We start from the raw sequence: 115,343 nt of genomic DNA on the forward strand, positions 1-115,343 counted from the left end.
AAAGGAGATAGCCGAGTCTTGCTTAAAAGAGCTGTGAAGGCTACGGGATTAGATTTAAAGACGCTACATGCAGGATTAGTTTGTAATGGTCAAGACATGATGACGTTTGCAGCGTCCAATGGCGCAGCTAACACCAGCAGACTCATTGCCAACCGGCTTAACCTTCAAGATACCACGCTAACCGCGCAACGTTAATGTTTCGCATTTTGACTGGCAGAAAGTTAATGGGCAGTAAACTTTCTTGCCATCCTTAAAATGAGTAACGGTGAAAAAACGTGTATTCGAGTAGAGGACAAGGGATAGCAAATGATTGCTTTGGTCTTTCTTAATTCATTATCCACTCAGCAAAGGTTGGTGAATTTGCTTAGCAGTAGAGTGGAGTTTAGCGAAGTTCATCAGGCTAATTCGCTTAGTCATAGTCTTGCTTTGGCAGAGCAACACACGCGCGCGATTGGGTTTTATTCCGTTCACCAATCATGCCGCAACATTGCTTCGCAGTATTGGGTTGGCGTTGGAACTAAACAGTGTGAGGCCATAAATGCTTTTTCTCACAACGCGCTTGGTTTTATTTCATACCCGTTTAATGATACCCAACTTTCCAATTCTATTGAATATGTGGCAGCAAGATATGCCATAGATCAGCGGGACGGAAGGTTTAAGTCGTTTATCTACGGGCTATGTGCTCAATATGGTGTTCCCGAACTGTCATTAATGGCTACGTTGAAAAGAAAATTAGACGAAACCACAAAACATAACGTTATTGCTGTCAGGGATGAAAAAGGGTGGAGTTGCCTACATCCGTCCGAAATAAAGTGGATTGAAGCGGCAGGTGACTACATGTGTATTCACACGTTGACTGAAAATGTGGTTGTCAGGGCCACGCTTTGCGATTTATTAATGCGATTTGGTGAAGAAAACGTAAAGCGCTGTAGCCGTTCTCTCGCGGTTAACCCCCTTCACGTGGCACGTTTTGAGCAACATGGTAATCAACAAAGAGTAGTAATGGTTGACGGAGAAACGTTCAAGATAACGCAAAAGTATTATTATCAATTTTGGCAATAGCGATTATTAGGCGCTCTATGTCTTTTCTGTGCTGGTAGCCAAGGTGCTTAATAGGTACACTTTATCGCTCAAATTCTATGCGCATAGGGAGTGATTGTGCACCAGGCAATCAGTTGGGCTGTTGGCGCGGTATATGTGTTAGCGTGTTATTCTTTAGGTATGATGGCTGTTGCCATAAGCGGCATTGCCTTCCCAGGAGCGCTGATAGGCCTCATGCTGTTACTATTTTTACTTTTTATCATTCCCTCTGCAGAGCGCAACATTGCGTGTTTTGTTACGTTACCCCTTCGCCATATGTCACTTTTTTTTGTACCGGCAGTGCTTGGCGTATCGCTTTATTGGGGTGATATAAAAAGTAATGCCGTTTCGTTAGTAATCGCAATAGTAATTACAACTGTGATTAGCTTGGGTTTCACTGCCGTATTTTCGCAGAAGTTGCTTCATAAAAAGAAAGAAAAAGTTCGCTCAAGCTGTGGGCCTTCTAACACAACAGTTAACGGCAAACATACGGGCATGAACAAGCGATGAGCGCGTTAATTACAACTACCATTATTCCAAACAGCATTGTTGTAAATACTTTTGCAATAGGTGGTATATGTTGGCTTTTTTTAACGCTTGGCTTTTATTGGATAGCAATTCAAGTGAGCCGTTTTTTTAAAGGCAACGTTGCTTTTCATCCCATAATTGTAACCGCTTTACTTGTGGCGTTGAGTATACAGTTAAGCGGTACTAGTGTGATGGAATACCAAATGTCAGCGTCTTTGCTGCACTGGTTATTAGGCCCTGTAACGGTTGCCCTTGCGCTGCCCATCTACAGGCAGTGGCACAAGGTCAAACGGCACGGTTGGCGCCTTCTTGTATGCATTGGTTTTGGTGGTGTTATTGCACCGAGTACCGCTTGGTTGTCACTATTTATTCTAGATGCGCCGATGAGTCTTCAGCTAACGATGCTAGTAAAATCGATAACCACACCACTTGCTATGGAGTCGAGTGCCCAGATTGGCGGGATCCCCGCTTTAGCGGCAGTATTCGTTATTATTACGGGTATTGTCGGTGCTATTTCATCAGGTTTTATTTTTGACATACTCAACATTCAAGAACGCCAGGCACAGGGCGTCGCGCTTGGTACTGTGGCTCACGCTATAGGCACTGCAAAAGCGGTGCAAATGGGGGAGGAAGTGGCTGCTATATCTACGCTTGCGCTTTGTATTAATGGCATTTTTACCGCGTTTATAATTCCACTGCTATTATCAGTGCTTATTTAAAAGAATACGTGCTTATTGTTCTTATTATGTAGCGCTTGTTTGGGATGTTGTGCTGGCATTATTCACCAAAAGTGCTATTTCTTAACAAGGCGTTTCATAACAAACTTAGGTAACTTAGTTATTGAGTGTTGCTTAAGGCGTGTTAATTTTCTCTTTAGTTCGCAACAGTTGCGCCGATAACGGTAAGTTAATAGGCAAAACTAAACGCATTTCAGGTAATTAAGCTGGGTGGTTAAAAGATTTAATGTTTTCAGTACTCGTTTGTGACGATTCTCTAGTTGCGCGTAAACAGGTCGCAAAATGTCTTCCACAAGATTGGGATGTGGCGGTGCATTTTGCAAAAAATGGCCAAGACGCGCTTGCTGCTTTGGCGGAAGGAAAGGGGGATTTACTCTTACTCGACCTGAACATGCCCGTTTTAGATGGTTATGGTACGCTTGAAGAAATACGCAAACAGGGGCTCAAAACCAAGGTAATTGTAGTTTCAGGTGATATACAGCCAGAGGCACATGAGCGCGTTACCTCGTTAGGCGCGCTCGACTTTATCCGAAAACCGATAGATCCCCAAAATCTATCGGCAATGCTTGATAAACACAATATTTTGCACACTGAGGCAACGCCTGTTGAAGAAGTTGAACCGCTAGATCCTGATATTAGAGACTGTTATCAAGAGATCACGAATATTGCTATGGGACAAGCGGGCGATCACCTGGCGAGAACCATGAATGTGTTTGTTGAACTTCCCATCCCCAATGTAAACCTCATTGAAGTGTCTGAATTGCATATGATGTTGTCGGACATAGAAAGCCATGAGGAAGTCACTGCCGTATGCCAAGGCTTTCTAGGGCCGGGCGTAAGTGGTGAAGCACTTTGCATTTTAAGCGATTCTAGTTTTGACGATGTGGCAAAAATTCTTAATGTCGAAGGTGAAGTAGACGACCAGCTCCAGCTCGAATTACTTATGGACGCCGCGAGCATCCTAATTGGTACTTGCCTGACAGGCTTAGCAAATCAAATGGATATTAATTTTAGCCAAGGTCATCCTATTGTGCTGGGGCAGCATCGTGCTATCACTGAAATCATCAGCATGAATCAGATAAAATGGAAGCGCACGTTAGCGATAGAACTGAGTTATGGGCTAGAAGGGTACAACGTGCAGTGTGACCTTGTTCTGCTATTTACAGAAGAGTCGATGAAGATGATGAATTCGAAGCTTGCCCATTTATTGGAGGATTTCTAATGAGTCAGCATTTAGACGAATTGCAGGAATTCCACTGGATGATGGACATGCTACAGACCGTTGATGTGGGTATTGTCGTGCTGGACAGAAACCTTACAGTGCAAGTATGGAATGGTTTTATGGAAAGCCACAGTGGTTTATTACCCAGTGAGGTGAGAGATAAGTCATTGTTTTCTTTGTTTCCCACTATAAAAAAAGAATGGTTTATTAAAAAAACTCGTCCTGTCTTTGATCTAAAAACGCGGGCGTTTATGACGTGGGAGCAGCGTCCCTATTTATTTAAGTTTCCAAACTATCGGCCGATTACAGGTAGTGAGTTATACATGTATCAAAATATAACGCTTTCTCCATTAACGTCTGCGACGGGAGAGGTGAACTATATAAGCATGATGATTTACGATATGACAGATGTGGCCGTGGGTAAAAAGCAGCTTGAAGCGTTGCAAGTAACCATGTCAGAAGCGCAAGAGTCCAAGCACGCCCTCTAGTGCATTTTAAGTAGAGGCGTCACTTGCCTTTTCCCATCGTTGACCTTTTTATCTAGCTATTGTTCGTGCAGCTAACTGTTAGCTGCGCCGGGAGTTTTTATGCAATATTGTCTGTATGTGATATCTCGTTATTTTCCGCTTGTTATTCGACGCGGTGCAATGATATTTGCTGCAGTTTTTTTGGTTAGTGCCTGCGGTGGTGGCAGTGATTCAGGAGGCACTAACTCAGCTGTCTTAGTGGTTAATGCTGGCGCAGATACAACGGTTACAGAAGGTGTCACAGTCGATTTAAGTGCAACCGCTAGTGGAGGGGATAGCAGCTATACCTTTAATTGGAGTTCGTCTCCTGCTCTTGCGATAACGCACGCAGATACAACGTTATCTGCCGCTAGCTTTGTCGCACCATCGGTAGATGCGACAACCCGCTATACGTTAACCGTATCAGTCAACGACCAAAGCGGTAATACCGCAAGTGATGCGGTAGTAATTACTGTTGCACCAGTAAATATTGCTCCTCAGGCAATCATTGACATACCCCAATGGGATAACTTACAGCAAGGCGTTTTTCCCGGCGGCGTTGAGGTTATTTTAGATGGTACTGCAAGCAGCGATGAAGATAGTGCCGGTGGCGCAATAGATACGTACACTTGGTCGCAAACCAGTGGTGTTAATGTCATTGCTGGCGCTGACACAAACCTTTCAACATTGACGATTACCACGCCTATTGCCGTTGACTCTCAGCAGCTCACCTTCCAATTAGAAGTGACTGATGGCGAGGGAGCGAGTGACACAGCAACAGTAACGCTTACCGTGCAATCCGAATCAGAAACTCTTCCCATATCAGATGCTGGTTTTTCTCAGTCAGTTTTTAGCGGTGAAATTATTATTTTGGAGGGAAGTGCAAGCAGCAGTGTGGCAGCGTTTAGTGACCTAACGTTTTTGTGGGAACAAAGTACAAATTCATCGCTAGACACGGGGCAAACTATTGACGATGACACCAAACTTTCGACATTTGCAGTAGCACCGTTAGTCGAGGAAGCGACATTGGTTGCTTATACGTTGACGGTAACCGATCCAAACGGAAACAGTGTTGAAGACACCATTAACGTGCGTATTCGTCCTATGCCAACGCCTTTATTGAACGATACCGGTGTTTTGCAACAGGCAACAAACAGTGCGCTTACGCTAGCACAGCAAAATGACTTTCCTGGGCAAGATGGTCAAAAGGGTGCCGATGTAATAGATAAGAACGGCTTTATTGAAAAGGCTGGGCGAGGCAAAGCGGGGTTCGATTTTACTCGTTTAAATGCTAATGGTGATGAGCAAGATGCAGATGTTGCGCAGTGGTCGTGCGTTAGAGATAACGTAACAGGACTAGTGTGGGAAGTGAAAACCAACGACGGAACATTGCAAGATAACAGCTTCACTTACACATGGTACAGCGAAGAGAATAATGGTGGGTTTGCCGGTGATCAAGCAGGCACAAACGCAAGCTGCCTTTTAAATACATGTAATACATCGGCATATGTTGAGGCCATTAATACACAAGGGCTTTGTGGGTTTTATGATTGGCGATTGCCTACCCATCAAGAGCTGTTTTCTTTAATGCATTTAGGTTTGAGAGACAGTACGGCAATTGATGATGACTACTTTCCTAATACAGGGGTATTTTCGTCCCAACCGCTGTGGTATTGGACGTCAGTACCAAGCGCAGATGGTGTAAGTAGTGATGACGCGCGCAATGCTTGGGCATTGGATTTCAATTCAGGTGTGGACAATTTTTTAAATAAATCTTCTGCTGGAAAGGTTCGCTTAGTCAGAGCGGGGCGTTAATTATGATCAGATTTAATCACAGCAATTTGGCAGCGACACTAATGTGTGCTGCTTCTATTATGACTTCTGTGTCTGCAAATGCGCAGGAATGCCTCACGGAAGGCGTAACAACTACGCCCACTGAAAATTTTGAGTCTATTTCAACGGATGCTTTGCTTGATAATACGTCTGACTTGATTTGGAAGCGATGCGCTGAAGGGCAAAGTTGGGATGGTACAACCTGTAATGGAGAAGCGGTAAAGTACACGTGGCAAGAAGCATTGCAACTTGCCGCTAGGGCAAGTAACGAAGATTTGTTGGGCTGGCGTCTTCCCAATGTTAAAGAGTTAGCGACGTTGACTGAGCGCAGCTGTGTTCGCCCGGCGATTAATAGTGTGCTATTTCCCTCAACCCCTTCAGACGACTTTTGGACATCTACTCCTTCGGTAGATGATCCGGACCGCGCGTGGGTGGTTGCATTTTTTAATGCTAGCCATTCGATTAAGGAAAAAGAACGATTTGTCTACGTGCGACTAGTACGTACTTTCAGCGACGAGTAATTCGATAATAAATAGACTATAAGCTAGCACGTGTTGTCCATTTCTGTGAAAACCCAACGGGCAACACGCGCTAAATTGTCCCTATGCCTTAGTCTTTCGTCTAGTGTTTCATGTCCTCGCTTCCCCGCGTTTTAACACGCGATATAATGTTTTATCTATTTTTTTATCAAAGCGAAAAATTCAACCTGATTTTTGGCACGTTAGACTCAAGATGGCTTTTTATTTGCCCATAAGCTAGCCACAATGATTATATGAACATAGTAAAATGCCTTAAGGCAGTCTTCCTCACTCTTTCACTGTTCGCCAGTGTTCAATCTTCGGCATTTGCTGAATACACGTGCAATATTGATTTTGCTTACGGACTGGCCGTGAATCATAAGCAGTTACGCGTAATGGACAAGACTCGCACTGTTGTGCAAATCAACGAACAGTCGCAGCTGTTTATTGGAGGTCGTTGGCAGACGCTTAACGACGAGCAGCGAGGTTGGCTAAAAGAATATTCGTCAGGTCTCCATTATGTTGTTCCGAAAATGATAGTGCTTGCTACGGAAGGTGTAGATTTGGCAATAGATACCATTGAGCATGTTTATCTTGGTTTAGTGGGAAGCGATCACGACAGCTATGAACGCCTGAATATTGCAATGAAGCGAGTAAGACACCGCGTAAAAGATAAGTTTAGGCATGCAAGCAATCACTATTTTATTGGACCTGGATCACTCGAGAGCGTAGATGAGTTTGTTGACAGTGAAATAGAAGCTCAATTAGAAGAGGCGATATCGACTTCTGTTGGTGGAATTTTGTCTGCTATCAGTGGCATAACATCTGGTGCGGGAGAGGTAAACCAAGAAAAAGTCGCTGAAATTACCCGTCAACTAAACAACGTGGGCGATAGCCTTGATGTGGGCGACAAAGCCACAACATTGCGCAAAAAAGCAGAATGGTTCTGCGAAAAACTTAAACGGCTGGATGTAGCCGAAGAAAACCTGAGGGCAAGCGTACCTGCTTTTAAGCCTTATAATATTATTACGCTGCACGACAATAGCGCTAACTAATGCGTTAGAAATCAGCTGTTCTAAAAAAGCCTGCCATACGAGCCGGGCTATTAGTGAATTCGGAGCCGTTTTGTTGAAATAACAAAGTGGCTTTTTGCTTTTAGGAAACTTTTTCCTTATTTTTCAATGCTAATTGAACCGAGCAGAAGTGTATGAATAACTCAGAAATGTACGATTAGCTAATTTTTTCAGTAAGTTATTTTAGTGATTTGAATACGAGTGTGAGGGTTTGACCGTAAGTTTCCGTTTTCATATATCAAAAAACACTGACCATTTCGATCAGTGCTTTATTTTAAGTCTGAAGCTCTAGTTAAGCATGTTTTTTAAATTTACGAGAAGCTAACCCCATTAAACCTAGAGCAAAAACTGCAAGCGTTGTTGGTTCTGGTACATCAGTAACACCTGCTGCAATAGCTCTTCCTGCAACTGACTCATATCCCCAACCGAGAATGCTTTGTGTTCCACTATCATTTTCAGAAATATTTACCCAGCCATAGTGTGTCTGACCCGCTAGTTGAAATGATAATCCAAATATGCCAGATTCACCGAAACTCATTATTCCTGCGTAATCTGTTGTTCCAACAAAAAAGTCAGTATTACTCCAGTTACTACTTGCTCCTATCATTTCTCCCAATGAAAATAGATAGCCTCCAGTTCCTGTACCAATATTAACCATATCAGCAACAGCGTTATTAAAATGGAAATCACCATGACCCGTAAGTAAAAACTCACCCACTGAACCTAAGGATGAAGTTGAGGTCGCATCTGAAAGCATATCCCAATACAAATCTGTACCTTGAGACACTGTTGATGTTCCTGATGGAGTAAATGTTATTAATCCAGCATTAGCTAATCCACTAACAGCCAAAGCAACGCTAGCCACTAAGCCTTTTAAAAATTTATTTTTCATTTGAATTTTCCTTTTAATACCTTTCCATCGAGGTTGGAAGGTATTTAATAAAGCTATAAAAAATATTTTTTGGTTATGTAGCACGCAGTATGCCAATTAGGTAAGTTAAGAAAAAACAATAGGTTAGTGAATTTTTATAATTTAAGATTAGTGCCTTTGCAAAATAACCTGACACTAAAACCGGTTATTCATGATGCTTGGTAGATGTTCGGTTTTGTTACGATACACTTCGTCCATTCGTATTTTATCGAGGCTAAAAGACAACATATCTTCTGCGGTAAATCTTTTTCTAGTTAACCCAAGCCGCATCGCTGGAGTGGAAGGTTTAGGTTTGTTATTACCAGAAAAGTTGCGGTTGATAGTACGTTCATTGGTCATGCAATAATTAAAGTAAACACGTTTGATTTCGATAAGCTTTGCCATCCATTCCGAGTTGTAACCTGCATAGGCATTCCAACGCTTTGCATTGGTGGCACTGGTAACTGGCCTTTCTAAAAAGTTAATGTGTCTTCGTAGGATTTGAAACCAATTATCAACACCATAAAGTGATGCGCTTGCCAAGCATTTTGCAATCAACTTTTGGTTCATTTCTTTCACATCACCCAGAGGCAACATCAACGCTAAACGCGATTCGCTATTAGTTTATTATCCATTCTGATTTGGCATTACCTACTCTCACTCTATTTGATAGTTGTGCTTGCCTAATCGGCGCTTAAGCTCACTATTGGCTTTGTACGTTGAGTTCTTTGCCACAACACCAAAATTCTCACATTCTGGATTTTTACAAAAGTTAAGCTGGGTATATGAACCTGTCTCTTTGTTCTTGTAGGCTCTTGGGATGGGTATCGCTTTTGTTGGTGAATGTTTATTTTGCTGTGGCGTTGATTTTAATGGCTCCGCTGTCTCATCAAGTAATTTGATAAATAACTCGGCACACAAAGTCGTATCAAGCAACGCACCGTGTTTTGTTCGACTTGAAATATCAATACCGTATCTCAAGCAAGCGGCATCTTGACTGATTTTTCTAACACCAAGTTTTTCTTTTGCAAATTCCATTGTACATGTAACTTCTGCACAGATATCGGAAATGGTTGAAGTATAGTTAACGCGATTTAACTCTGCGTTTAAAAATCTTAAATCAAACGCGGCATTGAAGATAATAAGGTGACTTCCTCTAATAAACTCAATGAATTGTTGATGAATATCGCTAAAGGTAGGTTTATCTACTAAGTCTTCATCTAGGATTCCGTGAACCTGAAAAGCTCGCTTAACAGACTTTTTTCCCTCAGGATTAATTTTGAGGTTAAACACACAACCAGTAGGAGCAGCATCTTCATATTCAATGCAGGCTAGGTCGATAATTCGATGGTTACCTTGGAGGGGATCTAAACCTGTTGTTTCCGTATCTAAGAAGACATATTTCGTCATAATAACTACTCCAATAAATAATATTATAGGAGGTTTTAGCGCGTTTTAAATAACCCATTGAAAAAACTAGCTAATCGTACATTATTTCGATGATTTTGTAGTAACAAGTGAACGACAGAATAAATTTAATTGTTATTTTTCAGTGGTGTAGAATAAAAAGAGCCACTGTTGTAAAACAGTAGCTCCGAGTTGACTCAATAGCCCGCATACGAGCAGTTTTTTTTTAGAATTAGACATTTTGTGTTTCGACAAAACGGCTATACAAAACAAGAAAGCAGAGAGTTAAGATATCGACGGCCTTTTGCGGTTACTTGCCAGTGACTATCTGAAATAGAAAGTAGCCCTTGTTGATGAGCATCAGACAGGGCGCGCTTAACGTCATCTGTTAATTCAGTACCTGTGAAGTCATTAAAATCACTTATCGGGCAAGGCTCAACTAAACGAAACCGGTTCATAAAGAACTCAAACGGCAGGTCGTCTCTACTTACCAGCGTTTGCGTATCTAAATACGGTCGGCTCATTTCCATGTAGCCTCTTGGATGCTTCACTTTTACGGTACGATGAATAGTGCCATTAGCGGCATCGGTAATCTTTCCGTGGGCACCACAGCCAATGCCTAAGTAGTCGCCAAAGCGCCAGTAATTCAGGTTATGGCGGCATTGATGGCCTGCTTTGGCGTAGCCTGAAATCTCGTACTGGTGATAGCCCGCACGCTCTAGAAGGCTGTGGCCTTTTTCCTGTATTTCCCACAGAATGTCTTCGTCAGGTAGCTCTGGTGGTTTTGAATAGAAAGGCGTGTTTGGCTCGATAGTAAGCTGGTACCACGACAGGTGATAGGGATTTAACTCAATACCTTGCTTTAAATCTGACATGGCATTCTCTACGCTTTGCTCAGGTAGACCATGCATAAGATCTAAATTAAACGTGGGTAGCCCCGCACTGTGTGCTTGTTTTACCGCATTTTCAGCTTGGCTTTCATTGTGAATACGGCCTAGCACTTTTAAATGCTTCGGCTGAAAGCTTTGAATGCCCACCGATATTCGGTTTACGCCTGCCTGATAAAAGCCCGCAAACTTACCTGCCTCAACGGTACCTGGGTTGGCTTCCATGGTTATTTCAGCAGTGTCGCTCAAATTAACCCGCTCTTTTACGCCGTTTAAGATGTCAGCCATGGCCTCGCTTGAAAACAAACTGGGCGTGCCACCGCCTATAAAGATAGTCTCGACAGGGCGGTCGCCAATACGTTTGGCATCAATGGCTAAATCGTCCAGCAGGTGCGCCACATATTCTTTCTCGGGTAAATCAGACTTAAGCCCGTGAGAGTTAAAATCACAGTACGGACACTTTTGAACACACCAAGGAATGTGGATATAAAGGCTAAGCGGTGGATTACGCAAAAGTCGCTCTCATATTATCAAGCAAAATCGCTAAGGCGTTGCCGCGATGGCTAATGCGGTTCTTCTCGGCTTTTTCCAATTCTGCAGCTGTGCAGCCATGAGTTGGCACGTGAAATACCGGGTCGTAACCAAAACCGTCGTTACCAGAGCGAGCAGTTAAAATTTCGCCTTGCCACTTGCCTTGACTAACTAATGGCACTGGGTCGTCAGCATGACGCATAAACACTAAGGTACAAAAGAAGTGCGCTTTACGCTGGGTTTCGCCATCAAGGGCAGCTAATAGCTTGTCGATATTGGTATCATCAGTTGCATCAGCGCCAGCATAGCGGGCTGAATAGATACCGGGTGCACCGCCAAGGGCGTCAACCACTAAGCCTGAGTCGTCAGCAATAGCAGGAAGGCCTGTTACTTGTGCCGCATGACGCGCTTTAATAATGGCATTTTCAACAAATGTTGTGCCTGTTTCAGGCACATCAGATACACCTAATTCTTTTTGCGCCACAACGTCTACACCGTAATCTGCAAACAAAGATGCAAACTCACGTACCTTGCCTTGATTACCTGTGGCTAAAACAATTTTTTCTGGGAATTTCATTGTGCCAGACTCCTCGTTTTTTCTTTGCTCCCGAAATAAGCCCGAACACATTTATCGGGTTACTTTAGGTTATTCAGGACGAAGGTTGGGAGTGGTTTGAGCAAACCCTCTGCCGCAGGGATGCGGCAGCGGAGCGCACATGGATGTGTTTACCGCGTGTTTGCGAAAGCCACTCCCAACCTTCGGCCATCGCATCACTCACCCTCTACGTGCTCAAGTTTTACTTTTTCTTTTTAGGCTTAGCTTTTGCCTTTGCTTTGTCTTTGGCCTTCACTTTTTTCTTTTTGGGGCCAATCTTAGGTGTTTTGTTTTTAGGGCGTAGCTCGTCAATAACGCGAGCTTTCAGTGGCTCGCCCATGTAACGTGCGGTTTTGGCTACCATGTCAAAATCGTGGGCTTCAACCAACGATATAGCTGTACCTTTGGCGCCAGCGCGGCCGGTTCTGCCAATACGGTGAACGTAAACGTCGGCTTTGCGCGGCATGTCAAAGTTAATAACATGGCTTACGTTGGGCACATCAATACCACGGGCAGCAACATCCGTTGCCAGCAAGATAGGTACTTCACCACTTTTGAAACGGGCTAGCGCTGCAATACGTTTGTCTTGTGGCATTTCTCCCTGTAGCCAGCACACTGGAACATCCTTTGAAGCTAAGAAATCTTTTAGCATTTGCAGGCGTTCACGGGTTTTCACAAACACAACCGCTGACGTTGTCGTTTCTTGCTTTAAAATATTCACCAGCAAAGCTTGCTTGTGATTCATGTCGTCAGCTAGGTGATACCACTGATGAATTTTGTTCTTCTCTTTGCGTGACGGGTTCGCTTCCACAACTTCAGGGTTGTTAAGAATGTCGTGGGCGAAGGTTTTAACCCCTTTACCTTCTAACGTGGCTGAGAACAGTAGGTTTTGCTTGCGCCAGCGCGCTTCGGCAGCAATTTGGTTAACTACCGTTGAGAAACCCATATCCAACATGCGGTCAGCTTCGTCAAGGATCAAGCACTCGATATCACGGCAATCTGCGGCTTCTTTTTCGATATGCTCAAGCAAACGACCTGGCGTGGCCACAAGAATATCGAGATTCTTGCTTAAGGTTTCTTTATCGGTACCGTAGTTAATACCACCGGTTATTACACCGCACACAATCTGTGTATGCTTTGTTATTGCTAGGGCTTGTTCGTAAACCTGTAGCGCTAGCTCGCGGGTAGGCGTTAGGATCAAAATACGTGTAGCACCAGGCTGCCTGCGCGGATAATCAAGTAAAAACTGGCATGCAGGCAATAAGAAAGCCGCTGTTTTACCCGTACCTGTAGGAGCAGAGGCCAAGATATCTCGTCCATCCAACGCATGCGGGATAACTAGTTCTTGAATGCTAGTTGGGGTTTCAAACCCCATATCGGCAGCTGCGTGACACAGTGCTTCGTCTAATTCGAGTTCTTCGAAAGTCATAGTATAAAAAACGCTCTAAATGAATGAGGCGTATTGTAGCATTGCTATACCAAAACATTGAGAAAAACTGGCGTTAAATTCGCACACCGCAGGTTAACCTTTACCAAAACGAAAAAGTCGACTTACGTAATGGCCTTTAGGGTATAGAACTATTCAGTTGTCGAAGCAATGGCAGCAAGCTTTGCCAGGTTAAGCGCGTCTTTTATTTCAGGGCCTTTAACGCCGGTGGCAATGATGTCTTGCACATTGACTTGTTTGGCGGCTGCTAACGCATTTTCAATGCGCCTTTGTTGGTGTTGCCAATCTACGCCCTTGTTATAAGCATAAGGTGCAAAAGCGCTAAGCAATAGTGAAAATCGCTCCTCTCTTCGCCATGCATCACAGCCGTTAAATAAAGTGAGCAAATCATCGGGCGAGTTCTGCGTATTTAAAAGGAAGTCTTTATATTTGCAGGCAAGGCTGACAATTTCACTAACTTGGTTCTGCACTTTCAAACGGCTACACAAACGTTTTGCTTCCTCTTCATTAAGGTGAGTGAGCAGGGATGTGAACCTTGTTATCAGTGAAGCGGTTTCTAAATCAGTGCTTTTGGCAAGGTTTTCGTTTTGAACCTTTTCTAAATCTACCGACGTTTTCAACGTTGCCAGAGCAGTATCTAAGTTACTTTCAAGCTCAGCAAACCAGTCATTAAGACCATGGGCTTGGTGTAATACAGTGAAAAAAACATGGGGTGTTTTCTCTAAAAGGCTGCGCTTTGTTTCTTGCCATACCCGCTCAGCACTTAGCGTGCTTAACTCGCCGCTTTGCGCCATAGACTGCATAAGCGCCATGGTTTCAGTGGCGATTGTAAACCCCAAATAAGCATAGCGGGTGGCAAACCGAGCAACGCGAAATACCCGAAGCGGGTCTTCACTAAAGGCTGCAGATACATGGCGAAGTAGGTGGTTTTCTAAATCTTTTTTACCACCATAGGGGTCAATAAGGTTTCCAAGGTTATCTTGCGCTATCGCATTAACGGTAAGGTCTCGGCGTAGCAAATCTTCTTCTAGCGTGACCGAGCTTGATGCATCGCACACAAAACCGGTGTAACCTTTTCCTGATTTACGCTCTGTGCGAGCAAGTGCGTATTCATCTTGCGTTTTAGGGTGTAAAAAAACCGGGAAGTCTTTGCCTACTTGGGTAAAACCTTGGCTGAGCATTTCTTCTGGTGTGGCGCCCACCACGACATAGTCGCGTTCAACAACTTTTCTGTTTAACAGTGCGTCACGCACTGCGCCACCAACGAGATATATTTGCATGCTATTTATATGTCAGAAATTTTTTAGCGAAAGCGTGTAGTATAGCAATGTTAACAATAAAATCTGTAGCTGCATCGTTATGCCTTTCACTTCAGTGTGGTGTCTGGTAGTTTACTTGTCGTAAAGAAACGAATTGATAGGCGCTTTATCAACCATGTATTTGAATTATTTCGGGCTCAATGACAATCCATTTTCGATTGCGCCTAACCCCGATTACTTGTATATGAGCCCAAGGCACAAAGAAGCATTGGCACACTTGACCTTCGGGCTTAGAGAAAGTGGTGGTTTTGTAATGCTTACCGGAGAAGTAGGCACGGGAAAAACCACGGTTTCCCGAAAGTTATTGCAGCAGCTGCCTAACAATACGCAAGTTGCTATGATCATTAACCCCACGTTGTCTGCGCTAGAGCTTTTGGCCACGGTTTGCGATGAATTAGGGGTGGCCTATACAACCGAGCAGGCAAGCCTTAAGTATTTTACTGATTTAATTCTTGCTAAGCTTGCTGAAAATCACCAATTGGGGATTAATTCGGTATTAATGGTAGATGAAGCACAGCATTTACTGCCTGAAGTGCTTGAGCAGCTTCGACTATTAACTAATCTCGAAACCAACCGCGAAAAATTGCTGAAAGTGGTGCTGATAGGTCAACCTGAACTTCAGCAATTATTAAAACGCAATGAGTTACGCCAATTAGCCCAGCGGATCACTGCTCGCTATCACTTACTTCCATTAACCGCACCAGAGGTTAATGCCTATATCGCGCACCGCTTGAACGTGGCCGAAGGTGATATCAGTATTTTTAGTAAGTCCACGCTTCGCGCAGTGCATCAAATTACCGGAGGTATTCCACGGGTGATCAATTTGCTGTGTGACCGTGCATTGACCTTGTCTTTTACTAAGCAGCATCCGGTGGTTCAAAAAACTATTTTCCTTGCAGCCGCAGAGCAAATTTTAGGTGAGGATGTAGTAAGCCAGCGCGTGCAAAGCCAACGAAAGTGGGTTTTAGTATCGGCATTCTTTTTGGCTGTTGCCTGTGGTTACGGGTTAGGAGTCATGTATGCCTAATAATTTGGTGGCCATTGAAAGCTTAACGCCCGGTATGGTTATTGTTCAAATTACCAAGCAGAACGGTCCTGTCAAAATTAAAAAGGCCGGTTTGGTAACAAGTGATGCCATGGTACAGGGGCTATCTGAAATGGGGGTGCTAGAGGTAGAAATAGATCCTGAGCAAACCGTGGAGATTGCACCAGCTGTTCATCACAGGACCCAAACTCAAGCACTTATCCGTGGTGAACATGATACAACAGCCAAATTTGATAAGTCGTTAAGCGAGCGGTTTAACCGAAGCTTGTTTTTACCAACCGTCGAGGGATTGCCTTCTGCTTGGCAGCGCTACATCAAGCAAAATATGCTTCTCGCCTTCGTTATCCTTAGCGGATTGGGTGTTGGCTTTGTTGCAGCAACGTCGCAACATTGGTTGCCGACAGTAACTCATGCGCTTCAGGCAACGGCTAAAAAAGATGCGCCGATAGCAGATGCCAATAAAAGCACCGCTGAAGAACTGACGCAAAGCAATAGTGATGAGACAACAAGCGACACCGAGAAGCAGCCAAACAATAGCCAAACGACGGCGTCCGTCGATAACAATAGCAACACTCAAACGGTATTAACAACAGCCGCGGATGACAAGGGCACTGAAAAAGCAAGCGATAACGAGCAATATTCACCACCACCGCTATCGCAACCTTCTTCAGCATCGCTACCGGCGTCCTCGTCATCATCTTCTTCACGACCCACTGAGGCGCTTGCAGAATACGAAGGCAAGGTGTTGAACGAAAACACAACACAGCCAGAGGTAGCGGTGTCTCCTGAGCTTATTGCTCGGTTTAATGCTGCAGTTGAAGCTCTCGATCAAAATGGACAGGTTGAGGAACAAACGTCACAGACGCAGGTAGCAGTAAGAGATGAGTTGCCCAGAGTGGATCAGTTGCCTGTTCGTCTTCTTACACGGCTTCCTACGATGAATTTTAGTGCACATATGTATGCTTCACGCCCCGCGGATCGATGGGTTAACGTAAATGGGAAACAGCTGGTGGAAGGTGATTGGATTGACGACCGAGTGCAAATCGTAAACATTGAAGCGCGTCGTGTAGTACTGTTGTTCGAAGACGAAATTTTTACCATGGCAGCGCTGACCGACTGGTAATAACACATTATGGCAATGACACGAACCGGTGCGCTGAACCTCCTTTATTCAGTATGTTATCAAACGTGTTGATACCTAGAGAGGCATTTGGTTAACAAATACGTCTTTAAAAAACTTGGGTAAGTTCAAACTAAACTCTTCGGGGCGAACGCCTGACACAATCTCATCGTCATACAAACTTAAATCGATGCGCTTCACTTCATTAAAATGTTGTGAAGTGACACTATAGAAGGTCATAACATGCGGACTTACTGGGTCATCGGGGTTTATTTTACTGACGATACCTAACTTACCACTTCGCAGACGGACCAATGAGCCAACTGGATGTACGCCAATACACTGAATAAATTGCTTAACCAGCCCTTGGTCTAAGTTTTCTGTTTGTTTTAGTCGCTTTAGCGCCTGAGTAGGCGTGATACTGTTTTTGTGAGCACGGTTAGATGTCATGGCATCGTATGCGTCCACAATGGCAGCAATACGCGCGAACTCTGAGATTTCGTCACCAACCAATCCTCTCGGGTAGCCGCTTCCATCAACGCGCTCGTGGTGCTCTTCAATGATGCGTAGCGATAGGTCAGAAATATCGCCACACTGTTCAACAAGGTCTGCACCAATTTCAACGTGGGTTTTCATCACTTCCCAATCATCACTGGAAAATTCGCCTGTGTTATTGCGAATTTCGTCTGGCAGGGAAGACATCCCGATATCCATCAACAGGGCACCTAAACTCACTTGCTCCGTGGTATCTCTGTCATAGCCAAGAAACTCACAGAAAATACCGCTGAGTACACTGCAATTAATACTGTGCTCAAGCAGGTACTGGTCGGTATTTTTAATCATAGTCAGGCAGCTCAGCGCATCTTTATTGTCGAAAACACTTTCAATGAGGCTGTGAGACAGCGACTCCATCGGCGATAAATCTTTCACCGCGCCGTTTTTAAGCGACTTCAAAAAGCTGCTTTGTATGGTAAGTGCGCTGTCATATAGCTCATTGGCTTCGTTAATTGAATCACGACCGACAGGTTTAACAACCGGCTTAGTCTCTTCAGACTCTTTTTCTACCGTTGGTTCGGGTGGCATAGCTGCCTCGGGCAGCTTTGACTTCGCAAGGTCCACCTCAACAATGAGAATGCCTTTGGACTTAAGACTGTTAATAATGGCTTGGGTTTTTACAATGCCTTTAGACCGCATTTTAAGTGAGCCTGTTTGCTCAAGTACTTGATTGACGTACATTCCTGGTTGTAGATCATCAATGGGTACCTGTTCTAACATTATCTCTCCTGTGGGGCACAACGTTGCCATCGTCTGTTACTACAATAGGAATGAATAGTACGATATTCCAGTGAAAAAAGTGAGGAGTTTATTAGCCTTTAGTATAGCTAGAGCCCGCGAGTAAAGGATTAACGAAGTCGCGAGGGAAGGTGTGACGTGTAAATGTGCCGAGAAGTTGCCTATATTTCAAATCAGGCGAACGGATATTCTCTATACCAAACGGTAATGGGCATCTTGATGCAAAGTTAGGTTCGAGGCATGGAGGGGAGAAATAAACAGAGTGCTATCTTGCGACAGCACCCATGTCTTATGTAAGGACTTTTTTAAAGCGCAAAGTACTTCGCTGTTACAACCATGCGGGCTGTTTATCTTCAAAGGCTTCTATAGCATTTGTGAGTTCAAGGGTTTGACCGATAGCATCTAAGCCTTTAATAAGGTTGTTTTTGTGATGCTCAGCAATTTCGAAGCTGAAGCTTGTATCGTTAAAACTTACCGTTTGCGCTGGAAGATCAACGGTGATCTTCGTTGCTGGGGCTGCCTTCACTGCAGCAAACAAAGCGTCCATTTGTTCGCTAGATAGCGCAACGGGAACTAGCTGATTGTTAATGCAGTTGCCGTAGAATATATCAGCAAAGCTGGTGGCAATAACCGTTTTAAACCCAAAGTCTGCAAGTGCCCACGGCGCGTGTTCTCTACTTGAACCACAGCCAAAGTTTTCGCGAGCTAGCAACAGACTCGCACCTTTGTGCTCAGGCTTATTCAGCGCGAACGCTGGGTTTGGCTCTTTCTCTTCTAAGTCCAAGTAGCGCCAGTCGTGGAACAAGTGTTTGCCGTAGCCAGCACGTGTTACGCCGGTTAGAAACTGCTTTGGAATAATTTGGTCAGTATCGACATTGGCCTGATCAAGCGGCGCAGCAATGCCTGTGTGTTGTGTAAAACCTTGTTCAGACATAACTTACTCCTGATAATCTCTAACGTCAGCAAAGCGACCGGTAATTGCCGCAGCGGCAGCCATTGCTGGGCTTACTAAGTGAGTACGCGCACCACGGCCTTGACGGCCTTCAAAGTTACGGTTACTGGTAGAGGCACATCTATCGCCTGCCACTAGCTTGTCGTCATTCATACCAAGGCACATAGAGCAGCCTGGCAAACGCCATTCAAAACCAGCATCGATAAAGATTTTATCTAATCCTTCAGCTTCTGCTTGGCGCTTTACATTACCTGACCCTGGAACAACAATCGCGGTAACTGACTCGGCGACTTTACCGCGTTTGGCGATTTGTGCCGCTGCGCGCATATCTTCAATACGACCGTTGGTACATGAGCCGATAAATACGTGGTTTACTGCAACGTCGGCAAGCTTTTCACCGGGTTTTAACCCCATATACTCAAGCGCCTTTACTGCGCTCTCTTTTTCAACCGGGTCACTGAAGTCTTCAGGGGCAGGTACTGGTGTGTTTACGCCAATAACCTGGCCTGGGTTAGTGCCCCACGTAACCTGAGGCGCGATATCTGCCGCTTCAAGTTCAACCACAGTGTCAAAGGTTGCGCCTTCTTCGGTGTAAAGGGTTTTCCAATAAGCGACAGCGTCTTCCCAGTCTTGACCCTTAGGTGCGTATTCACGGCCTTCAAGGTAGGCGAAGGTTTTCTCGTCTGGTGCAACAAGACCAGCTTTCGCGCCAGCTTCAATACTCATGTTGCACACCGTCATGCGCTCTTCCATGCTTAAACCGCGGATAGCTTCACCTGCATATTCAATGACATGGCCAGTAGCGCCGGCGTGGCCAATTTTGCCGATAATGGCAAGAATAATGTCTTTTGCGGTAATACCAACAGGAAGCTTGCCATTTACGTTGATAAGCATGCTTTTCGCGCGGCTTTGTTTCAACGTTTGCGTTGCCAATACATGCTCTACCTGAGAGGTACCAATACCAAATGCCAGCGCACCAAATGCACCGTGGGTTGCAGTGTGTGAGTCACCACACACCACCGTCATACCAGGCTGAATTAGACCTAATTCAGGGCCCATAACGTGCACAATACCTTGCTTCTGGTGGCCAACTGGAAATAGCTGAATGCCGTGTTCTTCACAGTTTTTTGCCAAGGTTTGTAGCTGAAGCGCATTCGCCGGACCACAGGCATCAATTGCCAGTGAACGGGTTGAAATGCTGTGATCCATGGTGCCAACCGTGCGATCAGGGCGTCGTACTTTACGGCCTTTTTCATTAAGGCCAGCGAATGCCTGAGGTGACGTTACTTCATGAATTAAGTGACGGTCGATATAAATTAAGCTGTCTTCACCGATTTGGTCAATAATGTGGGCTTGCCACACTTTGTCATATAAGGTCTTGGCCATGAGGTTGTTTTACTCCTGCGCCATTAATTGTTTAACGATTTCATCGCCCACTTGTGACGTGCTTGCCGCTTGGCTGCGTTTGTCAGAAGGAAGTAACTCGCCTGTAAGTACACCTGCTTCTAGCGTTGCCACTACTGCCTTTTCAATAGCGTCGGCAGCATCATTCAAGTTCATGCTGAAACGCAGCATCATGGCGGCTGATAAAATTTGTGCGATAGGGTTAGCAATGCCTTGACCGGCAATATCAGGGGCTGAACCGCCTGCTGGCTCATATAGGCCAAAGCCTTCTTCGTTCATGCTTGCCGATGGCAACAATCCCATAGAGCCTGTCATCATGGCGCATTCATCAGAAACGATATCGCCAAATAGGTTCGAACACAGCATTACATCAAACTGCGCTGGGTTCTTCATAATCTGCATAGTGGCGTTGTCGATATAGATGTGGTCTAGCTCTACATCGGGATAATCTTTTGCGACTTCTTCAGCAATTTCACGCCACAAACGACTGGTTACCAGTACGTTAGCTTTGTCTACCGACGTCACTTTACCGCGACGCTTCTGCGCTGCTTCAAATGCCGCAATCGCAATACGGCGAATTTCACGCTTACTGTAGCGCATAGTGTCATAGGCGAACTCTTCTTCGCCTTCACCTTCACGGCCTTTTGGTTGACCAAAATAGATTCCGCTGGTTAATTCGCGAACTACTAAAACGTCGACGCCTGATTTAGCAATGTCTTCGCGAAGGGGAGACAGGCTTTCAAGGCCCGGGTAAATGCGAGCTGGCCGTAAATTGCTGAACAGGTCAAAATGGCTGCGAAGGGTAAGCAGTGCAGCTCGCTCAGGACGTTGCTCTAACGGCAAGGTGTCCCACTTAGGGCCACCGATACTGCCAAACAAAATTGCATCGGCTTGCTCGCAACCCAATAACGTTTTTGAAGGGAGCGCTTCGCCTTCCGTATCAATGGCGTAGCCACCCACAGGATATGCAGTACGGTTTAGGGTAACGCTAAATTTCTTTTCAACAGCATCTAAAACCTTATTGGCTTCCTGCATAACTTCTGGGCCGATACCGTCTCCGGCTAATACGGCAATTGAATACTGGCTCATTTATACTCCTGCAACGCGTTCTTGTTGATTTTTTTGCTGATCAATTTGATCGGCCAAATATGTGTTGTTTAATACAAAGATAAGGGCTTTAACGCCGGCTTCTACAATATCAGTAGCAAGGCCAATCCCATGGAATCGGCGGCCCTTATATGTGGCGATAACGCTAACCTGGGCTAAAGCGTCGGCACCTTCACCTTTTGAATCTAGTTTGAAGTCGACAACTTCTAAATCTTCGTGACCAAGTATAGACATAATGGCCTTATAAGCCGCATCTACCGGGCCGTTTCCAATGCTTGATTGGGTAATTTCCTCAGCACCTACTTTCATTTTAACGGTGGCGCTCGGAATTATTTCACGGCCTGAGTTTGCTTGAAGGTAAAGCAACTGGAAGTGTGCTTGGTCGTGCTTTTGCTTATCGAAGAACAATAATGCTTCAAGGTCGTAGTCGTATACTTGACCTTTTTTATCCGCTAGCTTCAAAAAGGCGTCATACACTGCTTCTAAGTCGTAGTCTTCAGCCTTATAACCAAGCTCAGTTAAGCGGTGCTTGATTACATGGCGGCCAGAGCGAGAGGTTAGGTTCAAGTTGTTCTTGTTAATGCCCACACTTTCAGGGGTCATAATTTCATAGGTATTTTGCGCTTTTAATACACCATCTTGGTGAATACCGGATGAGTGGCTAAACGCGTTAGCGCCAACAATCGCTTTGTTTGATTGAACCGGCATATTACAAAGCTGGCTGACTAGCTTAGATGTGCGCGATATTTCGGTCGAATTAATGTTAGTTTCAAAGCCCAACATGTTCTTACGGGTTTGTAAGATCATGGCAATTTCTTCAAGCGATGCATTACCGGCACGCTCGCCAATACCGTTAATCGTGCATTCTACTTGTCTGGCGCCTTGCTCAACGGCTGCCAATGAATTTGCAACGGCTAAGCCCAAGTCGTTGTGACAGTGAACGGAGATTGTCGCTTTGTCGATGTTGGGAACGCGATTAAATAATTGCTGGATAATACCGCCGAACTCTGTAGGCGTGGTGTAGCCTACAGTGTCTGGAATATTTACCGTCGTCGCGCCAGCGCTAATAGCGGCTTCAACCATTCGGCACAAGTAATCGATATGGGTTCGACCGGCGTCTTCACACGAAAATTCTACGTCATCGGTATATTGCCTAGCGTGTTTAACTGCTTTTACCGCCATCTCGACAATTTCGTCTTGAGACTTGCGAAGCTTGGCACCCACGTGGATTTCAGATGTAGCGATAAAAGTGTGAATTCGGAACTGTTCTGCAACGCTCAACGCTTGACCACAGGCATCGATATCACCTGGCAACGCGCGAGATAAGCCACAAACAATCGAGCTTTTCACCTCTTTGGCAATCATTTGTACAGAGCGAAAGTCGCCCGGCGAAGATACCGGAAAACCTGCTTCAATAATATCAACGCCTAATCGCTCGAGCGCCAGTGCGATCTGTAGTTTCTCTTTGGCACTTAGGCTTGCAGGTAAGGCCTGCTCACCGTCTCGCAATGTGGTATCAAAGATCTTCACTTGATTTGTCATGACGCTCTCTCAGTTGAATAGTTAAAAAAAAACCCGTGCTTTGCACGGGTTTTTGTGAAATTAAATCGCTGGTCGCAATCTACCCGTGCAGTCTTGCTGCCATAAGGAGTAGAGATAGAAGAAGAAAACGAATACGCATTTGCCGATTTTTCTTTGCTGACCAAGTTGATGGCCACAATGTACCCATGTGACATGAAGAGGTCAACCATTGTTTACAATAATGAGTATATTTTTGATGTATAAATCACATTTTTTAGTTATTTAGGATGATTATCCTAATTTTCTGTGCGAAAGAACTAGATAATTCGTAAAACAGTGCGAATTCGCCGTGAAGTCAGAAGAGTTAAACTTTTATTAGGATGTATGTACTAATGTTGCTTCTTTTTGATTTGTTTTTTTATGGGAATATATTTAACTAAATCGGTTTTTTATTCACTTTTTGATTGGCAATGTGAATGTCTTCCAATTGATCTCTGTACTCAGGCGCATTTCTCTTATCGACAGCGAACGAGGAGAGCTTTTCGTTTTGTGGCTCCACACGTGGCCGCAACATGCACTCATTAAAATGGCTTTCGTTGGTTTAAGAAGCGTATGCTTCATTGTTGTAAGCAGGGTGGGTGTGTCCGCTTGCGAATGAGGGGCGGTAGGATTACCGTTACAATAAAACCAGCCGCTCTTGTTGAGGTGAACTTGCCCTCGTTCGTGACTGAACATGTCAATCGAGTCAAGTTCTATAGTAAAACCTTCCAGGCTTTCTATAAGCACGGGCACTACAAGTCCGTATTCCGCGTGTTTTCGATACCAATTAGTGCATGCTTGTTCGTCTTTCTTCAGCCCTGGGCACTTCGCTGGTTGTTTAGACATCCAACTTCCATTATGAGTATCTACATGGAGCGGGGAGGTCGTTTGATTTTGCGAAACCATAAAGCGGGCCACACTCCTTACATGATAAGGCAGGCCACCTAACCGACGCTGCAATAAGGATGTGTTAGCTGTATCAGCGTGTGAAAGGGCAAAAAGCGCTCTTTCGTAAAGCGCTGTACAAATTTCAGTGAACCGAGCGTGATCGCCGCCTAACTCTCCCGATTCACTAAAAAAACCGCATTGAGTTCGAGAAGTGGTTTTCTCTGAAGCCATTACCAATCAAGCTAAATATTAGAACGATAATTAACCGTATCAAGAATTGACTAAAACTACCATATTCAGTTAAGAAAACCTTTTCGTACTCCTAATTAAAACTATTTGCCAATAGGTGTGTATTACCAATTTTTGCATTTGGCTATGTGGTTTTTGTCAATGGTTAGTACCTTTAAATTTTTATTTATTTTAATAACTCGCTGTTTTGCAACGACAAATCATATTTTGTGTGTTTTTTTGAAGTTTGTAATATGTTTTGGTAATGCCAAATGGTACTAATTATTCAATAATAATTTGTATTTTTGTGTTGACCAATGTTACAAGTTGTCTTACTTTTGTAACGACCTTGTAAATTAACTGTAAGACCTTTTTGCGAGGCGGAGTATGTTGCAATCAATTAAGTGGTAAGGGATGAGCTTGTTGGTTATCTCTAAATCCTTAACAAGGAAACACACATGGGACACAAATTATCAAAAATCACCCTTGCGATGCTGTCAGCTTCTGCATTCAGTTTAACGGCACCGACAAGCGCGCAAGAGCAGCAAAAATCGAAAGAAGATGTTGAAGTAATTGAAGTTTCTGGCATCCGAGCCTCACTTGCCAGTGCGCTTAACGAAAAGCGATACCAAAATAATCTAGTGGAAGTGATAGAAGCCGAAGATATTGGTAAGTTGCCTGACCAAAATTTAGCTGAAGTGTTGGAAAATATTACCGGTATACAGATTACACGGGAAGCTGGCGTTGGTACGGGCGTCCAAATTCGTGGTACCGATGCTAACCGAACAGAAATCAATGGTGTTTCAACCGTAGGCTCTGGCGCGGGACGAAGCGGTATTGATTTTGAAGATGTTTCCGCCGCCATTATTGCAGGCTTGGAAGTGACTAAATCGCCCAATGCCAAAACCATTGAAGGTTCAGTGGGTGGCACAATTAACCTTAAGACTATTCGACCTTTACAGCTTAGTGAACAGCTCGCGGCGTTTCGCGTTCAGGGTGAAAACAGTAGTTTAACGACTGATAGTAACTTTCAACCTCGAATCTCGGGTACGTTTGGTGACAACTGGGATACCGAACACGGTACTATTGGTGTTGTCGTTAGTGGTAGCTATGCACAACAAGACGTAACGGCATTTCGTCCTCGAGCAGACAGAGATAACTTAATTGCATCAGACAGCGGTGTTGCAAGTGCTCAGTCTTTTGACTTTTTACCTATTCAATTCTTTGTTCAAGATTACGACAACTTCGAATACGAAACAAAAAACCTCGTAGGCACTATTGAGTGGGCGCCTAACGACAATACTAAGTTCTTCTTTGACGCAATTATCAATGATCAAGAACGTTTACAAGAGAGCTCGCGTGTTCAGGCATCAGGCGTAAGTGCACTTAATGATGTATCTGTACCAGATGAATTTGAAACCATCGATTTTGGTTCTTTAGGTGGCACAAATCTAGGGTCGATTAAAGCAGCACTTCGCGGTGTTATCCCTGTCGATCTTGAAAACGATGATGATGATCCTAACCTGCGCTTTTCAAGTGATACAAATTCACGTGTGACGAAAAGTGAAATTTTCCGCTTAGGTGGTGAATGGCAGGGTGAAAAATGGAGCGTATTTGCTGAAGTGGCATCATCCTCATCAGACACTACTACACCAAGCTTTAACACGACACTTAACTTTATTAACCCCAATGCGCCACTTGATGCCGGAGGGGGTAATGACAACAGCGTTCCATTTGAATATGACTTAACGGGTGGCGCTTTGACATTCGGCATTGCTGAAGGGGCAGACTTAGCACCCACAGCAGAACAGCTATTGGATCCTGCAAACGTTGTATTACGCGATGTTAATATCGGTCGAGACCAAGTAGAAAACTCTGAAGATGCGTTTAGGGTTGATTTAACTTATTTTGTTGATACAGCTATCACATCTATCGACTTTGGTTATCGCTACAGCAAGTCTAGTAGCATGATGCAAGAAGTAGGTACTAGCGTTGGCAATAGGACAATGGCTGATAGCCCACGAGGAAACTTATTTTCAGAAGTACTTGTAGCTGGGCCCGACAACTTTAATGATGCTGATGGTCGAGAGTTATACGTAAAAGATTTTTTACTTATCGATCCTGAGCTCGTTTCTTCTAATCCTGATTACGTGCTTGAAGTGCTCCAAAATGCAATGGAGACCCATGGCTCAAGTAAAACCCTTTCTGTCCCTACGTCTAGTTCGTCAGGCTTTTTTGATATAGAGGAAACAACGCACGCGCTCTATGCTCAAGCAAATTTTGAATATGAGATGTTCAGAGGCAACTTCGGTGCGAGATATGTACAAACTGATATAGACTCAGTAGGTAACTCGGTAACAAAAGGCCCAGATGGCGACCTTGTGTCTCGAATAAGCTCAACATCAGATTACAACTTCTTCTTACCTAGATTGAATATTGTGGCTGACGTTGCAGATGACGTAGTAGTAAGGTTTGGTGCGGGTAAAGATATTCGTAGACCTAATTTTGATGACCTTTCTACTTCGTTTACGTTTAGTACGAGCCCCAATCCGAATGTTTCTTTTGGTAACCCTGATTTGCAGCCAGAAGAAGTGACATCTTATGATTTGGCTGCTGAATGGTATTTCGCTGAAGCAAGTGTGTTTAGCGTAGGCATTTTCCACAAAACGCGTAAAAACCTATTCGTTGACCAAATCGTATCGCCTGTTGAAGATCCTGTAACGGGTTATCGAGACTTAACCGACCCTTGCGAAGGTGGTGGTATTTTTAACCCTATCGCAGACATTAACGTGTTTGGCCCTGAGCTTGGTACGGGTGTCTGTGTAGGAACAGAAACAAAAATTAATGATTCGGCAGAAACAACGCAAAAAGGTATTGAGTTTGCTGTTCAATATGATTTATCAAGCTTCGAATCGGAACTAGGCTGGGCTTCAGGATTTGGTGTGTTAGCAAACTATACCATTCAAGAGTTCTCGGGTGGTCAGGAAGTGAATAAAGCCACTTCTCGAGCCGGAAGTGTTTTCAAAGCAACGACAGGTAGCGATGAAGAAGTCACTGCCGTTCAAGGCTTGCTGAATTTATCAGAGAACGCATACAACATAACGCTTTACTATGAAAAATATGGTTTATCAGCTCGCATGCGTTATACCTGGCGCGAGGCATATCGTACAGATGACTTCGGCAGTACATCGAGCTTCCCATGGGGGTTCCCAGCAGTACAAGCGGATCGTGGTCAGCTTAATGCAAGTGTAACTTATGATGTTAACGAGAATCTAAACATTGGTGTGGAAGCGGTAAACATTACAGAATCTGAGGTGGAGCAGTACTGTGTTAACGATGGTGCGCTCCTATGCTTCCAAGGCTTGACCGACCGAAGAATTACGGTAGGCGCCAATTACCGATTCTAAATTAATATCCGCAGCATGCGGCAATAAACTCTAAGATCACATGGTGTGGTTGTGATGTGTGCATTGGCCCTGACAAACGTCAGGGCTTTTTTTATGCACAATCAAACGGTGTGCTAAACACCATGAGCAAGTAAAAGTTAATCTATTGCATACAAAAAAGGCACCGCGCGGTACGCCGGTGCCTTTTTAAAAATGATTAAACTAGGTTAAGTTTACGCTTATTGACCTTTGATTTCGCTACGGCCTTTATAAGTCGCTGCGTCACCTAGCGCTTCTTCAATGCGAAGAAGTTGGTTGTACTTAGCAACACGGTCAGAACGACATAGTGACCCCGTCTTGATTTGACCTGCTGCTGTACCTACTGCAAGGTCGGCAATGGTCGCATCTTCAGTTTCACCAGAGCGGTGAGAGATAACCGCAGTAAAGCCTGCGTCTTTCGCCATTTTAATCGCGTTAAGCGTTTCAGTTAGTGAACCGATTTGGTTGAACTTGATAAGGATTGAGTTACCAATACCGTTATCAATGCCGCGCTTAAGAATTTTAGTGTTAGTAACAAACAAGTCGTCACCAACTAGCTGTACTTTGTCACCAATCTTCTTAGTTAGGCTTGCCCAGCCGTCCCAGTCGCTTTCGTCCAGGCCGTCTTCAATAGATACAATTGGGTATTGTGAAGAAAGCTCTGCAAGGTAATCGCCAAACGCTTCTGAGTCGAAGCTCTTATCTTCACCAGATAGTACGTATTTGCCTTCTTTATAGAATTCAGACGCCGCGCAGTCTAATGCAAGGGTGATGTCTTCATTCATTTTGTAGCCAGCGTTTTCAACGGCTTCTACGATTACTGCAAGCGCTTCAGCGTTTGAGCTAAGGTTAGGCGCAAAACCACCTTCGTCACCAACTGCTGTGTTAAGGCCTTTAGCCGAAAGTACTTTCTTAAGAGCGTGGAAGATTTCAGCACCCATACGTAGTGCTTCTTTAAAGCTCTTCGCGCCAACAGGCTGTACCATAAACTCTTGAATGTCTACGTTGTTGTCAGCGTGTTCACCACCGTTGATGATGTTCATCATAGGTACTGGCATAGAGTATTGGCCAGATGTACCGTTTAGGTCTGCAATGTGCTCATAAAGCGCTACGCCTTTTTCCGCCGCAGCCGCTTTAGCTACAGCTAGAGAAACTGCAAGAATTGCGTTCGCACCAAGAGTTTCTTTGTTTTCTGTGCCATCAAGGTCAATCATGATGCCGTCGATATCAGCTTGCGCTAGTGCGTCTTTGCCGATAAGTGCAGGCGCGATGGTATCGTTAACTGCTGCAACTGCCTTTGTTACACCTTTACCTAGGTAACGAGACTTGTCGCCGTCGCGTAGCTCTAGTGCTTCGCGGCTACCAGTAGAGGCACCAGATGGTGCTGCAGCACGGCCCATTACGCCTGATTCTAAGTATACATCTGCTTCTACGGTAGGGTTTCCGCGTGAATCTAAGATTTCGCGTCCGATAATGCGACTAATTTTCGCCATGTTTTTTCCTCAACAATTGAATGGGGTGCAACGGGAGAGAGCACCCCTTTTATTAGAAATTAGTGATTTTCTTTCTGGTATTTTCCTGCCGCAGCAACGAAACCAGTGAATAATGGGTGTCCATCCCGAGGAGTTGATGTGAACTCAGGGTGGAATTGGCCCGCAATGAACCATGGATGATCAGGGATTTCCACCACTTCTACAAGTCGCTTGTCAGTGGACAAACCACTTACCTTTAATCCCGCTGCTTCAATTTGGTCACGCAGGTTGTTGTTCACTTCGTAACGGTGACGGTGACGCTCATAAATTTCGGCATTACCATACATCTCATGCACTTTTGTACCTTCAATAAGGTGACATAGCTGACTACCTAGACGCATGGTACCGCCAAGATCTGAGTTTTCTGTACGAGTTTCCGTAGTGCCAGCGGCATCTAACCACTCAGTGATTAGGCCTACAACCGGATAAGGTGTTTCGGGGTTAAACTCAGTACTGTTCGCATTTTCCATACCTGCAACATTGCGCGCGTACTCGATAAGCGCTACCTGCATACCTAAGCAAATGCCAAGGTAAGGGACTTTGTTCTCTCGAGCATAACGGGCTGCTGCGATTTTGCCTTCTATACCGCGCTCACCAAAGCCGCCAGGTACTAAGATAGCATCCAGTTTTTCTAAAATCTGAGTACCTTTGCTTTCCACGTCTTGTGAATCTACATAGTGGATGTTCACAGTCAGACGGTTTTTAAGGCCAGCGTGTTTAAGCGCTTCGTTAACTGACTTATAGGCGTCTGGTAACTCAACGTATTTACCTACCATACCGATGTTTACTTCGGCTGTTGGGTTAGACTCTGCATACAGCACTTGTTCCCACTCAGATAGGTCTGCTTCTTTACAATCAAGACCAAAACGGTCTACTACTAGCTGATCCATACCTTGCGCTTTAAGCGCCGCTGGAATGCGGTAGATGCTGTCTACGTCTTTAAGTGAAATAACGGCTTTGTCAGCAACGTTTGTGAATAGGGCGATTTTCGAGCGCTCACTAGCCGGCAATGCACCTACTGAACGACAAACGAGAATGTCTGGCTGAATACCAATCGAACGAAGCTCTTTTACCGAGTGCTGCGTAGGCTTAGTTTTTACTTCGCCTGATGCTGGCATGTAAGGCACTAACGTTAGGTGCATAAACATAGCGCGTTCTCGGCCTACTTCTGTACCAAGCTGACGAATAGCTTCCAAGAAAGGTTGTGACTCGATGTCACCTACGGTTCCGCCCACTTCAACAATAGCCACATCGTGACCTTCAGCACCTTCAATTACGCGGCGCTTAATTTCATTGGTGATATGAGGGATAACCTGAATAGTTGCACCAAGGTAATCACCGCGACGCTCGCGCTTTAACACTTCTTCATATACACGGCCGGTAGTGAAGTTGTTGCGCTTGGTCATGCGGGTGCGAATAAAACGCTCGTAGTGACCAAGGTCAAGGTCGGTCTCAGCGCCGTCATCGGTAACAAATACTTCACCATGCTGGATAGGGCTCATAGTGCCCGGGTCGACATTGATGTAAGGGTCGAGTTTTAACATGGTTACGGTGAGACCGCGAGCTTCCAGAATTGCGGCCAACGATGCTGCAGCAATACCTTTACCTAGCGATGAAACTACACCACCGGTGACGAAAATATAATTTGTCATGCGAAACCTAGAACGTTTGGGTTGTATGGTAAATATAGGCTGAGTTTAGAACAAAACCAGCTACACTTTGGACGGGGCGATAGTATACGCAAAATCATGTGGGCAGACAATCAATTTGCCCACATGATGCGCAATTTATACGCGCCTAAGCTTGGTTTAAGATTGGCTTAAGCGCTTAAGGGTGTAGATAAGGTCTAGTGCTTGACGAGGTGATAGCTCATCGGGTGATAAGTTTTCAAGGGCCTCTACTACCGGGTGTGGCTTATCAGGGAACAGCATTTCAGCTTGGCCTTTGGTATTTGATGGAGCTTTACCTGATGCGCTTGTTTTATTTGCACCTTTTGCTGAGGTCTTCGCTACAAAAGCCTCATCGTTGGCGTTCTCTGATCCATCTTCCGTGCTGGTCATAAGGTGTGATGATTCCAACACCGCAAGCTTCTGTTGCGCCGCTTTTATTACTGCTTTAGGTACGCCTGCAAGTTGGGCAACCTGTAAACCAAAGCTTTTGCTCGCCGCGCCTTCTGATACGGTATGCATGAAGCGTATAGTATCTTCAAACTCCATTGCATCTAAATGTACATTCACTACACCACTTTGGGTTTCTGGAAGTTCAGTTAGTTCAAAGTAATGCGTGGCAAAAAGCGTATAAGCATTCAGCTGTTTTGCTAAATAACTTGCGCATGCCCACGCTAGTGACAATCCGTCATAGGTACTGGTACCGCGGCCTATTTCATCCATTAATACCAACGAATTTTCTGTGGCATTGTTTAGAATGTTCGCCGTTTCTGTCATCTCAACCATAAAGGTAGAGCGACCAGAGGCTAAATCATCTGATGCACCGATACGGGTAAAGATGCGATCAAGTTTTCCTATGTGTGCATTTTCTGCAGGCACAAAACTGCCAATACAGGCCAATAATGCAATGAGCGCGGTTTGGCGCATATAGGTTGACTTACCGCCCATGTTCGGGCCAGTAATAATCAGCATACGGCGCTCTGTGTCTAACTGAAGCGGGTTAGCAATGAAGGGGTCTTTCATTACATTCTCAACCACAGGGTGGCGACCGGCATCATAGGTAAGCGCACATTCTTGACTCAAGTTAGGTCGATACCAATCAAGGGAGACTGCCCGTTCGGCAAAACAGCACAGCACGTCAAGCTTGGCAAGCGCAGCGGCGGTTTCAATTAAGTTATTTAAGTGTGGGCTAAAGCTGTCGAACAAGGCTTCATAAAGCTGCTTTTCAAGAGCAAGTGCAGCGCCTTGACTGCTCAACACTTTATCTTCGTGCTCTTTAAGTTCTGGTGTTATATACCGCTCAGTATTTTTAAGGGTTTGTCTTCGAATATATTCAGCGGGCGCCAATGCACTGTTTGCACGGCTAATTTCAATAAAGAAGCCGTGAACTTTGTTGTAGCCCACTTTTAGCGTAGAAATGCCCGTGCGCTCGCGCTCACGTTGTTCCATAGCGTCTAAGTAGTCGGTAGCACCTTGTGATAGCTTACGCAATTCATCAAGTTCGGCGTTGTAGCCCTCGGCAATTACGCCGCCATCGCGTATTACCACTGGTGGGTTATCGATAATGGCATCGTTTAACAGGGCTTGAAGCTCGGGGTAAGTGCCAATGGTTGCGCTAATACTTCTGATTTGGCCGGTATCGAACCGCGCTAGAGCATCTTGTAAGTCAGGCAGGGCATTAAACGCATTTTTTAGGCGAGCAAAGTCCCGCGGCCGCGCTGAACGAAGGGCCAATCGCGCCATAATACGTTCTATATCACCAATGTGTTTGAGCGCAGTGCGAATATCTTCAGGGTCGTCATTAATAAACGTTTCAACAGCATCTAGGCGGCTGTGAAGTTCATGTTGATCGGTTAAAGGCGAGTGAATAACGCGCTGCAGCATACGACTACCCATTGCCGTAGTGGTGGTATCCATCACGCTAAACAGCGTATTTTCCTGGCCGCCCGACAAATTATGGGTAAGTTCTAGGTTCCTGCGGGTGGCGGCATCAAGCTGCACGCGGCTGTCTTGCTGTTCGGTCTGAATGCGTCGAATGTGAGGCAGAGCAGTGCGCTGGGTATCCTTTACATATTGTAAAACGCAGCCCGCTGCGCCTAGGCCTTTTGTAACGCCTTTTATTCCAAACCCATCTAATGTTTTGGTTTCAAACTGCGCGTTTAATTGCTCGGCGGCGGTATCAATGTCGAATTCCCATTCAGGACGGCGTCTAAGCCCTTTGCGGTTTTCAACCAATGCTAAGCTTTCAAATCCTTCGGGATAGAGTAGTTCGGCTGGGTTAATGCGCTGAATTTCAGCAAGTAAGCTTTCATCGCTGTCGCATTCAAATACAACAAAACGACCGCTGGTAACATCTAGGGTTGCCAGGCCATAGTGCATACTGTGACCACAAACGGCGGCTAGAATATTATCGCGACGTTCTTCTAACAGCGCTTCGTCGGTGACTGTACCGGGCGTAACAATACGTTGTACCGCGCGCTCAACAGGGCCTTTACTGGTGGCTGGGTCGCCAACTTGCTCGCAAATGGCTACTGACTCACCCATTTTCACTAAGCGCGACAGATAACTTTCTACCGCATGATAAGGCACACCCGCCATAGGAATAGGTTCACCACCCGATTTTCCTCTGGCTGTTAATGAAATATCCAGTAATTCAGCAGCTTTTTTGGCATCGTCGTAAAACAACTCATAAAAGTCGCCCATGCGATAAAACAGTAAAATATTCGGATGCTGCGCCTTAATAGTCAGGTATTGGCGCATCATAGGAGTATGTGATTCCAAAAAATGCCTCTGCGAATTTGTTGCTGGGTTTAATGCCTGTTGGGGACAATAAATGATAAACTCACGCCCACTAAGATCAAGCGAAGATCTGATAAAGCACAACAGGTGTAATTAGGTATATCCAAATGAGCACAACATTTTCAACTGATTTGACAGCAAACGCCACCCCTTTAATGCTTGATAGCGCATTATCTGCGCAAGTTCAGGTGTTAGGCGACGCACTAAGGGAAAAAGGTTGGACTGTATCAAGCGCTGAGTCGTGTACAGGCGGTGGAGTCGCTTTTGCCTTTACCAGCGTGGCTGGCAGTTCTGATTGGTTTAACCAATCCTGGGTAACGTACTCTAATGACGCAAAGAAAAACATACTAGGCGTAACAGAACAGACGTTAAAAGAGTACGGCGCGGTGTCGAAGCAAACGGTAATTGAAATGGCAGACGGCGTGCGCCGCAATAGCGGAGCGCAACTTGTTGTAACGGTTAGCGGCATTGCCGGCCCTGGCGGTGGCAGCGAAGAAAAACCGGTGGGCACTGTGTGGTTTGGCTTTTTGTGTGGGGAGCACGAAGTGCAAATCAAACAGGTTTTCAGCGGCAATCGCGACGAGGTTCGTCAACACGCTATTAGCTTTGCTATTACTCAGTTAATTAAAATGTTGAGTGAAAATTAAAAACACGGGTTGAAACTGTATGCTTGTACAGTATAGAATGTGATCATTATTTGGTAATTTCATACAAGATATGGAAAACACCAATGCAGAATTTAACCGCAAATCCTAGAGGATACATACGTGGACGATAACAAATCAAAAGCTTTAACCGCCGCAGTTGGCCAAATTGAAAAGCAATTTGGTAAAGGTGCAATCATGCGCTTAGGCGATAACCAAGCCATGGATATTGAAGCGATTTCTACTGGCTCACTTACCATTGATATCGCTCTAGGTATAGGCGGTTTGCCATGTGGACGTGTTGTTGAAATCTACGGGCCAGAATCATCAGGTAAAACCACGCTAACACTTCAAGTTATTGCTGAAGCGCAGCGCAAGGGTAAAACCTGTGCTTTCGTTGATGCGGAACACGCCCTAGACCCTGTATACGCTGAGAAACTAGGCGTAAACATTGACGAACTATTGGTATCTCAGCCGGATACTGGTGAGCAAGCGCTAGAAATTTGTGACATGCTTGTACGCTCGGGTGCGGTAGATGTTGTTATTGTTGACTCGGTAGCGGCGCTTACACCTAAAGCTGAAATTGAAGGTGACATGGGGGATTCTCACGTAGGTCTTCAGGCGCGTCTAATGTCGCAAGCGTTGCGTAAGCTAACTGCAAACATCAAGCGTTCAAATACACTGTGTATCTTCATTAACCAAATTCGTATGAAGATTGGTGTTATGTTTGGTAACCCAGAAACTACAACCGGTGGTAACGCGCTTAAGTTCTACTCTTCTGTTCGTCTAGATATTCGCCGTATTGGTGCAGTAAAAGAAGGCGACGAGGTAGTTGGTAACGAAACTCGCGTTAAGGTAGTGAAAAATAAAGTTGCACCTCCGTTTAAGCAAGCTGAATTTATGATCCGCTACGGCGAAGGTATTAGCAAAGAAGCTGAGCTTATCGACCTTGGTGTTAAGCAAAAGCTAGTTGATAAAGCGGGTGCTTGGTATAGCTACAAGGGCGACCGCATTGGTCAAGGTAAAGCGAACGTGATGAAGTTCTTGAAAGAGAACCCTGAGATCGCAAACGAGATTGAAGCCAAGATCCGCCAAGAACTTTTGCTTTCTAAAACAATGAAAGCAGAGGAAGCGATACCTCAGCAAGAAGACGATGTGCTTCCTGAGTAAAATTAGCGCTTAACCGCATATTAAGAACCCACCGCTAGGTGGGTTTTTTTATGGCTTAGTTAAAAGGTATATTGAGAAATATTTACTAACACTTAATGTGAGGCTGAAACTTGTACAACAAATAAAAACAAGGAATGCTGTAATATATAACGGTAAATTGATACTACTGACATAAGAAGGCATTAGCCTTTTTGTTGTGAACACGCTTCATAAAGCGTATTACGCTGTTGCCACCTTCAGACTGCTGTCGAAGGTAGCACGCTACAGAACAACTGAGGCATGTTAAAAAAGACGCTTGTCTAAAACAATAATGAACGGTTTTAACTGTTTTAAAAAAATAAGAGGGAAGGGAAATGATTGAGATATCAGGCCTTGCTAAGCGCTTTGAGGTAGAAAACCCGAAAAAGCTTAGCGAACAGGAAAAGAAAGACCCACGATTAAAAGGTCGCTATTTCCAATCGGTAAGGGACGTGTCGTTTACTTGCGAAAAAGGTCAAGTACTTGGGCTACTAGGTCCAAATGGGGCGGGTAAAACAACAACGCTGCGCATGCTCTCTACAGCACTTAAGCCCGACAGCGGTAAAGTGATGATTAGTGGTGAAGATGTGCTTTCTAACCCCAATATTGCGCGTAAGAAGATAGGCTTTCTTTCAAGTTCAACAGGGCTATACGGCCGTTTAAGCGGGCGAGAGAATATAAGCTACTTTGGCGAATTACATGGTATTCCTCATGACGTGATAAACGCGCGTATTGAAGAGATGGCTGACTTACTAGATATGCAAAGTTTTCTTGATAGACGGGCCGAGAACTTCTCTTCAGGCATGAAGCAAAAGGTATCAATTGCACGGGCGGTAATTCACGAACCTGAATTGGTTGTGCTTGATGAACCTACAACAGGCTTAGACATAATGGCAACAAGTACGGTAATGGAATTCATCCAGCGACTAAAAGACAAGGGCACGCCGGTAATATTTTCAACCCATCACTTAGATGAAGTGCAAACCCTCTGCGATAAGGTGACGGTTATTAACCAAGGCGAAACAGTATTCAATGATTCGCTTGCTGCTTTTAGCGCACTCTCAGGCGGACAAATGCATAAGAGCTTCCTAAAAACACTTTCAATGGATTCTGAGGAGACAGGTAATGTGGTTAATCTTTAAAAAGGAATTCAAAGAGCTATTACGCGATAAGAAAACCATTATATTTATGATTGGTTTACCGCTTTTATTATTCCCTGCTATTTTCGGTGTTGCGTTCTTTTTCATGAGTTCCGCTGCAGACAAAGCTGAAAATAAGATACTGAAATACGCGATTGTTGGCGAAGCGTATGCGCCTGCAATTGTACAGTCTTTCAACGATGCTTCTGATAAGTTCGAATCGGTTGCTATTGGTGATGAAAGTGACTATGCAAAACTTATTAAAAATGAAACGCTAGACTTTGTTTTAGTTATTCCCGAGACTTTTGACAGTAATGTTCTGCGCTCTGGGCAGCATAAAATTGAACTTTATCTAAACGATGCTGGGCTAAACAAAGTAATGGGGCGTGTTTCAGAGATCATTGACGAATATACAGATGCTTTTCAGCAGACGGCGTTTACACAGCTAAACCTTGATGAAACACAGCAAGAAGCTCTGCTAAAACCGATTAAAATAGAAAAGCAAAATGTTGCAGACGACCGCGAAGTATGGGGTGAACGTTTAGGCGGTATGCTGCCGTATTTTATCTTCATATTGTGTCTTCAAGGTGCCATGGCCCCTGCGGCTGATTTAGGTGCGGGCGAAAAAGAACGCGGAACACTTGAAACATTGCTGATATCACCAATGGACCGTCATAAACTGGTACTGGGTAAATTCTTTACTATCGCAACTGCGGGCATTATTACCGCGCTTATTACGGTTTCCTCTATGGCTATATGGGGGCTGGTATTGTCACAAGGAATGGCTGTCGAGTTTGTCGTTAAGATCATGTCAATGATTGGTCTTGTCGACTTCTTACTGATTTTCTTAATGTTGGTACCAGTGGTGGCAGTATTCGCCGCTATTCTACTATCACTTTCAATTTATGCTCGCTCATTTAAAGAAGCGCAAAGCTATATGGGCTCACTGATTATGGTTGTTATCTTTCCTGTCATTATCGCTATGATGCCAGGGGTAGAACTCAAAGGTGGCTGGGTATGGGTTCCGCTTACTAATGTAGCGCTTGCAATGAAAGAGCTGTTCAAAGGTACGATGGATTACTTCGCGCTTTTCGGGATCTTTACATCAACAGCGGTGATTGCAGCCGGCCTTATTTATTTCTGCATATACTGGTTCAACAAAGAAAAAGTACTGTTCAGATAATACAAGGTAGATATGATTTAGTACCTAAAAAACAGCCCGCTTTAGCGGGCTGTTTTCATTGGTAAAGACATATAAAGTGCGTATCACCGCCAATGGTAACTATGCTCATAGCGGGATAGGTTAATAGTGTTCTACACATCGAAGTCTATTCGTTTGATGATCCCCTCCCAGCCTGGCGGGATTTTACCTTGTAGGACATAAGAGTATGCAAGCAGTTCTGCAATGACATAGTAGAGTGATTCAGGAATATCTTGTCCAACATCTAACGCACCCAATACTTCACTGAGGTATGGGTCTTCGTGGATCAAAATGCCAGTTTCTTCAGCCATGGCGATGATTGCTTCAGCTAAATCTCCATACCCTTTAGATACCACTTTAGGAGTGTTTTTTTTGTCGCCACCATCGTATTTAAGTCCGATGGCACGCTTAATCTTTTGCGAATCAGTCATATACGGTCTTTTACACCCTTGTTTCAAAAATCTGATGAGGACGCACCTTCAATGAGTCAGGGATATTTCCGCGCTGATAGCTCGTATTTTCAACAACAAGCCCGAGTGACGTAAGCCTTTTCTGTAAATAGGGCAGTGTGTCGCCAATGCGCTTTAATACGACGTCATTAGAAGCATACAAGTCGATTGAAAGGGTGTTTTTATCGATTTTTGATTTTGCTAACACTTGCCCACTATCACCTATGTCAAGCTTCATAGTGACATTCCATAACGTTTTACTGCTCGATTCCACGTGCTTGTTTTCTTTCTTGTTTTGCTCTCGCTTTATCAATAACTCCACGGGGTTTTGAGGTTGGGATAGCGAAGGGAAAATGTAATAGAAGCTGTCTTGCCCTTGTATACGACTCTCTACATTTGCCACCTTATTTTGCTGATGATTACTCAGTAGTATTTTTAGCTGAGCCAGTAACTGTTGCCTTTGATCTAGCTGAGTTAGTTCTTGAATCGCTCTACTTGGTTGTGCGGGAATCCCCATATTGACCAATGTTTTTGAAACCAGTGATTCGGGTAAGTCTATTTGTGATTTTAAACTTGGTTGTCGATGCATTGCTCGGCCCGCAAGCGCTAATTGTACTAATGCAACTAAGCCTTGAACAAAATTAGAGGGGGAAACGGGAGACGTTAAGTTAAGAGGCGTTGTTACAAGCGCCTGTGATAAGACAAGTTGCTTCACCCGTTGCGCTAAACCTTGTTCATTCATATCACGCGCTATGGTGTTGAGATCTACTTTCTGTTCATTAGCATGATTTTGAATAGGTTTGTTATTGCCCAATATTATGTTTGGCTCAACGATAGGTTGAGCAGCAGTATTGGGTTTGCTTTGGCTGAGTGAGGACTGCGGAACGAGGTTGCTAAATGCACTGCTGAGCAATTCTTTCGACGATAGCTGAGTTCGGGCGCCAAGCGTTTTTGTAATAAATTCAATAGCAGGTTTCATTGGGTTGCTCTTAACTAAGCCTGCTTCTGTAGTTGCTAAATCACTATGATTCGACGTTACCGGTGGTGTAACAACATGTTTATTGAGTGAACCGATGTGTTCGGGGGCTGGTTTTGGTGGCCCTACAAACAACTCTTTTAAGATGGAGGGTTTAGATGGCTTTGCTGTTAATGCGTCTAACCCTTTCAACTGATTTTCAATTTTTGATGCAATCTGTGTGGCTGGTTCAGTCGATATTACGTTCTTAGGTGATGCTTCTTTGTTTTCTACAATGGCAATGAGTCGGGCCAAGGCATCATTGGTACTCCCTGTCTGACTGAGTAAAACGCGAGAAAGTGTACTAATGGCTTTGTGCACGTCTGAGCCCTTTAACGACGTCGCTGCATCTCCTTGTATATTTTCGCTATTAAAAAATGCTTTGTTAGGGCTTTTTACTACATCGCTTTCTACTACTTTGGCTGTTACGGTAGGGAGCGTTTCAAGGTTTATCTTTTTTGTCTGTTCAATGGTTAACGTGGGGATCGCAAGCGAGGCCGATTGACTTGTTGGCGACAATGCAGCGCCACTTTTGCCTTCTGAAATATGTATTTGCAGGAGGGCATTGTGAGACGCGGTTCGCGCAGATAAGTTGTTACCTGACAGCGTTAACAGGGAAAGTGCTTTCAAAGTATTCGGTTTAGCACCAACATTGTTAACGAAAGTATTTAATTTTTCTTGGTTGCTGTTGGGGTGTTCTATTGCAACGCCACCTTGTTTTAACCCAATTTCAATGAGCTTTTGCTGTAAGTTTGTACTTACTTTTAGCTGCGTGAACGACGTTGCATTGCTTGAAGCACTCCCTTTGACGCTAATTTTACTAGACTCGGGATCAAGATGAGCGTGTAACTGAGACGACGCTTGTGTAATACGAAGGGAAACATTGCCACTTCCAGCAGGGCTCAAGCTTAGTGATACCGATTTACCGACCAGCTTTTTTAGCGCACGTGTGCCGGTGCTGTTTACCGCTTCGGTATTAATATCGCTAAGCAACACCTTTTCGTTTTTCGGGGTGGTAAGAATAAGTTTCCCAAAGGTCTCGCTGGTGGTTGATATCGATAGCTGACCTTTGAGGGTGACAGCAGAGTGATTCTCTTTAAGTGTTTGTGTTAGCGCTTTTACTAATTCAACTTTATCGTTTTCTGAAATTAGCGCATTTTGAACAGAGGTTGATGTGGATAGCAAAACAGCCGATTGGGTTTGGCGATTATCACTCACTTCGGATGCCGCACTCGTTAGTTTTGATTCGGGTATACGCAATTCGGATGGGCGTTGAGAAGGCAAAAACGCAAGTTGTGCGTTGCTTGTCGTTAATTTATTAAGTGTTGCGTTTACCGCCTCAGGAAGTGCGGTGTTTAATGTTTGTAATACCGAGGAGGGGGCCGCGGAAGTTGCCATGCTTATCGCTAAAACCCGTTCAGGTAAACGCTCAATTATTACTTTCGCGGCATTATTCAAAGTTACAGCCTGAGACAAGGCGTTGTTTACAGAGCTCGGGGTGGCGCTAGTTGCCCCTTCTTGAGAAATAAAGGTAGCTCCTGAGTTTGCTTGTGAAGAGGTGAGTGGAAGCGCAGAGTGATTTGACTGACTCAGTGCGTTTGCCAATAAAGAAGATAAAGATGTGGTCATAATACAGGTATCGGCACCGCCGCACTTTTCTATACCTTAACGAGTATAGCAAAAATGTGGGGCTGATACTGAAAGGGGAACTCTATACAAGTTTGCCGTTTACCACATGGCTCAATAACCCGCTTGCTATTGCAGGTCAGGGCAAGAATATCATTAGATATACAGCGCAAACTCTCCGGTCTGAAACACCTAAAACACAAGGCCTTTTAAATAAAAGCGCTTCCGTTTCAAAACATCCTTTGTTATTGAAGTAAATCATATTTAATTGGAATTCCCGACTGCGAAAAAGCGTTCATGTGGTAGACTAGCGGCATTTTGTTGAATCACTATTTAAGGTTGGAGAAGCTAGCTAGTGTTAGAGGCGTGCGGATTAACGTGCAGCAAACGAGATAGAACCCTTTTTGAAGGGCTTTCGCTGGTTGTTAATGCCAGTGAGTTGTTGTATCTACGTGGCCCTAATGGCGCAGGAAAAACCAGCCTGTTGCGCATCTTAACCGGATTAAGTGCGCCTGATTCTGGTGCAGTATTGTACAACGGAATAGATATCTCAGAAGACAAATCAGGCTACTACCGAGATCTTTTTTATCTTGGTCATAAGAGCGGGACTAACGGCAGCCTTTCTGCCTTAGACAATTTATCGTTCTGGCTATCACAGCATAAAGTATCGGTACCCGATAATACGCTTTTTGACGTATTAGAAAAAGTTGGATTAGTTGGACTTGAAGATGTGCCTGTTAGGTATTTATCGGCAGGTCAACAGCGTCGTGTGGCATTATCAAGACTATGGCTTAAGCCCGCAAAGGTGTGGATATTGGACGAACCGTTTACCGCGCTTGATGTAAAAGGGGTTCACTTACTTGAAACAAGTATGAAAGAGCATGTCAGTCGCGGTGGTCTTATTGTTACCACTTCGCATCAACCACTGTCGGAAATCGCTGGCAAACATCGCGTATTTGACCTGGAGTACCGCTTTTAATGACACTCTATCATGGTATTTTTAAACGCGACATGCACATCGCGTTCAAGCAAAAAGCGGAATTGGTGCAGCCACTGATGTTTTTACTAATGGTGGTGACTTTATTTCCTTTGGGTGTAAGCCCTTCTCCTGACACGCTTCAGCGCATTGGTCCGGGGGTAATTTGGATTGCGGCAATTTTGTCATCGCTTATGGCGATGGAAAGGCTGTTTCGCGATGACTTCCAAGACGGGTCGCTAGAGCAGTACATGCTTTCTGGTATGCCATTACCAGCGGTGAGTGCGGTAAAAGTGGCTGCCCATTGGCTGGTTAGCTTTGTACCATTATTGCTGTTGTCTCCGCTACTAGCCATGTTTTTGAATTTAACGGTCGATATGTATATCGCGCTCGTTTTAACGTTGTTGCTGGGCACACCATTACTGTCTCTAGTTGGTGCCATCGCCGTGGGGCTTACCGTTGGATTACAAAAAGGTGGGGTGCTGTTGGCATTACTACTTATCCCTGTCTTTATACCGTTACTGATATTTGCCACGTCGGCTGTGGATTCTGCCGCACTGCAATTACCTTATCATGCGCAACTTGCTATTATTGCCGCCATGCTTTTATTGGCTGCGGCATTGGCACCGTTTGCCATCGCATATTCTTTAAAAGTGAGTCAAAACTAATGTGGAAGTGGTTACATCCCTACGCAAAAACAGAGCGAGCCTATCAGCTTTGTTTAACTTTACAGCCTTGGTTTTGGGTTGGCGCTCTAACGTGTTTAAGCATAGGCACCGTGTGGGGGCTGGCCTTTGCGCCTCAAGATTATCAGCAGGGCGATTCATTTAGAATTATCTATATCCATGTACCTAGCGCCATTTTGTCTATGGGCACTTATGTCGCAATGGCGATTGCAGCCTTGGTGGGCATGGTTTGGCAGTGGCGCACTGCTTACATGAGCATGATTGCGATGGCACCAATTGGTGCGGTAATGACCTTTATTGCCCTGTTTACCGGTGCCGCCTGGGGCAAGCCAATGTGGGGCGCTTGGTGGGTATGGGATGCTCGCCTGACCTCAGAGCTTATTCTGCTTTTTTTGTACATGGGGGTGATTGCCCTGTACGGTGCGTTTGAAGATAAGCAACAGGCGGGCAAAGCCGCAGGTGTAATGGCACTTGTAGGTGTAGTAAATATCCCCATTATTCACTATTCGGTAGAGTGGTGGAACACGTTGCATCAGGGGGCGACCATCAGTAAATTCGACAATCCTTCGATTGCCCCTGAAATGCTGTGGCCGCTGCTGATTAACTTATTAGGCTTCGCGTTTTTTATCGGCGCGGTAACTACGGTGCGTTTACGTAATGAAATCGTGCTTAGAGAGTTGCACAGACCTTGGGTACAAGCCTTGGCAGCAGAGAAAGTGTCGAAACAAGCCAGCAGCGTACCTAACGCCAATTTAAAAGAGGGCAATTAAGATGCAGTTTGAATCCTTTGCCGATTTTTTAAATATGGGCGGCTATGCGTTTTATGTATGGCTTTCGTTTGGCGTTACGTTTTTGGCAATGGGCATTATCGCTATTCAGAGTTTTAGCAAACACCGCGACCTTTTAAAGCAGGTAGTAGTGGAAAAAGAACGCAAAGCGCGTATTAAAAAAGCGCGTCAGCAACAGCAAGAAAACACCTAGTGTTTATGTGAAAAGTGAACTTAGCATTCATTTGCTTTTTTATCGTTTATTAGTTTTTTCGAAGTGAGAGTTGCATGAACCCGAGACGAAAGCAGCGACTAGCCGTAGTGGGAATTATCGGTTTTTTAATAGTAAGTGCAATTGGACTGATGCTTTACGCCCTAAACGACAGTATTGACCTTTTCTACACGCCGAGCGAGATCATTGAAGGTAAAAATGGACAGAAACCGCAGGTTGGCCAGCGTCTTCGTATAGGCGGTATGGTAGTGCCGGGTAGTGTGAAAAGGGATCAAGAAAGCTTAGCAGTGAGCTTCGACTTAATCGATACTGGTCCAACGGTGACGGTGACTTATACCGGGATCCTGCCTGATTTGTTCCGCGAAGGTCAGGGCATTGTGGCAACAGGAGTACTCACTGGTGCAAGCAATATTAAAGCGCAGGAAGTACTAGCGAAGCACGATGAAGAATACATGCCGCCTGAGCTTGCTGAAAAAATGAAGGGCATTAAGCACGTTAAACCTGACAATATGCCTTCCTACGAGTCGACTACCGGCAGCGGAGGCAAGTAAATAATGGTGCCAGAGATTGGAAATATTGCACTCACGCTTGCGCTAGTGCTCTCTATATTATTGGCTGTTTATCCGCTATGGGGGGCTCACCGTCAGCACGAAGCGTTAATGGCAACGGCCAAACCACTGGCAATTGGCTTATTTACCTTCACGCTTATTGCCTATGTGTGCTTAACCTACGCCTTTGTTACCGATGACTTTAGTGTGGCCTATGTGGCACAGCACTCAAATAGTCGACTTCCCATTTATTATAAAATTACCGCTGTGTGGGGCGGCCACGAAGGCTCATTTCTGCTATGGGTGTTGATGCTTTCCATATGGACAGTAGCAGTGGCGATATTCAGCAAAGGTATTCCTCTTGCTATGGTTGCACGGGTGCTGTCGGTATTGGGAATGGTGGGCATCGGTTTTTACTTATTCATGCTGCTTACCTCGAACCCGTTTAACAGCATGCTGCCATTTTTCCCGGTAGATGGACGAGACCTTAATCCGCTGCTGCAAGATTTTGGCATGATCATTCACCCGCCTATGCTTTATATGGGCTATGTTGGCTTTTCTGTCGCGTTTGCCTTTGCAATTTCAGCATTAATTTCAGGTCAGCTAGACTCAACGTGGGCACGCTGGTCAAGGCCTTGGGTTATCTCTGCCTGGGCGTTTCTCACCGTGGGCATTGCGCTAGGCAGCTGGTGGGCGTATTACGAACTTGGCTGGGGTGGCTGGTGGTTCTGGGATCCAGTAGAGAACGCCTCTTTCATGCCTTGGTTGGTCGGTACTGCGCTAATGCACTCGTTAGCCGTAACCGAAAAGCGAAAGGCGTTTAAGTCGTGGACCGTACTGCTTGCTATTGCCGCATTTAGTTTGAGTTTACTTGGCACCTTCTTAGTACGTTCAGGGGTGATTGTTTCGGTACACTCGTTTGCAAGCGATCCTACCCGAGGCTTATTTATACTGGGAATATTGATTGTACTTAGTGGCTTTGGTTTACTGCTCTATGCTATGCGTGCTGCTTCACTTAAAAGCCCAGGCCGCTATCAAGCGTTTTCCCGTGAAGTGTTGTTAATGGGTAATAACGTCTTCTTGTGCGCAGCAACACTGGTTGTATTGTTGGGTACCCTATTGCCACTTGTACACAAAGAGTTAGGCCTAGGCAGTATTTCGGTAGGTGCTCCGTTCTTCAATCAAATGTTCACCTTATTGATTGTGCCCTTTGTATTAATGCTAGGTCTTGGGCCGCTTACGCGCTGGAAACAGCAAAAAGCCAGTGAATTACAAAAACAGCTATTAATCGCTGGCGGTATTGCGTTAAGTGCAGGTGTGTTAGTTAACTTTGCCTATGATGAGCCAACCTATATGGGTGTGTTGGGCATGGTGTTGGTGTTTTGGATCTTAGTCACTACGGTGCAAGAGGTGATGCAGCGTCTATCGGCAATGCCATCAAGTAGCAGTGACAATGCATCGGTGCTAGCTAAACTTCGCAAGCTTACGCCAAGTCATTGGGGCATGGTACTGGGCCATGTGGGTTTTGCTATCTGCATTATCGGTATTACCCTTGTTTCAAACTACGAAATGGAGCGCGATGTGCGCATGGACATTGGCGATAACGTTTCTCTTGGCGGTTATGACTTTAGCTTTAGAGATGTCGTCAAAGTTCAAGGTCCGAACTTTGAGGCGGACAAAGGCGTATTCGACGTTTATCAAGACGGTGAATTGATCGCGCATTTAGAGCCAGAAAAGCGTTTGTATATCGTACAGCGTATGCCGATGACTGAAGCCGCTATTCACTCAAATCTCGCAAGGGATTTGTTTATCGCTATGGGCGAGCCATTAGACAATGGCGCATGGGCCATCCGAATTTATATTAAGCCATTTGTCATCTGGCTATGGGCGGGTGCAGTGGTTATGGCTATAGGCGGTATCTTTTCTATTAGCGACAAACGTTACCGTATGGCTAAGGTAAAAAAGATAAAACGTGTATTTGGTGGGAAAAGTGAGAACGACGCTGAGCAATCTCATGGTCAAGTATCCACTTCATCAAATACGTCAGTAAAAGGAGGCGCATAATGAAAAAAGCACCACTCGTTGCTATTCCATTGGTGTTGTTCTCTTTGCTGGTTATTTTCCTGTTTAAAGGGCTTTTTTCTGACCCCAGAGAGCTAGATTCTCAGGTTCAGGATAAGACGTTACCTGCGTTCTCTCTGCCAGACCTGATGAAGCCAGAGGTGACCTATACGCCTGAAGATTTAAAGGGCAAGGTAACCATATTAAATGTATGGGGTGTATGGTGCGTGACCTGCGCTGTTGAGATGCCGTACCTCACTCAGCTAAAGAACGAGCAAAACGTTCACATTGTGGGTTTGTATTTTGATCAGGACTTAGACCCAGACTTTGGTACAAAAACACTGAGCCGTGTTCAGCAAGAAGTGACCGACATGCTCAGCCGTTACGGTAACCCTTACGCGTATAATATTTTTGATGTCTATCGCGATACGTCGCTCGACCTTGGCGTAACAGGCGCGCCAGAACACTTTGTTATCGACGCTGAAGGCATTATTCGTATGCACCACATAGGCGATATTAACGAGCGTGTTTGGAACTCCAAAGTTGGTCCGTTATATAACAAGCTGGTGGCAGAAGCATCTGGCAAAATAGGCAATGACAAAAAGGTAGATGTGGATGCAGTTATGGGCTTAGAGCCTACATTGTCGAACACGCTTAATGAAAAGAATAATCAGAGCACCGCACGTGTACAAGGAGGGGAATAATTATGTTATCGAACACTTCCTCCCACGGTCTCGGGTCCTTTAAAGCCATTGCGCTAAGCGTTTTTATGCTGCTGTTTGTGTTTAGTGTTTTTTCGATAAGTGCGGCTGAAGATAAGTTTACTTTCGATACGCCGGCTCAGCGTGAAAGCTTTTTAAAGCTTACCGCCGAATTACGTTGCCCTATGTGTCAAAACCAGAATATTGCTGATAGCGACGCCATGATTGCCCATGACATGCGCCGAAAAGTGTACGCGTTACTAAAGCAAGGCAAAACAGAGCAAGAAGTGATTGAATTTATGAAGTCACGCTATGGCGACTTTGTACATTACCAACCGCCGGTTACGGCTGCGACCTTGTGGCTTTGGGCCGGTCCAGTCTTGTTTATTTTCATTGCCCTAATTGTGGTGATTAGCCGCAAATCGGTAACACCACCAGAAGATATGGCCGCTAAGTTAGCTAAAGCAGATGAAATGTTGGAGCGAGAGAAAGAATGAGTTGGTCTGAGTTTTATATCATTGTTTCAGGCTTAATTACGCTTGTTCTATTAATTGTCGCTTTCCCATGGCTGCGCAATAAAAACCACGCAAAACAAGATAGTTTAAGCAATACGCAAATTGTAAGGCAGCGCCTTGCTGAACTTGACCGTGAAGTACAAGAAGGTTTAATTAGCGAGCACGATAAGCGCCAAGCCGTTGATGAACTAAAACTAGCGCTGGTAGATGAAAGCGCGTTTGAATCGCACAAAACGGGTAATGCAAAACTTCCACTGGCGATAGGTGCCGTGCTTGCGATAGCCTGCGGTGTGATTGTATATACACAGGTAAATCAAATGGACCGTGTTGCTCAAGCCAGTCAAGCCATTGAAGCGCTGCCCGAATTGAGTCAACAGCTTGCCAGCGGTAATGCGAATAACCTGACTCAACAAGACATTGCTAGCCTTGCTCTTGCTATACGCCAGCGTTTGAGAGAAGAGCCCGAAGACGACACAGGATGGATGTATTTTGGCAGATTGATGCTGAGTATTGGCCAAGAAGTGCAGGCCATTGAAGCGATTGATAAAGCGGTAAGTTTGGCGCCGTCTAACTCTGCTAATCGCATTACGCTTGCTCAGGCCTTGATGACCACAGGGGATGTCAACAACTTAGAACGAGCGCAATCTATCTTATTAGGCTTGCTAAACGACAATCCAGCGAATGATAATCTTGCGCTGATGATGGCGGTGGTCTCTGCTCAACTTGGCGACCTTGAAAATACCCAGCGTTTTTATAAGCAAGTTGAAGGTAAGTTACCAGCGGATAGCGATATGGCACAGCGTTTAGTGGCGCGTATAAAAGAGCTACAAGGGAATACCAGTGAAATGGTAGCGCTACAAAATACTGGTGCTGAAATTACTGATACATCAACAGCGCAAAATGCCATTAGCGAAGCGAAAACCGGCTTTAAAATTACGGTGAATTTGTCTGACGACGCTAACACAAAAGCGCCTAAAGATGGTTTTCTGATAGTATTCGCTCAAGATGCAAAGTCTGACAACAAAATGCCGGCTGCTGTGGTTAAACTGCCGATAGATGACTTCCCCGTTTCCGTTACTCTAACCACAGAAAACGCAATGATGCCGCAGTTTACGCTGGCTTCACTTTCTGATGTAGTAGTTACTGCAAGACTTTCTGAAGATGGAAACGTTGCAGTATCTAGTGGGGAATGGCAGGGAAGCGTGAATGCACGTGTTACCGCCAATACACTCTCTTCGTTAAGCGTTATTATTGATAAGGAACTGTAAATTATGGATTTCTCTAAATCACTCGCACTAGGGTTGATTTTGGCTACGAGTTTTCTGGGTGGCTGTGCGAGTAATGACGCTCACACTCAAGCGCAAGCAGAACTTCAGGGAGCAGAGGCTAATGCAACTGTAGATACATCTGACCCGCGAGATCCGTTTGAATCAGTTAACCGCAACGTCTGGGATTTTAACTGGGATGTGCTAGACGCTTACATCTTACGACCAATAACGGTGACCTACGTGACGGTAATGCCTCAACCAGCGCGAACAGGGTTGGTAAACATCACCGATAACTTGCAAGAACCGGCCAACTTTTTGAACAACATTTTTCAAGGCAAAATTGATGACGGTCTTGATAGTCTGGCCCGCTTTTTTATCAATACAACCGTAGGGCTCGTGGGCACGTTCGATGTGGCAACTAAAATAGGCATTGAACGCAAGCGAGAACAGTTCGGTGAAACACTTGCTGTATGGGGTCTAGATACTGGGCCATTTTTAATGTTGCCATTTTTAGGCCCAAGTGATCCTCGCAGTTTTACCGGTGATTATGTTGATGGTTTTGCATTTCCAATGTCGCTACTTGAAGGTTCGGTAAACTTCGCGCGTATCGGTATTTCTATCCTTGAGACTAGAGCACAATTGCTTGACCAAGAAGCGCAGTTGGAACAGTCAGTGGATGACTATGCCTTTGTCAAAAATGCCTATTTTGAGAACTTGGAATTTCGGGTTACGGATGGTAAAAGCGGCGACAAAGCCATTGATGATGAACAGTTAGACGACTTTGCTGATTTTGAAGCAATGTTGGAAGGCAGTGATTTCGATAGCTACGAAGAACCATCTGAAGCGTTAGATGAAAAAGCAGTTGATGGCTCATCTGATTTAGATAATGCGCCTGTAAAAAAGACGGATAAATCTAAGTTAAAAGAAAAAAGCGGACCATCTAAAGATGACAATAAATAATTCGAAAGATGACAGCGAGTGAGTGTTTACTACTCCTTTAAAAACAAAGATCTAGGCCTGCCAAAGCTTGCTCTTGTTTTTTAAACGTCTTATAGAAAAAGCCATGCTTAAAAAGCATGGCTTTTTTGTTAACGGGCTGCAAACCAGTCATTCGACAAAATTTAGTCGAATAACTAGTCTTTCGGGTAGCCCATCGGGTTTTGCGACTGCCAGTTCCAGGTGTCGGCACACATGTCTTCTAAGCCTTTCTCTGCATGCCAATTGAGCTCTGTGGCAGCTTTAGTCGGGTCAGCGTAACACGCGGCTACGTCACCGCTTCTACGCGGTGCAATTCTGTAAGGGATAGTTTTCCCCGCGCCTTTTTCAAACGCCTTGATCATTTCAATGACCGAGTAGCCCTGACCGGTACCCAAATTGTACTTATCCAAGCCCATGTTGAGGCTAAGGCGATCGAGAGCTTTTAAATGACCGTTAGCAAGATCGACAACATGAATGTAGTCGCGAACGCCAGTGCCATCAACGGTATCGTAGTCGTCGCCGAATACGCTAAGCTGCTCTAGTTTACCGGTCGCTACCTGAGATATGTAGGGCATTAGGTTGTTTGGAATGCCGTTAGGATCTTCGCCAATTTGACCAGACTCATGCGCACCTACAGGGTTGAAGTAACGAAGTAATACAATGTTCCACTCGTTGTCTGAAACGTAAAGATCGCTCAGCATGTGCTCAACCATAAGCTTCGACATACCGTAAGGATTAGTCGGTTGACCTGTAGCCATATCTTCGCGTAGTGGAAGCGATGCAGGATCGCCGTAAACCGTTGCAGAAGAGCTAAACACAATATTTTTTACACCATGCTTTTGCATAGCTTTACATAGTGTCAGCGTGCCGTACACGTTGTTTTCATAGTAGGAGAGGGGCTTTTGCACTGACTCGCCAACAGCTTTCAAGCCCGCAAAATGTATAACAGCAAAAATGTTATGCTCGCTGAATATGTCATCTAACACAGCGGTATCGCGAATGTCACCTTGAACAAAAGTAACTGATTTACCTGTTAATGCTTCAACGCGACGAAGTGACTCAGCACTTGCGTTCGCCAAGTTATCAAGTACAACAACACCATAATTTTGTTCAAGTAACTGTAAAACTGTGTGACTACCTATATAGCCTGCACCACCAGTAACTAAGATGGTCTTCATGCATTCTCCTTGCTGGACGGTTGCGCAATGTATTTAGCGCAGATGGAATATTGAATAGGTTTAATAACCAATGGATAAATTAAAAATACTACAAAAGCCCACAGTAATGAGGTCCAATTAGATGCGGTTTGAAGAATAAGTGCGAATACGGGGACAATGACCAGTAGCTTTAGCACATTAAGTAAAGTCTTTTCCGGAACCGATAACCGCTTTGCGGCCTGATCGAGCAGCTTTACGCGCTCTGTTAATGGAAGACCCTTTAAGGCTGGAATGTCTCTGGTAGAAAAATAAAACTTCATAGATTTATGCAAAGCCCTTAATAAAAAACCGCCGGAACATTACGTTACGGCGGTTATTGTAGGGTAATTGGTCAGCACTTAAAACATGCTAACAACAAATTAGGCTTTTTCTTCTAGGCCTGCTTTTTCCCAAAAACGAGATTTAAAGCTCATTAGGCCAATTACAATAGCAATTGCAATACTAAATAGGGCTATTTGCAAATACAGGTCTGGCATCTGCTCTAAGTTTTCAGGGTCAAAGTTACCCGATAGTAAGCCAGCGATAAGGTTTCCAATAGAGTACGTTAGTACGAATACGCCCATCATTTGCCCTGCGTAACGCTTAGGCGAAAGCTTACTGACTGCACTTAACGCAACAGGGCTTAGACACAGCTCACCAACGGTATGTAAGAAGTAAGTTGTAACTAGCCACATTGGCGCAACTTTAAGGCCTTGTGCAGCGTATTGCGACGCCATAAACATTACTAAGAAGCCCGACGCCATAATAACGATACCAATAGCACACTTAATCGTGTACGACGGGTCTATCATACGCTTAGCAAGGTTTATCCAAAGGGCAGCGAAGAAAGGTGACAGGATGATTATAAACAGCGAGTTTGAAAGCTGGAACCATACGGTTGGAATGGCATCCATTCCAAACCAAGATGTAATTAGTGAACCGCTTTCAAGTGCGCGGTCAGTGTAGTTCTGTGCAAAAAGATTCAGTGAAGAACCCGCTTGTTCGAAACCAGACCAGAAGCATGCTGATGCAACACAAACTAGGAACAAGGCCCACATGCGTTTCTTTTCGTTATCGCTTAATTGGCCCGCAAAGTAAATTAAGCCAAAGTAAATGAAGAAGGTAATGGTAAAAATAATAGTAACTTGCTGAGCGAATGCCACAGGCTCGATAACGATAGTGCCCATGTGTGCAAGCACAATAACCACCACAGCAAGCGCAACTACTGCCCACACGCCCATCCATGCGCGTTGTTTAGCTGCGCCTTGATATGGGTTGGCTGGTGCCACTGAATCAGCCGATAGTGAACGGTTGCTGAAGTAATATTGAACGAGACCAAGCGCCATACCAACGGCTGCGGCACCGAACGCGTAATGCCAGCCCCAGTTTTCCTGCAAATAGCCAGTTACAAGGTATGCGATAAGTGAACCGATGTTGATGCCCATATAGTAAAGGGCATAGCCACTGTCACGACGGCCGTCGTCGTCACCATATTGTTGGCCAACCATGGCTGAAATATTAGGTTTAAGCAGACCGGTACCTGTGGCAACAAGTATGAGGCCTACGAAGAACAAGTTCTGCAAATCAATGGCTAATACAACGTGACCTGCGAAGATGATAATACCGCCGTACCATACCGCACTCTTACCACCAATTAAGCGGTCGGCCAGCCATCCACCTGGTAGGCCTAGAAAATATACCGCACCTGTGTATAGGCCGTAGATAGCGCCAGCGGTTGCGACAGTAAAGCCTAACCCTTGAGTTTGTAAGCTTGCCGTCATGAATAGAACAAGTAGCGCGCGCATTCCGTAATAACTCATGCGCTCCCACATTTCTGTAAAGAATAGCGTTCTCAGGCCCCCTGGATGACCAAAAAAGCTAGTATCGTTAGATGGTTTCATAATTATATTTTATTTCCACATTGCTTATGGTTGTTATTGTAGAGCACTTATAGGATAGGCTCTTTGATAGTAGTCCGAAAAGCGGATAGCTTCTTATACTAGAGCTAGCCGCAAGACACAAGATTTGGGTAACAAACTATGGCGTTCGCTTGTCAATCGGCCAACATTTAATCAATGGGGCCGACTGACACAGGTTGATATGACGATTGGGCTATTACAGTTCTCTAATGGTCGCGACAATAATTCGCACAATGCCATATATCAGCAGCAACGCTACTGCGAATAATACTAAGTTGTAAACAACGGTGGGGTATGCATTGTCGTCTGGAAGCGTTGAAGACTCAACCGTCACTAAATGTTGAAGTTTTTGATAGGCTTCAACACGGGCGTTTTCTAACGTGATAAGTGATGAAGAGTACGCTTGAATAGCTAGCTGAAGCTGAACTTGCAGGTTACTATATTGTGCCATGAGCTCACTAACAGATAGCTCTGCTCCACCATTTTCGGTAGTGCTGATACGCTCTTTTTGTTTCTCTACTTCTTTTTGAAGCGCTGATATTTCGCGTTTAATATTCACGATTTCAGGGGCGACATTGGACATCATGGTCGACATCGTACTTAGCTCTGCCTTTTTCTGCGCAAGTGTGGCCTCCAACGAAAAAGCAATTTGCTGAAAAGCAACGCCTTCAGCGGTCGGATCTAATACGTTGTATCTTGACTGAAAACTTAGCAGTTCACTTTTTGCTTGCTGAAGTTTTTGTTCTACGATTTCATGCTCACCCTTTGCAAAGGTTAGTTTCGACTTAGCAAGGTTATTATTGATATTATTAATAAAATCTTCTGCTTTCTCGACAATCGTTTTATTAATTAACTGAGCAAATTCAGAGTCGAAAGCACGGGTACGCAATGTGATAACAGACGACGCTGAGTCAACATTTACGTCAACGTGTTCAAGGTAATAAGCATAGAGTTCTTCCTGTTTGAAAGACGATGACAAACGACTAAACATATCTGCACTTTCAGATTTATAATGCTCGCTTAGCTGAATAGTTTCATCTAGGTAGTTAATCATGTCAGCAGACTTTATATACGCCTCAACGAGCTTGCTGTCTGAGCCATTACTGCCGCCGGGAACGCCTGCTGCCATTAGTAATGAAGACGGGTCAAAGCTACTGCCTCCCTCACTCGATTTAACAATTAACTGGCTTTGACTTTCAAACTGAGGTGAAGCTAAAGCAATCAGGTATAACGCATAAATTACCCACGGAAGAACAAGAAAAACTGTTTTATTCTTTTTTAGAAGGGCATTTAGCTGTGTGAGCGATTTTTCCACTGTGTTTAAACCTATTTGAGTGATTTTTTGTTGTCCGCATCTTGTGTGTAAACGTCGATGCCTTCTTCAAGATCTTGATAATATTCGAGCTTACCATCGTTAATTATGACGGCTGATGTACAAAACTCTCTAATTTGGTCTAGTTCATGACTAACCATGATAACGCCAGCAGTTTCACTTTTTTCTTTTAGTGAAATGCGTGCTTTTTTTCTAAAGATGGGGTCGCCTACAGATGTCGCTTCATCAATGAGATAAATATCAAAATCTATGTTCATGCAACAAGCAAAGATCAGCTTTGCTCGCATGCCTGATGAATATGTGCGAACGGGAAGGTCAAATTGCGTACCTAGTTCAGCAAATGCTTGCACTTTTTCTTCGTAATCAACAAGTGATTTCACGTTGTTAATCCGCCCAACAAACCGCGTGTTTTCTCTTCCCGTCATTTGAGGGTGCACCCCCGTTTGCAACGCAACGGGCCAAGACATTGATTTATTGGTTAATATTCGTCCTTTGTCCGGGTATTCACTTTTTGCCAACATACGAAAAAGTGTCGATTTACCCGCGCCGTTCTTTCCTAAAATAGCCACATTATTTTCAGTAGGAAACTCGAAGTTCAGATTTTTGAAAATAAACTGAGGTCCTAAGTCACTGGGGTAGCTCTTGGTAAGGTTTTCTATCTTTATCATCGAGACAGCACCTTTTTCCATGTAATGTGATACATCGCTAAGCTAAGAAAGAGGAATACAACGGTTACTTCTACGAGAAAACTCAGTGAAACGCCCCTATCTCCATATGACTCAAAGCAAGCGTAGCGAGCTAGTTCGTTAAAGTGTACCAGTGGGTTCCACGTAAAGTAGGGCCAGAATTCTTCAGGCAGATCTTGTAAACTGAAAAACACGCAAGAAATGAACATGAGAGGGCGTGTCAGCATAGATTTAATTTTTTCAACTTCGGGCACGAATGAAATAGCAATGGCAAAAATGAGGCCCATGGAGATGGCGAATATCCAAAGAAGAAGAAATAAGGTTATCAGAAGAAGCGGATTGTCTACGTGAAAGGTTTGATTCATCACGAACAGCGATAGAATTAATAATCCAACTACAATGACTTTAACAGAGAATTCTAAAAAGCCCGCCGTAACAATGGCTGAAATGGGTTGCACTTGTCTAAAAGCGTACAAGGGCTTGTTGCGCTTTATTGACGTAGAACAAGACTGTAAACACGTGTTAAATGACTGTATTGTGACCATTCCTATCATCATGAAAATGAAAATAGGAATAGAGTGAATATCGTTACCGCTAATAAGACCTCGTAAGTAAGACAACGCAAATATAAAGGCGAAAGGCTCTAGAAAAGCCCACCCCAATCCAAATTTATCGTTAAATTTACTTTGAAGCTCGCGAAGAAAAAGCGCGAAAATCACGCTTCTCCATGCGTAGAGTTGCTCTTTGAAAGTTACCATTACTAGTTAGTTGCTACATTTGCTGCAATTGCTATCTGATAAACAATTTGAGTTATGTCTTTAACCGCCTGCAGCATTTTGGTGTCAATGGCCGGCAACACGATGATTTGGTCACCTGGTGCCAGTTTGCTTTGGCTTCCTGACAAGAAAGTATCGTTTACACTTGTAAATGCCACATTACCGTTTTTGCGTACAATCAGAATTCTTTCATCCTCTGCGCGTTCGGTAAATCCTCCTGCCCAAGCAACATAATCTTCTGTGGTCGCATCAGGATTAAATACAATTGACTGAGGTAAAAGTACTTCTCCGCCAACGTGTATCAAATCAGTAACTTCCGGGATTACGATTGTATCGTTGGGTTCAAGAAGAATATTGGCTATCGCACCTTTCTCTGAAACCACAACGCGGCCTTGAGGCTCTACTTGTCGAGCTCGAGCGATGAAATCTGCTACCAACTGTGCTTCCTGTGCTCGAATAGCCCCTTCACCAGTAGAACTGATTGGCGCAGTATACATACTGCGCTCAAGACGCTGTAAGCCTTCTTCTATAATTTCTTTCTGTTTAACAGCTACACTTTCTCGTAGTATATAAATGTTTTGTGTGTCAGAAAGCGTTGTATCGGCTTCAATGTGGTCAAGCGCATCAAGCAGGCGCGTGCCCTTGTCTACCATTACCTGTGAGGCACCTGCAAAGGCCCCCGCTACATTGATTCGGTAAATTTGTGGTTCATAGTCTGCAATGTATTCGACCATGTCTCCAGCTTTCAAAGGAAGCGACGAAAATGCATCAAGGCTAAGATAGCGCGCAAATTGTTTATTATTGCGAACACCGGCCACCGATGCATGCGATGCAAATTCGCCTGGTCTTGCAAAATAGTTGACTACGCCACCGTTAAGCTCTTCGTTCGAAAACTCAAAAGTAAAACTATTTCTTGCGCCCGTTTTTACCACAATAGTGTTGCCAATAGGGTGCACTAAAATAGTGTCGCCATCTTTAAAAGACAATTCTGGCAGCTCTGCGTTTCTGAAAAATGCGTAGAGATCGGCAGTTTGTATTACTTTGCCATCTCTTACGATATCGATTTGCCTAAAACTACCTCGTTGGAAATCAATGCCTCCAGCGCGTTTTAGGTAGTAAAGGACACTGTCTGAGGCGAGCCCTGCATACTGGCCTGGACGTAATACGGGCCCTGATACAAACACCGAGACAGGAGTTGATGTCAGTAGGTTTACATACACATTAACATCTGCGGTATAGACCTGTTTTATTTTACTGGTTACGGTTTGGTTTACAGCCCCCGCGGGCGTATTAGCGACCCGAATGGGGCCGATGTTAGGTATAAAAATGTTTCCTTGGTTATCAACGGTAACAACGCTTGAAAAATTCACCGCTCCCCACAGCCAAATAGATAGCTTGTCGCCGGGTGCGACGCGGTAATTATCATTTAGCCCCGTGCTGCGTTCAGACTCAAACCCCCCAATAAACAAGTTTGCTGCGAACGGAGGGTTTTCCATAGGCTCTTGAGCAGGAAACACGGTGTCGACGGTTGGTTCTCCGGGTAATACCACGCCATTTCTTGGTTGTGTAGCAAATTGCCCGAGTTCGTTCGGCATAGATGAACTGCCGGGTAGGGTACGTTGACTAGTGACATTTAACGGTGCAATGGCTTGTGCCGTACTTCCACTGCCTTGGGCCTGCTGCGCCTGTTGCCTAAGTTGTTGTAGTTGCTCAAATGATTGGGCGAAAGACGGCGTTGCATTTGATAAAAAAAGAATTGCAGCAGCCGTTAGTAAACGCGCTTTCGCTACAAGCATTGTATTGGATATTTTCATTAAATTACTCTCCGTCTGCAATTTCAGACGATACTAATGGAGGAATAACTCTCCATTGACCATCACGCAGGCAAGACGTTATTTTTTCGTCGGTGAGATGTACCGTTGAATTATTCTGCGCGGTAAATCGAATACACTTGTTACCTGTTGCCGATATATAGGCTTTGTGTGAAACGTATTCAATACCATCGAATAGAAACACAAAGGGCTCATTTGTTTGATGAAAACGATTGGCGTTTGGAATGTTTATTGCTTGGTCTTTGCTCGGCGCTAATGAATAGGCGAGTGACGAGTTTACAAGTGGGATGTCAGCTTGGGTAGCTTTGGGTCCGTTAGCGCAACCTGTTATCCCTACACACAACAAAACAGGGAAAACAAAATTCATAGTACGTTGAAACATTGGCCTTCATATCCGTATAGCGATTTCGCATTAGGATAACATAAGTTTTGTAAAAAGCATGTGTGTCATGAACCGCCTCAAAAAAAATAGTAATAAGGAATTTTACATGTTTTGAAACGTTATTTTTCATTGCTGGGGTGGCTACTTAGAGAAATGTTTTATATTATAACGCGGGTTTGTAGCCCCTATTTGAAGACGATCTGGCCTCGGAAAAACCGAGAAAATGGAAGTTGTAAAGTGATGGATATAATAATTTATGCGTTGCCTCGTTTTGTTAAGTCATCGCGCTGCTTTACTGTTGCGCGCATCAGCCGCTTTGGGTTTTTAGATTTATGCTGAATTATTTGCAGTTTGTACCGCTTTTTACTGCATTTTTTGTCGCGCTAATACTGTTAGTGGTAATGACGCCGCTTGCGCATCAGTTCGGTTTGGTTGACCAACCATCAGCGCGCAAGCGTCATACGGGGATTGTTCCGCTAACAGGCGGCGTTGCTATTTTTATGGCGGTGCTTGTTGCAAGCGTTGCAACTGACGTTTGGATGAAAAATAACCCGCTTTTCTTTACGGCATCCGCTTTTATTGTGCTTCTTGGAATGCTTGACGACCGTTTTGATTTAAGTGCAAAAGGCCGCTTAATGTGTCAGTTTGGCGTTGCTGCTATTATGGCGTGGAGTGCTCAAAACTATATTACGTCGCTAGGAAACATCTTTGGCACAGGTGAAATCGTCATGGATATTGGCGGTTACTTCTTCACCATTGTTTGTGTCGTTGGCGTTATCAATGCGTTTAACATGATAGATGGTATTGATGGCCTAGCAGGCGGTATGAGTCTGGTTATATTACTCATCGTTGCTGGCTTTTTGGTTTCCACGGGCAATGGTGCCTCCATCATGGAGCCCCTTATTATCGTTGCTGCCATCGTCCCTTTTCTTGCGTTTAATCTTAGCTGGAAGGGATTCAAAGGCAATAAAATATTTATGGGTGATGCGGGAAGTATGTTTGTAGGGCTTACCATTGTATGGCTACTTGTAGACCATACTCAAGGTGATGCGCCAGCATTTAGGCCCATTACTGCCGTGTGGTTGGTGGGATTGCCGCTCATGGATATGGCGGCAATTATGTATCGTCGGGCCCGCAAAGGTCAGTCTATGCTGAGACCCGATCGACAACATCTTCACAATATCTTCATGCGAGCGGGCTTAAGCAGCCGCAAATCGCTTGTAGCCATTTTACTTCTTGGTGCTTGTTATTGTCTTGTCGGCATTTTAGGTGAGATATACCTTGTGCATGAAGCTATAATGTTTTGGGGGTTTATCGCCGTATTAGTCGTGTATAGCCTTGTTATTCAAAACATTTGGGGTGTATTGCGTTTTATAAAACGCATGACTTCACGAGTTTAGCAAATCGCGGCTAGGTGAAGTATGATATATGCATAACGCTACGACTTTCTATGCTTCCTTCGATTGAGAGAGGATTTGCATTGTACATTCTCTTTTTCTGCAGGCTTTAATCTTTGACAAATCAATTCACAATACTCCGTAACCAGTTTGAGCACAGTCGAATTGAATCTATTGTGGCAATGTCAGTTTATAGTGAAGATAATGCAAAATGGTTAAAGGAAGCAATTGACAGCATTATTCACCAGACGTACACCCAATTTCTGTTTGTCATTGTGATGGATGGCGAAGTGTCAAATGCAATATCGTCGGTTATCGAATCTGCAGCATTGAAAGATAATCGCGTTGTTGTTGCTAAAAACACAAGTAACGTAGGGCTGGCTAGCAGCATGAACTCCGTCGCTGAATTCGCGATGCAATATACGCCGTCTTACTTTGTAAGAATGGATGCCGACGACATTTCCGAACCTCACAGGCTTTTACGCCAGATAACTTATTTAGACAAACACAAAACAATTTCCGTTTTAGGTTCTGCACTAACTGAAATAAATGAAAGTGGAAAAAAGGTGGGCGCGCGTGTCATGCCTTCGTCTCATAAGCAAATTGTTAAAATCTTGCCTAGACGATGTTCCCTAAATCATCCAACCGTTGTAATTCGATATAATGTGTTTAGAGATGGATTTCGTTACGACGATAAATTACGAAATACGCAAGACTACTTTTTTTGGATAACGCTAGCGGCAAATGGTTATATTTTCAGAAACCTAAAAGATAGACTTCTCAACTTTAGAAGAGTAAACAACTTCTATAAAAGAAGAGGTTTCAGTAAGTCGCTGAATGAATTCAAAGCACGCATATTGGCTATTAAGGAGCTCAAACAGTTTTCTCCTTTCAATTTATTGTATGCCTGCGGCGTTCTTTCTTTACGCCTTATGCCTGGAAAAGTGGTGAAACTAGCGTATAAGCTCGATAGACACTTCTTAGAGAGGTTCGGAAAACATTGAGAGTGGGTATAGTTATTGTGCTATACAACCCCGATGTAGAGCACGTAAATACTATAATAAATCAATTTAGCTCTCCTGAGTGGGTAGTTGCTGTTGTCGATAACTCTGCATCAAGTACTGAACTCAAACTACCTGAAAATGGTCACTATATTCACTGTAAATCTAATATTGGTATTGCTGCGGCACAAAATGCAGGTTTGAAATATGTATTTGGAAGCAAGGCCGACTATGCATTTTTACTCGATCAAGACAGTATGTTTGACCAAAACACCGCTGAAACGCTTTATCGCCAGTTTCGTCAATTAGAAAACGACACCCGTATCGCTGCGATTGGACCATCCGTTTTATGCCAATTTTCTGAGCGCGTCCAACGAGGTAAACTTCAGCGGGGCCATGCCATAAACGATGAAACCATAGAAGTTATGCAAATCATTGCTTCAGGTATGTTGCTTTCCAAAGATGCTTTTGCCGCTGTGGGTGATAAAGAAACAGGTTTGTTTATCGATGGGGTCGATCATGAGTGGTGCTGGCGAGCCCGAAAAGAAGGTTGGAAAGTGTTTCAATCATTAATAGCGTGCATGCCGCATAAACAAGGTGACGCGAGGGTAAAGTTATTCGGCTTAACCTTCAAAAAAGGAGCACCAATGCGATTATACTATCAATTCAGAAATATCTGTATTTTGGCGCGTAGAAGTTATGTACCGCTTTATTGGAAGTGTCGTCATGTTTGTGCAATACCGCTCAGATATGTTGTAAACCGGTTTTGTTTTGATGAAGGAGCTGTGAGGGGAGCCATGATGATACAGGGTTTGAAAGATGGCTTTAAGCATAGACTCGGTGAAATGAGTAGTGACAGCGCTAACGTGAAAAATAAGTGAAAGAAGGCGTAGTATTTACCTACTTTCTTTTCACAATTGTGGTGCAATTGATATAAGATTTCACCACAATAGGGCTTGCCGAGCGCTTTTCAACGCCTTTTGCTCCATTTATAGGCAAAACGAGTTAAAAAATGGCAATTGGAACATCGATTGCATCATTACATCATTACATATATACATTGAGACAACGACAGCAACATTATCCTTTCCAAAGCATGTTCAAAATGAGCAATGCGCATTGAAATGAGAAAGTAGATTAAAAACAAGGACACTATCTATGAGTCAGGTGAAGAAAGCAGTAATTCCCGTTGCGGGACTAGGTACAAGAATGTTACCTGCCACAAAAGCCATTCCCAAAGAGATGCTACCTGTGGTTGATAAGCCACTTATTCAATACGTAGTGAGTGAATGTGTAGCGGCCGGTCTTAAAGAAATTATTCTTGTTACTCATGCTAGTAAAAACAGTATCGAGAATCATTTTGACACTTCATTTGAGCTTGAAGCTACGCTAGAAAAGCGCGTGAAACGACAGCTTTTAGAAGAGGTTCAATCAATCTGTCCTAAAGACGTAACGATAATGCATATTCGTCAGGGCGTTGCTAATGGTCTTGGACATGCTGTGCTTTGCGCTCGCCCGCTTATTGGCGACGCGCCCTTTGCGGTAGTTTTACCTGATGTAATCATTGATGATGCAGCAAGTAACCCCAAAAAAGACAATTTGGCAGACATGGTAGCTAAATTTAATACGAGCCGAGTAAGTCAGGTAATGGTAGAGCAAGTACCGCAAGAGGAAATATCAAAGTTCGGTATTGCAGATCTTGATGGTGCAGATTTAGCACAAGGTGAATCTGCAAAAATCCATAAAATGGTAGAAAAGCCTCCGTTAGATGAAGCGCCCTCCGACCTAGCGGTAGTAGGCAGATATGTGTTGTCTGAAAAAATTTGGGATCTTCTTGAATTCACACCTCCAGGCGCAGGTGGCGAAGTTCAATTAACAGATGCAATAGATGCACTTATGAAACTAGAACAAGTTGATGCGTATTACATGAAAGGTAAGAGCCATGACTGCGGTAGTAAGCTAGGTTACATGAAAGCAAATGTGGAGTATGCACTTCGCCACCCGGCACTCGGTGAAGAGTTCAAAGCTTACCTAGCGTCAATAGCGAAGTAACATTAGGAAAAAAGAGAGATGCGCCGATAAGGCGCATTTTTTATTTCACACGCACATGCTGTTCAATTCTACTAAGCATTTTATCTCCAATCCCTTTTACTTGAGTGAGCTGAGCTACTTCTAAAAATGGCCCAACTTCTTCTCGATATATAATAATGGCTTTCGCTTTCGATTGACCTACTCCAGGAAGCTTTTTAAGTTCCTCTAAGCTTGCGGTATTAAGATCTATTTTCGCTGAAACCTCCTGAGTAGACATGGCGGAGCCTATGGTTTCTGCGTCATCTTTTGCAATTACAACCGGTGACTGTGACAGCAGTGCGCCGCACAATAACAAACTAGTAAATAACATTTTCATTATCTTTCCTTGTATGGCTAATATTGAGAGTAAGAACACAAACGCGTTGCATAGCGTGTGTACACGGAATGATGTTAATGGAAAGGAGAAAAAGCGGAAGGCCAGTTTTAGTACAGTATTACTACAAAAAAGCGGGCAAATGCCCGCTCAATCAATTCTACCGCCCGAGTTTAAAGACGCTCTAGTAGTGCATCTGTGAACTCTGTAGTGCCAGCTTCTCCGCCTAGATCTCGCGTTGTGCGATCACCCGATTCGATAACATCTTTCAACGCAGTGCGAATCTTCTCGGCTTTGTCACCCATGTTCAAGTACTCAAGCATTTGTGCTGCAGCAAGAATAACTGATGTTGGGTTTGCTAGGTTTTTACCGGCGATATCCGGCGCAGAGCCGTGCACGGCCTCAAAAATTGCGCAGTCTTCACCAATATTTGCACCTGGTGCCATTCCTAGTCCACCAACAAGCCCAGCACAAAGGTCAGACAAAATATCACCAAATAAGTTGGTGGTTACGATAACGTCAAATTGGTGAGGGTTCATAACAAGTTGCATACAGCAGTTATCGACAATCATTTCTGCAGATTCAATGTCTGGATAACGCTCGCCCACTTCTCGGGCTACTTTCAAAAATAGGCCAGAAGTAGACTTAAGAATGTTTGCTTTGTGAACCGCTGTTACTTTTTTGCGGCCTTCACGACGTGCTAACTCGTAGGCAAAAGTAACGATTTTTTCAGCGCCGTCACGAGTGATTTTACTCATTGCTTCAGCTTCATTACCATCTTCAGATACGACCTGACCAAGGCCAGAGTACATGCCCTGCGTGTTTTCGCGAACCGTTATGATGTCAATGTCTTCATAACGCGCTTTGGTGCCTTTGAAAGACATTACTGGACGAAGGTTTGCATAAAGCTTGAATTGTTTACGAAGACTTACGTTGATAGACGTAAAACCTTCACCTACTGGTGTAGTAAGAGGCCCTTTCAGAGCAACCTTATTCTTTGCAATTAGGTCCAATGTTTCTTGTGGTAGTAATTCACCGTGTTCTTCCAGCGCTACTAATCCGGCATCGGCATAATCATAGGCAAAATCACAGCCAACCTTATCTAAAATTTTTGTGGTTGCATCGATAATATCCGGGCCAATGCCGTCACCGCGAATGACTGTAATACGTTGCTGAGTCATGTTGAGGGATCCTCTGGTAATTCTGTTGTCAAAATCGTTAGGTTTACTAAATTGTAGTCTGGCGATTTAATAGCGCCAAAGCGTGCCTGCTTTTTTATTAGGGTCTTGTAGGGCAAGTGGCAAAGCAGTGCAAAAGTTGACGTATTTTATACGATTGAAGGCATAAGTTATAGACATTAGTCACGATAAATGAGGGGAAATATGGAAATTAACGCTATGTAAGTAATGGAGAGAACAAAAGTGTTCGATGACCCTCAAGCACTTGCACTAGATCAGATGGGGCTAAACGTAGTCTCTGATAAAGCTTTCCAAATTTCTCCAATGATGCTGAATCAATATTGCTTCCTCTTAAATACACCTCTGTAGCAAGAGCAAATGACAGCGTCATCAGTACTTGCTCCTTTTGTAACGAACGAGGCACATCTTGCGTTAACTTTTCGCATTGATGAATGATGGCTCTCCACGATGCACTTTGATGCCATTTTTGTGCTAATTCGCTAGAAACAGTCAGCCACGATGTGTTGGTGTTTACCTTAAATGTTTGGCTTATGCGATAAGTAGTCTCTTGATTTAACGGAAGTGCATTAGAAACTTTAAAGCCCGGAAGCGTAAACAATGGTGCGCATAAAAATGTCATTACTAGTGCAGCTGATTGGGGTGTCAACTTTGTGTCGGTGAGCGATGCAAAGCTGCTGGCTAACGCACAAGAAACAAGCGTGAACTGTTTAACGCGGTTTAAAAGCGGGAATTGATGTTGGGTTAGCCTTTCCATTAATGCAAACTGTATAAGCATGTCTCCAACACGCTCCAGCCCATATGTTAAAACGGCTTGTTTAATGTTGTTAACCTTGATCTGCTGGCGATTATCTTTGCTTGCGGTGAACATCAAAAAACTATTAAACGTAGGCACTTTTTCTATTTCTACGCACAGTTTATCAATATCGACATCTCGGTTTTGCAATTCATCTATAATTCGCAAAAGCGCACTTGGTGGTTGCTGGATTGGATAGGTTGAAGGTAAAAAAGAATGTCCACCTTTTGCAACTCTGTCCTCTGCCGTATCGTTATATAGCGCAATAAAATGTGTGAAAGGAATCTGAAGGTGCACAGGTGCTTTTATTGAAGCGTTCGCAAACCATGACGCTACTGTATCGTCTTTAGATAAAGAAAAGACAAAGCTGTGCGACTGTTTTACATCTACAACCACACCAGGCACATTGTTGACATAGATTTTAGCCCCTGGCATCGACAGGGTAAAAAGATCGACAAGCGGTGTTAATATGTCGTGATGATTAACTGGAACACGCATCGCGAGTTGTGAAAATAGTTTATGTGCATGTTCTTTTTTTGCATTCACAGCAAATGCTTTGGCAATAAAACTAAGTCGCTGACACGCACTAATACGTATGTCAGGTATGAGTGAAAAATATTTGTCACTTAATAGCGCCTTGCGAAGCTTGATAATGCGAAGCCACGTAGCCAATCCATTTCGTTGAAGAAAACGGTTAACTGACTTGATTTGTTCTTGGTTCACATTCTCTGACTGCGTCCAATAAACAACGAGCAATGATGCGACTATGTGCTGTAGAAAGTGGTCGTTATACCTGTTTAATTTCCCAAAAAGGCACAGCACTAAGCTATGTTGTGTTACTATTGGTAAATCGTTATCTAGTTTTAAAATCGCAATTGCAATAGCAGGGTGAGCATTGACTAACATCAAGATGCGTTTAGCGCCTTTTAGCCAATAATTAACACATTCACCCGCAGTGCATGATGTGTCAGGCTGACTCGCCAGACGTTTAAGCGTGGAAATAATATCTGACAGTTCCATTCAACGTTGGTTAGCTTTGCTGGAAACTAGAGTATGCCCCTTCTCCCCACGCGATCAGCTTGTCATTTTCAAATAAAAGGGGAGTGCATTCGTCTTGGGTAGTAAGCCCATCTGCTCTAACATGTTGGGTTCTAAAAAACATAACCTGTATTGCAGTGCCACCTTGCCGCTTGGCTTCAGTGATGTCGGGCGAACCTAAAAGAGCCAACACCTCTTCTCGAGTACTACCCAGCTTCAGTTTGGTAATTTGTACGCGGTTATATTCTTCACGATCTTTCCAGTCCATATTCTCAGGTTTATCCGGATAGAACATAATAACCATAAACACGAACACCGCGTATAATGCGACACCAGCAAGAATAAGACGAATAACCTTGGTATTCATAACCGTAACTTCTCGTTTTGGGTTCAATTGATGAATAGTTGCAAAGAACAATGTTCAATTTTTAGTGGATGGCATGTGCAAATAGCGTTTACCTCTCACCCTATTGTTCAGTGTACCCTAAATTAATTGCTAAAAACATTCAGGCAGCGCAGTGTCGCCACAGTTTTTTAATTCCTGCTGCTGTTATGTATTTTTAACAACATAACAGGGGGTGTAAGCACTTCCCGGAAGCTTCATGCGGTGCTGAGCGACGAAAGATTCCAAAAGCTGGTCAACCTTGCCCATCAGCACAGCGTCGCCTGTTAACTCGAAAGGCCCTTTTTGTTTAATTTGGCGTATTCCCTCTGCTTTAACGTTTCCGGCAACTATGCCAGAAAACGCTTTGCGAAGATTCGAGGCGAGGTCGCTTTTACTTTGATTTTTATGGAGCGCCAAGGCTGCCATACTTTCGTGGGTCGGAATGAATGGGTGTTGAAAATCATGTTCGATTTTTAGTAACCAGTTGAAGCTGTAGGCGTCACCCATTGCCCCTCTAAATTTTTTAACTTTTTGTAGTCCCGCATTCATGGTTTTTGCCACTTCGAGCGGGTCATCGATAATTATCTCATACTTAGATTGTGCTTCAGGGCCAAGTGTGTCGGCAACAAATGTATCTATAGCTTCAAAATACTGCTCACTGCCGGCTGGTCCAGTTAAAACAACCGGAAATGGCTGTTGTGCATTCCTCTCGTCAGTTAATATTCCGAGTAAATAGAGCAGTTCCTCAGCCGTACCTACTCCTCCAGGGAAAACGATAATGCCGTGGCCCAATCGAACAAAAGCCTCTAACCTTTTCTCAATATCAGGCATGATAATGAGTTCATTAACAATAGCATTCGGTGGTTCTGCAGCAATGATACTTGGCTCCGATATACCAATGTACCGGCCGGTCTTGTTTCTTTGTTTTGCATGGCCTATGGTCGCGCCTTTCATTGGGCCTTTCATGGCGCCGGGTCCACAACCGGTACAGATATTCATGCCACGCAGGCCTAACTGGTAACCCACTTCTTTCGTATATTTATACTCAGTTTGGTTTATTGAATGCCCACCCCAACACACTACTGTGTTAACGCTGTCGTTTCCTTCAAGGGCTTTCGCGTGGCGTAACATATCAAAAACCATATCGGTTATTTCATTGCTTTCGATTGGCGAGTCTTGATGAAGCAACGTATATTTATTGCCCATATACAGCAAGTCGCGCAACACGGCAAAAAGGTGTTCGTGAACCCCTCGCACTAATTGTTCGTCGACAAATGCAACTTCAGGCGGATTAACGAGCTCTATTTTTACTCCCCGTTCTCTTCTAACTAGCCTAATTTCAAAATTATCGTAGGGTGCAAATAGTGCTTCAAAGTTGTCTTCATCAACACCGCTATTTAAAACCGCTAAGCTACAGTTTCTGAACATCGAAAAAAGTTCACTGTTTGTTGCATCTTGCAATTGAGCTACTTCTACCTGAGACAACTGACTCATCCAACCAACAGGGTTTAACTGAACTTTTTTCATCAATTAGGCCTTTTATTGTTCACTTATATCAGTGATTACCAAATTTCTACCGTTTCTTTTCGCTTTGTATAGGTACTCATCAGCACGTTCAAAAACCGCTTCTTTATCTTCATTTTTTCTAAAGCTAGTGGCGCCGAACGAAGCCGTTATTTGTACCTTTTGCTGTTTAAATTTGAAGGGCATTTGGGATAGAGCTGTTCGTATTTCATTCAGCTTGGCTTCTATATGTTTCATTGGTGTGTTGGGTAAAAGCATGACAAACTCTTCTCCTCCCCAGCGCGCAATGAACTCATTATCACCAATTTGCTGTTTCAAATATTTACTGACAACTTGCAGTGTTTTGTCGCCGGCGGCGTGCCCAAACCTATCATTTATCGATTTGAAATGATCAATATCCACCACTGCAACGGTAAGCGGCATGTTGTTCTGTTTAAATTGGGCGTAAGCAATGTCTAACTTTTCATTATAAGCTTGCCTATTGGGAAGCCGCGTTAACGGATCTGTTCGGCTTTGTGCGGCCTGTTCAGCAAGTTTCTTCTTATAGACGCTAGTTTGATTTTGTAACGTCTCGATACGATCTTGCATTGAGGTAAGTAATGCGATGAGATCTTCTTGGCCTTGCTGGTCGTCCACCTGTTGTTTCTGTAAAGTTGAAAGTAATGTATTAACTTTGTCTTGGGTCTGTGCTTTTAACGCCTCAAGAGAATGACTTTCAGAAACGACTTCTTCAAAACTATCGAGGTGTTGTTTTAGTACCTCATTACCCGCCTGGCGTTGCTCGAACTGTGTTGTACTCCCTTCTATAGTTGCACTGACTGAGGAGCCTATTTCTCCTAAAGAACGGTGCAAACCCTGAATGACTTTTCCTGTCAAGCTCGCTTCAGACATAGCGTCTTGAACTATCATACGGAGAATAACGACACAGCTTTTTAATAGTTGGTCTTCATTCATCCCGTCTTCTAAGCGCTGCTTTATATCTCTTAGCTGCCTATCATCGGGTTTCTTTTGTGCATAAGAAGCAATGAGCTGATTAAGCTCAATCATTATCGAGCGGTAATGTGGGTTTTCCTCTTGTGCTTTTGGCGCGGAAGTATCAACTGTCTGTGTATCGGAAGTTGATGTTTCTAAGCCGACTATTTGCTTGTTCAACGCTATGCGATAGAGCGCTATTGCCTTTGCGTAAAGTTTATAAATACTGAAAATGTCGTCGATAGGCTGATTAAGCTTAATCAGTTGCTGCGTTGTCAGCGCCTTTAGCTCGGTATCTTCAAAAACTATTTTTTGTAACTGTTTAGTGGCTTCTTCTATCGATGATACGGTGTCTATACTGTACTTGCGTAGGGTAATTTCTTGTGACTGAAGAGACTTGTTGAGCTTTTCAATACTCACCGCAGCTAAGCTAAAATTGGGCGTGCCAGACAAATGACTTCTCAATGTTTTCAATTCGGAATCAATAGCACCAGAAAATCCTTCGTAAAACGAGGATAACCTAACTATAAACTGGCAAAGAAGCGCATTATTTTTTTTATAAGCGTCGAGTTGTTTTGCTTCCATAATATCTGTGTTTAACACCCTTATATCGAGATTATGCCACTGCCATGTGGTTGTTACTGCCGAGCTTGACGATGATTGGCGTATGGCTGCTCAAAGTTCGTTCTAAATGGGTTGATATCCAGTCCGCCTCGGCGGGTATACCTTGCGCACACCGTTAGTTTCTCGGGTTGGCAGCGCTGCATTATTTCAGTGTAGATACGTTCAACGCATTGTTCATGAAATTCATTATGCTGACGGAAACTTATCAAAAATTTCAGTAAGCCTTCATGGTCGATTGCTGCACCCGCATACCTTATTTGAATACTAGCCCAATCTGGTTGACTCGTAATCAAGCAATTTGATTTAAGCAGATGCGATATCAACGTTTCTTCTACTCGACCTTTACTGCTATCAACTTTTAGGTACTCGGTAGTGGGAGAATAATGCTCAATTTCCACATCCAAATCATCAAGCAAAGTACCTTTAAATTCAGAAAAGACCAACGTATCGAATGCATTTGGCAACATGAGTGTTACCTCAACGGGCGCACCAGCGCAACGTGATAAATCCTTTTCAAGGGTAACGGTAACCTCTTCTGGAGAAGCAAACTTACTTTGATTGAAACTGTTCAGATAGAGTTTGAATGATTTAGACTCTATTAGAAATTCAGACGTAATAGGAACGTTGCATTGTAAGATCGCAACATGAGGCTTACCTTTTTCATTAAGCCATGAGAGCTCGTATCCCGTCCACGTGTCTACGCCTTCAAAAGGCAGTTGATGTGCATCTAAATTCAAGGTATCGCGACTTAAGCTACGTGGTACTCCCTGAAGCAACGTTGGGTTATATTCAAACTCGTAATCAACCTGCTTGCCCAGCGAGAGGTCATCAGGTGCTGAAATGGTTAATTTTTCGAATGATTTTTCAGTCGACATAAATGCCTTTTATCTTGCGTTAATGAATGTGATTGCCAAGTGTGCGATATAGCGCATACGTAATGAAGTGACCATTTGGTTAACTGTCCTGATAATTCACTTCGAGTTGACTTGGTAATTTATATCTATAGTGTACCTCAAAAATACGAAGGTAACTCCATAATGGCTCTATCAACCACAGAAGCACTAGATAATTTTGTATCAGAGTATGTAACACCTGATAACTTAGAACGGCATCGTGTTGCTTACGACAGCCTGTGGCCCTCAATTTGCTATGACTTAAAAGACGTAGAGAACGCTGAAAGCGAAAATATTAAAGATGGCACTCTCGTACTGTGGGCTCCAAAAAAACAGAATGTTTCTCTCTCCTTTGACAATGTCTCAAAGGCGATGGGCATTGAGTTAAATAAAGCGTTTTGTGACTATTTTACCCGCTATTTTAGCAATAATTTATTCGCGCGAGCGCCCCAAGGTCGATGTGAATTGCTTCAGGTGTGGAATGAAAGTGATTTTGAACGTCTGCAGCAAAACCTGATTGGACACTTGTTGATGAAGCAGCGATTAAATCAGCGCCCCACACTGTTTTTTGGTATTACAGACGAAGATGATTTTATTTTATCTGTTATAAATGAAACGGGTGAAGTTGCCCTAGAGCAAGTAGGAAAAGAGCCGACTAAAATTCTGGCTTCCTCGCTACCGGAATTCTTAACCCAGCTATCCATTTAGCAGTGAAAAGGCACGCTAACTATTGATTAAGTAACCTTGCTATTTGAGCTTTTAATTCACTCACTTCGTTTTCAAGTGCCTCAACTCTTTGAGTTAACGAGGTTTCTTCTGCAGCTTGCATTTTTGGGGCAGGACACGGCTCTGCATGAGCCGACACATTAAAGCGCTTAATCGCTTCGATTGCTTCAGTGACTGATACTTTGAAAGGGGCCTTTGCACGAATCATTGCTACCGAGGGTGTTTTGCCCTCGCTATGCATTGACTGACATAAAATGATGAGTTGGTTCAAGTTTGGGTGATTCATTGCTTTGCTTATTCTTTTTTGAGCGTTGTAAGTGGTAGCTTCCAAGAATAGCGAATTTCACTAATAATTGAACAAATACGCTATTCTTTGAATGTCTTTTAGATACTTATTTTTTATTATTCAATTATTTCAGTTAGTTATATTATTGGTCTTATTCTTGATTGTGAGTAAAAATAGGATAATACGATGGCTTCTTTGAAATTTTACCACAATCGTTCAGCAAATATTCACAGTACGTTTGTCATTTTAAGAAACATAACAATCCGATCAACAACTACTTTATCTATTTTTTAAAAGGGAAAACTTATGAAAATTGTTCTTCTATCAGCGGCGTTAGCTTCGACCATGCTTTTATCTGGCTGTGTAGTATCTGTAGGTGGTGGTTCTGACAGCCATTATGGTGCCGACTGGGAGGATAGAGAATTCAATAACAGGCAGCACATTGCAAAGTTAGAAACGGGTGTTAGCTACGAAGCGGTACTAAGAAAAATGGGCGTTGCAGATTTTAATGAATTATTCGAAAAAGCCGATGGTACTTATCGAGTGCTTTACTATCGAACTCAAAAAACAATGGGCGATGGTCTCACAACAAAAGATGAATGCACCCCACTTGTATTTAAAAACAGCAAGTTAGTTGGTTGGGGCGACAGTGCTTTCGGTATGATGCATTAAACGATTGCTAAACGTAGGGGAAGCGGAAATACTCCTTTTACGGCCACCACATATACAGATTAAAGCCGCATGTTAATAAAAGGTTAACATGTGGCTTTTTTTCAAGTAGGCTAAAGTTTAACCACAGTATACATCGGTTACTCTTTTCGTTTACTTACCGGGGCATGCACAATGAATGACGAAGCAATAAACGATACTCTTCTGCCAGACAAAAATAATGTTGAGGCGATCTTTCTCAGTGTAGATGATTTAAACGTTGCTGCGTCAATCTTGTATAATGCGTATGTGGACGACCCACTGTTCGCGGATATATTTCAAGCGGAAAAAGAAGGGTTTGATAATAGGTTGCGGTCAGCTATCAGAGAAGAGTTGAACGCTTTTTGGGTTGCTGAGCAACCCATGATCGGGTTGTTCGATAACGGAAGACTCGTGGCTGTTGCTTGTCTTACGTCACCTGATGCCGCTTTTGGTGCCGGAAGATACTGGCATTGGCGGTTACGGATGCTGCTTACCGCAGGTCTTTTCGGTACAAAACAAATGCTAGAGAAAGAAGAAAAAGTACGCGCCTTAGTTCCTGCTACAAACTTTCACATGCTGAGTTTTATTGCTGTACACCCCGACTACCAACATCATGGGCTAGGGCATATATTACTCGGCGCAATCGATAGTGTGATTGAAGAAGACAAAAAGTCAGAAGGAATCTGCGTTTTTGTGACGATACCTAAGCATCGCTCATTCTTTAACGACGATAACTACCAAGTAGTGGGTGAACTTTGCTTATCACACGTTAATGGCAAGGTGATGTTCAGGCGTCATAACTGACGTTGGGCTAACTTGCTTCATATTTTTGAAGTGATCGACTACATCTGCTATTCAATTTGTAAGATATTTCCTACAAACCATGTGCGCTTTTCTCCCTTTTTTCACGTGGCAAATCTCATACCAAAGTATAATGCTACTGATTTATAAGAGTTTTTTTATTTTCATACGAAAGTAGTACAAAAATTATATTAAATTCTCTTTAATTCAATATGGCGGTAATAATTGGAAGGGATACTATGAACATGTCACAGGGAAACACGACGAGTCATGGATTGAGTCAAGGACCATCAACGGATTAAGTTAGGACAACTTAGGGATGAGACTCTCACAAGGCAGTGAGTACAGGGAAAGGAACGCAGAGAGGATGCTGCATTAACAGGACGTTAGAAAGGGATTTTTAAGGAATAAAGGGAGTTCAGGGAAGAAATACGTGATAGGACATCACATACAGGAAGTAGCAGGGAAACACGGACGAATGCTAGCAAGGACTAGGGGCAGGGAGCTAACGGCAGGAGTGTCGTCATGGAATGTCTAGTTTGCATGGACCAGCAAAGCAAGGATGAAAGAAGGACACGCTAACGGAATGGCAAAGCTGTAGCAGGATGTGCAGCAAAGAAGGATTAAGGGAAGGGAGCGTCAGCGGAGCCTGACAAGGACAGCCTCAGGATGAGGAACACTGCATGCAGGATGTGCAGTTAGAGAGGAAAAAAGGAAAGGGACCTACGCATGGACGTGTAGCTCGCACAGGAAGGTGCGAGAGTAGATGGAAAGGGGCGTATACGGATTTTAATCGGGAAGATTTTAGTCGCAAAGGATCGCGGAGAAGGATACTCAAAATTCCAAGAAAAAGGGGAGCCGGTAGGTTCCCCTTTTTTTTGAAATTTTCTCTAAACCGTGCGAATGCAGGAATGGCTGTTCCCTTTCAAATTCCCAGAATGAAACTAGGAAGCTTGCCAGACCTTCCCAAAGGGCGAGTCTAAAATGTTCGTACTCTTTGTTGTGTCACCTTGATGTAGAACCACTATACCTTCGGTAACACGCCGCGATTACGAACATTTTAACTCTCGCTAAGTGGGTGATAGTTTATGCCCACTGGTATTACACTCTATGTGGTGGTACTTCTGTTCGCACAACCTTAACACCTATTAATTCAACTTCTCCGGTATACCTGTCTTCGCCATTACTTGAAAATTCGAAGTTAAATACACTGTGCCAATCAGGCTTACCATACTTAAACGAAAATCGCGTTCTTGCTCTTGCTACACTCAGTAGCTGCAATCCGTGCTTATCGCAGTACTGCTTAAGGTAAGTGTTTGTTTGCTCGGAAATGGCTCGAATACGCCAAAACTGATAACCGGTAAACCCAATAACCATCCACACTACTAACTCAAGTAACGTCATCTACTTTCTCGCTTGTGCAAATAATTGGTGAAAAGCATTACTAAGAACTTGTGAATTGGCATTTGAACGCAGGAGTGTTAACACTTGTCTGCGTAACTTCGGAATTTGCACTAAATCTGAAAAGAACCCTGCGAATAAAGCACCTTGATGACCCTCTTTTTCGTCAACATTTGCGGCTTGTTCTAGAAAAGCGCTGAGCAGTAGTGGTTCCATTTGCTCGAAATGGCGGGCTGCGATAACGCTCAAAATATCAAGCCGCTGCGACTTTTCGCCTTTTAATAATTCGAGTAGTTTGTTATTGATGATCGGGTTAAAGGTACCGTCTGATGTTCCTCTTAGCGCCGCCAAGTTGATGTCATCACTTTTATCAATCTCAATTAAATACGCCGCTAATAAATTTTCAGGCAGAGAAATGCTTTCGCTCATCTCCATCAGGGTGTCAAGAAAAACAGCTGAGTAGAGTGAGGTGTTGGTTTTAATCGCCTTTACTAATATATCTTGTTTGGGGTGCTGTCCTAGGCTATGTACAAAGTCTGCCACGCTCTGCATGGATATTTGCTGCCAGTCAACAAGCTGCGGGGCTTGAATATAGGCCTCGACTTTCTGCGCGTCTTCGCTTAAAGGCTGGTTTAGGGTGCGTTTAACCAATGCGTTAAACTGCGCAAGCTGCGACTGATTGGGAACAAACGAATAAGGATTGTCAGGCAGAGTTTGTGCATTTTCAGTATCTTCAGCAACAGACTGACCTAGCGCATCAACAATAATCTCTAAAAAATGATTTCTGGCAGCGGCAACTACCAAACCTTGCTCGTCAAGCGGTAGTTTCACAAACCAAATGTAGTGCTGCGTAGAAGCATTTTTATTCCAAAAGACGATACCAAACCACGCGTGTTGCTGACGAGGGAAGGGCGCGTAAGCAGTGCCATTTTCTATTTCTAGAAAGGTTTGGCTATCTGTGGGTTCAAGACGACGACCTAAATCAAAAACTTGATATTCAGTGCCTGCTTGTAACAAAAACTCGCTGATAGAATTGATACTGTTAGCGCTCATAACTCATTCCAAAATACTGCTTTAACCAAAATTTGCCAGGCTGTCACATCTATTAAGGGGAGCAAGTCGATGAGATACCGCCAACAAAGTCAGATAATGGTATCACAGCAACAGAATTTCAACGATAAGGCAGGCAGACTTATGTTGACCTTTTGCCCCTGATATACTGCGCGCTTCGAAATAGAAGTGTTTTTTACGGAGTTGCTGTGAGTAAAGTGAATAGTGTCTGTCATATTGCACTTGGTAGGGCATTAGAGCAGTTAGAAACTGCTATGAAACAAGAGGGTGTTTGGCCTAAGAAAATGCCTTCTGAGCAAGAACTCAAAAATGCCATGGAAAGCTCAGTTCCTTTTGCAGTCGGCTGTTTAGCGTTTGAGAGTTGGTTGGCTTTTATTTTTATCCCCAAAATGCGCATTTTGTTAACGCAGGAAAAGCCTTTACCGCCCATGCAAATTACGCCTGCAGCAGAAATATACCTATCATCGGCGCACCAGCGCACTCTTTCCCAGCTACAAATCATTGATAACATTACCAATGAAGACATTGGGTGAACAAGCACAACGCACAATGCAGAACGATTTAAAAAGGCCAATTAACTGTGTATTCAGATGAGCAAATAATAGGAAAGGTAGGCGACGGTGAGAAAGATAGTGTTAACGCTCTTCATTTACCCGTGTTGTATCAAGATGAACATATCATAGCAATCGAGAAGCCGCCGGGTTTGCTTGTGCACAGAAGTCCAATTGATAAGCATGAAACTGTGTTTGCCGTGCAGACATTGAGAGATCAAATTGGCCAGCACGTATACCCAGCTCACCGATTAGACCGACCCACATCAGGTGTGCTGGTGTTTAGCTTTAGCTCAGAAATTGCAGCAAAGCTTGGGCAGCAGATGATGGACAAGCAGGTTGTAAAAACGTATCACGCTATAGTTCGCGGTTTTGTGCATCACACAGGGTATATCGATTACGCCCTAAAATACCGCTACGACAAAATTGCCGACAAGCATAAGCGCCCGCAGCAGCCGCCACAACCTGCATCAACTATGTATGAGTCAGTAGCAAAGTTCGAAGTGCCTGAGCCTGTGGGCAAATACCAAAGTGCACGATATTCGCTCGTTAAGCTTTCTCCTAGTACCGGTCGCAAGCATCAGCTTCGTAGACACATGGTCCACATTCGTCACCCTATTATTGGCGACACAACCCACGGTGACGGCAAACAAAACAAATTCGCTAAGCAGCACTTTAATTTTAATAATTTGGCCTTAAGTTGTACTCATATGGGTTTTTCTCATCCTGTCACTGGAAAGTGGGTAACGATTAATTCACAGATGCACAGTGAAATGCGACTATGGCTCGAAAAATTAGCGCCGTTCTGTGTTTAGGTTGATAAAATAGTGAGAATTTCCGCCTGTCGACTAAGGCGACAATCATTGGTTTAAGAGGTAAAAATGGCAACATTGAAAATTATTGCGGGTACAGTTTACGGCAACGCGCAACACGTAGCTGAGCAGGTGGAAGAGAACTTAGCTGAACAGGGCGTAGATTGCTCACTGGAAAGCGACCCTTCGGTGGCAGATTTCACTGATGCAGACGCACTTCTAATTATCACTTCTACAACGGGGCAGGGCGATGTGCCACCTAACTTAGAGTTTGTGTTTTCAGATTTGAAAGACGAATCGCCTGTGTTAAGCGGCAAGCCATTCGCTGTGGCTGCGCTTGGCGATAGTAGCTATGGAGAAAGTTTCTGTGGTGCAGGAAAACAGTTTCATACGTTGCTTACCGAACTACAAGGTAACGCCGTTGCCGATATGTTAGAAGTTGACGCGATTGAAACTCTAGAGCCTGAAAAAGACGTTGTAGAGTGGGTCAATACCATTAAAGATAAGCTGTTGGCTTAAGTTTTAGACATGTTGTGATTAGCAAAAGAAAGAGGCGCATAAGCGCCTCTTTTAGTTTGTGATTCTTTTAGCATTTGGCTCGGCTAATTGAAATTAACCTGAGCCGTTAGCAATACGCCTGAAATAATGTTTATTCCACGCCGCGAAGTAGCGCGTTGATACCTACTTTCGCGCGTGTCTTCGCATCTACTTTCTTCACGATAATAGCGGCGTAAAGGCTGTATTTACCATCTGCGCTTGGCAGGTTGCCCGCCACGACTACTGAACCTGCTGGTACGCGGCCATAGTGAACTTCACCGGTTTCGCGGTCATAAATACGAGTGCTCTGACCGATGTAAACGCCCATTGAAATAACAGAACCTTCTTCAACAATCACGCCTTCTACTATTTCAGAACGCGCGCCGATAAAGCAGTTATCTTCAATAATGGTAGGGTTTGCTTGAAGCGGTTCTAATACACCACCAATGCCCACACCACCTGAAAGGTGAACATTCTTACCAATTTGCGCACACGAGCCTACCGTCGCCCATGTATCAACCATAGTGCCTTCGTCTACAAACGCACCAATGTTTACGTAAGAAGGCATAACAACCGCGTTCTTGCCTACGAATGTACCGGTACGCACCGCTGCTGGTGGAACAATACGCGCGCCGTCGGCCGCAAACTGTTCAGCCGTATAGTTTGTGTACTTAAGCGGTACTTTGTCATAAAACTTACTTTCAGCGCCTTCAATTACATCGTTATTGTGAAGGCGGAAGAAAAGTAAAACCGCTTTTTTAAGCCATTGATGGACTACCCATTCGCCAGCAATTTTTTCAGCAACGCGCGCTTTACCCGTATTTAAAAGGTCAATAGCTTGTGCTACTGCATCTCTTACTTCATCGGGTGCCGATGAGGGGCTAATGCTATCGCGATTTTCGAAGGCGTCTTCAATGATGGCTTTCAATTCATTCATGGTATTGTGATATCTTCAAGTTGGTCGAGTTTAAACAGGATCCGCTTTTTAAGGCTTACCTGCTGTTCTTGGGTTAATGCTTTGCCAGCCTCATTGCTGACGATAAAAATATCTTCAGCTCGCTCGCCTATAGTGGCAATTTTCGCAAGCTTCAGCGTCATGTTTGTATCAACGAATGCATGGCCAATTTTAGCTAAAATACCTGGAGCGTCCAGAGCTTCTAACTCAATGAGTGTAGCTTCATCGTTGATATTAAAAAATCGCACCTTGGTAGGTACGTCGAGTTGTTTCATCTGTCGAGGTAGTTTTCGTTTATTTTCGTGCGAACGCCCAGGTTTTTCAAGTTGAGCGGAAATAGCATTCTCAATAGATAGGATACGAGATTCAGAGCTTATACGACTGCCGTCGTTTTCAAGAATAAGCATGCTGTCGAACACATAACCGTCTCTGGTAACGGTAACGTGGGCGTCGTGAATTGAACAGTTGCGACTGTCTAATACTGAAGCGACTTGCGCAAACAAGGCTTTTCTGTCTTTGCCGTAAACAAACACTTCTGTGCCGCCTTTTGCACTATTATCATTAGCCTTAACTAACAAGCCATTATGCTCAGGTGTAAGCCATTCATTCTGCGCTTTTATAATTTCATCCGTATGCCAGGCAATTTGTGTCGGCTTGAAGCGAACGAAGTAGTCATCGTCGAGACGGGCCCATAGAGCATCAATTGCAACTGGGTCGATAGCACGTTCTTGCAATATTTGTCTTGCCTGATGTTTGTGAGTGGTTACTCGCTCGTTTAGCGTAACTTGGCATTGAAGTCCATTGTCTAACGCCTTTTGCGTCATTAAATACAATTCGCGAAGCAATGACGCTTTCCAATCGTTCCACAGATTGTCATTGGTAGCGCGAATATCGGCAAGGGTTAGCGTATAAAGCAAGTTCAGATGATTATGGCTTCTCACTGCGCCAGCAAACTCACTGATAACGTCAGGGTCGTAAATGTCACGGCGTTGTGCTACCACTGACATTAACAGGTGATTTTCCACAAGCCATGCAATCATTTCAGCATCATCATTCGGTACATCATGTTGCTGGCAAAATTTTGCTACATCTTGAGCGCCTAAGGTAGAGTGATCACCGTTTCTACCTTTAGCAATATCATGGAAAATGGCCGCGATATAAAGCACTTCTGGTTTATCGAGGTTTCTGCAAATTCTGCCGCAGCGCGGGAAGTCTTTATTCGCTTTTGAAAAAAAGTAATTCACATGTTTCACCAATCGGTGAGTGTGTTCGTCCACGGTGTAAGCGTGAAACAGGTCGAACTGCATCATACCTACAATTGCGTCCCATTCGGGGAGGTAAGCTTGTAAGATGCCGTACTGATGCATGATGTCCCATGCGAAATCAAAAAATTCAGGCTGTTTCATCAAGCGCATAAATTTTTCGCGGCACAGCGGGCGCTCTACATAATATTGCGCTTCAAAAGCGCGGTGAGCGTTACGCAATTGGCGAATGCAAATCGTACTGAGGCCTTGTACTTCTGGTGTGTTGGCCACCAGATGCAGAAAGTCTAATATAGCTTCGGGCGATGAAAAAACGGTTTCATGTCGTGGCGAAATCATGTTGTCTAGCAGCTCGAAGTCTTCATTTATGATCACGCTTTTCTGGACGCTTTGATTCAGCATGTCATATTTGAAACGCTGAAGTAGCATTTGATTCAGTTCAGACACCCGTGCCACGGTGCGGAAAAAGTCACGCATCATTTTCTCAACGGACGATTTGCCTTCTTCACCATAACCCATCATTTTTGCAACGTCGGGTTGGTAATCGAATAGCAGGCGATTTTCGCTTCTTCCTGCAACTAAATGAAGTGCACAACGCATTTTCCAAAGGTGCATGCGACAGGCGATTAATTCACTGTGTTCTTGTTCGGTAAAGTAGCCATGGCCTACTAAATTCCAGCCGTCGTACTCTTTAAAGTGCTTTTTCGCTACCCAACCAATAGATTGAATGTCGCGCAAACACCCTGGGTTTTCTTTGATATTAGGTTCAAGGTTGTAGGCGGTACCGTTGAATTTTGCATGACGCTTTTTTTGTTCGTCATATTTGGCTGAGAAAAATGCTTTGCTTGACCATGAATTTCGACCGTTAACTTCATCCCACAGTTTATCGAAAGTGGCTTCACTACCGCAAAGTAATCGGCTTTCAACTAAGTTGGTCGCAATCGTAATGTCGTCCTTTGCTAACTTAACCGTTTCCTTGATGGTGCGAACTGATTGCCCTACATCGAGCTTGATGTCCCAGAGTAGCGTGATGAACAAACTAATTTTTTCTTGGACTTCTGGTTTAAGTGTTTTTTTACTCACTATGAGCAAATCTATATCTGAGTGAGGCTGCAAATGACCACGGCCGTACCCACCAACGGCACACAGTGAAAGTTCGCTTACCGTATCTAGCCCAAACAATTGCCACAGGTGATTTAATAATGCATCAACAAACTGCGCTCTACCGGTAACGAGTTGATTTACCGGCGTTGAGTCAAACGACGCGTTAATCCAAGCGTAGCTTTCTTCAACACAGGCTTTTATTGAAGAGAGTTCATCTACTGAACTAATGGTATCGATTTTTTTTATTAGTGATTGCAGCGTCAAAGTGCACCTTCAAATAGACTTCTTTTTGAACGATAGGAAAGATACCATGAAACGAGGAAGGATCGCAGTAGAGAAAAGGACGTAATTTATGAATAATCTAGGTTTTTTTGTGAATATTTATGGGATTTTGTTATAGCGATGTAGCAGGAGCGACGACAAGGTGAACGTCGCTCCTTGAAGGTGTGCGTTAGCTGTGTGATATCACCCTATCAATCGTCTCTTCATCACGAAGCGTGAGAATTTCTACACCAGTCTCAGTCACCAAGAGGGTATGTTCCCATTGCGCGCTTAAACTTCTGTCTTTAGTGACTACAGTCCACTGATCAGGCAGCACTTTTGAATAGCGCTTACCTGCGTTAACCATGGGCTCGATTGTGAAGCACATACCTGGTTCTAGTACATCACCGGTGCCTGGCTTACCATAATGGACAATTTGCGGCTCCTCGTGAAAGCTGGCACCAATACCGTGGCCACAGTATTCACGAACAATTGAATAGTTATGCGCCTCTGCGTGAGTTTGACAAATATGGCCAATATCACCAAGACGCATGCCTGGCTTAACTTGCTTAATTGCTTTGTATAAGCATTCTTGGGTTACGCGAATTAGGCGATCAGCAAGAATAGAGGGCTTGCCTACCACGAACATTTTCGAAGTGTCGCCATGATAACCGTCTTTGATAACGGTAACATCAATATTGATGATGTCACCGTCTTTCAGTTTCTTATCAGAAGGAATACCGTGACAAATGCAATGGTTTACTGATGTGCAAATAGACTTTGGAAAAGGCGGGTGGCCATAATTTAACGGTGCGGGTACCGCTTTTTGCTCGTTGACGATGTAGTCGTGGCAAATAGTATTAAGCTCATCAGTGGTAACGCCTTTTTTTACGTAAGGCCCTATCATAGTGAGTACTTCGGCAGCCAGTTTGCCGGCTATGCGCATTTTTTCGATTTCTTCTGGGGTTTTGATTATAGCTGTCACAGCGCCTCTCAAATCGTTTGAAACTAGTTTGATGAAGAATTTAATTTACTTACGCAGTATAACACTATTCAGGTCAATCTTGGTAAGGTGCTGATATTAAATGACTTTGTTTAAGGTTTTTGCGATAGGCATCAACTGCATTGAGTAGCTTGATTTCCCTTTTTGTGAACGAGGTTACTTATCGCGTTTTTATTCTCAAAACTTGAGGCTGAGATGGGATTGTGATATAAAGCGCGCGCCCTGACGGAAAGCTCATTTTGCCACGTGCATTTGGCACCGTTTTAGAGGGTAAATTTATTTTATTAAAACACACATATACCGACACTTCGTATCGGGGTGTTCAGTTCAATTTAGGTTGGTCTGAATCGATACAAGGGGTATATGGAGGCCTAACCCCAAGAGGAAAATAAAATGGCTAATGTTTCTATGCGTGACATGCTGAAAGCTGGTGTGCATTTCGGTCACCAAACTCGTTACTGGAACCCAAAGATGAAGCCTTTCATCTTCGGCGCTCGTAACAAAGTTCATATCATCAACCTTGAAAAAACGGTTCCACTTTTCAACAACGCACTTAACTACCTTTCTGGTGTTGCGTCTAAGAAAGGTAAAATCCTTTTCGTTGGTACAAAACGCGCAGCTGGTGAAGCAGTTAAAGATGCAGCACTTAAATGCGACCAGTACTACGTAAACAAGCGTTGGTTAGGTGGTATGCTGACTAACTGGAAAACAGTACGTCAGTCAATCAAGCGTCTTAAAGACTTAGAGCAGCAAGCTCAAGACGGCACGTTTGAAAAGCTAACTAAAAAAGAAGCACTTATGCTTCAGCGCGAAATGGACAAGCTTGAAAACAGCCTTGGCGGTATCAAAGACATGGGCGGTCTTCCAGACGCGATCTTTGTTATCGACGCAGATCACGAGCACATTGCTGTAACAGAAGCTCGTAACCTAGGTATTCCTGTTGTTGGTGTTGTTGATACTAACTCTAACCCAGACGGTGTTGATTACATCATCCCTGGTAACGACGATGCTATCCGCGCTATCCAACTTTACTTGGATGCTGCTGCAAACGCTATCAACTCAGGTCGCGAAAGCAACCTTGAAGTACAAGCTGAGCAAGACGACTTCGTAGAAGCAGCAGAGTAATTCTGATTGCTTACTGTCATATCTTAATAATATGGCAGTACTACAATACGAAACGTATTGAGAGGGGCGGAATCGCCCCTTTTACCTAACGAATTTATATTTAATGCTGAGGAATTGAAAAATGGCAGTGACTGCAGCACTAGTTAAAGAACTGCGCGAACGTACTGGCGCAGGTATGCTGGATTGTAAAAAAGCCCTGGTTGAAACGGATGGTGACATTGAGTTAGCCATTGAAAACATGCGTAAATCAGGCCAAGCGAAAGCGGCTAAAAAAGCAGGCCGTATCGCAGCTGAGGGTGTAATCCTTACTAAGGTTGAAGCGGGTCGCGCGACTATGCTTGAACTTAACTGTGAAACTGACTTCGTAGCACGTGACGAAGGTTTCCTTAAGTTCGGTAACGAGCTTCTAGAAGTAGCAGCAGCTAACAACATCAACGATATCGAAGCACTTAACGACGCAGAGCTTAACGGCGCTAAAGTAAGTGAAGTGCGTGATGCTCTTGTTGCTAAAATCGGTGAAAACATCTCTCCACGTCGCGTTATCAACGTTGAAGGCGATACATTAGGCGCTTACATCCACGGCGGCCGCATTGGTGTTATCTCTATCCTTACTGGCGGTGACGAAGAGCTAGCGAAAGACGTTGCAATGCACGTTGCAGCTGCAAGCCCGCAGTTCGTTAAGCCTGAAAATGTTCCGGCTGAAGTTGTTGAGAAAGAGAAAGAAATCCAAATCGAAATCGCTATCCAGTCTGGTAAGCCAGCTGATATCGCTGAGAAAATGGTTGCAGGCCGCATGAAGAAGTTCACTGGTGAAGTGAGCTTAACTGGTCAGCCTTTCGTGAAAGATCCTTCAATCTCTGTAGCTGAACTTCTTAAGAACAACAGCGCAGACGTAATCAACTTCGTACGTTTCGAAGTAGGTGAAGGTATCGAGAAGAAGACTGAAGACTTCGCTGCTGAAGTAGCTGCTCAAATGGAAGCTGCTAAGAAATAATTGAGTGTTTATCTTTTGCATTATGCAATAGTTAGATAAACTACAAAGCACCTCTTAGGAGGTGCTTTTTTATAGCTGAAGACTGTTGGCGGTTGTTATTCATAAATAACAGTGTAAAGCTTGCCAACGTATCAAAAGCGTTTTGTCCTATATTTTTTGAATTAACAGAAAAATATAGGACAAAATGGGTTTACGAGGACATTTCGAACTATGAGTATCACACCAAAATCAGCATACCGTCGCATTCTTTTAAAGCTTAGTGGTGAGGCCTTGATGGGCGAAGAAGGCTTTGGTATCGATCCTAAAGTCTTAGACAGAATGGCTCAGGAAATTAAGGAACTGGTAGAGCTTGGTGTTCAAGTTGGACTTGTCATCGGTGGTGGTAATCTTTTTCGTGGCGAAGGCCTAGCGAAAGCGGGAATGAATCGGGTTGTTGGCGATCATATGGGTATGCTTGCTACCGTAATGAATGGGTTGGCCATGCGCGATGCGCTGCACCGTGCCTTCGTTAACGCTCGTATGATGTCAGCTATTCCGTTAAACGGTGTGTGCGATGCTTACAACTGGGCAGAGGCTATCAGTCTCCTCAAGTCAGGCCGTGTTGTTATCTTTTCAGCGGGTACAGGAAACCCTTTCTTCACGACTGACTCTGCAGCTTGCCTTCGCGGCATCGAAATTGAGGCTGATGCGGTATTAAAGGCCACAAAAGTAGATGGTGTGTATAGCGACGATCCGGTTAAAAACCCAGACGCTACGCTGTATGACGAACTGACATACCAAGAAGTGCTCGAAAAAGAATTAAAAGTGATGGATTTGTCAGCGTTTACTTTGGCGCGCGATCACAGTTTACCTATCCGCGTGTTCAACATGAATAAGCCTGGTTGCTTAAAGCGTGTTGTGATGGGCGAAAAAGAAGGCACTGTTATTCGCCACGCTGACAACGGTTAATTAAGAACAATAGGATACAAATCGTGATTGATGAAATTGAATTAGATGCGCAAGAGCGCATGGAAAAAAGCCTGGTAGCACTGAAAGGCCAATTCAGCAAGATTCGCACTGGCCGTGCGCACCCAAGCCTACTAGATGGCATCATGGTACCTTACTACGGCGTAGATACGCCGCTTAAGCAGGTGGCTAACGTAGTTGCAGAAGATAGTCGTACTCTTGCACTAACGGTATTTGATAAAAGCGCCATTCAGGCAGTAGAAAAAGCGATTATGCAGTCTGACTTGGGTTTAAATCCTATGAGTGCAGGCGGTTCAATTCGCATTCCACTTCCGCCACTAACTGAAGAGCGTCGTAAGGACCTTATTCGCGTTGTGCGCAACGAAGCGGAAGGTGGTCGTGTAGCTATCCGTAACATTCGCCGTGACGCCAATGGCGACGTAAAAGATCTTCTTAAAGAAAAAGAGATCAGCGAAGATGAAAGCCGCGCAGCAGAAGAAAATATTCAATCGATTACTAATGAGTTCATTAAGAAAGTAGACAGCATGCTTGCTGACAAAGAAAAAGAACTGATGGAAGTATAAGTAAGTATTATGATTGGAAAGCGTTTAAGCGCAGCCAAGTCGACCAAAACTGAGGTGCCAGCGGTTAATGCTGGCCCGAAGCATGTTGCCATTATTATGGATGGCAACGGTCGATGGGCGCAAAAGAAAGGGAAAATTCGTACTTTTGGCCATAAAGCCGGGGTAGAGTCTGTACGTTCTGTAGTGCGCTTCGCGCGTCAAAACGGTATCGAGTCTCTTACGCTATTTGCGTTTTCTAGCGAAAATTGGAAGCGCCCAGAGGAAGAAGTCAGTGTCTTAATGGAACTGTTTAATCTCGTCCTTAATAGCGAAGCAAAGCGATTACACAAAAACGGTGTACGGTTACAGGTAATTGGTGATGTTGATGCATTCGATGACAAACTAGTCGAAAAAATTCGAAAGGCTGAAGACATGACCAAGGGCAACAAAGATTTGGTCTTAAATATCGCAGCAAACTACGGCGGTAGATGGGACATTGTAAACGCTGCAAAGCAGATTGCCACGCAAGTAAAAAATGGTGGGTTGGAAGTACAAAACATCACAGAAGACACGCTGAGTGCACATATTTCAACCGCCAATCTCCCAGAGTTAGATCTTCTCATTCGCACCGGCGGTGAACATCGTATTAGTAACTTTCTGCTTTGGCAATGTGCCTATGCTGAGCTCTATTTTACTGACGTACTATGGCCTGACTTCAACGAAGACGTGTTTCAACTAGCCGTAGATGATTTTAATGTTCGCCAACGTCGCTTCGGCTTAACCGGTGAACAGGTAGTCACCGCCGATGGTTAATACCATTCAGGCAATTATCAGGCTAGCCCTGGTAACAGAAGCCAAGGGCAAATTATGCTAAAACAACGAATAATAACCGCATTAATTCTCGCGCCACTGGCGCTCTATGCCATTCTTTTTCTTCCGATTTTTTGGTTTGAAATAGCCATCGCCGCAGTGGTGGGCATTGGTGCTTACGAATGGGCGAATATGTCAGGCGTTTGTGAGCGCCCTAAAAAGCTCATTTACATGGCTGGCGCCTTTTTCATCTGCATTGCATTGTCACTTGTTGTCGATGCCAGCAAAATTTGGTACCAAGGCCAGCTGCATGGTTTATATCGTGCCATATTAACCATCGCTGTCGTGTGGTGGGTAGCATCTTTATTTATGGTACTGGCTTACCCTAAATATTCTAAGTTTTGGAAGGACAGTCGCAGCGTAAGAACGTTGTTTGGTGCGCTGACATTAATTCCTACATGGGTAGCCGTCGTAGCACTTCGTACAAGCTTACATGACGTAGACCCCTTTTATGGTGCATCACTTATTTTTTACGTGCTGGGAATTGTTTGGGCAGCAGACATAGGCGCATTTTTCGTAGGCGTGAAATTCGGTCGCCATAAGCTACGCCCTAATGTATCCCCAGGTAAAAGTCTTGAAGGCTTGTTAGGTGGTATTGCTGCTTCGTTTGCTATTATCGCGTTCGCCGCGCTTCATTATCAGGTAGAGCCATCTCGTATATGGCTTCACCTTGCTATTGGTGGTATCACTGTTGCTGTCTCTGCGCTTGGCGACTTAAACGAGAGCATGCTCAAACGCTGTGCAGGCATAAAAGACAGCGGTAAAATTCTACCGGGACACGGTGGCGTTCTCGACAGAATTGATAGCTTGACTGCCGCATTTCCAGTATTCGCTTTCTGCTATGTAACCTGGATGGCGTGATGCAAACAGTAACAGTGTTAGGGGCCACTGGCTCTATCGGTTGTAATACACTTGATGTTATTAATCGCCACCCTGAAAAGTATCGCGTTTTTGCGATTTCTGGCCACTCGCAGCTTGAATTGCTTATGGAGCAAGCTCAAAAGTGTGCGCCGCGCTACGTGGTGATTGCCGATGATGCTAATTACAAACTGGCGTGTGAGTTAGCATCTCAGTACGGTGTCGATGCAGAAATTCTCGCAGGTGCCAAGGCGTTGGAAGAAGTATCAAGTGCGCCTGAAGTTGATGCCGTAATGGCAGCCATTGTTGGTGCTGCCGGACTTTTACCTACACTGGCAGCAGTAAAAGCAGGCAAGCGGGTTTTACTTGCCAATAAAGAAGCTTTGGTCATGTCGGGAGCTTTATTTATCGAGGCCGCAAACCACAGCGGCGCCCAAATACTTCCCATTGACAGCGAGCATAACGCCATATTCCAGTGCTTACCTCACGATTATGAATACGGTAATTTTACAGCATCAGGTATTCGAAAAATTTTGCTTACAGGCTCTGGAGGCCCTTTCCGAGAGCGGCCACTCGATAGCTTCTCGTCAATTGCTATCGATGAGGCATGTACACACCCTAACTGGTCGATGGGCAGAAAAATCACTATCGATTCGGCGACTATGATGAACAAAGGGCTTGAGTTTATCGAGGCCTGTTGGTTGTTTGGTGCCAGCGCTAGTGATATTGAAGTGGTGATCCATCCTCAAAGTATTATTCATTCCATGGTGCAATATATTGATGGTTCGGTAATAGCACAGATGGGCAACCCGGATATGCGCACTCCTATCGCTTATGGCTTAGCACATCCAGAGCGAATAGAAGCGGGCGTAACGCCACTCGACTTTTCAGATATTTCAAACTTCAGTTTTCAAACACCGTGCTTTGAACGTTACCCAAATTTGAAACTGGCTATTGACGCATGTAATGAAGGGCAGTGTGCTACTACGCGAGTAAATGCGTCAAACGAGGTCGCAGTGGAAGCGTTCTTGGCCGGTAAAATTCAGTTTTGCGATATTGCCAAAGTAAACGAAGCCACGCTTAACGCCATGCCATATGTGTCAGTGAATTCTATTGCGCAAATTTTAGAGCAAGACAGCCTAGCAAGAGCAAAAGCAAACGAGATTATTCGAGGTAAATTCCAGTGCTAGCATTTCTGTGGAGCCTTGGTGCATTTATTGTTGCCTTAGGTATTTTAGTTGCCGTTCACGAGTGGGGGCATTTTTATGTTGCGCGTCGATGTGGTGTTCAGGTAGAGCGCTTCTCCGTGGGTTTTGGTAAGCCTATTTGGCGAAAACGAAGTAAGTCTGGTACTGAATACGTTATAGCCATGATCCCACTTGGTGGCTATGTTCGCATGCTCGATGGAAGGATTGATGACGTACCTCCGGAACTAGAGAGCAAAGCGTTTAATAACAAACCGGTATTACAGCGTATGGCCGTGATTGCTGCTGGGCCGGGGATTAATTTTATTTTTGCATTTTTCGCACTGTGGATAATGTATTTAGTTGGCCTTGAAACGGTAAAACCTGTTGTTAAAAGTGTTGAATCAGAGAGTATTGCCGCTGTTGCAGGTGTTCAGGCGGGTGACGAAATCGTCAAAGTCGGCAACCGAATTACACCCGATTGGGAAGCGGTTAATTTAGAAATAGTGTCGAAGATAGGTGCAGACCGCGCATCGATAACGGTTAAAAATTCGGCAGGTATTGAAAAAGAACTCACCTTTACGCTTAAAAGTTGGAACTTTGACCCAGATATTGAGTCTCCCTTAAGCAGTTTGGGTTTGAAGCCCTTTCGCCCTAACCCGACGTTGAATGTAGCGTTTGTTGGAGAGGGATCACCGGCGCAAACCGCTGGTTTGATGGTCGGTGATGAGATTCGGGCATTAAATGGAGAAGAACTGAGCTCTTGGGAGAACTTAGTTAATGTTATTGTTGATAATCCAGGCCAAGAAATTTCGTTAGAAATAGAAAGAAATGGACAACAACAAACGATTAGTGCCACGATTGCACGTCGAGATACGCCTCAAGGGCAAACTGGTTATCTCGGTGTCAGTCCATCCTTCGAGCCTTGGCCGGAGGGGTATGTGTTTACTCATCAATATGGCATTATAGAAGCCATTGAGAGAGCACTAGATAAAACATGGCGTTTAATGACGCTGAGTATTGAAATGATAGGCAAGCTTCTTACCGGTGATGTTTCGGTAAAGAATCTGAGTGGTCCTATTTCTATAGCTCAGGGAGCAGGAACAAGTGCTGGGTATGGCTTTGCTTATTTCCTGAGTTTTCTAGCCTTAATAAGCGTAAATTTAGGCATAATAAATTTATTACCCTTGCCCATGCTTGACGGTGGTCATCTCATGTTTTATTTCGTTGAGTTGGTTACCGGTAGACCCGTTTCAGAAACGGTCCAAGAGTGGGGATACAGAATAGGTGGCGTGCTTCTGTTTATGATAATGGGTATCGCAATATTTAATGATATCGCTCGCATAACCTGATGTAGATCAGGAAGTACAAAACAGCTAATACAAAAACGCGGCCAGGAAAAGAAAAATAGATGAAGTTAAAACAGTTAGTAGCAGCCGGAGCGATTGTTTCCAGTGCTAGCTTTGCCAACGCTGCAGCGCAAGACAGTGAGTTTGTAGTTGAAGATATTCGCGTAGAAGGATTGCAACGAGTTGCACTCGGCGCAGCCTTGACTTACCTACCTGTACAGGTGGGTGATGAGCTAAATAATTTTCGAGTAACACAGTTAATTCGTTCTTTGTATTCATCAACGCATTTTGAAAACGTTGAGATACTTCGCGAGGGCAATACGCTTGTTGTTCGCGTTGCAGAGCGTCCGACTATCAGTAATATCATTTTTGATGGTAACGACGACATTAAAGACGAGCAACTCCAAGAGAGTCTTAACGATAACGGCGTTCGTATTGGCGAGCCTTTAGATAAAACCGTATTGACTTCAATTGAGAACGGTCTTAAAGATTTTTTCTATAGTATTGGTAAATACAATGCGGATGTGACGGCAATCATTACGCCGTTACCTCGAAATCGTGTCGACTTAAAGCTTTTGTTTGAAGAGGGTGATTCGGCTGAAATTAAGCAAATTAACATCGTGGGTAATGAAATATTTACTGACGAAGAGTTAATGGAAGCATTTGAATTGCAGTATGACGCGCCTTGGTGGGATTTTCTATCTGAAACTCGTTACCAGCAACAAACGCTTCAAGGTGACATGGAAACACTTCGCAACCATTACCTTGACCGCGGCTATCTTCGATTCAATGTCGACTCAACTCAGGTATCAATGACACCTGAAAAGTCAGGTATTTACATCGCGATGAATGTGTCAGAAGGGGAGCAATATACCGTTTCTGAAGTTGAGCTTGTAGGTGACGTACTTGGCCATGAGGATTACATTGAACGTGTTTTACCTCTAGCCCCCGGCGAGCTTTATAATCAATCTATCGTAACTTACACCGAAGAATTTATCAGTAAGTACCTTGGGCGCTTTGGCTACGCGTATCCAACGGTTACTACGGTGCCTGATATCAACGATGAAGATAAAACGGTTAAGCTCACGCTTTCTGTTGACCCTGGTAAGCGAATTTACGTTAACCGTATAAAGTTCAATGGTAACGTTGTGACTGCGGATAACGTGCTTCGTCAAAACGTAAGCCAGATGGAAGGCACGTGGTTATCTAATAATTTACTTGAGTCTTCAAAGAGTCAACTCTCACGATTAACCTATATGGAAGAAGTTGAGTTTGAAACAACCCGTATTCCTGGGTCTGAAGATAAAGTCGACGTGAACTTTAATGTTAAAGAACAACCATCGGGCTCTTTCAACGCAGGTATAGGTTACGGCGACAGAACTAAACTAAGCCTACAAGCCGGTATTCAGCAAGATAACTTCTTAGGTACGGGAAAAAGAGTTGGTCTTAATCTAAGTACGGTTTCATACCAACGCAGCGCGCAGATTACGTATAACGATCCTTATTTTACTATCGACGGCATAAGCCTAGGTGGAAGTATTGGATATAGTGAGTTCGACGGCTCTGACTTTAACGTAATCCAATACAACTCTAAGCGTTGGTCTGTGGGCGCGAACGTCGGTTACCCGATCAATGAGTTTAATCGTATTAACTTTGGGCTTACTTACAGTAATGTTGAGTTATTCAATCGAGGCTTCTACGAGCAAACAGAACAGTTCTACAATCAGTTCTTAAATGGTGATGACCCTGATGCTGCGATAAAATATGACAGCTTCCTAGCGAGTGTTAGTTGGAGTAGAAGCACGCTCAACCGAGGGCTATTCCCGACGGCGGGCTCATCGCAAAGAGCGTCATTTAGTATTACTACCCCAAATTCTGATGTGAATTACTTCAAAACTGTGTTCGACGGTAAATGGTACTTCCCATTATCTCGTGATCAGCGCTGGTCATTTTTGACCCGCGTGCGTTTAGGCTATGGTAATGGTTACGACGAAATAAATGGCAATGAACAAATACTGCCATTTACAGAGAACTTTACCGCTGGTGGTGCTGACTCGCTGCGCGGTTTTGAGAACAATACGGTTGGTCCTAGAGGTGTAAGACTCAATTCGGCAGGCTCTATCACAGGCCCTGACGGCGAAATCATACCAAATGATCCTAACGACCGTATCTTGACCTTTTCAAACAGAAGTCTTGGCGGTAACGCGATGGCTCTTGGTGGCGTTGAGCTAATTGTTCCAACACCATTTGTTGACGCGGAAATGGACAACTCAGTGCGTACAAGTTTGTTTGTGGATGTGGGCAACGTGTGGGATACTGAATTCGACTATGACAGATATCGTCAATTCTCAGTTGCCCAAACACAGCGTGGGGAGCTATTGGACTATTCTGATTGGAGCCTGTATCGTAGTTCGGCAGGTGTATCTGTTCAGTGGATATCTCCAATGGGGCCTATGGTGTTTAGCTTCTCGAAAGCGATACAGCAACGCGATGGTGACGATGCAAGGTTTTTCACCTTTAATATCGGTCAAACATTTTAAAACAATTAAGCGAGAGTGCTAAATGCATTCTCTAAAAAAAAGATTCAAAAAGGAGTGACCTTTGAAACAGTTGGTTAAACATATTGTTGCAGGTGCAATGTTAGGTAGCGCTTTAGTAAGCACATCTGTAATGGCGGAACAGAAAATAGCCGTTGTTGATGTTCAAGGTATTTTTCAAGCAATGCCACAGGCTGCTGAAATTCAAAATGCGATCCAAACAGAATTTAAAGACCAGATTGAAGAAGTTAATCAGCTTCAAAGAGATGGTCAGTTCTTCGCTGAGCGCCTACAGCGTGATGCAGCAACAATGAGCGATGCTGAGAAGAAAGATTTAGAGCAAAAGATTTTGAAAGTACGTGAAGACCTTGCTGCAAAAGGCCAGCCTCTTCAACAGAATATTCAACGTCGTAGCAATGAAGAGCGCAACAAGCTGCTAGGCCTTATCAAGCAAGCTATCGACTCTGTTGCGGCAAAAGAAGGCTATGACCTTATTTTGAACGCAGGCGCTGTGGCTTTCACAAAAGAAGAGCATGATCTTTCTGAACAAGTATTAAAGCAAGTCAGCAAAGCGAACTAGTTCAAATCGCTATAGTGATGTGTTAATCATCGCAGCGCAATGACGTAATTATCAGGCCAACTACCTAAAGGTGTTGGTCTGATTTGTTTTTTGCGTATAAACGCGTATGGTTGCCGCCGTTTTAGTTTTTAACGGTGAGCGTTGACCGTAATGCCAGTCGCATTGGTGGATTGGTGTAATATTGTCTTAGGTCATGCTTGTATTAAGGAGAAAGTTTTTGGCCAATTCACTCAATACCATTGAAATTCAGGAAATTTTGGCACTTTTGCCGCATAGGTACCCATTTTTACTCGTTGATCGTGTTACCGATTACGTTCTTGGCGAGTCTGTAAAGGCTTACAAGAACATTACCATCAATGAACCATGCTTCATGGGACACTTTCCTGAACAACCTATATTCCCCGGTGTACTCATTCTTGAGGCAATGGCACAAGCTGCGGGTGTTTTAGGATTTAAGACGATGGGAAGTAATGATAAATTGTATCTTTATGCAGGGATAGATAATGCGCGTTTCAAGCGCCCGGTTGTACCTGGCGATAAGTTAGAATTTGATGTAGCGTTGGTAAAAGAGCGAAGAGGGATTTGGAAATTTCAAGGTACTGCTAGCGTCGATGGCGATTTGGCGTGCAGTGCAGAGTTTATGTGTGCGATGAGAGAGATAGCCTAACGTGATCCATCCAACTGCGGTAATTTCAGACAGTGCAATCATTGGTGAAAACGTCACCATTGGCCCGTTTTGTGTGGTTGATGATAATGTAACCATTGGAGATGGTTGTGTTCTGAAATCACATGTGGTGGTACGCGGCCCAACGCGTATCGGCAAGAACAATAAGTTTTATCAGTTTTCATCAATTGGTGAAGACTGTCAGGATAAAAAATACGCAGGCGAACCTACCGAGCTTGTTATTGGCGATGATAACGAATTCCGAGAAGGCGTTACCGTTCATAGGGGAACCATTCAAGATAATGGCATTACCATTATTGGTTCGCGTGGCTTGTTTATGGCGAACGCGCACGTGGCACATGACTGTGTGCTAGGAAACGATATCATAGTGGCCAATAATGTGGCGATTGCGGGCCATGTGCATATTGATGATTTTGTGATTATTGGCGGCGCAACAGGTATCCATCAATTTTGTAAAGTGGGCGCCCATGCGTTTTTAGGTGCAGGTGGTATTATTCTTCGTGACGTACCTCCGTTTGTCATGGTGAGCGGTCAGAAAAATATTCCTCAAGGGATTAACTCGGAAGGTTTAAAGCGACGCGGCTTTGCAAAAGAAGAAGTCTTGGAAATAAAGCGTGCTTATAAAGCAATATATCGAGAAGGGAACACCATCGATGAAGCCATTGAAAAAATGACACAATCAGCGGAAAAGTTCAGCGCCGTTGCGCAGATGGTTGATTTTCTGAAAAACGCATCACGAGGCATTATTCGTTAATTATGTCTACGCCTATCCGTATCGGCATGGTTGCCGGAGAGCCCTCTGGTGACGTGCTTGCCGCCGGAATGGTTGCAGAGTTAAAGCGCCAATACCCAGATGCTATCATCGAAGGTATTGGCGGTCCCAACATGATAAATGCAGGTTTCCATAGTTTGTTTGATATGGAAACCTTGTCAGTTATGGGGCTTGTAGAAGTCCTCTCTCATTTACCTGCTATTTTAAAAGTAAAAAAGCAGTTGCTTGCTCACTTTGAGCAAAATTCCCCCGATATTTTTATAGGTATTGATGCGCCTGATTTTAATTTGAGGGTAGAAAAAGCCCTAAAAGCTCGTGGTATTAAAACCATGCATTATGTGAGTCCTACCGTATGGGCGTGGCGTGAGAAGCGCATCCACAAAATAGCAAAAGCGGCTAATCGCGTGCTAGGGTTATTTCCTTTCGAACAGCAGGTTTACGATAAATATAAGGTTCCCTATACTTTTGTAGGGCATACCATGGCTGACGCTATAGCGATTGAGCCCGATCAAAGTGCAGCGAGACAAGTATTGGGTGTAGATAGTAATGCACCCATATTGGCCGTACTTCCCGGCTCACGAAGAGGTGAAGTGGATACACTTCTTCCAGTATTTCTCAAGACCATTGAAGCTATTCATGCCAAGCGTAGCGATATTCAGTTTCTTATCCCTGCAGCAAACGAGCATCGTCTTGCGCAAATAAAAGCGCTTTTGCTTGAAGCCAATAATGCAGAGGAACGCTTACCCATTCAGGTAACCCAAGGTACATCGCGAGATGCGATGATCGCTAGCGATGTAATATTGCTTGCGTCAGGCACGGCTACCTTAGAAGCCATGTTGTGCAAGCGCCCCATGGTAGCCGCTTATTTACTTGCACCGCTTACGTATAAAATTATGCAGCGCTTGTACAAAGCGCCGTTCTTCACGTTGCCAAACTTATTGGCTGATGAGGCAATTATTCCTGAATTACTGCAAGAAGAAGTAAACGCAGAGAATATGAGCAGTCGGCTACTCAACTTCTTCGAAAGTGATAATTCTGCCCTGATTTCCCGTTTCACCGACCTCCACCATACGCTAAAATGCAATGCTGATAAAACAGCAGCAAAAGCTGTCGTGGAGGAATTGTTTGCATAAGTTAATTGCCGGCGTTGATGAAGTAGGTCGCGGCCCCTTAGTAGGTGATGTGGTCACCGCCGCGGTCATTCTCGACCCAGAAAACCCCATTGAAGGGCTAACCGACTCTAAAAAACTGAGTGAAAAAAAGCGCGTAGCCCTTGCCCAAGAAATTCGTGAAAAAGCACTCTACTGGAATATCGGTAGAGCGAGCCCAGAAGAAATAGACAAGCTTAATATTCTGCACGCTACCATGCTCGCCATGATCCGCGCAGTGGAAGGTTTGCCTGTAAGGCCTGACTTTGTGCGCGTAGATGGCAACCGTGTTCCGGCGTGGAACTTTGAGTCTGAAGCGGTAGTGAAAGGCGACAGTCTGCACGCCGAAATTTCAGCGGCTTCCATCATTGCCAAAGTAGAGCGAGATAATGATATGATTTCGCTTCACGAGGCCTATCCGCAATATAACTTTGCTGGGCACAAAGGTTACCCCACAAAAGCACACTTTGAAGCCATCGCTGAATATGGCATCTTAGACTGCTATCGAAAAAGTTTTAAACCTGTAAAAGCGCTACTCGAAGAGAAATAACATCATGTCATCGCCATTTATTCATTTACGTGTTCACAGCGACTTTTCGATGATGGACGGCCTGAATAAGGTAAAGCCTATTCTAGGTAAAGTGGCCGCGCTCGGCATGCCTGCCGTGGCGATCACCGACCAAATGAATATGTGTGGCTTGGTAAAGTTTTATTCAGAGGCACATAACTTAGGTATTAAGCCCATTATCGGCACCGACTTTTGGGTTACCAATGACGTTTTTGGGGATGAACCTTTCAGACTAACCCTTATTGCAATGAACAATGAGGGATATAAGAACATTACAATTCTTATCTCCAAGGCCTACCTTCGTGGACACTTGGCACACCGTGCTGTTATCGATCAAGAGTGGTTGGCAGAGCACAGTGAAGGCGTGATTGTTTTATCGGGTGCACAGCATGGTGATGTTGGTGTGGGTTTAATGAAAAACAACGCCAAAATTCTCGACAGTGCCCTTGAGTTTTATCAAACTCATTTTCCCGACCGCTTTTATTTAGAACTGATTAGAACCGGTAGACAAGGTGAGGAAGATTACTTGCACCTTGCCGTGGAGCTTGCTGAGCAGCGCGGCTTACCCGTGGTTGCCACCAATGAAGTGTGCTTTATTGACCGTGAAGGCTTTGATGCTCACGAAATTCGTGTATGTATTCACGATGGCTACACGCTTGATGATAACCGCCGCCCTAAACGCTACAGCGACCAGCAATATCTGCGCACTGCAGAGGAAATGGTTGAGTTATTTAGCGATATTCCTGAAGCCATAGAAAATACGGTTGAAATTGCTAAGCGCTGTAATGTTACCGTACGGTTAAACGAGTACTTCTTACCGCAATTTCCAACCGGCGGCATGACCACCGAAGACTTCTTGGTTAAAGTGTCTGAAGAGGGGTTGGAAGAACGTCTAGAATTTCTATTTCCCGATGAAGAAGTGCGCAAAGCCAAACGTCCAGAGTACGATGACCGACTTCGCATTGAGCTTGAAGTTATCAACCAAATGGGTTTCCCAGGCTACTTCCTTATCGTTATGGAGTTTATCCAGTGGAGCAAGGATAACGGAATTCCGGTAGGGCCAGGGCGGGGCTCTGGTGCGGGTTCACTGGTGGCTTATGCCCTAAAAATTACCGACCTAGACCCGCTTGAATTCGACTTGCTATTCGAACGTTTCTTGAACCCAGAGCGTGTATCCATGCCCGACTTCGACGTCGACTTCTGTATGGATAGACGAGACGAGGTAATCGATCACGTTGCTGAGCTTTACGGGCGTCAGGCGGTATCGCAGATCATTACGTTTGGTACTATGGCGGCAAAAGCGGTAGTGCGCGACGTAGGCCGCGTACTTGGTCACCCTTACGGCTTTGTAGACAGGATCTCAAAGCTTATTCCACCCGATCCAGGCATGACGCTTGAAAAGGCGTTTAAAGCCGAGCCACAGCTACCAGAAGTGTATGAAAGCGATGAGGAAGTGAAAGACCTTATCGATATGGCGCGAATACTTGAAGGGGTTACCCGAAATGCCGGTAAGCACGCCGGTGGTGTTGTTATTGCGCCAACCACTATCACAGATTTCTCGCCGTTGTATTGTGATGACGAAGGTAAAAACCCCGTAACCCAGTTCGACAAAAACGACGTTGAAACGGCGGGCTTGGTAAAATTCGACTTCTTAGGTCTTCGTACGCTGACTATTATTCAGTGGGCAATAGATATGATCAAAGAAGGGAAGAACGTTGATGTCGATATCAGCGCTATTCCGCTTGAAGATCCTAAGAGTTTCAGAACCCTTCAAAACGCCGAGACAACTGCGGTATTCCAGCTGGAATCTCGCGGTATGAAAGAGCTAATTAAGCGCCTTAAACCTGACTGCTTCGAAGATATTATCGCACTGGTGGCCCTGTTCCGTCCGGGCCCGCTGCAATCAGGCATGGTAGATAACTTTATTGACCGTAAGCACGGACGTGAAGAAATTTCCTACCCCGATGCAGAATATCAGCACGAGTGCTTGAAAGAAATTCTAGAGCCTACCTATGGCATTATCTTGTATCAGGAACAGGTAATGCAGATAGCCCAGGAAATGGCGGGCTACTCGCTAGGCGGCGCTGACTTGCTTCGTCGTGCTATGGGTAAGAAAAAGCCTGAAGAGATGGCCAAGCAGCGCGGCACGTTCGCCGAGGGTGCGAAGGGCAATAATATTGACCCAGACCTTGCGATGAAAATCTTCGACTTGGTAGAAAAGTTCGCGGGTTACGGGTTCAACAAATCTCACTCTGCCGCTTACGCCTTGGTGTCTTACCAAACCCTGTGGCTAAAAGTACATTATCCTGCGGAATTCATGGCTGCGGTAATGTCGGCGGATATGGATAACACCGACAAAATTGTGACGCTTGTCGATGAATGTGAGCGCATGGGTATTGAGATACTGCCGCCAGATTTAAACGCAGGTAAATACAAGTTTACCGTCGATAGCGAAGGTCGCATTGTTTACGGTATCGGTGCGATTAAAGGGGTGGGGGAAGGCCCAATTGAGGCGATTATAGAAGCGCGGGAGACCCAAGGGGCATTTAAAGATCTTTTTGATTTCTGCGCCAAGATAGACATTAAACGCGTAAACAAACGAGTGCTAGAAAAGCTAGTGTTAGCGGGGGCAATGGATAACTTAGGTCCACATCGCGCAAGCCTTATGGCGAGTTTACCCGAGGCTCTTGCCGCCGCTGGGCAGCACGCAAAAGCCGAGTCTTTTGGTCAATCTGATATGTTCGGATTACTGACTACCGAGCCAGAAGACGTGAAGCAAGCGTTTGCTGACGTCCCTGAATGGCCTGAGAAAGTATGGCTAGAAGGTGAAAAAGATACCCTTGGTTTGTACTTAACCGGTCACCCCATCAATCAGTACGCGGAAGAACTGCGTTACTACACCGACGGACGGCTAGTTGATTTAAAACCAACCAACAAAGATCAAATGGCCAGTGCAGTAGGATTGGTACTTGGCGTACGCGTAATGACGAACAAACGCGGACGTCGCTGGGCTATAGTGACACTGGATGACAAGAGTGCCAGAATAGATGTACGCTTCTTTCCTGATATGTATGAACAGTTCGAAAGTGTATTAGAAACTGACAGAATTTTGCTTATAAAGGGACAGGTCAGCTTTGATGATTTCTCTGGGGGCAATACAATCACCGCCCGTGATGTAATGGACATTGTTCAAGCACGAGAGAAAAACGCGAGAGCGCTGGCACTAAATATTGATACCCAGCTGCTTGAACCGAAGAAAATGAGTCAGATGCAATCTATCCTGCAGGCATTTAACGGTGGAAGTTGTCCAGTTCAGTTAGCGGTAACCCATCCAGACGCGGAAGTAACCTTGGCGTGTGGTGCAAGGTGGTACGTTACTCCTGAAGACCAACTTTTACACGATCTCAAACAATGTTTGGGAGACAAAGCCGTTTCAATTCTCTACCATTAAGGGTAAGAGTTCGATAGATTGGACATCTCGCGTTTGTATAGACGAGCGTAGTACGAATAGGACATGAAATGAGTATACAGTTTTTGGACTTTGAACAGCCAATAGCCGAACTAGAAGCAAAAATTGAAGAGCTTAGATTGGTAAATCAAGGTGGCGAGTTTGACGTTGGTATTGAAGAAGAAATCAATAAGCTTCGCGGTAAAAGCGCAGAGCTGACCAAAAAGATCTTTTCTGATCTTGGCGCATGGCAAGTTTCACAACTTGCACGTCACCCAATGCGTCCATATACGTTAGATTATATTCCTCGTATTTTTACAGAGTTCGACGAGCTTGCTGGCGACCGCGCGTTTGCTGACGATAAAGCGATTGTTGGTGGACCAGCAATGCTAGATGATCAGCCTGTGATGATTATTGGTCATCAAAAAGGGCGTGATACCAACGAAAAGATTAAGCGTAACTTCGGTATGCCTAAACCTGAAGGCTACCGTAAAGCCTTGCGTCTTATGAAGATGGCTGAGCGCTTTAACATGCCTATCATCACGTTTATCGATACGCCAGGGGCATACCCAGGTGTGGGTGCGGAAGAACGTGGCCAAAGTGAAGCCATCGCGAAAAACCTATTCGAGATGGCTGAGCTTACTGTTCCTATCGTATGTACCGTAATCGGTGAAGGTGGTTCAGGTGGCGCATTAGCCATCGGTGTTGGCGATCGCGTAAATATGCTTCAATATTCTACCTACTCGGTGATTTCACCAGAAGGTTGTGCGTCTATTTTGTGGAAAAGTGCAGAGAAAGCGCCACTCGCTGCAGAAGCTATGGGTGTAAGTGCGCCACAAATTAAAGAGCTAGGCCTGATTAACAGTATTGTTGAAGAACCTCTAGGTGGTGCACATCGCGATCACAATGGCATGGCGGCTAATTTGAAGGCCGTGATTAAGCAGCAGCTTAACCAGCTTAAAGAACTAGATAAGACTAAATTGATGGAAGAGCGTTACCAGCGTTTAATGTCGTTCGGTTATTGCTAATGTCATTTAAGAAAACTAGCATGTAAGGTACATTGGCTACGACTAGTAGTGTTCTATCAGCTTAGACGCTTGAGTAAAAATCTGGCGAACGGTGGCTCAATACGTGTTGGTTCATGTAATGTCGTATACGAACATGGGGGTTGTTTACCAAAGGTAACCAACCCCTTTGTCTTATTAAAAAGTGTGTTATTAGAAAGTGTGTTTTTAAAAAGCTAGAGCTTAGCCAAATACAAAGCTAAACCTCAGTAAAACATAACGTTGAAAGAATAAGGTATTACCGGTCTGTGACCCAGCTACAATCCCCCATTATCGAACATATCGTTAACCGCATTGCGACATCACTCACTAATGTAAAGCTACCACGTCAAACGCCACTCGTCGTAGCCTATAGCGGCGGTGTGGATTCTACGGTGCTACTTCAAGCCGTAATTGCGTACAGGGAGCAGTTTGATAGCCCAATTCATGCAGTACATGTACACCACGGTTTAAGTGATAATGCTGACGACTGGGCCCGTCATTGTGAACTGCAGTGCAGACTTGAAGATGTTGAATTTCATCAGTATCGCGTAGCCGTTGATACCGGTAACAGAAAGAGCCTGGAAGCTGAAGCGCGCAAAGTTCGATACAACGCACTTTTAGAAGTGTGTGATCAAATAGACGGTGTGTTGCTTTTGGGGCAGCACGCAGAAGATCAGCTTGAAACCGTATTGCTTCAGCTAAAACGCGGTGCTGGTCCGCAAGGCTTGGCGGGTATGGGTGAAGTGCAGTATCGCGGCGATAGATTAATAATGCGTCCTATGTTAGCACTAGAGAAAGCCGAGATTTTGGCTTATGCCGAAGAGGAAATGCTGCAGTGGGTTGAGGATGAATCTAACCAGCAAAACAGCTTTGACAGGAATTTTTTAAGGAACGAGATCATACCTCATTTGCTTGAGCGGTGGCCTAAGTTAACCAAGACAGTGGGGCGCAGCGCAGAGCTTTGTGCTGAGCAAAGCGCACTGGTCAGCGACTCTGCGCAGCAATATTTTGAAGAATGTAAACACTCAGATTTTAGGCTAGACGGGCAAAAGCTCGCTGCATTGTCGTTACCTTGGCAGGCCATGGTCATTCGTACGTGGTTTAGGACACAACGTCAGCTGTCGCCGTCAAAAGCGCAGACAGACCAAGTGCTTGCAATGTTAAAAGCAAAGCACGATGCAACCCCTGAAGTTAATTTTAAGTGGGGCAGGGTAATTCGCTTTGACCACGACCTTCATTGGGTGGTGAATGCTACCCATGAGGTACCGCAAAATCTTGAACTGGCATTTGGACAAGATACATATTTACCTTGGTTGCAGGGGCAAGTGAAGGTAATGAAATCTGCTCAGAAAAATGACGATACAGTATTGTTACGAACCAATACGCGTAACCTACGAGTGAAACCAGAAAACGCGAGCGTGTCCAAGCTACTGAAAGAATGGTTCAAAGTATGGCGTGTACCGCGATGGGAGCGAGACGGTGTGCCGGTTATATTTATTAACGAGCAACCTGTAGCACTTATTGTTTTAGGACGTTGTGAGTATTTACAGCCAATGTCTCAAGGTATTGAGGTCGTGTTCCAACCTTGTTAGCGGCAGTATTTTGCCGCCTTACAAAAATGCTGGTATTAAGCTGCGTGATAGCTATTTTTACCTGAACTTTTAACGCGGTAAAGTGCGCTATCAGCTCTGTCAAACAAGCTTCCTGTTGTATCACCTTCGCGAAATATTGCGCCGCCTAAACTACAGGAAACCCCCAGCCCACGTAGGTAACCAGAACTATTGACACTGTGTTGAATGCGTTGCGCTGCACATGCCAATTGTTGTTGAGTTTGACAGTCAAGGAGGCAACAGAATTCGTCACCGCCATAGCGAAACGGCTCATCTTCATCACGCAATACATTTACAAGGTGAGACGCAACGTGCACCAGCACTTTATCGCCCTCTCTGTGCCCATAATTGTCGTTTACATATTTAAAGTTATCTAAATCAATGACGAGTAAAGCAAAAGGGTCATTATGTCTTTGCGCCCATCCAAGCTGTCTTATCATGGATTGTTCAAAGCCAGCTCTGTTTCCTAGACTGGTGAGTACGTCTTTAGTTGCCATCTGTTGCAGGCGCAGCATCGACAATGCGTGTTGGACTTGTTTTCCAAATAAATCATGTAGTTGAAAGAGCGTTTCTCGTTGCGATAATGACAAGGGTGAACTAATGTAATAGTACGCGTGCGCCTGTTCACCTGTTGTTGATGAGGCGCCTTTAAGAGGTAAGTCGACAAGTGTAGATGATATTTTAGCGTTGCCGTAAACCCAGCGTGAGTCGAAATCTGATAAGCTAAAACCAACAACAGGTAAAAGGGTGTTTAGCTGCTGATAGTAAACGGTACCGAGCTCTTGGAGATCAAGTGTAGAGAGCAACTGAGTTATGAATCCTGACAATTCCCCAAGTGACAAATGACTATCAGTGCTATTGGTAGCATAAAATGTATTGTGTTGCGTTGTGTTGTCGATTAGTGACGTTGAAAAGTCCACGGCATTACCCCTCTACAAAATTCGGTATGCAAAGAAACTAGCGTCAAAGCCCTGACGTTGTTGCGGTAAACCTTGATAACTAAGGCATTTGCGGTCTACCACAGCGGCAAAACTTGCCGGATCTGCATGTTACGAGTGAAGTTTGCAAGGTAGATGCCAAACTATATTTTGACGCACATGATTCTTAAAATGATAGATTTGACTGAGCGTTATCTATATTGAGAAAACAGTGTCAGAGGTTTTTGTGGAGGTTTCTTGGTAATGAGCTTTTTAAATATTATTTTGCTAATGTTTATATCAGTCTGTGCAGTGGCTGTATTTAAAAGAGTTCATTTACCCCCTATTCTTGCTTACCTCTTTGCAGGAGTTATTGCTGGCCCTCAACTTATTTCTCTTTTTGCTCATCCAGAAGAAATGCACTTACTCGCTGAAATTGGCATCGTTTTTCTATTGTTTTCTTTAGGCCTTGAGTTCTCACTCCCGAAACTACTTGCTATGCGGTCTTTGGTATTTGGTGTTGGCGTTGGACAAATGCTGATAACAACGGCTGTTTTTACCGCTATTCCTTATTTAATGGGCATAACCATCAGTGCTTCTATTATCATCGGTGGCACGCTGGCTTTAAGTTCCACCGCAATTGTTATTAAACAAGCCACGGAAATGGGAATTTTGAACAACAGACGGACGCAGTTAGCGATTAGCATATTGCTTTTTCAAGACTTAGCCGTGGTGCCATTTTTAATAGCAATTCCTCTGTTAGCGGCTTCGACAGACGTGAGTATCGCTACTGCACTCATAGAAGCCTTACTAAAAGGCGTTTTTGTTATTGCATTTTTAATGTCGGTTGGAAAGTGGGTGCTTCCTTGGGTGTTCAGAGAAGTAGCCCGAACCCGCACCGACGAGTTATTTGTGCTGACCACTATCCTTATTGCTCTTCTTGCTGGAGGTCTTACTTTCTACTTTGGTTTGTCGATGGCTTTAGGGGCTTTTTTAGCGGGAATGATGCTGGGAGAAAGCCAGTATAAGTACCAATTAGAAGCCGACATCCGTCCATTTCGCGACATTCTAATGGGGTTGTTTTTTGTTACGGTTGGTATGCAGCTTGAATTGAGTGTGCTGTGGGACAATTTCTTTGGAATTATCTTTGGCGTATTGCTATTGATGGTCCTCAAAATTATTTTGGTGAGGGTTGCATCAGCATTTGTTAACACTGATGCAATTGATGCGTGGTCAGCAGGCGTGAAACTGTGCCAGATAGGCGAGTTTAGCTTCGTTATAGCGGCACTAGCAACCACTCACGGCGTGCTCACTACAGAACAGTCTTCGATGATTGTTTGTATGGGGGTTATCAGTATGGCTTTAACGCCTTGGTTGATGGAAAACAGCGTTATTATTGCTAAGCGTATTGTGAAAAATGATATTTCCTTTGAGGAAGACTTTTCAGCGACTAATAATGAGAAACTCACTAATCATGTGGTTATATGCGGTTTTGGGCGAGTAGGGCAGTCTGTCGCAAGAATGTTGAAAATGGAAGGGATCCATTTTGTCGCTATCGATATGGATCCTGTACGCGTTCAAGAAAGCCGAAACGCAGGTGAACCCGTCATTTTTGGTGACGCGAGTCAAAAAGACATTTTATTAAGTGCAAATATCAAGACTGCCAGATTGGTTTTAGTGACGTTCGATCAAGTAGATAAGGCGAAACAAGTGATAACGCAGACTCGCTCAATCATGCCGACAACAGATGTTATGGTAAGAACAAAGCGCGATTATCAACTAGAAAGCCTATACAGCGCAGGGGCGAATCAAGTTGTGCCTGAATTACAAGAAGGAAGCTTAATGTTGGTATCACAGGTACTACATTATGCAGGCGTGCCAATGTCTAGAATTTTGAAGCGAGTGCGTGCAGAAAGAAAAGGGCGGTATGACCACATGCACGGTTTCTATCCAGGAGAAACAACTGAAATTAGTTATGGCACTGAAGATAAATTGGAATTTATACATGCTGTAGTGCTTTCACAGCGGGCATCGTGTATAGGAAAGGCGATCAAGGACATAGATTTTGAAAAGATGCGTGTTTCCATCAAGGGCTTGCGCAGAGACGGAAATGAGGTGAAAGATCCCGACAGCGAGGCAGTTCTTCAGGCTCACGACGTTTTGGTAATTGCAGGAAAACCACGGCGAGTAGAGCGAGCAGAGCGTAAATTATTAGAGGGGAGCTAGCACGCACTTTAATAAAGTGCGCAAGCTGGGATGTACTTAATGACCTAAGCTACACGGTCGCTTTCTAAATCAGCAAATTGCTTTTTTAAGTCGTAGCGCTCGTCTGTTACTATTTTCTCAAGTACGGAAACACGCTCTTTGAGCTCTGCAATTTCAGCTTTATAGGCGTCGGTTTCTTTGTTGCTAAATTTCTTTCTACTTTTGTCTTTTGCACTTTCGACAATGGTAACTAAGGCCCAAGCACAAATGGCTACTATTGCAATCGCGGTCATGTTCACGGTGGTATCCCTCACTAATGGCTTTAAAACAGTGTAGGTGAAAATTTGGTCTGTTGCCTAATTCACCCAGTATTTTGTCAAATACGTATTGCTAATAATTACTGCATCGCTTCTGGTACTATAGTGGTTATCTAACGTGTTTTTAGTAAAAAATGCAACCAGCTAAGTCCTTCGCACCAGCAGTGTTATAATGAGAGATTGCAAGTAGGTTGCCAAGTGACAAAAGTAACTATTTATTAATGAGTTAGTCTTTATTTCTTGGTAAATATAAAAATATTTTTAACTATTTTCACCAAGTAAAATGGTAAATTTGACGAATGAGTGATCAAAATAACGACCTTCCCACATCTCTTTTTGACTTCGAGGTTGAACAAACGCAAGAAAAAGAGAGAATTCAACACACGTCAATTGACATTCAAATAGCGCAAAGTGCAGAAATGGAAAATGACGCGATGTGGATGAAGCATGCCTTAACACTTGCTGATAAAGCGGAGTCAATGGGCGAAGTCCCTGTTGGTGCTTGCGTGGTATTGAACGATGAATTAATTGGCGAAGGTTTCAATACCCCAATAACAGATAGTGATCCTTCCGCCCATGCAGAGCTGCGAGCGGTAAAAGAAGCGGCGTCTTATATTCAAAACTACCGGCTTTTGGATGCGACGCTGTACGTTACTTTAGAGCCGTGCTCTATGTGTGCAGGCATGTTGGTACATGCAAGAGTAAAGCGTGTTGTGTTTGGGGCAAAAGATGCGAAGACAGGCGCGGCGGGCTCGGTAATGAATTTGTTACAGCATCCAGCACTTAATCATCAGGTGGAGATTACACCTGGCATACTTAGAGATGAATGTGCTGCGAAGCTTTCCAATTTTTTCAAGAAGCGTAGAAAAGAAATTAAAGCAGCAAAAAAAGCGAAGGCAGCGATGGCCAAATAGTAAAGCAGACGATTTACACTGAGTTAATTCGCGCCTCGGGTGAGTTGAGTAAACAGATCACTCGTTACGAACAGTTTGCGTCTTTGAAGTACTTTTTGGTGACAGCGCTTAAGCATTAACCTGCGTCTATTGTTGTTTTTCAATTTGATACCTTTCTTCATAAATCTGTTTTTTTTCATCTGTCGTCTTTCTCTACGCTTTTGTAAGTGCGTCGCTGGGTTATGTAAATATCCGCTACTCAGCTTTTATCAGTAGTTTAGTTAATGTAGATGACATCGAAATGACAATTTTCAATAGAAAGTATTAAAAGATAATAAGTGCTGGTTATATTTTTCCTTGCTCATCTAACCACATGAGGCTGTCGTAATACCGACGAATATTTTCAACGTACTGAAGTGCCTCATCGCCTCGAGCATAGCCGTAGCGTGTTGTACGGTAGTACTTTTTTTGCTTGAGTTGAGGCAGTCGCCTTTTAACATCTACCCAGAGGTCTGGGTTGCTCCCTTGTCGCTCTGTGAGCACCCTTGCGTCTTCTAAATGCCCCATACCAATATTATAAGCCGCCATAGCCATCCATGTTCTGTCAGGTTCACTTATTCGTGCTGGTATCCGACTAAGTAAACTTGCAAAATAGCGGGAGCCACCACGAATGCTTTGTTCGGGATCAGTTCTATCGTTCACGTCCCAGTCACTTGCTGTATCCAAAGTAAGCATCATCATACCTCTAACACCAGTATGAGAGACGGCATCGGGCTCCCAGTGGCTTTCCTGATAACTCATTGCTGCAAGCAACCGCCAATCAAGGTCGCCTGCATACTTTTCAAATAGATTTTTGAACTGGGGTAAATCGGTTTCAGCTGCGTAGTTAAATGCACGACTATCCACATAATCAAATTGACGAATATGGCCAAAATATTTTTCCTCGAGCACAGTAAACCAACCTGATTCGTGCACGGTGCCGAAATACTCTATTAACGCCGCCTTAATTGAGTCATCTTGTGTGAGCGGCATAGCCCATGCCATCGGCATTCTCTCGTCTAATGTGAGTGCAACTGCAAGGTTTGGGTAACGACGACGCTGTAAAGCAAGTCGATTGCTGTCGGCAACGGTATAGGTAATATTGCTGTTAGCAACTTGTTGAAGGAGCTCCTCTGAATCAGAATCTTCAGTTGTGATCAAATTTGATGTTGGCCCGCTTGAAGTTGCGTAATCTTTATCGAGTAACTGGGAAAGCATGTACTCTTGGCTACTTCCTGCAACAGCGATAATAGGTGCATCGAGTGCGCTTATATCGTCAGGTTTTTTCGCTCCAGCTTGAAATACTAATTGTTGCTTTACGTACTGATAAGCGGGGCCGTATGCAAAACGTTCTTCCAATGAAGGCGTAACGGCATCTCCTGTTGCAACGATATCTAAATTCCCTTCTTCGAGTTGTTCAAGCATGACTTCGTAGCTGTAAAAAGGATAGAGGTCTAGCGTAACGCCTAAATAATCAGCGAAGCCAGCAAGTAATTCATACTCGAACCCTTGTGGGCCGTTTGCGCCGTTATAATATGTACCGGCCCCATATACCGTGCCTACTCGAATTGTTTCTCGTTCCAATAATGAAGAAAGGGCAGTCGGAACTGAAGGAACACCACAGCTCATTACGGCAATGGATAATATGATTATTAATTGTAGTTTTAATCGTTTTTTATAGACGTTTGACGGCATAGACCTATACTTATTGTGATTAAACCGTTTAAGTTTAAAAAAAAGTTCATGTAAGCGCGTTATGAGGTTACTTACTGCGCATAATTACTCTATAATCCGCGCCGAAATACTCATCAATCCAAGAGACAACGCGTCGCATTGGTGGTCGTTGTTTCTAACAAACCAGGTAAATCAATATGTTGGTCCTTCGAGGCGCTCCTGCACTATCAGAGTTTAACCAAACTAAACTGATTGCAAAGCTGGGTCAATCCGGCGTTAGGGTTAAAAACCTATATAGCGAATATGTTCACCTAGTCGATTCCACAGGTGACTTGTCTAAGCAGCAAATAGAGATACTCGAGAAGCTGCTCACTTATGGCCCCGCGAGGCAAGCACAAACCCCTTCTGGAACCTTCTTCCTCATTACTCCTCGCCCCGGCACTATCTCTCCCTGGTCTTCTAAAGCCACCGACATCGCTCACAACTGTAGTTTAAAAAGTATTAATCGAATAGAGCGTGGTTGTGCGTTTTATATAGAAACAGAAAACGCTGTGAGTGAAGATGATTTTGCGCTTATTGCTAGCTTCTTACACGACAGAATGACCGAATCAGTGTTCACCAATACTGATGAAGCTGCGGTGCTGTTTTCACACACCGAAGCTAATACGTTTACCAGCGTAGATGTATTAGGCGAAGGCAAAGACGCGCTAGTTAATGCAAATGTGTCGTTAGGCCTGGCATTAGCTGATGATGAGATTGACTACCTGTTTGATAGCTTTACAAAGTTAGGCAGAAACCCGACTGACGTTGAACTTTATATGTTTGCACAAGCAAACTCTGAACACTGTCGCCATAAAATTTTTAACGCTAGCTGGACCATTGACGGCGAGGATCAAGAAAAGTCGCTGTTTAAAATGATCAAAAATACTTACGAGTTGTTACCTGATCACGTGTATTCAGCCTACAAAGACAACGCAGCGGTAATGGAAGGGTGGCAAGCAGGTCGTTTCTTCCCGAACCCTCAGTCACACCAATACGAATACCATCATGAAAATATTGATATTTTGATGAAGGTAGAAACCCATAACCACCCAACGGCAATTTCACCTTTCCCAGGTGCGGCAACAGGCTCTGGTGGTGAAATCCGTGATGAAGGTGCCACAGGTCGTGGTTCAAAACCTAAAGCGGGTTTGGTTGGTTTTACCGTATCTAACTTACGTATTCCTGGTGCCGAACAGCCGTGGGAATTCGAATACGGCAAGCCACAGCGTATTGTAAGCGCCCTTGATATCATGCTTGAGGGCCCACTAGGTGGGGCTGCGTTTAATAACGAATTCGGTCGTCCTGCGCTACTGGGTTATTTCCGTACTTTTGAGCAAGAAGTTAATAGCTTCAACGGTGTTGAAGTACGCGGCTATCACAAACCTATTATGCTAGCTGGTGGTTTAGGTAATATTCGTCGCGAGCATATCGAAAAAGGCGAAATCACGGTAGGCGCTAAGCTTATTGTACTTGGCGGCCCAGCAATGAACATAGGTCTTGGCGGCGGTGCAGCGTCATCAATGGCATCTGGTCAATCAAACGAAGATTTAGACTTTGCTTCAGTACAGCGTGATAACCCTGAAATGGAGCGTCGCTGTCAGGAAGTGATTGATGCATGTTGGCAGTTAGGGGATAACAACCCTATCCAGTTTATTCACGATGTGGGCGCAGGTGGTCTTTCAAATGCACTGCCTGAGCTGGTTAATGACGGTGGACGTGGCGGCAACTTTGAGCTTAGAAAAGTATTGTCTGATGAGCCAGGTATGACACCTTTAGAGCTATGGTGTAACGAATCCCAAGAACGCTATGTTTTATCTGTCGCGCCTGAAAATATGCCAGTGTTCGAAGCAATTTGTGCCCGCGAACGTGCGCCATTTGCTGTGGTTGGTGAAGCCACTGCCGAGCAGCACCTCAACCTGAACGACAGCCAGTTTGACAACAAACCTATCGATATGCCTCTTGATGTACTTTTAGGCAAGCCGCCTAAAATGCACCGTGACGTAAGCTCGACCAAGGTAAGCTCGCCAGCACTAGATGAGGCAAGCATTACATTAAGTGATGCAGCAAATCGCATTTTATCTTTGCCTACCGTGGCAGAGAAAACCTTCCTTATCACCATTGGCGACCGCTCGGTTACCGGCCTTGTAAGTCGCGACCAAATGGTAGGCCCATGGCAGGTGCCAGTGGCAGATGTGGCGGTTACTGCAACAGCGTTTGACACCTACCACGGTGAAGCGATGTCGATGGGTGAGCGTACGCCTGTTGCGTTACTATCGCACGGCGCGTCTGCACGTCTTGCTGTGGGTGAAGCGTTAACCAATATTGCCGCAGCAAACATCGGCGATATTAAGCGCATTAAACTGTCTGCAAACTGGATGGCAGCAGCCGGACACCCCGGTGAAGATGCAGGTCTATATGAAGCGGTTAAAGCCGTGGGTGAGGAGCTTTGCCCAGAGCTAGGCCTAACCATTCCTGTGGGCAAAGACTCTATGTCGATGAAAACGGCATGGAATGAAAACGGTGAAGATAAAGCGGTGACTTCTCCGCTCTCACTCGTTATTTCAGCGTTTGGTGCAGTAAAAGATATTCGCAAAACCCTAACGCCTCAGCTGCGTACAGACAAAGGCGCAAGCCGCTTGTTGCTGCTAGATTTAGGCGAAGGTAAAAATCGCTTGGGCGCGAGCTGCTTGGCACAAGTCTATACACAGCTTGGCGATAGCCCAGCAGATGTGGTTTCTGCTACCCGCCTTAAAGGCTTCTTTGACGCTATGCAGACGTTAATCGAAAAAGGCTTGGTGTGTGCTTATCACGACCGTTCAGACGGTGGTTTGTTTACTACTGTGGCAGAAATGGCCTTTGCCGGTAAAACAGGCGTAAGCATTAACCTTGATAGCCTTAAAGGCAACGATATTGCCGTATTGTTCAATGAAGAACTCGGTGGCGTAATCCAAGTGCTTGAAAGCGATATGGATGCCGTTAACGCAGTACTGACTGAATTCGGTTTAACTGAATTGACGCACGATATTGGTACGCTTAATAGCACTGACATGATTGAGTTTAATCGCGGTGGCGTTGCCGTACTTGCAGATAGCCGCGTATCTATGCGTACAACGTGGGCACAAACCACGTATGAAATGCAAAAGCTTCGCGATAACCCTGAATGTGCTGAACAAGAACACGCGGCGAAGCAAGATGCTGCGGACCCGGGTTTGCATGCAGCGTTGTCTTACGATGTTAACGAAGACGTTGCGGCGCCTTATATTGCCAAAGGCGTTAAGCCAAAAGTGGCGATATTAAGAGAGCAGGGCGTAAACTCGCATCTTGAAATGGCAGCGGCGTTTACTCGTGCTGGTTTCGACGCTATCGATGTTCACATGAGTGATGTGTTAGCGGGTCGCATTACCCTTGAACAGTTTGCGGGCCTTGCGGCTTGTGGCGGTTTTTCTTATGGCGACGTATTAGGTGCAGGTGAAGGTTGGGCGAAATCTATATTGTTCAACAGCATGGCTTGCGACCAGTTTGAAAGCTTCTTTAACCGGGACGACACGTTCAGCTTAGGTGTATGTAACGGCTGTCAGATGCTATCTAACCTTAAATCGCTGATCCCTGGTACTGAGCATTGGCCACATTTCGTGACCAACCAGTCGGCGCGATTTGAAGCTCGTGTTGCTATGGTCGAAGTGGTGGAGTCTAAGTCTGTGCTGCTTGATGGCATGGCAGGTTCGCGTATGCCTATTGCTGTGTCGCACGGTGAAGGTCAGGCTGAATTTGCTAATGACAACGCGCTGTCACAAGTTGGCGCGCAGGTGGCGATGCGTTACGTAGACAACTATGGCAAGCCAACCATGCAATACCCTGCTAACCCGAACGGTTCACCGCAAGGGATCACGGGCCTGACATCACTAGACGGGCGAAGCACTATCATGATGCCGCACCCGGAACGTGTATTTAGAGCCGTTGCAAACTCGTGGCGTCCAGACGATTGGCAAGAAGACGGCGCATGGATGCGTATCTTTAGAAACGCACGTAAGTTTGTTGGTTAACAAAACACGCTTATTTTGACTAAAACAGGGGGAAACCCCTGTTTTAGTCATTAGAAAAATACTGTTTAATAAATACACATACTATAAAAAGGCGTCAAAGCTTTGGCAAAGTGTCAAAAATCTGATTTTTGCCCTTGTCATCAGTTTGTCACTGATCTATTGTAGTGCAAGCAAGGGATGCGAATAGGTTACAGGAGTTGAGTTAGGGCTGTACCAGAGAATGGCATTTGCCACCTGGTTATTAATAATAAGAGACGACCAATGAATCGTTCTTCAAAAGGGTTTGGCTTAACCGGAGTAGCTGTAGCTGTAGTGCTGATGTTCGTAACTGCTGTTTTTAGCACATCTGCGAAGTCTGCCGAAGCTCCAACAACGCTAAGTGTGCTGTCTTCAGTTAAGTAGTCTGAAAGAAAAATTCTAACGCCCGTATTAAGTTGCTTAATACGGGCGTTAATCATTAATACCCCAAAAAAAACGCTCAATAATTTGTTTACGCAATAGCTAAATGAATTCACTCGTATATGAATAAACCGCCTCTACTTTAGCCTTTCTTGTTTTTTTCTCTGTTTATTAGTTTTTGCTGAGGGTGCTTTTTCAATAACACATACGTGGCACCAAATCCGCCATGCATAGGTTGCGCTGTATGATAGGCAATGACTTCGTCGAGTTCTTGTAGCCAATGGTTCACATAGCTTTTCTTTAGTGCAGGAAAGGGTTTACTTTTTTCACCTGTGCCGTGTTTAATCAAAAGTGCACGAACGCCTCGCTCGTGGCTAGATTTTACGGTGCTATATACCAGGTCGCGGCTTTGTTCTAACGTTTTTCCAGCCAGAGTTATATTGGTTTCTAGTGGATATTTACCTAGACGAAGTTTTTTAAACACGCCGTCTTGGATACCGGGCTGCTGAAAATGAATGAAATCATCAGGCGGTACGGGCTTGACACCATCCATACTGAGTGGATTAGCAAGTTTTTCGCGAATACTTAATTTTGTAGCTGCTCGTTTTTGCTTTTCGGCCAGGGCTTTCTCGGGATCATGTAAAATAGCCTTGTCGTCGTCGCCAATTGGCTTTACGTCCTGCATCTCTGCAAAAAAAGAGTCAATATCATCGTTGTTCTGTTGGCTCATTTTACTCCCCACATGTTTTTTACTTCGCATATAGCCTTTGCACATTGGCGCTTTGCTCAACTACACCGCCTATACCAATATGTTGTGCAGTGTATTAAATAGATTTACACAATATGTGGGGATAAGTTTTGAAATTTCATTACTTAATACCAGTTTGTATAGCTAATTAGCCCCTTTTTTAAAGGGCGAGTTCAAAGCGTTCGTACGCTTTGTTGTGCCTCCTTGCTATAGAACCACTGTATCTGAAGAAACGTGACGCAATTACGATCATTTTAAGTATAGCTGAGTAAGCAACAAACTGTGCCGGCTGGTTTAATAGATGGCGCCGGGCTCAGCAAGATCCTCTAGCGCGTCGAGTTCTTCTTGAGTTAATAGAAATTCATCACGCGGTGGTGTGTCGCTGTCATCTTCTGCATCAGCTTGGGGGGGCAAAGGTAACGTCATAATACTCTCCAATTTTGAAAAGTATTACGCATTTTGACAGAACCGCAAATGACTTATGGGAGTGGCGCGATAACTTTTTAATTTGCGACGTAAAGTGTTGTTTACCTCCACAATTTTTCACGTGTAGTCATTGGCGTCCCCAGCTGGAATCGAACCAACATCTAAGCCTTAGGAGGGCCTTGTTTTATCCATTAAACTATGGGGACTTGCTGGCGCTTCTTTATTATACTCAGAACAATAAATTTCGAAACCCCTGATTTATCAATGAGGTGCAGTAGCATATGCCAAAAGCCAAGAGCGGACCATGACCGGTATTACTGACAGGAACACGTAGCACAGTATGAAAGTGCAGCAGGCACAAAAAAACCTGTTGAACTTTCCAACAGGTTTTTTTGTTCTTAGGCCATATTAAATGTCTGTTAAAGGTGGTTTATCAATTGCCGTTTTTAGTACCTCAGACTCTGTCGACGATGCTGCACCTATTTCGTTGCTACCAGCTTCAACTGAACTTGAATTAAGCTCGGCTGTACCAGAAGGTAACGAATTATCCGAAGAAACCTGGACGGCGCCGGCGTTCAACGATGGCAAAACCAGTGTTTCGGGAGAAAAGTCCAATTCCACGCTATCCATTGTGACACCAGTATCGATAGGTATGGTGAGGTTATCTCCTTCTTCCGGTAGCGCAATTGTATCGTTGTCTCCACCACTCATCGATAACGCTACCTGAGCGTCAGCGATAGCAAAATCGATAATTTCAGCCTCACCGCTCGACGATGCGTTGCCAGACACCTCAGTGACGCCTTCACCGGTCGACGTTATTGTTATAGTGAAATCGGCTTGTTCGATGGTTCCATCTGAGTACGCTAGGCGGTAACTAAACGTTTCAGTCAACGTGCCGTTGAACACCTCGGTATTGCTATCAGGCGTATAAGTGTAATTGCCATTTTCATCTATCTGCAGCGTTCCATGCTGGCCCACTAGCAACGTAGAGGTGGTAATTGCCTGGAAGTCAACGCCATTAGTAGAAACTGACAGGGTATACGTATTGTCAATAATTACATCGTTTTGCAATAAACTTCCGGTAGCCGCTTGTACGCTCGCCACTTCGAATTCCGTGAGTTTTGTGGTTGTGAAATCGAAGTTCAGCGATAGATTACCGCCTGTACTCAGGCCGGTAGAGCCATCTAATACAATACGATACAGTCCTGCTGTTAACCCATTGATTGCAACTTGTGCATCACCATCAAGGTCAAGAAGGCTTAATAGGTCAGTATCTTGAAGGGTCCCCACTGGCTCCCACACACCACCATTATCTTTTTCAAGTGTTAGCTCCAAGCGCGCCCCAACAGAGACCAAGGAATTGGTATCGAGTGTCAGCACTACATCCTGAGTAGTATCACTGGCTACTTCAAATGTCTCGGTCTGCTCAGGTATTGTTGATGGTGACAACAATCCCCAAGAGTACGATATAACAGTTCCTAAGGTTCCTAGCTCTGTCACAAAGTCATAGGTGAGTTCAGCACTGGCCGTGTCACTTGAAATACCTTGCCCAGAAATACTGAAGTTCAACGAAGCAGTAGACGAATTACGACCGTCAGAAATCGTATAGGTGAAAGTGTCTGTCTCGCCTAGTCCGTCTCTGAACCCTTTGTCTACGTATATATAGCTTCCATCTTCAAATATTGTCAGGTCGCCATAGCTACCAGAAATGGTTACGCCGCTGGTGTCGCTGCCTAGCACAGTCACTGTTTCGCTAACTTCTCCACCAACAAGGTGTGTGATATGTGTAACAACACCTCCTTCAACAATACTGTCAATGCCATCACCGTTAATCGCACCATCGATTACATTTCCCGTTGTGGTCGTAGTGCCAACAAATGCGTACTCGGTGAGCGTGGTAGTGACTTCTGTCTGTTGCAATACCGTGAGTGTGTTAC

Annotated in this window: 102 protein-coding genes and 1 tRNA gene (2 of these 103 cut by a window edge); 57 read left to right on the plus strand and 46 right to left on the minus strand. The window is 44.3% G+C overall.

Features of this window, described 5'->3' with window-relative positions:
* From BK026_RS18835 to BK026_RS18875, 9 genes are all read left to right on the plus strand, one after another.
* A protein-coding gene (locus BK026_RS18835) for a DUF3718 domain-containing protein (protein WP_071817309.1) crosses the window boundary here: on the plus strand, positions 1-195 show its 3' portion. It extends 132 nt beyond the left edge of the window; 195 of the gene's 327 nt are visible here — the last part of the coding sequence; its start codon lies off the left edge, out of view; its stop codon occupies positions 193-195.
* Between the two features lie 111 nt (positions 196-306).
* On the plus strand, positions 307-1,062 hold the full coding sequence (locus BK026_RS18840) for a LytTR family DNA-binding domain-containing protein (RefSeq protein WP_071817310.1): 756 nt from the start codon (positions 307-309) through the stop codon (positions 1,060-1,062).
* Positions 1,063-1,158: 96 nt separating this feature from the next.
* Positions 1,159-1,590 (plus strand): CidA/LrgA family protein, encoded by a 432-nt coding sequence (locus tag BK026_RS18845; RefSeq protein ID WP_071817311.1) that lies wholly within the window; start codon positions 1,159-1,161, stop codon positions 1,588-1,590.
* Positions 1,587-2,327, plus strand: coding sequence for an LrgB family protein (locus tag BK026_RS18850; protein WP_071817312.1), 741 nt, complete (start codon positions 1,587-1,589; stop codon positions 2,325-2,327). Before BK026_RS18845 ends, BK026_RS18850 begins: the two co-directional genes overlap by 4 nt.
* 244 nt (positions 2,328-2,571) lie before the next feature.
* Positions 2,572-3,567 carry a response regulator gene (locus BK026_RS18855; RefSeq protein WP_071817313.1) on the plus strand — a complete coding sequence of 332 codons (996 nt, stop codon included), beginning with the start codon at positions 2,572-2,574 and terminating at the stop codon, positions 3,565-3,567.
* The gene (locus tag BK026_RS18860) at positions 3,567-4,055 is read left to right on the plus strand and encodes a PAS domain-containing protein (RefSeq protein ID WP_071817314.1); all 489 of its coding nucleotides are present in this window, start codon (positions 3,567-3,569) and stop codon (positions 4,053-4,055) included. The genes BK026_RS18855 and BK026_RS18860 overlap by 1 nt, the downstream gene beginning before the upstream one ends.
* Before the next feature lie 99 nt (positions 4,056-4,154).
* Positions 4,155-5,888 (plus strand): DUF1566 domain-containing protein, encoded by a 1,734-nt coding sequence (locus tag BK026_RS18865; RefSeq protein ID WP_071817315.1) that lies wholly within the window; start codon positions 4,155-4,157, stop codon positions 5,886-5,888.
* 2 nt (positions 5,889-5,890) lie between these two features.
* Entirely contained in the window at positions 5,891-6,427 is a 537-nt protein-coding gene (locus tag BK026_RS18870; RefSeq protein WP_083575131.1) for a DUF1566 domain-containing protein, read from the plus strand.
* A 257-nt stretch (positions 6,428-6,684) separates the two neighbouring features.
* Positions 6,685-7,479 (plus strand): YggN family protein, encoded by a 795-nt coding sequence (locus tag BK026_RS18875; protein WP_071817786.1) that lies wholly within the window; start codon positions 6,685-6,687, stop codon positions 7,477-7,479.
* 310 nt (positions 7,480-7,789) lie between these two features.
* Here BK026_RS18875 and BK026_RS19900 read toward each other — a convergent pair whose 3' ends face one another.
* The 7 genes from BK026_RS19900 to BK026_RS18910 all read right to left on the minus strand — a co-directional run bounded on the left by BK026_RS19900 (position 7,790) and on the right by BK026_RS18910 (position 14,554).
* Positions 7,790-8,389 carry a PEP-CTERM sorting domain-containing protein gene (locus BK026_RS19900; RefSeq protein ID WP_071817316.1) on the minus strand — a complete coding sequence of 200 codons (600 nt, stop codon included), beginning with the start codon at positions 8,387-8,389 and terminating at the stop codon, positions 7,790-7,792.
* A 174-nt stretch (positions 8,390-8,563) separates the two neighbouring features.
* Positions 8,564-8,986, minus strand: coding sequence for a hypothetical protein (locus BK026_RS18885; protein WP_143142147.1), 423 nt, complete (start codon positions 8,984-8,986; stop codon positions 8,564-8,566).
* Between the two features lie 78 nt (positions 8,987-9,064).
* On the minus strand, positions 9,065-9,817 hold the full coding sequence (locus tag BK026_RS18890; RefSeq protein WP_071817318.1) for an exonuclease domain-containing protein: 753 nt from the start codon (positions 9,815-9,817) through the stop codon (positions 9,065-9,067).
* A 257-nt stretch (positions 9,818-10,074) separates the two neighbouring features.
* Entirely contained in the window at positions 10,075-11,214 is a 1,140-nt protein-coding gene (hemW, locus tag BK026_RS18895; RefSeq protein WP_071817319.1) for a radical SAM family heme chaperone HemW, read from the minus strand.
* Complete coding sequence (locus BK026_RS18900) at positions 11,207-11,809, minus strand: XTP/dITP diphosphatase (protein ID WP_014948475.1); 603 nt, start codon at positions 11,807-11,809, stop codon at positions 11,207-11,209. The genes hemW and BK026_RS18900 overlap by 8 nt, the downstream gene beginning before the upstream one ends.
* A gap of 220 nt (positions 11,810-12,029) precedes the next feature.
* Entirely contained in the window at positions 12,030-13,256 is a 1,227-nt protein-coding gene (gene srmB, locus BK026_RS18905; protein WP_071817320.1) for an ATP-dependent RNA helicase SrmB, read from the minus strand.
* 149 nt (positions 13,257-13,405) lie between these two features.
* A complete protein-coding gene (locus BK026_RS18910; RefSeq protein WP_071817321.1) occupies positions 13,406-14,554 on the minus strand; it encodes a CCA tRNA nucleotidyltransferase in 1,149 nt (382 codons plus the stop codon).
* A 154-nt stretch (positions 14,555-14,708) separates the two neighbouring features.
* Here BK026_RS18910 and BK026_RS18915 point away from each other — a divergent pair, with 154 nt between their 5' ends.
* Positions 14,709-15,620, plus strand: coding sequence for an ExeA family protein (locus BK026_RS18915; RefSeq protein WP_071817322.1), 912 nt, complete (start codon positions 14,709-14,711; stop codon positions 15,618-15,620).
* The gene (locus BK026_RS18920) at positions 15,613-16,761 is read left to right on the plus strand and encodes a general secretion pathway protein GspB (RefSeq protein WP_071817323.1); all 1,149 of its coding nucleotides are present in this window, start codon (positions 15,613-15,615) and stop codon (positions 16,759-16,761) included. Before BK026_RS18915 ends, BK026_RS18920 begins: the two co-directional genes overlap by 8 nt.
* A 75-nt stretch (positions 16,762-16,836) precedes the next feature.
* On the opposite strand, the gene BK026_RS18925 is transcribed toward BK026_RS18920, so the two are convergent.
* From BK026_RS18925 to BK026_RS18955, 6 genes are all read right to left on the minus strand, one after another.
* Positions 16,837-18,033, minus strand: a complete 1,197-nt coding sequence (locus tag BK026_RS18925; protein WP_071817324.1) for an HD-GYP domain-containing protein — start codon at positions 18,031-18,033, stop codon at positions 16,837-16,839.
* Between the two features lie 346 nt (positions 18,034-18,379).
* Positions 18,380-18,985: a 3-isopropylmalate dehydratase small subunit gene (gene leuD, locus BK026_RS18930; protein ID WP_071817325.1), complete on the minus strand. Its 606-nt coding sequence runs from the start codon at positions 18,983-18,985 to the stop codon at positions 18,380-18,382.
* A 3-nt stretch (positions 18,986-18,988) separates the two neighbouring features.
* On the minus strand, positions 18,989-20,389 hold the full coding sequence (leuC, locus tag BK026_RS18935) for a 3-isopropylmalate dehydratase large subunit (protein ID WP_071817326.1): 1,401 nt from the start codon (positions 20,387-20,389) through the stop codon (positions 18,989-18,991).
* A gap of 9 nt (positions 20,390-20,398) precedes the next feature.
* Positions 20,399-21,496, minus strand: coding sequence for a 3-isopropylmalate dehydrogenase (leuB, locus tag BK026_RS18940; protein WP_071817327.1), 1,098 nt, complete (start codon positions 21,494-21,496; stop codon positions 20,399-20,401).
* Positions 21,497-23,056: a 2-isopropylmalate synthase gene (gene leuA / locus BK026_RS18945; RefSeq protein ID WP_071817328.1), complete on the minus strand. Its 1,560-nt coding sequence runs from the start codon at positions 23,054-23,056 to the stop codon at positions 21,497-21,499. It abuts the gene before it with no gap.
* 432 nt (positions 23,057-23,488) lie between these two features.
* On the minus strand, positions 23,489-24,193 hold the full coding sequence (locus tag BK026_RS18955) for a hypothetical protein (RefSeq protein WP_071817330.1): 705 nt from the start codon (positions 24,191-24,193) through the stop codon (positions 23,489-23,491).
* Positions 24,194-24,648: 455 nt separating this feature from the next.
* On the opposite strand from BK026_RS18955, the gene BK026_RS18960 reads away from it, so the two are divergent.
* Positions 24,649-27,597, plus strand: coding sequence for a TonB-dependent receptor (locus tag BK026_RS18960; protein WP_071817331.1), 2,949 nt, complete (start codon positions 24,649-24,651; stop codon positions 27,595-27,597).
* Positions 27,598-27,815: 218 nt separating this feature from the next.
* On the opposite strand, the gene eno is transcribed toward BK026_RS18960, so the two are convergent.
* The 3 genes from eno to mutS all read right to left on the minus strand — a co-directional run bounded on the left by eno (position 27,816) and on the right by mutS (position 33,577).
* Entirely contained in the window at positions 27,816-29,108 is a 1,293-nt protein-coding gene (gene eno / locus BK026_RS18965; RefSeq protein ID WP_071817332.1) for a phosphopyruvate hydratase, read from the minus strand.
* A gap of 59 nt (positions 29,109-29,167) precedes the next feature.
* Positions 29,168-30,799: a CTP synthase gene (locus tag BK026_RS18970; RefSeq protein WP_071817333.1), complete on the minus strand. Its 1,632-nt coding sequence runs from the start codon at positions 30,797-30,799 to the stop codon at positions 29,168-29,170.
* Between the two features lie 156 nt (positions 30,800-30,955).
* Complete coding sequence (gene mutS, locus BK026_RS18975; protein ID WP_083575132.1) at positions 30,956-33,577, minus strand: DNA mismatch repair protein MutS; 2,622 nt, start codon at positions 33,575-33,577, stop codon at positions 30,956-30,958.
* A gap of 143 nt (positions 33,578-33,720) precedes the next feature.
* Between mutS and BK026_RS18980 the strand changes: the two genes are divergently transcribed.
* The 4 genes from BK026_RS18980 (at position 33,721) to BK026_RS18995 (ending at position 37,767) form a co-directional block, all read left to right on the plus strand.
* Positions 33,721-34,260, plus strand: coding sequence for a CinA family protein (locus BK026_RS18980; protein ID WP_083575133.1), 540 nt, complete (start codon positions 33,721-33,723; stop codon positions 34,258-34,260).
* A gap of 120 nt (positions 34,261-34,380) precedes the next feature.
* A complete protein-coding gene (gene recA / locus BK026_RS18985; protein WP_071817334.1) occupies positions 34,381-35,427 on the plus strand; it encodes a recombinase RecA in 1,047 nt (348 codons plus the stop codon).
* A gap of 353 nt (positions 35,428-35,780) precedes the next feature.
* Positions 35,781-36,587 (plus strand): ATP-binding cassette domain-containing protein, encoded by an 807-nt coding sequence (locus BK026_RS18990; RefSeq protein WP_071817335.1) that lies wholly within the window; start codon positions 35,781-35,783, stop codon positions 36,585-36,587.
* Positions 36,571-37,767, plus strand: a complete 1,197-nt coding sequence (locus BK026_RS18995; RefSeq protein WP_071817336.1) for an ABC transporter permease — start codon at positions 36,571-36,573, stop codon at positions 37,765-37,767. Before BK026_RS18990 ends, BK026_RS18995 begins: the two co-directional genes overlap by 17 nt.
* 131 nt (positions 37,768-37,898) lie before the next feature.
* Here BK026_RS18995 and BK026_RS19000 read toward each other — a convergent pair whose 3' ends face one another.
* Together BK026_RS19000 and BK026_RS19005 are read right to left on the minus strand one after the other, a co-directional pair.
* Positions 37,899-38,216: an EscU/YscU/HrcU family type III secretion system export apparatus switch protein gene (locus BK026_RS19000; protein ID WP_071817337.1), complete on the minus strand. Its 318-nt coding sequence runs from the start codon at positions 38,214-38,216 to the stop codon at positions 37,899-37,901.
* Positions 38,217-38,226: 10 nt separating this feature from the next.
* Positions 38,227-40,878, minus strand: coding sequence for a flagellar hook-length control protein FliK (locus BK026_RS19005; protein ID WP_083575134.1), 2,652 nt, complete (start codon positions 40,876-40,878; stop codon positions 38,227-38,229).
* Positions 40,879-41,230: 352 nt separating this feature from the next.
* On the opposite strand from BK026_RS19005, the gene ccmA reads away from it, so the two are divergent.
* The 10 genes from ccmA (at position 41,231) to BK026_RS19055 (ending at position 49,589) form a co-directional block, all read left to right on the plus strand.
* A complete protein-coding gene (gene ccmA, locus BK026_RS19010) occupies positions 41,231-41,854 on the plus strand; it encodes a cytochrome c biogenesis heme-transporting ATPase CcmA (protein ID WP_071817338.1) in 624 nt (207 codons plus the stop codon).
* Positions 41,854-42,519, plus strand: a complete 666-nt coding sequence (gene ccmB / locus BK026_RS19015) for a heme exporter protein CcmB (protein ID WP_071817339.1) — start codon at positions 41,854-41,856, stop codon at positions 42,517-42,519. The genes ccmA and ccmB overlap by 1 nt, the downstream gene beginning before the upstream one ends.
* Complete coding sequence (locus BK026_RS19020; RefSeq protein WP_071817340.1) at positions 42,519-43,307, plus strand: heme ABC transporter permease; 789 nt, start codon at positions 42,519-42,521, stop codon at positions 43,305-43,307. Before ccmB ends, BK026_RS19020 begins: the two co-directional genes overlap by 1 nt.
* 1 nt (position 43,308) lies before the next feature.
* Entirely contained in the window at positions 43,309-43,518 is a 210-nt protein-coding gene (gene ccmD, locus BK026_RS19025; RefSeq protein ID WP_071817341.1) for a heme exporter protein CcmD, read from the plus strand.
* 74 nt (positions 43,519-43,592) lie between these two features.
* On the plus strand, positions 43,593-44,087 hold the full coding sequence (gene ccmE / locus BK026_RS19030) for a cytochrome c maturation protein CcmE (protein WP_071817342.1): 495 nt from the start codon (positions 43,593-43,595) through the stop codon (positions 44,085-44,087).
* Positions 44,088-44,090: 3 nt separating this feature from the next.
* The gene (locus BK026_RS19035; RefSeq protein WP_071817343.1) at positions 44,091-46,148 is read left to right on the plus strand and encodes a heme lyase CcmF/NrfE family subunit; all 2,058 of its coding nucleotides are present in this window, start codon (positions 44,091-44,093) and stop codon (positions 46,146-46,148) included.
* Positions 46,148-46,849 carry a redoxin family protein gene (locus BK026_RS19040; protein WP_071817344.1) on the plus strand — a complete coding sequence of 234 codons (702 nt, stop codon included), beginning with the start codon at positions 46,148-46,150 and terminating at the stop codon, positions 46,847-46,849. The genes BK026_RS19035 and BK026_RS19040 overlap by 1 nt, the downstream gene beginning before the upstream one ends.
* Before the next feature lie 2 nt (positions 46,850-46,851).
* Complete coding sequence (locus BK026_RS19045; protein WP_071817345.1) at positions 46,852-47,343, plus strand: cytochrome c-type biogenesis protein; 492 nt, start codon at positions 46,852-46,854, stop codon at positions 47,341-47,343.
* Positions 47,340-48,629: a c-type cytochrome biogenesis protein CcmI gene (gene ccmI, locus BK026_RS19050; protein WP_071817346.1), complete on the plus strand. Its 1,290-nt coding sequence runs from the start codon at positions 47,340-47,342 to the stop codon at positions 48,627-48,629. The genes BK026_RS19045 and ccmI overlap by 4 nt, the downstream gene beginning before the upstream one ends.
* A 3-nt stretch (positions 48,630-48,632) precedes the next feature.
* A complete protein-coding gene (locus tag BK026_RS19055) occupies positions 48,633-49,589 on the plus strand; it encodes a VacJ family lipoprotein (RefSeq protein WP_071817347.1) in 957 nt (318 codons plus the stop codon).
* 173 nt (positions 49,590-49,762) lie between these two features.
* Here BK026_RS19055 and galE read toward each other — a convergent pair whose 3' ends face one another.
* The 8 genes from galE to BK026_RS19095 form a co-directional block, all read right to left on the minus strand.
* Positions 49,763-50,785 carry a UDP-glucose 4-epimerase GalE gene (galE, locus tag BK026_RS19060; protein ID WP_071817348.1) on the minus strand — a complete coding sequence of 341 codons (1,023 nt, stop codon included), beginning with the start codon at positions 50,783-50,785 and terminating at the stop codon, positions 49,763-49,765.
* Positions 50,782-51,084, minus strand: coding sequence for a DUF6170 family protein (locus tag BK026_RS19065; protein WP_071817349.1), 303 nt, complete (start codon positions 51,082-51,084; stop codon positions 50,782-50,784). Before BK026_RS19065 ends, galE begins: the two co-directional genes overlap by 4 nt.
* A 99-nt stretch (positions 51,085-51,183) precedes the next feature.
* Positions 51,184-52,704: a peptide MFS transporter gene (locus BK026_RS19070; protein WP_071817350.1), complete on the minus strand. Its 1,521-nt coding sequence runs from the start codon at positions 52,702-52,704 to the stop codon at positions 51,184-51,186.
* A gap of 214 nt (positions 52,705-52,918) precedes the next feature.
* The gene (locus tag BK026_RS19075) at positions 52,919-54,037 is read right to left on the minus strand and encodes a capsule biosynthesis protein (RefSeq protein WP_071817351.1); all 1,119 of its coding nucleotides are present in this window, start codon (positions 54,035-54,037) and stop codon (positions 52,919-52,921) included.
* 11 nt (positions 54,038-54,048) lie between these two features.
* Positions 54,049-54,723, minus strand: a complete 675-nt coding sequence (locus BK026_RS19080) for an ABC transporter ATP-binding protein (RefSeq protein ID WP_071817352.1) — start codon at positions 54,721-54,723, stop codon at positions 54,049-54,051.
* Entirely contained in the window at positions 54,720-55,499 is a 780-nt protein-coding gene (locus BK026_RS19085; protein WP_071817353.1) for an ABC transporter permease, read from the minus strand. Before BK026_RS19085 ends, BK026_RS19080 begins: the two co-directional genes overlap by 4 nt.
* 2 nt (positions 55,500-55,501) lie before the next feature.
* Positions 55,502-57,331: a polysaccharide biosynthesis/export family protein gene (locus BK026_RS19090; protein ID WP_143142148.1), complete on the minus strand. Its 1,830-nt coding sequence runs from the start codon at positions 57,329-57,331 to the stop codon at positions 55,502-55,504.
* A 4-nt stretch (positions 57,332-57,335) separates the two neighbouring features.
* Entirely contained in the window at positions 57,336-57,731 is a 396-nt protein-coding gene (locus BK026_RS19095; RefSeq protein WP_071817354.1) for a hypothetical protein, read from the minus strand.
* A gap of 332 nt (positions 57,732-58,063) precedes the next feature.
* Here BK026_RS19095 and wecA point away from each other — a divergent pair, with 332 nt between their 5' ends.
* The 4 genes from wecA to galU all read left to right on the plus strand — a co-directional run bounded on the left by wecA (position 58,064) and on the right by galU (position 62,181).
* Entirely contained in the window at positions 58,064-59,131 is a 1,068-nt protein-coding gene (gene wecA, locus BK026_RS19100; protein WP_071817355.1) for a UDP-N-acetylglucosamine--undecaprenyl-phosphate N-acetylglucosaminephosphotransferase, read from the plus strand.
* Between the two features lie 113 nt (positions 59,132-59,244).
* Entirely contained in the window at positions 59,245-60,132 is an 888-nt protein-coding gene (locus BK026_RS19105) for a glycosyltransferase (RefSeq protein WP_071817356.1), read from the plus strand.
* A gap of 2 nt (positions 60,133-60,134) precedes the next feature.
* Positions 60,135-61,010 carry a glycosyltransferase family 2 protein gene (locus BK026_RS19110; RefSeq protein ID WP_256253916.1) on the plus strand — a complete coding sequence of 292 codons (876 nt, stop codon included), beginning with the start codon at positions 60,135-60,137 and terminating at the stop codon, positions 61,008-61,010.
* Positions 61,011-61,287: 277 nt separating this feature from the next.
* Positions 61,288-62,181, plus strand: coding sequence for a UTP--glucose-1-phosphate uridylyltransferase GalU (galU, locus tag BK026_RS19115; RefSeq protein WP_071817358.1), 894 nt, complete (start codon positions 61,288-61,290; stop codon positions 62,179-62,181).
* Positions 62,182-62,221: 40 nt separating this feature from the next.
* Here galU and BK026_RS19120 read toward each other — a convergent pair whose 3' ends face one another.
* The 7 genes from BK026_RS19120 to queF form a co-directional block, all read right to left on the minus strand.
* A complete protein-coding gene (locus BK026_RS19120; RefSeq protein ID WP_071817359.1) occupies positions 62,222-62,536 on the minus strand; it encodes a helix-hairpin-helix domain-containing protein in 315 nt (104 codons plus the stop codon).
* Positions 62,537-62,706: 170 nt separating this feature from the next.
* A complete protein-coding gene (locus BK026_RS19125; protein ID WP_071817360.1) occupies positions 62,707-63,714 on the minus strand; it encodes an isocitrate dehydrogenase in 1,008 nt (335 codons plus the stop codon).
* 214 nt (positions 63,715-63,928) lie between these two features.
* Positions 63,929-65,545, minus strand: coding sequence for an HDOD domain-containing protein (locus BK026_RS19130; protein ID WP_256253917.1), 1,617 nt, complete (start codon positions 65,543-65,545; stop codon positions 63,929-63,931).
* Between the two features lie 10 nt (positions 65,546-65,555).
* On the minus strand, positions 65,556-65,930 hold the full coding sequence (locus BK026_RS19135) for a DUF3192 domain-containing protein (protein WP_071817361.1): 375 nt from the start codon (positions 65,928-65,930) through the stop codon (positions 65,556-65,558).
* A 183-nt stretch (positions 65,931-66,113) separates the two neighbouring features.
* Entirely contained in the window at positions 66,114-67,475 is a 1,362-nt protein-coding gene (ppnN, locus tag BK026_RS19140) for a nucleotide 5'-monophosphate nucleosidase PpnN (RefSeq protein ID WP_071817362.1), read from the minus strand.
* Positions 67,476-67,487: 12 nt separating this feature from the next.
* Positions 67,488-69,029: a GGDEF domain-containing protein gene (locus BK026_RS19145; protein ID WP_071817363.1), complete on the minus strand. Its 1,542-nt coding sequence runs from the start codon at positions 69,027-69,029 to the stop codon at positions 67,488-67,490.
* A 53-nt stretch (positions 69,030-69,082) separates the two neighbouring features.
* Positions 69,083-69,943 (minus strand): NADPH-dependent 7-cyano-7-deazaguanine reductase QueF, encoded by an 861-nt coding sequence (queF, locus tag BK026_RS19150; RefSeq protein WP_071817364.1) that lies wholly within the window; start codon positions 69,941-69,943, stop codon positions 69,083-69,085.
* 162 nt (positions 69,944-70,105) lie between these two features.
* Between queF and syd the strand changes: the two genes are divergently transcribed.
* The gene (gene syd, locus BK026_RS19155) at positions 70,106-70,669 is read left to right on the plus strand and encodes a SecY-interacting protein (protein WP_071817365.1); all 564 of its coding nucleotides are present in this window, start codon (positions 70,106-70,108) and stop codon (positions 70,667-70,669) included.
* A gap of 19 nt (positions 70,670-70,688) precedes the next feature.
* On the opposite strand, the gene BK026_RS19160 is transcribed toward syd, so the two are convergent.
* Positions 70,689-70,973 carry a hypothetical protein gene (locus tag BK026_RS19160; RefSeq protein WP_071817792.1) on the minus strand — a complete coding sequence of 95 codons (285 nt, stop codon included), beginning with the start codon at positions 70,971-70,973 and terminating at the stop codon, positions 70,689-70,691.
* Between the two features lie 306 nt (positions 70,974-71,279).
* Here BK026_RS19160 and BK026_RS19165 point away from each other — a divergent pair, with 306 nt between their 5' ends.
* Positions 71,280-71,645, plus strand: a complete 366-nt coding sequence (locus tag BK026_RS19165; protein ID WP_071817366.1) for a DUF3192 domain-containing protein — start codon at positions 71,280-71,282, stop codon at positions 71,643-71,645.
* A gap of 171 nt (positions 71,646-71,816) precedes the next feature.
* Positions 71,817-72,467 (plus strand): GNAT family N-acetyltransferase, encoded by a 651-nt coding sequence (locus BK026_RS19170; protein ID WP_071817367.1) that lies wholly within the window; start codon positions 71,817-71,819, stop codon positions 72,465-72,467.
* A gap of 1,098 nt (positions 72,468-73,565) precedes the next feature.
* Here the strand turns inward: BK026_RS19170 and BK026_RS19180 are convergent.
* Together BK026_RS19180 and BK026_RS19185 are read right to left on the minus strand one after the other, a co-directional pair.
* Positions 73,566-73,868 carry a DUF3301 domain-containing protein gene (locus BK026_RS19180; protein WP_071817369.1) on the minus strand — a complete coding sequence of 101 codons (303 nt, stop codon included), beginning with the start codon at positions 73,866-73,868 and terminating at the stop codon, positions 73,566-73,568.
* Positions 73,869-74,918 carry a DUF3549 family protein gene (locus BK026_RS19185; RefSeq protein ID WP_071817370.1) on the minus strand — a complete coding sequence of 350 codons (1,050 nt, stop codon included), beginning with the start codon at positions 74,916-74,918 and terminating at the stop codon, positions 73,869-73,871.
* Positions 74,919-75,124: 206 nt separating this feature from the next.
* Between BK026_RS19185 and BK026_RS19190 the strand changes: the two genes are divergently transcribed.
* The 3 genes from BK026_RS19190 to BK026_RS19200 all read left to right on the plus strand — a co-directional run bounded on the left by BK026_RS19190 (position 75,125) and on the right by BK026_RS19200 (position 76,818).
* Positions 75,125-75,469, plus strand: a complete 345-nt coding sequence (locus BK026_RS19190; protein ID WP_071817371.1) for a YqcC family protein — start codon at positions 75,125-75,127, stop codon at positions 75,467-75,469.
* Between the two features lie 65 nt (positions 75,470-75,534).
* Positions 75,535-76,302: a tRNA pseudouridine(65) synthase TruC gene (truC, locus tag BK026_RS19195; protein WP_071817793.1), complete on the plus strand. Its 768-nt coding sequence runs from the start codon at positions 75,535-75,537 to the stop codon at positions 76,300-76,302.
* A 66-nt stretch (positions 76,303-76,368) separates the two neighbouring features.
* On the plus strand, positions 76,369-76,818 hold the full coding sequence (locus BK026_RS19200; protein WP_071817372.1) for a flavodoxin domain-containing protein: 450 nt from the start codon (positions 76,369-76,371) through the stop codon (positions 76,816-76,818).
* 130 nt (positions 76,819-76,948) lie between these two features.
* Here the strand turns inward: BK026_RS19200 and dapD are convergent, their stop codons facing one another.
* The 3 genes from dapD to map form a co-directional block, all read right to left on the minus strand.
* Entirely contained in the window at positions 76,949-77,773 is an 825-nt protein-coding gene (gene dapD / locus BK026_RS19205) for a 2,3,4,5-tetrahydropyridine-2,6-dicarboxylate N-succinyltransferase (protein WP_014948549.1), read from the minus strand.
* Positions 77,770-80,421 (minus strand): [protein-PII] uridylyltransferase, encoded by a 2,652-nt coding sequence (gene glnD / locus BK026_RS19210; RefSeq protein ID WP_071817373.1) that lies wholly within the window; start codon positions 80,419-80,421, stop codon positions 77,770-77,772. Before glnD ends, dapD begins: the two co-directional genes overlap by 4 nt.
* A 187-nt stretch (positions 80,422-80,608) precedes the next feature.
* Positions 80,609-81,403: a type I methionyl aminopeptidase gene (map, locus tag BK026_RS19215; RefSeq protein ID WP_071817374.1), complete on the minus strand. Its 795-nt coding sequence runs from the start codon at positions 81,401-81,403 to the stop codon at positions 80,609-80,611.
* Between the two features lie 411 nt (positions 81,404-81,814).
* Between map and rpsB the strand changes: the two genes are divergently transcribed.
* From rpsB to tilS, 17 genes are all read left to right on the plus strand, one after another.
* The gene (gene rpsB / locus BK026_RS19220) at positions 81,815-82,546 is read left to right on the plus strand and encodes a 30S ribosomal protein S2 (protein ID WP_015066407.1); all 732 of its coding nucleotides are present in this window, start codon (positions 81,815-81,817) and stop codon (positions 82,544-82,546) included.
* Positions 82,547-82,667: 121 nt separating this feature from the next.
* Positions 82,668-83,540, plus strand: coding sequence for a translation elongation factor Ts (tsf, locus tag BK026_RS19225; protein ID WP_071817375.1), 873 nt, complete (start codon positions 82,668-82,670; stop codon positions 83,538-83,540).
* Between the two features lie 210 nt (positions 83,541-83,750).
* On the plus strand, positions 83,751-84,488 hold the full coding sequence (gene pyrH, locus BK026_RS19230; RefSeq protein WP_071817376.1) for a UMP kinase: 738 nt from the start codon (positions 83,751-83,753) through the stop codon (positions 84,486-84,488).
* 23 nt (positions 84,489-84,511) lie between these two features.
* Complete coding sequence (gene frr, locus BK026_RS19235; protein ID WP_071817377.1) at positions 84,512-85,069, plus strand: ribosome recycling factor; 558 nt, start codon at positions 84,512-84,514, stop codon at positions 85,067-85,069.
* 9 nt (positions 85,070-85,078) lie between these two features.
* Positions 85,079-85,861: a polyprenyl diphosphate synthase gene (gene uppS / locus BK026_RS19240; RefSeq protein ID WP_071817378.1), complete on the plus strand. Its 783-nt coding sequence runs from the start codon at positions 85,079-85,081 to the stop codon at positions 85,859-85,861.
* A 54-nt stretch (positions 85,862-85,915) separates the two neighbouring features.
* On the plus strand, positions 85,916-86,779 hold the full coding sequence (locus tag BK026_RS19245; RefSeq protein WP_071817379.1) for a phosphatidate cytidylyltransferase: 864 nt from the start codon (positions 85,916-85,918) through the stop codon (positions 86,777-86,779).
* Positions 86,779-87,966 carry a 1-deoxy-D-xylulose-5-phosphate reductoisomerase gene (gene ispC / locus BK026_RS19250; protein WP_071817380.1) on the plus strand — a complete coding sequence of 396 codons (1,188 nt, stop codon included), beginning with the start codon at positions 86,779-86,781 and terminating at the stop codon, positions 87,964-87,966. Before BK026_RS19245 ends, ispC begins: the two co-directional genes overlap by 1 nt.
* Positions 87,960-89,312, plus strand: a complete 1,353-nt coding sequence (gene rseP, locus BK026_RS19255) for a sigma E protease regulator RseP (RefSeq protein ID WP_071817381.1) — start codon at positions 87,960-87,962, stop codon at positions 89,310-89,312. The genes ispC and rseP overlap by 7 nt, the downstream gene beginning before the upstream one ends.
* Before the next feature lie 59 nt (positions 89,313-89,371).
* On the plus strand, positions 89,372-91,849 hold the full coding sequence (gene bamA / locus BK026_RS19260; RefSeq protein ID WP_071817382.1) for an outer membrane protein assembly factor BamA: 2,478 nt from the start codon (positions 89,372-89,374) through the stop codon (positions 91,847-91,849).
* 61 nt (positions 91,850-91,910) lie between these two features.
* Positions 91,911-92,426, plus strand: coding sequence for an OmpH family outer membrane protein (locus BK026_RS19265; protein WP_071817383.1), 516 nt, complete (start codon positions 91,911-91,913; stop codon positions 92,424-92,426).
* A gap of 217 nt (positions 92,427-92,643) precedes the next feature.
* Positions 92,644-93,093 (plus strand): 3-hydroxyacyl-ACP dehydratase FabZ, encoded by a 450-nt coding sequence (gene fabZ / locus BK026_RS19270; RefSeq protein ID WP_071817384.1) that lies wholly within the window; start codon positions 92,644-92,646, stop codon positions 93,091-93,093.
* 1 nt (position 93,094) lies between these two features.
* The gene (gene lpxA, locus BK026_RS19275; RefSeq protein ID WP_071817385.1) at positions 93,095-93,865 is read left to right on the plus strand and encodes an acyl-ACP--UDP-N-acetylglucosamine O-acyltransferase; all 771 of its coding nucleotides are present in this window, start codon (positions 93,095-93,097) and stop codon (positions 93,863-93,865) included.
* 2 nt (positions 93,866-93,867) lie between these two features.
* The gene (gene lpxB / locus BK026_RS19280; RefSeq protein ID WP_071817386.1) at positions 93,868-95,016 is read left to right on the plus strand and encodes a lipid-A-disaccharide synthase; all 1,149 of its coding nucleotides are present in this window, start codon (positions 93,868-93,870) and stop codon (positions 95,014-95,016) included.
* On the plus strand, positions 95,009-95,581 hold the full coding sequence (rnhB, locus tag BK026_RS19285) for a ribonuclease HII (protein ID WP_014948565.1): 573 nt from the start codon (positions 95,009-95,011) through the stop codon (positions 95,579-95,581). Before lpxB ends, rnhB begins: the two co-directional genes overlap by 8 nt.
* Positions 95,582-95,585: 4 nt before the next feature.
* A complete protein-coding gene (dnaE, locus tag BK026_RS19290) occupies positions 95,586-99,050 on the plus strand; it encodes a DNA polymerase III subunit alpha (protein ID WP_071817388.1) in 3,465 nt (1,154 codons plus the stop codon).
* A 68-nt stretch (positions 99,051-99,118) separates the two neighbouring features.
* Positions 99,119-100,075, plus strand: coding sequence for an acetyl-CoA carboxylase carboxyl transferase subunit alpha (gene accA, locus BK026_RS19295; protein WP_014948567.1), 957 nt, complete (start codon positions 99,119-99,121; stop codon positions 100,073-100,075).
* A 284-nt stretch (positions 100,076-100,359) separates the two neighbouring features.
* Positions 100,360-101,685 (plus strand): tRNA lysidine(34) synthetase TilS, encoded by a 1,326-nt coding sequence (tilS, locus tag BK026_RS19300; RefSeq protein WP_071817389.1) that lies wholly within the window; start codon positions 100,360-100,362, stop codon positions 101,683-101,685.
* A gap of 35 nt (positions 101,686-101,720) precedes the next feature.
* On the opposite strand, the gene BK026_RS19305 is transcribed toward tilS, so the two are convergent.
* Positions 101,721-102,623: a GGDEF domain-containing protein gene (locus tag BK026_RS19305; protein WP_071817390.1), complete on the minus strand. Its 903-nt coding sequence runs from the start codon at positions 102,621-102,623 to the stop codon at positions 101,721-101,723.
* A 255-nt stretch (positions 102,624-102,878) separates the two neighbouring features.
* Here BK026_RS19305 and BK026_RS19310 point away from each other — a divergent pair, with 255 nt between their 5' ends.
* The gene (locus tag BK026_RS19310; RefSeq protein WP_143142149.1) at positions 102,879-104,846 is read left to right on the plus strand and encodes a monovalent cation:proton antiporter family protein; all 1,968 of its coding nucleotides are present in this window, start codon (positions 102,879-102,881) and stop codon (positions 104,844-104,846) included.
* Between the two features lie 44 nt (positions 104,847-104,890).
* Here the strand turns inward: BK026_RS19310 and BK026_RS19315 are convergent, their stop codons facing one another.
* A complete protein-coding gene (locus BK026_RS19315) occupies positions 104,891-105,118 on the minus strand; it encodes a hypothetical protein (RefSeq protein WP_083575135.1) in 228 nt (75 codons plus the stop codon).
* A 323-nt stretch (positions 105,119-105,441) separates the two neighbouring features.
* On the opposite strand from BK026_RS19315, the gene tadA reads away from it, so the two are divergent.
* A complete protein-coding gene (gene tadA, locus BK026_RS19320) occupies positions 105,442-106,056 on the plus strand; it encodes a tRNA adenosine(34) deaminase TadA (RefSeq protein WP_071817393.1) in 615 nt (204 codons plus the stop codon).
* Between the two features lie 324 nt (positions 106,057-106,380).
* Here tadA and mltF read toward each other — a convergent pair whose 3' ends face one another.
* Complete coding sequence (mltF, locus tag BK026_RS19325; RefSeq protein WP_071817394.1) at positions 106,381-107,769, minus strand: membrane-bound lytic murein transglycosylase MltF; 1,389 nt, start codon at positions 107,767-107,769, stop codon at positions 106,381-106,383.
* A 176-nt stretch (positions 107,770-107,945) separates the two neighbouring features.
* Here mltF and purL point away from each other — a divergent pair, with 176 nt between their 5' ends.
* Both purL and BK026_RS19730 read left to right on the plus strand, forming a co-directional pair.
* Positions 107,946-111,833 carry a phosphoribosylformylglycinamidine synthase gene (purL, locus tag BK026_RS19330; RefSeq protein ID WP_071817395.1) on the plus strand — a complete coding sequence of 1,296 codons (3,888 nt, stop codon included), beginning with the start codon at positions 107,946-107,948 and terminating at the stop codon, positions 111,831-111,833.
* A gap of 261 nt (positions 111,834-112,094) precedes the next feature.
* Complete coding sequence (locus BK026_RS19730) at positions 112,095-112,235, plus strand: hypothetical protein (protein ID WP_012517588.1); 141 nt, start codon at positions 112,095-112,097, stop codon at positions 112,233-112,235.
* Between the two features lie 139 nt (positions 112,236-112,374).
* Here BK026_RS19730 and smrA read toward each other — a convergent pair whose 3' ends face one another.
* From smrA to BK026_RS19550, 4 genes are all read right to left on the minus strand, one after another.
* On the minus strand, positions 112,375-112,962 hold the full coding sequence (gene smrA, locus BK026_RS19335) for a DNA endonuclease SmrA (RefSeq protein ID WP_071817794.1): 588 nt from the start codon (positions 112,960-112,962) through the stop codon (positions 112,375-112,377).
* A gap of 312 nt (positions 112,963-113,274) precedes the next feature.
* A complete protein-coding gene (locus BK026_RS19905) occupies positions 113,275-113,406 on the minus strand; it encodes a hypothetical protein (protein ID WP_256253919.1) in 132 nt (43 codons plus the stop codon).
* Positions 113,407-113,537: 131 nt separating this feature from the next.
* Positions 113,538-113,612, minus strand: a tRNA-Arg gene (locus BK026_RS19340).
* 202 nt (positions 113,613-113,814) lie between these two features.
* On the minus strand, positions 113,815-115,343 hold the 3' end of the coding sequence (locus BK026_RS19550; protein ID WP_071817396.1) for a BapA/Bap/LapF family large adhesin. It continues 2,899 nt past the right edge of the window; only the last 1,529 of its 4,428 coding nucleotides appear in the window; its start codon lies beyond the right edge, outside the window — the gene reads right to left on this strand; its stop codon occupies positions 113,815-113,817.

This window comes from Alteromonas sp. V450 (assembly GCF_001885075.1).
Lineage (GTDB): Bacteria > Pseudomonadota > Gammaproteobacteria > Enterobacterales > Alteromonadaceae > Alteromonas.

Bases quoted from the DNA above. Each gene is read 5' to 3' on its own strand.
- BK026_RS18955 (WP_071817330.1), bottom strand. From the start codon at position 24,193: ATGGCTTCAGAGAAAACCACTTCTCGAACTCAATGCGGTTTTTTTAGT.
- tadA (WP_071817393.1), top strand. From the start codon at position 105,442: ATGAGTGATCAAAATAACGACCTTCCCACATCTCTTTTTGACTTCGAG.
- BK026_RS19730 (WP_012517588.1), top strand. From the start codon at position 112,095: ATGAATCGTTCTTCAAAAGGGTTTGGCTTAACCGGAGTAGCTGTAGCT.
- purL (WP_071817395.1), top strand. From the start codon at position 107,946: ATGTTGGTCCTTCGAGGCGCTCCTGCACTATCAGAGTTTAACCAAACT.
- syd (WP_071817365.1), top strand. From the start codon at position 70,106: ATGGCTCTATCAACCACAGAAGCACTAGATAATTTTGTATCAGAGTAT.
- BK026_RS18915 (WP_071817322.1), top strand. From the start codon at position 14,709: ATGTATTTGAATTATTTCGGGCTCAATGACAATCCATTTTCGATTGCG.
- queF (WP_071817364.1), bottom strand. From the start codon at position 69,943: ATGTCGACTGAAAAATCATTCGAAAAATTAACCATTTCAGCACCTGAT.
- ccmE (WP_071817342.1), top strand. From the start codon at position 43,593: ATGAACCCGAGACGAAAGCAGCGACTAGCCGTAGTGGGAATTATCGGT.
- ccmD (WP_071817341.1), top strand. From the start codon at position 43,309: ATGCAGTTTGAATCCTTTGCCGATTTTTTAAATATGGGCGGCTATGCG.
- BK026_RS19000 (WP_071817337.1), bottom strand. From the start codon at position 38,216: ATGACTGATTCGCAAAAGATTAAGCGTGCCATCGGACTTAAATACGAT.
- BK026_RS19080 (WP_071817352.1), bottom strand. From the start codon at position 54,723: ATGATAAAGATAGAAAACCTTACCAAGAGCTACCCCAGTGACTTAGGA.
- accA (WP_014948567.1), top strand. From the start codon at position 99,119: ATGAGTATACAGTTTTTGGACTTTGAACAGCCAATAGCCGAACTAGAA.
- BK026_RS19170 (WP_071817367.1), top strand. From the start codon at position 71,817: ATGAATGACGAAGCAATAAACGATACTCTTCTGCCAGACAAAAATAAT.
- rpsB (WP_015066407.1), top strand. From the start codon at position 81,815: ATGGCTAATGTTTCTATGCGTGACATGCTGAAAGCTGGTGTGCATTTC.
- BK026_RS19165 (WP_071817366.1), top strand. From the start codon at position 71,280: ATGAAAATTGTTCTTCTATCAGCGGCGTTAGCTTCGACCATGCTTTTA.
- BK026_RS18980 (WP_083575133.1), top strand. From the start codon at position 33,721: ATGAGCACAACATTTTCAACTGATTTGACAGCAAACGCCACCCCTTTA.
- BK026_RS19185 (WP_071817370.1), bottom strand. From the start codon at position 74,918: ATGAGCGCTAACAGTATCAATTCTATCAGCGAGTTTTTGTTACAAGCA.
- BK026_RS19200 (WP_071817372.1), top strand. From the start codon at position 76,369: ATGGCAACATTGAAAATTATTGCGGGTACAGTTTACGGCAACGCGCAA.
- BK026_RS19040 (WP_071817344.1), top strand. From the start codon at position 46,148: ATGAAAAAAGCACCACTCGTTGCTATTCCATTGGTGTTGTTCTCTTTG.
- BK026_RS19900 (WP_071817316.1), bottom strand. From the start codon at position 8,389: ATGAAAAATAAATTTTTAAAAGGCTTAGTGGCTAGCGTTGCTTTGGCT.
- leuA (WP_071817328.1), bottom strand. From the start codon at position 23,056: ATGACAAATCAAGTGAAGATCTTTGATACCACATTGCGAGACGGTGAG.
- leuC (WP_071817326.1), bottom strand. From the start codon at position 20,389: ATGGCCAAGACCTTATATGACAAAGTGTGGCAAGCCCACATTATTGAC.
- BK026_RS18840 (WP_071817310.1), top strand. From the start codon at position 307: ATGATTGCTTTGGTCTTTCTTAATTCATTATCCACTCAGCAAAGGTTG.
- dapD (WP_014948549.1), bottom strand. From the start codon at position 77,773: ATGAATGAATTGAAAGCCATCATTGAAGACGCCTTCGAAAATCGCGAT.
- BK026_RS18995 (WP_071817336.1), top strand. From the start codon at position 36,571: ATGTGGTTAATCTTTAAAAAGGAATTCAAAGAGCTATTACGCGATAAG.
- ppnN (WP_071817362.1), bottom strand. From the start codon at position 67,475: ATGAAAAAAGTTCAGTTAAACCCTGTTGGTTGGATGAGTCAGTTGTCT.
- BK026_RS19145 (WP_071817363.1), bottom strand. From the start codon at position 69,029: ATGGAAGCAAAACAACTCGACGCTTATAAAAAAAATAATGCGCTTCTT.
- BK026_RS19135 (WP_071817361.1), bottom strand. From the start codon at position 65,930: ATGAATACCAAGGTTATTCGTCTTATTCTTGCTGGTGTCGCATTATAC.
- leuD (WP_071817325.1), bottom strand. From the start codon at position 18,985: ATGTCTGAACAAGGTTTTACACAACACACAGGCATTGCTGCGCCGCTT.
- BK026_RS18900 (WP_014948475.1), bottom strand. From the start codon at position 11,809: ATGAAATTCCCAGAAAAAATTGTTTTAGCCACAGGTAATCAAGGCAAG.
- bamA (WP_071817382.1), top strand. From the start codon at position 89,372: ATGAAGTTAAAACAGTTAGTAGCAGCCGGAGCGATTGTTTCCAGTGCT.
- mltF (WP_071817394.1), bottom strand. From the start codon at position 107,769: ATGCCGTCAAACGTCTATAAAAAACGATTAAAACTACAATTAATAATC.
- BK026_RS18960 (WP_071817331.1), top strand. From the start codon at position 24,649: ATGGGACACAAATTATCAAAAATCACCCTTGCGATGCTGTCAGCTTCT.
- BK026_RS19120 (WP_071817359.1), bottom strand. From the start codon at position 62,536: ATGAAAATGTTATTTACTAGTTTGTTATTGTGCGGCGCACTGCTGTCA.
- BK026_RS19055 (WP_071817347.1), top strand. From the start codon at position 48,633: ATGGATTTCTCTAAATCACTCGCACTAGGGTTGATTTTGGCTACGAGT.
- BK026_RS19905 (WP_256253919.1), bottom strand. From the start codon at position 113,406: ATGACGTTACCTTTGCCCCCCCAAGCTGATGCAGAAGATGACAGCGAC.
- BK026_RS18920 (WP_071817323.1), top strand. From the start codon at position 15,613: ATGCCTAATAATTTGGTGGCCATTGAAAGCTTAACGCCCGGTATGGTT.
- BK026_RS19180 (WP_071817369.1), bottom strand. From the start codon at position 73,868: ATGACGTTACTTGAGTTAGTAGTGTGGATGGTTATTGGGTTTACCGGT.
- BK026_RS19065 (WP_071817349.1), bottom strand. From the start codon at position 51,084: ATGAAGTTTTATTTTTCTACCAGAGACATTCCAGCCTTAAAGGGTCTT.
- BK026_RS19085 (WP_071817353.1), bottom strand. From the start codon at position 55,499: ATGGTAACTTTCAAAGAGCAACTCTACGCATGGAGAAGCGTGATTTTC.
- BK026_RS18890 (WP_071817318.1), bottom strand. From the start codon at position 9,817: ATGACGAAATATGTCTTCTTAGATACGGAAACAACAGGTTTAGATCCC.
- BK026_RS18870 (WP_083575131.1), top strand. From the start codon at position 5,891: ATGATCAGATTTAATCACAGCAATTTGGCAGCGACACTAATGTGTGCT.
- dnaE (WP_071817388.1), top strand. From the start codon at position 95,586: ATGTCATCGCCATTTATTCATTTACGTGTTCACAGCGACTTTTCGATG.
- wecA (WP_071817355.1), top strand. From the start codon at position 58,064: ATGCTGAATTATTTGCAGTTTGTACCGCTTTTTACTGCATTTTTTGTC.
- BK026_RS18855 (WP_071817313.1), top strand. From the start codon at position 2,572: ATGTTTTCAGTACTCGTTTGTGACGATTCTCTAGTTGCGCGTAAACAG.
- BK026_RS19020 (WP_071817340.1), top strand. From the start codon at position 42,519: ATGTGGAAGTGGTTACATCCCTACGCAAAAACAGAGCGAGCCTATCAG.
- BK026_RS18925 (WP_071817324.1), bottom strand. From the start codon at position 18,033: ATGTTAGAACAGGTACCCATTGATGATCTACAACCAGGAATGTACGTC.
- leuB (WP_071817327.1), bottom strand. From the start codon at position 21,496: ATGAGCCAGTATTCAATTGCCGTATTAGCCGGAGACGGTATCGGCCCA.
- BK026_RS18865 (WP_071817315.1), top strand. From the start codon at position 4,155: ATGCAATATTGTCTGTATGTGATATCTCGTTATTTTCCGCTTGTTATT.
- ispC (WP_071817380.1), top strand. From the start codon at position 86,779: ATGCAAACAGTAACAGTGTTAGGGGCCACTGGCTCTATCGGTTGTAAT.
- tsf (WP_071817375.1), top strand. From the start codon at position 82,668: ATGGCAGTGACTGCAGCACTAGTTAAAGAACTGCGCGAACGTACTGGC.
- BK026_RS19005 (WP_083575134.1), bottom strand. From the start codon at position 40,878: ATGACCACATCTTTATCTTCTTTATTGGCAAACGCACTGAGTCAGTCA.
- galE (WP_071817348.1), bottom strand. From the start codon at position 50,785: ATGAAGACCATCTTAGTTACTGGTGGTGCAGGCTATATAGGTAGTCAC.
- smrA (WP_071817794.1), bottom strand. From the start codon at position 112,962: ATGAGCCAACAGAACAACGATGATATTGACTCTTTTTTTGCAGAGATG.
- uppS (WP_071817378.1), top strand. From the start codon at position 85,079: ATGATTGGAAAGCGTTTAAGCGCAGCCAAGTCGACCAAAACTGAGGTG.
- BK026_RS19245 (WP_071817379.1), top strand. From the start codon at position 85,916: ATGCTAAAACAACGAATAATAACCGCATTAATTCTCGCGCCACTGGCG.
- BK026_RS19045 (WP_071817345.1), top strand. From the start codon at position 46,852: ATGTTATCGAACACTTCCTCCCACGGTCTCGGGTCCTTTAAAGCCATT.
- BK026_RS19090 (WP_143142148.1), bottom strand. From the start codon at position 57,331: ATGAAAATATCCAATACAATGCTTGTAGCGAAAGCGCGTTTACTAACG.
- BK026_RS19315 (WP_083575135.1), bottom strand. From the start codon at position 105,118: ATGACCGCGATTGCAATAGTAGCCATTTGTGCTTGGGCCTTAGTTACC.
- BK026_RS19130 (WP_256253917.1), bottom strand. From the start codon at position 65,545: ATGGAACTGTCAGATATTATTTCCACGCTTAAACGTCTGGCGAGTCAG.
- BK026_RS18860 (WP_071817314.1), top strand. From the start codon at position 3,567: ATGAGTCAGCATTTAGACGAATTGCAGGAATTCCACTGGATGATGGAC.
- BK026_RS19095 (WP_071817354.1), bottom strand. From the start codon at position 57,731: ATGTTTCAACGTACTATGAATTTTGTTTTCCCTGTTTTGTTGTGTGTA.
- BK026_RS18990 (WP_071817335.1), top strand. From the start codon at position 35,781: ATGATTGAGATATCAGGCCTTGCTAAGCGCTTTGAGGTAGAAAACCCG.
- galU (WP_071817358.1), top strand. From the start codon at position 61,288: ATGAGTCAGGTGAAGAAAGCAGTAATTCCCGTTGCGGGACTAGGTACA.
- mutS (WP_083575132.1), bottom strand. From the start codon at position 33,577: ATGATGCGCCAATACCTGACTATTAAGGCGCAGCATCCGAATATTTTA.
- BK026_RS19035 (WP_071817343.1), top strand. From the start codon at position 44,091: ATGGTGCCAGAGATTGGAAATATTGCACTCACGCTTGCGCTAGTGCTC.
- srmB (WP_071817320.1), bottom strand. From the start codon at position 13,256: ATGACTTTCGAAGAACTCGAATTAGACGAAGCACTGTGTCACGCAGCT.
- lpxB (WP_071817386.1), top strand. From the start codon at position 93,868: ATGTCTACGCCTATCCGTATCGGCATGGTTGCCGGAGAGCCCTCTGGT.
- BK026_RS19160 (WP_071817792.1), bottom strand. From the start codon at position 70,973: ATGAATCACCCAAACTTGAACCAACTCATCATTTTATGTCAGTCAATG.
- eno (WP_071817332.1), bottom strand. From the start codon at position 29,108: ATGGCGAAAATTAGTCGCATTATCGGACGCGAAATCTTAGATTCACGC.
- ccmB (WP_071817339.1), top strand. From the start codon at position 41,854: ATGACACTCTATCATGGTATTTTTAAACGCGACATGCACATCGCGTTC.
- BK026_RS18910 (WP_071817321.1), bottom strand. From the start codon at position 14,554: ATGCAAATATATCTCGTTGGTGGCGCAGTGCGTGACGCACTGTTAAAC.
- BK026_RS19125 (WP_071817360.1), bottom strand. From the start codon at position 63,714: ATGACTCAGCAACGTATTACAGTCATTCGCGGTGACGGCATTGGCCCG.
- pyrH (WP_071817376.1), top strand. From the start codon at position 83,751: ATGAGTATCACACCAAAATCAGCATACCGTCGCATTCTTTTAAAGCTT.
- BK026_RS19070 (WP_071817350.1), bottom strand. From the start codon at position 52,704: ATGAAACCATCTAACGATACTAGCTTTTTTGGTCATCCAGGGGGCCTG.
- BK026_RS18850 (WP_071817312.1), top strand. From the start codon at position 1,587: ATGAGCGCGTTAATTACAACTACCATTATTCCAAACAGCATTGTTGTA.
- ccmI (WP_071817346.1), top strand. From the start codon at position 47,340: ATGAGTTGGTCTGAGTTTTATATCATTGTTTCAGGCTTAATTACGCTT.
- BK026_RS18970 (WP_071817333.1), bottom strand. From the start codon at position 30,799: ATGACAAATTATATTTTCGTCACCGGTGGTGTAGTTTCATCGCTAGGT.